Genomic DNA, 115343 nt, shown 5'->3' with positions numbered 1-115343 from the left:
GCTTCCTCGAACACGCGGTGGACCCGCATGTCGGTCTGGCAGAGATCGAGGGCCCGACCATCGACGTCTGCGGCACCGGTGGCGACAAGCTGGACCTCTTCAACGTTTCCACCACGGCGATGTTTCCCGTTGCTGCAGCCGGGGGAGTCGTCGTTAAACATGGCAACCGTGGCATCACTTCCAAAAGTGGAGGAGCGGATGTTCTCGAGGCTCTCGGAGTGCGAATCGATCTTCCGCCCGAAGGTTTCCGCCGTTGCCTCGAGAAGGCCGGTGTCGGCTTCCTCTTCGCGCCCGCCTACCATCCCGCGTTCAAGGCGATCGTGGGTGTCCGCAAACAGCTGGCCACAAAGGGCATCCGCACGATCTTCAACCTGATCGGTCCGTTGCTCAACCCGGCAAAACCCCAGTGCCAGCTGGTCGGGGTGTTCTCACGGGAACTCTGCCCGGCTTTCGCGGAAATCCTCCAACGGCTTGGCCGTGAAAGCGCGTGGGTCGTCCACGGCACGACCGGCGACGGCCGGTCGGTTGACGAGGTGAGCCTGCTTGGTTCGACCCGCGTTTGCAAATCCGGCAGCATGCAGGAACAGGTCGATGAGGAGATCCGCCCGCGGGATTTCGGGATGCATCATGCGGAAGTCCCGGAACTCCAGGGTGGAGATGCCGTGGCCAACGCGGCGATCCTTGAGAACATCCTTTGCGGCAAGGAGACCGGGCCGAAGCGCGACATGGTGCTTCTCAATGCCGGAGCGGCGATCGCTTGCTGCGGACTCGCGGATGATCTCGGGGACGGCATCGAGCTCGCCCGGACGGTCATCGATGACGGCTCCGCGCTGGACCGTCTGCGGGCACTCCAGGCAGCGGCGCGATAGGAACTCAGTCGCGGGCCCAATCGAGTGATCGACGCACGGCCTCGTTCCAGCGTTCGCGTAGTTCACGGGCGCGGTCGGTCGGCATTGATGGTTCGAAGGTCCGGTCGATTCGCTGCTGGCTCGACAGCTCTTCGGTCGACGACCAGAAGCCGACGGCCAGTCCGGCGAGGTAAGCCGCACCGAGAGCCGTCGTCTCGATGACCTTCGGCCGCAGCACCGGAATCTGGAGGAGGTCCGCCTGAAACTGCAGGAGCAGGGGATCCCGGGTCGCGCCGCCGTCCACTTTCAGCTCCGTGATCGGTGAGTCCGAGTCGGCGCTGATCGCATCGAACAGGTCGGCCGACTGAAACGCGATCGACTCGACCGCCGCCCGCGCGATGTGGGCCGCGGTCGTCCCACGAGTGATCCCGTGGATCGCTCCGCGAGCTCGCGAGTCCCAGTGCGGAGCGCCGAGTCCGGCAAACGCCGGGACAAAGACGACGTCGCCGCTGTCCTCAACCGATTCGGCAAGGGGAAGCACGTCACTCGACTCGGCGAGGATCCCGAGTCCGTCGCGGAGCCACTGGATCACCGCGCCTCCGACAAAGATGCTTCCTTCGCGGGCGTAGCGAATCGATCCGTCCCGCTGCCAAGCTACCGTCGTCAGGAGTTTCTCATGCGGCGCCGGAAGCTGATCTCCGAGGTTCATCAGCATGAAGCAACCGGTGCCGTAGGTGTTCTTGATCCCGCCTTGCTCGAAGCACTGCTGACCGAACAGCGCCGCATGCTGGTCACCTGCGAGAGCGGCGATCGGCAGTCCCGCACCGGGGAGACCGGAAGCCACCTCGGCGTGAACCCCGCCGGTAGAAACCACTTCCGGGAGAACTGCGGAAGGGATCCGGAGGTAGTCGAGAAGTTCCCGGTCCCAATCCAGCTTGCCGATATCGAACAACATCGTGCGCGATGCGTTGGAGACGTCGGTGATGTGGCGTTCACCCTTGGTCAGATTCCAGACGAGCCAGGTGTCAACCGTCCCGAAGGCCAACTCACCTCGCTCCGCGCGTTCCCGCGCACCGTCAACGTGATCTAGCAACCACGACAACTTGGTCCCGGAGAAGTAGGGATCCGGCACCAGGCCGGTCCTGCTCCTGACGACATCCTCCATGCCGTCCTCGCGCAGACGATCGATCATCGCCGCGGTGCGGCGATCCTGCCAAACAATCGCGTTGTGGATCGGCTCCCCGGTCGCCCGGTCCCACAGGACGGTGGTCTCGCGCTGGTTGGTAATACCTATGGCAGCCACCTCTTGCGGACCGGCCTCGCCGAGCACCTTCTCCATCGTCGCCAGTTGGCTCGCCCAGATCTCCCGAGGATCGTGCTCGACCCAGCCGGGACGGGGGAAGATCTGTGGGAACTCCTGCTGGGCGGAGCCGGTGATGTTGCCCTCCCGGTCAAAGAGAAGGGCACGGGAACTGGTGGTTCCCTGATCAAGGGAAAGAACAAACGAACTCATGGGCTTTCACCCACGAATGTGACCCTGCCACGGATCCGAGGCGAGGCAGATCGATCAGGCTCCGAGTAGCCAGAGCACCGGCTGCGGCCACACGCCCAAGACGATCACCGCGGAGGTCAGAGCAATGACGCAGACACGGCTGATGTAGGGCAACTCGACCGGACTCTCTTCTTCCGAGTCCTCCCACCACATCGAGCGGATCAGCTTGAAGTAGTAGTAGAAACCGGCGGCAGCGCCGATGAATGCGATCCCGACGCCCCACCACTGAGCGGCTTCGACCGCGAGCGAGAAGACGAAGAACTTCCCGAGGAATCCCGCGGTCAACGGAACCCCAGCAAGCGCCGCCATGATCACGGTCATGAGGATCGCGACCAGCGGATCACGCCGCCCGAGTCCCTTGAAGGCATCGAGTTCTTCCGAACCGCTGCGGATCCGGATCTGAGCCAGAACGAAGAATGCCGCCAGCGTCATCAGAAGGTAGGTCGCGAGGTAGAAGGAAACGGTCTCGCTTGAACCAAGCCCCTCAGCCTGCCCGGCCGGTTTCCACGCAGCCAGCGCGAGGACGAGAAAGCCGGCATGGGCGATCGAGGAATAGGCAAGCAGGCGTTTGAAGTTGGTTTGGGCGATCGCAGCGAGGTTGCCGAACAGCAGGGTCGCCACCGCCATGATCAGGAGCATCGCGGTCACCGAACCAGCCACCGGCGAGCCCTCGCCAAGGAAAGGCTCAAGGAAGCGGATCAAGAGCACGAATCCGGCCGCCTTGGAACCGACCGACAGGAAAGCGGTCGTTGGAGTCGGCGCGCCTTGGTAGACGTCGGGAATCCAGACCTGCATCGGCACGGCACCGATCTTGAAACCGAGGGCCACAAGGATCAGGCCAATCCCGAATAGCACGGGAACGGTGCTCTCGACTTCACCAATCTTCTCTCCGATGAGTTCGAGATTCATCGTGCCGAGCGTCCCGTAGATCCACGCGATGCCGTAAACGAGGAATCCGGTGCTCAGGGCACCGAGGATCAGATACTTCACACCCGCCTCCAGCGAACCGACATTGCGACGGAGGTAGGCAACAAGGATGTAGAAGGTGATCGTGACGAGTTCGAGCGCGACGAACGCACCCGCCAGATCCTTGGCCGAAGCCATCCACATCATTCCGGCGCAGGCGAAAACCGGCAGCGCGAAGTACTCGCCGGTGCCCGATTCGGTGGTCGGATGGTCCGTGAAGCGGGAAAGCACCGACCGGTAGTCGAGCGACATCAGGATCACCAGGATGGTGCAGACGATTGCGAAGCCCTTGTAGAAGCGGGCAACCGAATCGAAGGCGTAGAACTGCCAAAGCGGCCACTCGGCCCATCCCGCACCTTCACGAGCCTTGTCGGGACCGATCGCGAAGAAGCTGAAGACCAGAATGATGCCGAGTCCAAACGCGGCAAACACCCCGACGTGGCGCTTGCTGTGGGCCGGGCCGAATGCCTCGACCATAAGCAGAGCAATGCCGAGTGCGACGGTGAGGGCTTCGAGATAATAGGCGGGCATGGATGGGAGTGCCGGGTGATCGGGAGTCAGTGCGCGTGAGGCGTCACTTCAGAAAGGAAAGGAGCAGGTTCGGGTAGATGCCGACAACCAGCAGCGTCACGGCAAGCAGGAGGGCGGGGGCCCGGTCCCACAGCGTCAGGTCCGAGGCGCTCTCGGTCACCGAGACCTGAGGGCCTTGGAAGATCTTCCGGTAAGCGCGAAGCATGTAGATCGCACTGATCACGACGCCCCAGATGGCGAGGATGCAGGTGATCTGGACCGGACCGAGGCCTGCCGCGGGATCGTAGTTGGCGAAGGCGGAGATGAAGACCATCACCTCGCCGGCGAAGTTGGCGAGGCCCGGCAGACCGATGCTGGCCATACCGACGAGACCGAACAGGAAGGCCAGGGAAGGGGCCGCCTTGGCGAGGCCGCCGAGCTGGTCTAGATCGAGCGTGCCGGTGACGCGCTCGATCTTGTCCGCCAGCCCGAAGAGCATCGCGATTGAGATGCCGTGGGCGAACATCAGCAACACCGCGGCGGGCATCGCGTAGGCATTCGTTTCACCCGGCACTGCGGCGAGAGCCGCGATCGCGAGGAAGATGTAGCCCATGTGCATCACCGACGAGCTACCGAGCATCCCGTCGAGGCGCTTCTGGCTGATCGTCACGAAGCCGACCCACAGGATGTTTCCGAGCAGAAGAACACAGAGCGGCACGAGCCACGCGTTGACACCCTCGGGAAGGAGCGGCACCGCGAGACGAAGCAGCCCGTAGAGTCCGAACTTCTTGAGCACGCCCGCGTGGAGCATCGCGGTCGGAGCCGGGGCGCTGGCGTAGGCGGGAGCGGCCCACGAGTGAAAAGGAAAGAGCGAAACGAGGACTCCGAAGCCGACAAGCAGGAAGGCCGCGATGCCTTTCTGCGCAGCGGGATCGATCGCAAGCGTTCCGGCCGCAGCCAGATCGCGCATCTCGACCATGTCGAAGGTTCCGGCAACGGCGGCCAGCCACACGAGCCCGGCAAGCAGGACGAGGGAACCGAAGCCGAGATAGATGGTGATCTTCCATGCCGCCGCCTTGCGGTCACCGCGACCGAGCATACCGATCATCAGGAAGGTCGGGATCAGGGCGAGTTCGTGGAAGGCGTAGAAGAAGAACAGATCCGTCGCGACAAAGGCTCCGATCGCACCCGCGGCGATCAGAAGGGAAGAACCGTAGTAGAGCCGCTCACGGCCCTCGGGCGCCTTGCCGGTCAGGACGGCTGCGAACGCGACGATCACGGAGAGCAGCAGCATGATCACGCTCATGCCGTCCATGAAACCCAGGGATAGATGGAGCGACGGCCGCTCAAGCACCGGAAGATTCGTTTCCCAGAAACCCTTGTCCCAAGTGAGGGCGGCAATAACCCCGAGGACGAGGTTGGCGGCACAGGCGCCGATCGCGGTCAACCGGGCGTTGGTGCCGCTCAGGATGGCGACAAACGCGGCGATCGGAAGAAGAACGAGGAGCAGGAGCATGGCTTACTTCCAGAAAGTGGTGAAATAGATGACCAGGATGACGCCGATACCGAAGGCGAAGGCATAGGCCTGCAGGTTGCCGTTCTGGACCCGGCGGAAGAGCCCGCCGAACGACTCGGCGAGACGTGCCGAACCGCCGACGATCAGGCCGTTGATGACGAACTCATCGAAGAAGTGGACGATCGCCGCGCCACCGTTCTGCAGCCACTTGACCACGCCCTTGTCGTAGATCGTGTCGATGTAGAAGCGGTTGCGGAAGAGGGGGATGGAAAGCGGGTCCTTGTCCTTACCCGCGTAGAGAAGGAATCCCGGAACCACACCGGCAACCAGCGCCCCGAGCGAGATCCAGAACAGTTTGTTCATGTGGAACTCACCGGCATGCGCGGGCAAGGCCGGAGCAAAACCGTTGATCTCCTTGAAGCCGGCAATGACCGCGAGCACGGCAAGAATCACCAACGGGACAAACATCTTCGGTCCGACTTCCTTGGCGTGATCCGCATCGTCACTTCGGGTGGAACCGAGGAAGGTCACGACGAAGGCCCGGGTCATGTAGAATGGCGTCAGCACCGCAACCGCGACCGTCAGCCAGAACAACGGCGTCGACTTTTCGGCGGCGTGCAGGATGGCCTCCTTCGAGAAGAAGCCCGCCGTGAACGGCACGGCGATCAGCGCTGCCGTTCCGATGAGGAAGGTGAAACCGGTGATCGGCATTTTCTTGAGCAGGCCGCCCATCTTCCAGATGTCCTGCTGGTGGTGGCAGGCGTAGATGATCGCGCCGGAACCGAGGAACAGAAGCGCCTTGAACCAAGCGTGAGTGAAGAGGTGGAACATCCCGGCATCGCCGCTGACAAGACCGACCGCCATCACCATGTAGCCGAGCTGGGAAAGGGTCGAGTAGGCGAGGATGCGCTTGATGTCGTTCTGCTGGGTCGCCATCAGTGCCGCGCACAGCGAGGTAATGCCGCCGACCCATGCGATCACCGGACCGGCGAAGGTCTGCGCGAAAATTTCCTCACCCAGCGCGAGCTGGACCCGGAACAGCATGTAGACACCGGCCGCGACCATGGTGGCCGCGTGAATGAGGGCCGAAACCGGAGTCGGACCTTCCATGGCATCGGGAAGCCAGACATGCAGGGGCATCTGCGCCGACTTACCGACGGCACCGCAGAAGACGCACAGGATCGCCGCTCCCACCACACCTCCGAACAACCCCGGATGGTCGGCGTTGAACTTCGCAAGGCCTTCGGCCATCCCGTCGAAAACAAAGGTCCCGGTGATCCCGAAGACCATCAGGATCCCGATCATGAATCCGAAGTCGCCGATCCGGTTGACGATGAATGCCTTCTTGGCGGCGTCGGCCGCCGAGTCCTTCTGATACCAGTGACCGATCAGGAGATAGGAACTCAGACCCACCAGTTCCCAGAACATGAAGGTCATGATGAAGTTCCCGGCGAGGACGATGCCGGTCATCGAGAACATGAAGAGCGACAGGCCGGTGAAGTAGCGGGCCTTGGCCGCATCGTCGGCCATGTAGGCCAGCGAGAAGATGTGGACCAGCATGCCGATGCCGGTCACCACGATCATCATCCCGGTAGAGAGCTGGTCGAGCTTCAGCGAGATCTCGATCGGCGGAACCCCTTCGAGGGTGATCCACTTGAACGCTGCCGGAGCATCGGTCGAGCCGAGCAGGATCAGCGCGATGACGAAGGTCGCCACCACCGAACCGGTCGACAGCATCGACGCCAGAAACGCGTTGCGCTTCAGGTAAAGCTGGTTGGCCGCGGCGGCAAGCAGCGGGAGCAGAAGGAGGAGCCAGGCGAGCATCGGTGAAATCGAAAAGGATTCGCGGCGGGCGTCAGCCGCGCATGCTGGTCAGATCGTCGGTGTGGATCGTCTGCCGCGCCCGGTAGAGCGCGACAATGATGGCGAGTCCGACCGCGACCTCCGCGGCGGCGACGGTGATCACGAAGAACACCAGCATCTGCCCGTTGTAGTCGGGCAGCCCGTTGGAACCGTTGAAACGCGAAAAGGCCACCAGCGTCAGGTTGGCCGCGCTGAGCATCAGCTCGAGGCACATGAAGACCACGATGATGTTGCGGCGCAGGACCACACCGGCCAGACCGATCGCGAACAGCAATCCGGAGACGAGAAGGTAGGAATGCAGGCTGGCCATGGGATCAGGTCGTTTGGCGGCTCGAGAGAACGACGACGCCGACGGTCGCGACGAGCAACAGGACGCCGACGATCTGCAGCGGCAGGTTGTAGCCGGTGAAGATCACGTCGCCGACGAGATTGACGTCCGGCAGGCTGCCGGCCTCGAGCTTGGCGGCGATGCCGGGGCTTCTCTCGGTATATTCGGCGGCGCCGGCGGCCAGATCGAGAGGCTGTGACTTGGTGTCGGGCGTGTTTCCGAGCACACCCAGAAGCTGGATGGTGAAAGCCAGGACGATCCCGAGGCCCCCGACGATCGGCACGACTTTCGGCGTCCGCTTCTCCTCGGTCTTGAGATCAAGGAGCATGATGATGAACAGGAACAGCACCATGATCGCACCGGCGTAGACGAGGATCTGGATGATCCCGACGAAGTAGGCGTTGAGGCCGATGAAGAGGCCGGCGAGGCCGACGAACGAGGCGACCATCGAAAGCGCGGCCGCCACCGGGTTGCGCAGCGAGATCACGGCGAGCCCGCCGACGAGCATCAGCACCGCGAAGAACCAGAATAGGGCGAGGGGCATCGTGACAGGTTACTTGAGCTCGTTCCACTTGTTCACGAGGCCGACGCGCTTGCCGCCGATCTCGTACAGGCGCTCCTTGTCGTGCACCATCTGCTCCCGGCTCAGGCCGGTGATCGCGTAATCCTTGCGAAGGTAAATGGCCTGCTCGGGGCAGACTTCCTCGCACATGCCGCAGTAGATGCAGCGGATCATGTCGATCTCGAATTCCTTCGGCCGCTTCTCGACCTTCGCCCAAGGATCATCCGAGGGAATCTCGCCCGGCGTGATCTTGATCGCCTTGGGCGGGCAAATGAACTCGCAGAGCTGGCAGGAAACGCAGCGCTCGCGATCCTGCTCGTCGGTCACCAGCGCCGGAGCGCCACGGTAATACTCCGGCAGCTGGTCGTCCCACTTCTGCTCGGGATACTGCATGGTGGCACCGAGTCCGGACGACTTCAGCTCGTCGCTTCCGCGGGTCTTGCCACGCAGCGAGTCAAAGGCGTGCTTCATGGTGATCAGGAAACCCTTGAAGATGGCTCCCAGATACAGCTTCTCGCCGGCGGCGAGATCGGGGCGTTTGAGTTTAACGACTGCCATGAAATTCGATCAGTTCTGGCCGAGCAGGCCGCGGTTCGGCTGGGCCTTCGGTTCGGACACCTTGAGAACCCAGATGAGGGCACCGCTGACGACGGCCAACAGGACCGCACCGATGATGGTGGTGAGAATCCCGAGACTCGGGGCGGCAATGACCAGAGCAGCGATGAACACGTTGATCAGGGCGGCTTCGAAGAAGATCACCCAGCCAAGGCGCATGAGCTGGTCATATCGGAAACGGGGGACCGTCCAGCGGACGAGGATGAAGAACAGAATGAAGGCGACCAGCTTCGTCAGGAAGACCCCCATGTGCACCAGGCCTGAGAACCAGAGCCAGTTGCCTTCGCCGTCCATCAGGAGCTTCTCATCGAGCGTGAATCCGAGCGACCAGCCACCGAGGAACATCGTCACGATCAGCGCCGAGCCGATGACCATCGCGGCGTATTCACCCATGAAGAACATCGCGAACTTCATCGAGGAGTACTCGGTGTGGTAGCCACCCACGAGCTCGGTCTCGCACTCGGGGAGGTCGAAGGGCATGCGGTTGGTTTCCGCGAAGATCGAAATGGTAAAGATCAGGAAGGCGACCGTCGCCGGAATCCAGAAGATCCATGCCGAGAAGTCACCGCCGTTATTCCAAGGAGCCGAGTCGCCCCAGAGCGGCAGCAGCAGCCAGCCGTTCAACGCCTGGTGCTCGACGATGTTCGACAGGTTGAGTTCTCCGTACCAGAGCAGCACCGGGATGATCGAGAGGCCGAGCGAGATCTCGTAGGAGATCATCTGCGCCGTCGAGCGCACCCCGCCGACGAAGGGATACTTCGAGTTGGAGGACCAACCGGCCAGTGTGATGCCGTAGACGGCCAGGGAGGATACCGCGAAGACGAAGAGCGGACCGACATCAAGATCGGCGATCACCATCTTGTACTGCTCGCCGTTGATCGTGATCGGCGAACCGAAGGGAACCACGCAGACGGTAACCAGCGATGGAATGATCGTGAGCGCCGGGGCCATCCAGTAGAAGGCCTTGCGCACATGGACCGGCGTGAAGTCCTCCTTGAGGAAGAGCTTGATGCCGTCGGCCACAGGCTGGACCAACCCGAACAGCGAGAAGTCCTTCTTCGCTCCGAACAGGGTAAGCGGAATCCCGACACGGTTCGGTCCCACACGGTCCTGGATGATCGCCGAAAACCGTCGCTCGAAGTAGACGGAAATCGGAACCAAGGGTAGCACGACCATGAAGGTCAGGCCGATGACCTTGGCGAGGATGATGATGATATCGGTAAGCAGGTCCATGCGTTCGCGATGGGGAAGGGGGTCAGCCGACGATCTCGCCCGCGGCCTTGCGGGCCTTCTCGTTCTCAAGCAGCGGGATCGTCACGCCGGTCTCGACGAGCGGCAGTCCGAGGTCGCCGATCTTCGACAGGTTCAAGCCCTCGAACTCGGTGATCGAGGCGGCCATGTCCTTGAAGATGTCCTCGATCAGGTGAGGGAAGTCTGGGCTCGTGGTGGCGACGCCATCGAGCAGGCCGATCATGTCACGCAGGATCTCCCAGTCGTCCCGCGCTTGGCCGTGCGGTTCGACCGCGCGGTTGAGGCGCTGGAGGCGACCGGTGACGTTGATCATCGAGCCACGCTTCTCGGCGAAGGCGGCACCCGGCAGAACGACGTCGCTGGCGCTGGCCGTGGGACCCGCGAGCAGCACGCTCGAAGCGAGGAACTCAAGCTTGCCAAGATCCTCATCGGTGAAGTCGGCCTCGGCGGTGAGTTCCTCACCGAGCACAAGCAGGCGCTTGATCTTTCCTTCCCGGATCGAGTCGCGGATTTCGCCGAGCCGGAAACCCGGATCCTCGCGACGCCAGACCACCCGCACGCCCTGCGTGTTCGGATTGCGGTCGGCGCTGATCAGCTTGCCGTCGCTTTCACCCATCCGCGGCACCACCGTGAGGTGCTCGGTGCCGAGCGAGTCGGCCAGGGCCTTGACCAGGAAAAGCTCCTCATTGGTCATCCGTGCCGAGGCGATGATCGCAAGCTCGGAAGCTTCACAGCCTTTCAGACCATCAACGGTCTTCCGGACCGCCTCGGACCAGTTCGCCGACACATGCTTTCCGTCCGCTTTGACCAGCGGCTCGGTGAGGCGTTCCGGCGAGTCGATGTAGTGGAAATTCAGGCGGTGTGAATCCGGCATCCAGCACGAGTTCACGTCGTCATTCTGGCGCGGCGTGATGCGGTAAACCGTCTCGCCGCGGGTCCAGACGGTGATATTGCAACCGGTGCCGCAGTTGACGTCGATCGTCTTGGTCTCCTTCAGGAACCAGACGCGCATCTGGAAGCGGAAATCATTGCTGGTCAGCGCGCCAACCGGGCAGATGTCGGCGGTGTTGAGCGAGTAGTTCGAATCCAGCTCGCGGCCCGGGTGGACCGTCAGGGTGGTGTAGGTGCCGCGCTGGGTGAAGCCGAGCACCGGATCATCGGCCACCTCGTCCATGAAGCGGATGCAGCGGCTGCACATGATGCATCGCTCGTCGTCCAGCCGGATCCGCGGACCGATATCCACGTTCTTCGGCTTCTTCACTTTCATGTCGACGAAGCGCGAGCTTCCGCGTCCGTGACCGACGGAAAACTCCTGCAGCCGGCATTCGCCCGCTTGGTCGCAGATCGGGCAATCGAGCGGGTGGTTGATGAGAAGAAACTCCATTACGCCCTCGCGGACGCTTTCGACCAGCTCGCCGCCGGTCCGGATGCCCATGTTCTCGGCGACCGTGTTCGCGCACGCGATCACCGGGCGGGGCATCCAACCGATCGGCTGGTAGCCGTCATCATCGTATGTCGGATCCTGCCCGGGCGTCGGCCGTGGCGGCATGCCCATCTGCACAAGGCACATCCGGCAGTTTCCCGGCGAACTGAGCTTCGGATGGTAGCAGTAGTGGGGGACTCCCACGTTGAACATCCGGCAAGCCTCGATCATCCGCGTTCCTTTCGGAACCTGGCGCCAAACGCCATCGATCTGCACATTGACGAGGCCCTTTTCGGCAGTGAGATCCTTGGGGAGCTTGGCTTCTGCGGTGGAGGCGTTTTCGCTCATGGGGCAGGGAAGGGCGGGCGGTGGAAATCTCCGCGCGCGGCGACTATGAAAAGCCCCCCGACGAGCCGCAAGTGCCCTTTGTGAAAAATTTCACAAAGTCGGGACATTTCTCCGGGAGGCCGGCGGGATAAGGAAAACGGCCGACCTCCGGAAGGGGGGTCGGCCGGGAAAATCGGGCCAATGGGGCCTCAGGCGCGGCTGACGTAGGAGCCGTCCTCGGTCTTGATGATCAGGCGCTCGCCGGGATTGATGAACAGCGGGGCCTGGACGACCAGACCGGTCTCCATCGTGACCGTCTTGTTCGAGTTGTTCGCCGAGTCGCCTTTCACGCCCTCGGGAGCCTCGGTGACCGTCATTTCCATCGATTGCGGCAATTCGATATCGGCCACCACGCCGTCGGCGAAGAGCAGGGTGTAGGTCTGGCCCTCGAGCAGGTAGTCCTTCACGCCTTCGATGATGTCCTCGTGCACGACGACGTCATCATAGGTCTCATTGTTGAGGAAATGGTGCCCGGCGGCGTCCTTGTAGGAGTATTCGTGCGGAATCCGCTCGAGCATCACGGACTCCATCGAGTCGTTGGACGTCAGGCGCAGGTTCGAGACCTTCTTGGTCGCCACGCTGCGGACCGACATCTGAACGTAGGACGCCATCCGCGGAGGCGTCTTGAGTTCGTGGGCGATCACGACGCAGACGTCGCCATTGTGACGCACCGCGTGGCCGCGGCGCAGGTTGATAACCGGTGTGCTGGGCATGTTGCGACGGGGGATAGAAGCGCCGCAGCCCCGTGGCAAGCGCGGAGTGTCCGGCTTGACGGGGCGTTGATGCCTCGGGGTCGGCCCGATTCAGCGATGCGAAGCGGCCTCGTGCTCCTCTTCGGCAGCTTCCAACTCGGCCCGCTCGCGGGGAATCACGCGAAGGAACTTCAGGACGCTGGTTTCCCAGTTCTCAAGCAACTCGGTGGCGTGCGGGCTGCCCGTCTTCTCGACGTGGGCTTCAAGCAGCGACTTGAGCTCGTCGATATCCTGCTGACGCTTGATCGGCAGGGAAACGACCATCTCCGGGTTGATCCGCGAGTAGAAGCGACCGTCGACATCATAGACGTACGCCGTGCCACCGGACATGCCGGCGCCGAAGTTCTTCCCGGTCTTGCCGAGAATCGCCACGGTTCCGTTGGTCATGTATTCGCAGCCGTGGTCGCCGACTCCCTCGACGACCGCGGTGGCTCCGGAGTTACGGACCGCGAAGCGCTCGCCAGCGCGACCATTGAGGAACAACTGGCCGCCGGTCGCTCCGTAGAGGCAGGTGTTGCCGGCAATCGAGTTCTTCGCCGCGACGAATTTCGCGTCCTTCGGCGGGCGCACCACGACTTCACCGGCGGCCATTCCCTTGCCGACGTAATCGTTCGCCTCACCGACCAGCTCGATCTTCAGCCCCGAAACGAGGAAGCACCCGAGCGACTGACCGGCGGTGCCGCTGAGCTTGAGCGTCACGGCAGTGTGGCCGTTGAAGGCATAGTTGCCGTGAACTTCGGCGATCCGCCCCGACAGACGCGTGCCGATGTTCCGGTCGGTATTGACGACCTCATAGGAGAACTCCATCGCCGCACGGTCGGGCAACAGCTTGATCGCTTCGGTGACTTTCTCGTCCAATGCACCCTCGCCGTATTCCACCTCGGAAGGCTTCGCGTCCGACTCGACACCGAGTTCATTCTTGAGATCAGCCAGGATCTGAAGATCGAGCGCCGGCTTGGAAATCCCGTCGTTGCGCACCTTGGTGTGGAAGCGCGAGACGGTCGCAGCGTCGACGCCGTGTTGCTCGGCCAGCACCGGCACCACATCCTTGAGCACGGGACCGAGATCGACCGTGTTCGCCTTCGGATGATCCGGCACCTCGCGCTGGCGCAGGAACTCGGGGCGGCCGATGAGCTCGTCCAGCGAACGCACACCCAACTCGGCCATGATTTCGCGCGCCTCTTGCGAGACGGCATCCAGGAAATTGATCACCATCTCAGGCGTGCCCTTGAACTTCGCACGCCACTTCGGATCGGTGGTCGCGACACCGACCGGGCAGTTGTTCAGGTGGCACTTACGGACGTAGACGCAGCCCATCGCGATCATCGCGATCGTGCCGAAATTGTATTCCTCCGCACCAAGGATCGCGGCGATGACGATGTCGCGCCCGTTGCGCAGGCCACCGTCGGTGCGGAGCACCACGCGGTCGCGGAGGTTGTTGATGAGCAGCGTCTGCTGCGCTTCTGACAACCCGAGCTCCCACGGCGAACCGGCGTGCTTCGTCGAGGAAAGCGGCGACGCCGCCGTGCCACCGTCGTGACCCGAGATCAGGATCGTGTCAGCACTGGCCTTGGCCACACCGGCCGCAACGGTCCCGACACCCGTCTCAGCGACGAGTTTGACGGTCACGCGAGCCTGCGGATTGACCTCCTTCAGGTCGTGAATGAGCTGCGCGAGGTCCTCGATACTATAAATATCGTGGTGCGGAGGAGGGGAGATGAGTTGGACACCCGGCTGGGTATTCCGAAGCCGCGCGATCAACGCGTTGACCTTGTGACCCGGAAGCTGACCGCCCTCACCGGGCTTCGCGCCCTGGGCCATCTTGATCTCGAGCTCGCTGGCATTGACGAGGTAGTAGGCGGACACGCCGAAGCGTCCCGAAGCAACCTGCTTGATCCATGAGCGAGCGAAGTCGCCATTGGGATATTCGCTGTAACGCTTCGGATCTTCGCCGCCTTCGCCCGAGTCGGACTTGGCTCCGATGCGGTTCATCGCGATGGCAAGCGTCTCGTGAGCCTCCGGCGAAAGCGCGCCGAGCGACATCGCTGCGGTCGTGAAGCGACGCCGGATGTCCTCGATCGGCTCGACCTCGTCGATCGGCACCGGGCCGGATGACGCCGGAACGAACTCAACCAGATCCTTTACCGCCATCGGTTGGTTCTCGAGCGACGCTTTCACGTAGCCGTCGTAATCCTCGGCCTTTCCGCTCTTCACGTAGGTGTGGAAGTTCTTGATGACCTCGGTCGTCAGCGCGTGGCGCTCGCCGCTCTTACGGAAGCGGTTGTAGCCCGGATCACCGAGATCGAGCGTTTCGCCGGACGGCACCTCGACATCGAACGCGGCCCGGTGACGGATCACCGACTCCTCGCCGATTTCCGCGAACCCGACTCCGCCGATCTTCGACTGCACGCCGGTGAAGGAGAAGTCGATGACATCGTTGCCGACTCCGATCGCCTCGACGATCTGCGCGCCTTGGTAGGAGTTGAGGACCGAGATCCCCATCTTCGACATGATCTTGAGCAGGCCCTTCTCAAGAGCCTTGCGGTAGTTCGCCATCGCCTTGTCGACACGGGTTCCGATGCCGAGCTTGTCTTTGCCTTCGTCGGCGGCGACGAGCTGGCGCACGGTCGCGAAACCGAGATACGGGCAAAGCGCGGTGGCGCCCACGGCAAAGGTGCACGCGACCTGGTGGGTGTCGCGGATCTCTCCCGACTCGACGACCAGCGAGCAGCGCAGGCGCTTGCGCGAGCGGATCAGGTGGTGGTGGACCGTGCCGGTGGCCAGCATCGACGGAATCGGAATCCGGTCCGCCGAGGTCGCGCGATCGGAAAGGATCAGGATGTTCGAACCTCCATCGACGGCCGCGACCGCTTCCTCGCACAGCTCGTCGAGACGCTTCTTCAGCCCCTCCGCGCCTTCGGACGCCGGCCATGTGATGTCGATCACCGAGCAAGGGAAACCTTCCTCCCTGAGATGCTTGATCCGCTCAAGCTGGTGCTCGAAGAGGATGGCGGAGTCGCAGTTGACGATGCGGCAGTGCTCGGGCGTTTCATCGAGCCAGTTGCGCTCGGGCCCGAGACCACAAGCAAGGGTCATCACGGCCCATTCGCGGATCGGATCGATCGGCGGGTTGGTCACCTGAGCGAAACGCTGCTTGAAATACGTGAAGAGCAGACGCGGATAGCTCGACAGCACCGCGAGCGGAATGTCGTCACCCATCGAGAACACCGCTTCCTGGGCGTTGGTGATCATCGGCGGGAACACCATGTCGAGTTCCTCGATCGAGATGCCGTGCGCGACCTGCTGGCGGGAAAGCTCGAGCGCCTCGAAATCCTCGACCGGGGCGTGCGCCTCCGGGGAAACGAAACGACGCAACTCAAGGCGGTTCTCATCGATCCAGCGGCGATACGGCTTCTGCTTCGCGAGCGCTTCCTTGATGACCCGGTCATCATTAAGTACGCCAGTCGACGTATCTGCGGAAAGCATTTGTCCGGGACCGAGGCGACCCTTGCGGATCACGCGGGCGTCATCGATCACCACCGCTCCTGCCTCGGAACCGATGTAGAGCAGGCCGTCTTCGGTGAGCTTGTAGCGCGACGGACGCAGGCCGTTCCGGTCGAGCGAGGCGCACAGTTTCACGCCGTCGGTATAAACCAGGCCGGCGGGTCCGTCCCACGGCTCGGAGAACGAGCGGATGTACTGGTAGAAGGCGCGAAGGTCGTCGGAAATATCCTCATCGTTGCGATACGCCGGCGGCACCAGCATGCACATCGCGTGCTCAAGCGAGCGGCCGGAAAGCACCAGCACCTCGAGCGCGTGATCGAGCGAGCAGGAGTCCGACTCTCCGTGACTGACGAGATTCTTCAGAAGCTCGACGTCCTCGCCCCAGATCTCCGATTGGAAGTAGTCCTCACGGCTCGAGATCCAGTTGCGGTTGCCTTCCACAGTGTTGATCTCGCCATTGTGGCACATCATCCGGAACGGTTGGCCGAGCGGCCAGGCCGGGAAGGTGTTCGTCGAGAAACGCTGATGGTAGAGGCTGATGGCGGTCTCGAAATCCGAATCCTGCAGGTCCTTGTAGAACGCGCGGAGCGCGGCAGGCATCGCCAGCCCCTTGTAGGAGATCAGGCGGCTCGAAAACGACGGCATGTAGAAGTCGGACACCTCACGGGTTTCCAACTCGATCTTGCGCCGGCACAGGAAAAGCTGGCGTTCGAAGTGGTCGGATTCCCATCCGGCCGGACGCTTCAGCAGCAGGTGCTCGATGACTGGCTGGGTGCTGCGGGCGAGCGTGCCGAGGGCGTCCGGATCGACCGGCACCTCACGCCAACCGATGGTTTCGATCCCGCGGGCCTTCACCGTCGCCTCGACCAGCTCCTTGATCTGCTTTTGCGCGCCGGCATCGGCCGCCGGCAGGAAAAAGACGCCCACTGCCAACTCGTCGTCGGACTCCAGCGAACCGCCCAGCGCCTTCACCGCCTTGCGGAAAATCGGGTAGGGGATCTGCGACAGGACACCGGATCCGTCGCCGGTCTTCATGTCCGCATCGACCGCGCCGCGGTGGGTCATATTGCAGACCGACTCGAGCGCGTAGTTGAGCACCTCGTAACTCCGGACCCCGTTGATCTGGGCGATCGCTCCCATCCCGCAGTTGTCGCGCTCGTGGGCGAGCGAGTGCATGGAGCCGGGAACGAGCGGAGTGGAGGGGTGATAGAAGCGATTCATGATGACGGAAAGTGCCAGGAGGTGGACCCCGGTGAAGCATCGGCCGGACCAACATTCAAGCGGTCCCTGCGTCCCCACCTGTGGGGCCGGGAATAAATGACAGCCCTCCATGACTGCCAAGCGGGAAAATGACCCCGACGCAGGGCTCCGCTACCGCCTGGATCAAGCCTGAAGGCAGCGAAGACACCCCACTCCTAGGCTCACCCTTGGGAAATGCGGAACTCCCGGCAATCACCCGATTCTTCAAAGCTTCTTGTTCCCTGAATCCTCTCAGATCCCCAATCTTTCCCTCCAGCGGCTGTCCTTCCGCAACTCGGCCTCGTTTCAGCCCCGAAGGGGCGCCGGCACTTAGCCCCGGGGTTCACCCCGGGGATGGGGCCTCCCTCTGATTTCAAGCCCCGGAGGGGCGCAGGCAGACCCCGCGAAATCCTCACGATGCCGCCGCCGCGCACCTCAAACCAAACCGTCCAACTCGTCTGGCTCCAGAATTCCCAGATCCACCAAAAACCGGTCCGCCGCCTTGAGCGTCAGCTCGTAGTGCATCTCCGAAACGTTGAAATTGAAGAACGAATGCTCGGCCTTCTCGAACTCGAGAAACTCCGCCGGATTCCTCCGCCACTTCAATCCGCGCACGAACCTGCGGGCGTCTTCGAAAGGCGTCACCCGGTCATTCTTGCCATGGCAAAACAGCATCGGCGGGAGCTTTCGCCGCAGCTGCCGCAGCGGGCTATGCCGCCGCGCCGAACCCGCATCAGGAAACCGTTTCACCACGGACGCCTGGCTCGTATCGAGCAGCGCGCTGAAGAGCACGAGCGCCTTGGGCATCGGCAGGGGGCTTTCCTCGCGCGGCTTCGGCAACACCTGTTGCAGCGCCAGCCAGGCACCGCCCGAAGCGCCGCCGAGCACCAGCTTGTCAAAATCGATCCCAAGCCGGTCGCCATGCTCGGCCAGCCAGCCCAGGAATGTCCGGGCATCCTCAAGGGCCTCGATCGCCCCGGTGCCGTGAATGCTTTCCACCCGGGTCTCGACCGCCACCGCGAGCGCGCCGCGCGTCGCGAAGTGAAGGCACTGTGGCACGAATTGCGTCGGCATCGACCCGTCCCAGAAGCCGCCGTGGAAAAAGACCACCAGCGGCCGTTGCTGGCCGGGCTCGAAATCATGAGGCACGAAGAAGTGGGCGTTCAGCGGACCCTGAGGCGTTTCAAGGTACGACAGAGGCGTCGCGGCCTTCATCATCTCGCGCTGACGCTCTTGCCCGATGGGCGGAACTCTGGAAAGGAGGGACATCTAAGGGGGAGACAGGGGCTGAAAACGATTGTTGTAACCTCGACGCACTTGTCCAATCGTTTTCACCGATGATCCCACGTCTGATTCCCGCCACGATCGTTCTTGCGGCCGCCATGACCCAGTCCGCGGTCGCCGACATCGCCTCCGACCTGAGCGCCAGCTACGGCGCCTGGAGGCAGTCGATCATCAATAAGGACGCCCGGATGTGGCAGATGATGACCTCGCCGAACCGACAGGCGGAAGTCCGCAACCGCTTGCTTTCCGAGAAGCGCGCGTTTCCGGCGGCCGTCTTCGAACTGCCGGCACCGCCACCCAAACTTGACGGACTCAAGATGGTCCACGTTTCGCAAAAGGGCGCCACCGCAAAGGCGTCGTACTTCGGCAAGGTGGATTTCGGAGTCGGCGGCGACCCGACCGAGAACCTCCTCGTCCTGTCATTCATCAATGCCAACGGCCGCTGGACCTACGACCGTGCCGATTTCGTGAATCTTGCGGCCTTGCCGGAGGTTCGCAAGGAACTCGCCGCCGGAGACCTGAAATACGTCAAGGAAACGCCCGAATGCCAAGCGACGGGAATCGTTCCGCCGACACCGCCAGCCGCACCGCCGGCCAAATACATCGCCAAGGTCTACGTGTTTTGTCCGGGCCGCGAGGTCCAGGTCCAAGTGAACCGGATCAGCCGCCACCGGTTTGCGAACGCCAAGGAGGCCGAGATCGTCATCGGCGGCGCCCGCGACGGACGCAATGAGGTGACGTTCACCGCCAAACCGCTCGAAGGCGGCACCGGCAAGGAGGCATTTGCCGTACGGGTCTACCTGATGTCCGAGATCCCCGGAACCAAGCCGATCATCGCTTACGAGTACAAGGCCGAGGAAGAACAGCCCGTGAAGGGCTTCGACAGCAGCCATTTCATCCTCGATCCGGCCACCGCCGCCAAATTGGTGCCGTAAACCGGCATTCGGCCCGCCATCCGGCCCGAATCCCCAGAAACCCAAGCAAACCCGGTTTCCGCGGTTCCGATTCTCAACTTGTTACAACATACGTAATCCGGAGTTTAAAATCGTGGATCTTCCCGGATTCCGTTGAAGCCTCCCCGAGCGGTCGAATTCCAATCCCACTGACAACCGCCATCAGCTGGCTGGCGCAGATCTCGACCCCGCACCCCTGCGAACGCCCCTTCTTCCAATACCGAGGACGTGGCGGCAGACACCCGCCTCAAGGAACTACTCTTCCTGCGAACCGCAAAACGCTGAGGCGCGGACACCCGTATGAGGCTGGCCCAAACAGCCAGATGCGCCGCTGCGACAAGATTCCGCGGCAAGCATCCGAATGACCGGCCTTGGATCACCAAGCGTCCGAAATCTTGCCCTCAGCCGTCCCGCCAACTATTCCTGCGACCAAATCCGTTAGATCAGGATGCAAACGCCGAACTCCACCTTTCTCAAAGTCGCCGCAGCAACGATCACTCTCCCGCTGTGCTCGTGTGTCACTTTCACGGAAATCGACTCGGACCCGCCGGGCGCCGACGTCTTTGTCGTTCCCGCCCGCCTGTACGACGCCGACCCGGCCATTGCCACGGAATCCAAATCCGCCCTCCAGGAACAATACAGCCTCGGCCTGCTCGAACCGAAGACCCCAACCAGGTTCCGCGGCGGCGAGCGCACCTACGTGGTGATCGCCGAACTGGACGGCGTGAGAAAAGCGCAGCGCATTCAGCCCACTGAGCTCGAGAACAACCGCACGACCATCTCCTTTCGATAGATGATGCGTTATTTGCAGCCGTTAACCGTCGCTGGAGTCGCACTGACATGCCTGCCGGCCGTTGCCGCGCTGAGCTTCCCATCCTCGACTCCTCCTGATGCCAGGACTCTGTTTGTTGCCACATCGCTGATCGCGGCTGGTGTTGGCACACTCATAGCCTTTGCGTGTCGAGATCGGCTCGCGCGACTCGGCCCGAAAGGCATCGTGGTCGCGACTGCCGGCGCCGCGATCGTTCTGCTCACCGCGCTCGGCTTCTACACGATCAGCCTACAGATATGTAATCTGACGTTCGAGTATGCAGGCAGCCAACGCACCCAATTCGTGCCCCTTATCCCGAATGCTGAACTCCGCACGGCTCTGGATGGCCAATCCCTCAAGGAATTCGCGTCGAAATACGGGCCGGACGAAGTTCGGTTGCTCGTATCCGATCAAGCACTTGCGTGGACCCGCTACACACTGCTTCTGGGATATGCCCTCGTCAGCACGGCGCTCGCCTTGACCGTATGGATACCCACTTTTTGGCTCGCCGGATCCCGTAACCATTCAACCCGCTCCGACACCACTCGAAAGCTGCTGGCAAACGCAACGTCCGATCCATCCGGCGAGTCAGGCAGCGGAGTCTTCATCTCCTACCGCCGGACCGACTCGGCCTTCGTGACCGACCGCATCTACGACTCCCTCATACCCCTGTTCGGATCCACCCGCGTCTTCAAGGACGTCGATTCGATTGCACTGGGTGATGACTTCCAATCCGCGATCTCCGAAGCCGTCGGATCATGTCAGGTTCTCGTCGCGATAATCGGCGACGAATGGCTCACCACCAGCAACGCGGATGGCACCCGACGACTCGACCAACCGGACGATTTCGTGCGGATCGAGATCGAGACCGCCCTGCAGCGGAATATCCCCGTGATCCCGGTCCTGTTGGATGGGACGTCGATGCCGAGAGCCGATGAGCTCCCCGAACCGATGCGCGCACTCTCGACCCGCAATGCCGCACGGATCCGCCCCGCCCCTGACTTCGAGAACGACATCGAGCGACTCACCAACCGCTTCTCCCAAGTCATCGGTACGACCGACTTTTAACTCGCCACCCGAATCGAGCCCGCCCAGGGAAAGCCGCCGGACCGTCGTCCTGCCCTTCCGCAACCGGCCGGTCCCCGATCCCGAGATCGCCTTCACCGAGGGCGCCCAGAAGAACCAAACCGCGGTCACCATCGACCGCAGCGCGAATGCCTGGATTGTCGCGGGTGTCCCGGCCCGGATCGACGACTACCGCGAGCTGGTCGAAGCCCTCGACATTCCGGCGATCTGCCTCGACCTCGATCTTGTCCTCGTCGCCATCTCCGAGGAACGCCTCAAGGCGCTCGGCGTGTCCGCTGCCTTCTTCGACGGCGCGAACTGGCTCAACTCCTTCGATCTCGGATTCTCTACCGCAGGACTCAACCTCGCGCTCGATTCCGTTCGGGTGACGATCGAGGCCGAAAACCTCCGGGACAGCGTGTCGGTCGTCTCCATGCCGACCGTCCGCACGGTCACCGGCGAAAACTTCAGCTTCGGCAACGTCGACCAGGTTCCGATTGCCAGCTGCACGATCACCGACCAGAGCGAAACCGTCACCTTCACGTATCGCGACGTCGGCCTGCAGTTCTCCGGGATCGTCTCGGTCATCGGCGAGCGCTACTTCATGAACCTCGAACAGTCGCAAGGCACGATCGTCGGCGACGGCGACCCCGAGCAGGCTCCGAGATTCCGCGAGGCCACCAGCAAGAACACGCTGACGCTCGCCCTGGACAGCTGGGCGGTCGTGTCCGGCCTGATCGTCGACCGCAAGCAATGGCGTCGGGGCCTGCTCAGCAAGCGCGAAGAACAGCTCCGCGACCTTGTGTTGGTGCTGGTGCGGCCCCGGACCTACCTCAGCAACCGTCCCCCACGGGCGGTGCCCGTGGTCCCTGTCGTCGACGCGGTTCTCTCCGAACTCCCTTGGGACGGCTCCTTGCTCCCTCCCAAACCAGCGCGCAAATAGGGTGAGCGTCCCGTGTTGGTGTCAACGGCCGCGGAGCCACTGGCCGGATTTCTGGCCGGAAGGGCGGCTGTGCTCTAGCTGCTACCATCTTGAGACCGGCCGACGTCCCTACTGCTCGGCCAACACACTCGCGCAGCTTATCGAGGCCGCCCGCGCCCGAATCCGCGCGGGTTTGGAGCGCCGCTACGCCTCCGCTGACGCCCCGCCCCGCACCGGCAAGGGGTAAATAACTCCGGATTCTCGGGATATTTTCCCACCCCTGCCCTGGTCAGAGATATTTACCGCCCTTGCGCTTGGTGGACGGCCCCGAATCCCAGCAAAATCAACGGTTCCGTTGCAGTGCCCCGACCGGGGAACTTGCCAAATCCCGAGTAATTCCCTATGCCTGCTGCCGCAATAGCTAACTGTTAGTGTAGAATATGAGCCGAACAATCATCGTCCCTGTCCACGACGTGACGATCAGTTCTGATTACGGCTCAGAGTTTCGAATTGATCGGGTGACGCTCATCTCTAAAGACAAAATCGCCCGACTTCAAAGCAGATTTGGCATTTCCCGAAGCAAGTGGAAGCTCCTCAAAGAGAGTTTCTTGGATGATCGCCAAGAGCGCGCGACAACCTTCGGGGTAGTCAGAGACAATTCTACGCGAGAAGAGGACGAGTTGGTCGGGCTAGTCGAGGAAGAGTTACACATTCTCCATCTGATTCAGCTGCCCATGTCCGATAAGACGATATTGCGGGCATGGTCGCCGTATGGATCGAGCCTTCAGAGATCTCAACAGCATTACTTGATCACGGATGACGGGACAGTGGGTTCTCGCGGCAAGTTCAAATCTGGTGCGATCTTTCCTCTGAATCTAAGTCCATCTCAGATCCGCAAAGATCAGCTCCAGCTCTTTGGGCAGATGACGAAGGCGCTTCGTTGTTCGAGCTTCAGCTCCAAATGGAAGAGGGATTTTCGGAGGGCAATGGTGCTCCTGGGAAAGAGCCTTACCGAAGCGTCAACTGAAGTCGCGTTTCTCTTGGCATGCATCGGGCTTGAGACGCTTCTGGTGTGCACCGAGTCCGGCCAACGTGAACAGATGCGGAAGGCTGTCTTTCTCTTCTCGGGTCTCAACCATGCATCACGGGGCAAGCCGATTGAGGACCAATTCAACGAAGCCTACGACAAACGTTGTCGATTCGTGCATCGCGGAGAGTCTGACGACATTCAATTAGCCGATGCCCGAATCGTTCAGGAGATCCTTTTCAACGTTATTGCCAACATCGCCACGCATACGGAGCAGTTTCGATCGAAGCAAGCCGTGGCCGATGTGGCTAGGCAGATTGCGGCTGCAAGGGAGCTGGGAATCGAAAACAAGTATTGGCCTAAGAAGATGCTTTATCGACACTGCGTCACCACCACCGCAAAACGCTAATCGGGTCCCGGGGAGTGATTAGCTCCCCGGTCCCACACCACCCTGCGTACGGCTCCGTACAGGGCGGTTCCGATCAGACCCGGGCCAGTTGCCCGTAGTGAAGCTTGATCCATGTCGCCCTCATCTCGGGCACCCCTTGTTCCTCGAGCCAACGGTTGTGGAGCGCGTGTCGCACCAGCGACATCTGGCTCATGCGCCAGTAGCCTTTCCGGCTCCGCGACGCCTTGTGCACCTCGCCCGGGGCAATGCCCAGCGCGAGGAGTTCGCGGCGCCGCGTGCGCGGTTGCTTCCATTGCTTCCAGTAGTACAACCTCACCCTCCGCCTTACCCATTCCGCAACCAGTGAGGGAAAAGGTCGGCAACGCGAAAGCCTTGATCGAATGATCATCCCGAAAAGCCGCACGCCGTTCGCACCCCTATGGACGGATCGGTATCCGACGGAAGACATCGACCAGTGAAGCGATTGGGCGCGGAGCATGACCCGCAGGGCGAACCGTAAGACCGGCCCCGGCCGCACCTTCGACGCTTGCCTAGGCGCGATCAAAAACTCGGAGATACATCCATCCCCGGGCCCACGTTCACTGACGACCGTGAGACCAGTTCCACTTCAATTTTTCGTCGCGACACTTCTGGCGACACCACCTTCTCTCCTTGCAGCCACCTTCGGCGAGCAGATCAGCGCCGAGGGAATCCGCCATTCATTCCTGCTGACCGGCAACAAGACCGCGCTGATCGGTGAAGACTGCGAGACCATGTGGTCCGTCAACGAGCGGTCCCGCGACGGCGAGGTCTTGGCCGACGGAAACCTCCTCATCGCATTCGCCAAGTCTGTGAAGGAATTCACCCGCACTTTGGAGGTGGTCTTCGAATACAAGCTCTCGCCCGAGAACAGCGAAATCGGAACCGTGAGCCGGCTTGAGAACGGCAACACCCTGATCACCGAACTCGGTAAGAAACCCCGCCTGCTCGAGATCGGCCGGGATGGCAAAGTTGTCGCGACCTGCCCCCTGCAGCCCGAAACCGGGAACGCCCACATGCAGACCCGGATGGCCCGCAAAACTCCCGCTGGCACCTACCTAGTGCCCCACCTCCTCGCCTTCGCGGTAAAGGAATACCGACCCGACGGAAGCATCGTCCGGACCATCGCCACCGACCTACCCGAACTCGGCGGACGCGAGGGCAAGAACTGGCCGTTCACCGCAATCCTGCTGAACGATCAAAGCGTCATGGTGAACCTCACCAATGGGAACAAGACCGTGATTTTTGGTGCCGACGGCAAACCGCAATGGGTCACCACCAATGAGGACGTCGACAATCGCTTCGCGGACCCCTGCGGCGGAAACATTCTCGGCAACGGCAACCTGGTCATCTGCAGCTACGGACAGGGCAAAGACGGTATGCCGGACGTGTTCGAAATAACTCGAGAGAAGAAAGTCGTCTGGGAATTCAAGGCGGACGGCTTCAAAGGCGCCCATGAGATTCACGTGCTCACCACCAACGGAAGGCCCGCAAACGCCAAACGCTAGAAAAACGGGACTTCAGATCTTTTTTACGTTTTCTACAGAAACTATTTAACCCGGAGTTTCGCCTGATCATCGGGGTCGTCTGAGCCGACGGCATACAGGCTGACGCCTTTCCGGTCGCACAGATCCCTCACCGTCTCACTCTCAAGTAACAAAGTCCGACCTGCCTCGATCGCAATCGATCCGACGCCCGCTTCGACGCAGGTCTCGATGGTCTGAGGCCCGACAACGGGCACATCGAAACGGAAGTCCTGGTTCGGCTTCGAGACCTTCACCAGCATCACGTTCTTTCCCCTGCCCAACTCCCCGCCCCGGCGGATGCAGGCGTTGGTGCCCTCGAAGGCCTCGACGGCCAGGACGGTTCCATGGCGCACGACCACGGTCTGCCCGATGTCGAGCCGGCTCGTTTCCTTGGCGATCCGAAAACCGAACTCGGCATCCTCCAGTTGCCGCGGCTTGAGCTCTGGTCCAAAAACGTGCCCGGGTCCGGGAAGCAGGTCCTCAAGGAAGGTCGTCGCGGGGAGAAGATGAATCCCGTCCTTGGCCAGCTCCTCGGCGATCCCGCCGAAAAGCGATTCGGCGTTCCGCTCCTTGGTCCGGGCCAGCAGCATCAGGGTCCGCAGGTCCGGGCGCAGGTTGAACAAGTTCTTCGGCGCGATCTGGCCGACCATGATCGCCTCCCTCGCCCCCTGCTTATTGAAGAATTTGATCGGCTTGCCGAGCTGCCCGACACGCATCCACTCGGCGGCATCGGCCATCTCGACGACCTCGTCGCGGGTCTCGCCCTCGAAGGCTGCGACGATAAGCCGGACGCCGGGACACTTCTTACGGGCGGCCTCGATAAAGACCTTCGGGTAAGCCCCGTTGCCCGCGATGATGCCGATCGTCCTCGTCTCCTCCATACCGCGGTGAAAAAGTCAGAAAATAGCGGCTGTGGGACTCGAACCCACACTCCGAAGAACTCGATTTTGAGTCGAGCGCGTCTACCAATTCCGCCAAGCCGCCCTTGGGGTGGCGGATGTTTGCCCGAGTAGCCGGGGGCGCGCAAGCGGGAAACTCGGGGCGTGCCCGGAACCGCGAAAATCGCGAATGGGCGCTAAATTGGGGAGACTGGAGACGGACGAACCACGAAAGGCACGGAAACCACGGAAGTGATGAACTGCGGCTGGATGAATGCCCGGGATACTTGCGGTGGCCCGTGGTCGACCGTTGAGACAGACGCTGCGGTAACAAGATGATTGAAGGACCGCGCGACCCCAGTCGCGCATGAGCTCATGAAGGAAGCGGGTGGCCCCCTTCGAGTTCGAGTGGTGCTGCGAGGTCGCTGTTCGCCCGACCGCGGCTCCGGGGCGCGACTGGAGTCGCGCGGTCCACTTCAGTCAAACATGACTCTGACCGACGCAGCTTGGTCGGGCTGCTCTCTCTACCTTTCGCCCTTTTCGCGGATTTCGCGGTTCAATCGAGAACGACCGATCACTCCTCGCCGTCGGCGAGGTAGCGTTCGGCCTCAAGCGCGGCGGCGCACCCCTGCCCTGCGGCGGTGATCGCCTGGCGGTAGTAGTGATCGGCCACGTCGCCTGCGGCGAAGAGACCCTCGGTCTTGGTGGCGGTGCGGCCCGGCGTCTGGAGAATGTAGCCGTTCTCATCCTTGTCGACGAGGTCGCCAAGGAAGGCGCTGTTCGGCACGTGTCCGATCGCGACAAAAACACACTTCACCTCAAGCTCGCTGGTGCTGCCATCGACGGTGTTCTGGAGCGTGACCGCACGCATCTCGCCTTCTTCGTCGGTGAGATACTCCGTGACGGTCGAGTTCCAGACCGGCTCGATCTTGTCGTTCGCCAAGGCACGCTCGGCCATGATCTTCGAGGCACGAAGTTCGTCGCGACGGTGGATCAGATAGACCTTGCTGGCGAAGCGGGTCAGGAAGGTCGCTTCCTCGCACGCGCTGTCGCCACCACCGATCACGCAGACCGGCACGTCGCGGTAGAACGCACCATCACAGGTGGCGCAGGACGTCAGGCCGTGACCGATTAGTTTCTGCTCACCCTCGATGCCGAGGTGGCGTGGCGCGGCGCCGGTGGCGACGATCACGGTCTTCGCCTCAAGCGTGTTTCCACCCGCCTTCACCTCGAAGTGTCCGGCATCGGTCTTGGTCACGCTCTCGACGTTGGCGAACTCGATGCGGGTGCCGAATTTCTCGGCCTGCTTCTGCATGTTACCCATCAGCTCGGGACCCATGATTCCCTCGGGAAAGCCCGGGAAATTCTCGACTTCGGTGGTGGTCGTCAGCTGTCCGCCCGGCTGGGTGCCGGTGAGCATCAGCGGTTCGAGGTTCGCGCGTGCCGTGTAGATCGCCGCGGTATAGCCGGCGCAACCTGTCCCGATGATGATGACGTTTTCCATGGTGCTGTGAGTCGTTGGCGGGCGGAGTATTCCGGCGGATGCGCGCCGCGGTCAACGCCGCTTGTCACTCGATTCCCCTCGCCCGCTTCTGCGCAGCGATCCAGTCCTGGTCCTCCGGCGAAAGGTAGCGCTCCTTGGTCTGCGCCCGGGTGCCGTCCGGCTCGATTAGGACCAATTCGCCGTCGCGATAGGCGATGAGTTTGGCGAAGAAGCTCCTCCCGCGCGGATCGTGCCACGTCCGGTAGCCCTTTTTCTCCATCTTCTTGATCCAGTCGGCGTGGGACTTGCGGGCGAGATCCGCACCCTGCCGCAGCTGGCCCCAGCGGTATTCCCACTGGCCGCGACGGTAGCCTTTGTAGCGCCCGATCACCTCCCCGGCCGGAGTCAGGACCAACAGGGTCGGGTTTCCGAAAACCTTGTAGCGTTTCTTGAGCGCCTGCACCCAGTCGGACTTGCGTGCCCCTTCGTCCTCCAACTTGCTGCCGACCCGCTGGTCGACCTGCAGCCGGACGAAATTCTGCGACGCCCACTCCTCGAATTCCTGTTTGGAGAAGAGATCCTCGCTGAGCGCCTTGCAGTTCGGGCTGTTCTGCGAATCGGTGAACCACATCAAGACCGGCGTGTTGGTCTTGCGGGCTTCGCGGAAAGCCGCCGTGTAGCTGCGGCGCCAAGGTCCTTCGGTGGTGGCAGAATCGAGCAGCTTCCGCAGCTCGGGAACGATGTTGTCGGGGTTCTCGGCGTCAGGATCCGTGTACTCGATCTCATCCGGATTCCAAACGGTCCCCGCATCATTCCGCATGTCCGCCGTCAGCCCGTCACTCGGCTTGATCGGCGTCCCGTCGCCCCGGAGCGCCGCCGGAATCGCGTCCGGCGCGAAAGGATTGCGCGGGAGATCGTCCACGGTGGCCCGCTCGTCGGTACCGCAAGCGGCAAGCAGGACGGCAAGCGGGAACGGAAGCCAGCGGCGGGTCATGGTTCGAGGCTATCGCCGGGCCCCGGCGGATGCAACCCGCCGCAGGTACCGGTTTCCCTTGCGGGTCCCGGTTTGCCGGGCAAACTCCCGGCGTTCGTTCCCAAGAACCACCATGAGCCGCCGACTCCCCTACCTCCTTCTGCTGCTTCTCGTCCTGCTCGCCCCGGCGGCCTTCGCTGCCGGAGGTGCCCACGCACTTGAAGCGCCAAAGTTCCAGACCCAGATGGAAGCATTCCCGAGCCAAGAGGCCGCGGCGGGCATGACCGGGATCATGGATAAGATCAAATTCCGTGCCTCGGAGGCGCCCTTCCTGATGGTCGCGACGATCATTTTCGTCTGCGCGATCCTCCACACATTCTTCGCGGTCCCGATCACGAAATACGCGCACAAGCTGCAGCATGACCACGACGCCCGGATCCGTCGCGAGATGGAAGCCAAGGGCCTGCCGGCTCACGCAGCCGACATGGTCAGCTTCAAGGCCACGCTCTTCCACTTCCTCGGTGAGATCGAGGCGATCTTCGGCATCTGGGTGATCGTCCTGCTTGGGGCGATGTTCTTCTACTACGACGTCGAAACGGTCGAGGCCTACATGTCCGGGGTCAACTTCACCGAGCCGATGTTCGTGGTCATCATCATGGCCCTCGCATCGACTCGGCCGGTCCTGAATTTTGCGGAAGACTGCCTGAGCCTGTTCGCCCGGATCGGCAAGCAGACACCCTCGGCTTGGTGGCTCTCGATTCTCATCATCGGCCCTATCCTCGGGTCGTTCATCACCGAGCCCGGCGCGATGACGATTTCGGCGATGCTGCTGGCGAAGAAGTTCTACCGTCTGAAGCCGTCGCCGATGTTCGCTTACGGCACTCTCGGCCTGCTGTTCGTCAATATCTCGGTCGGTGGCGTGCTCACCCACTTCGCGGCACCCCCGGTGCTGATGGTGGCCACCAAGTGGGGACTGACGACGCCGGAGATGCTGATGCACTTCGGTGACAAGGCAGTGCTCGGCATCCTCACCTCCACCGCCCTCTACTACTTCTTCTTCCGCAAGGAGCTCGCCTCCATGGCGGGTCGGCTTCCGGACCACGATGGTGACGGCCGGGGCGATCTCGGCGAAGGCCACGGCAAGGTTCCGGTCTGGATCACGGTCGTGCACCTGCTCTTCATGGGCTGGACCGTGTTCTTCTCGCACTTTCCCTCGATGTTCATCGGCGGCTTCCTGTTCTTCCTCGCCTTCCGTATGGCGACCGCCCACCACCAGCACGCGGTCAATCTCCGTGGTCCGGTTCTCGTCGGCTTCTTCCTCGCCGGTCTGGTTATCCATGGCGGCCTGCAGGGCTGGTGGCTCGCTCCGATTATCAGCAGCCTCACCGAGGTCCCGCTGTTCATCGGCTCCGTCATCCTGACGTCCTTCAACGACAACGCCGCAATCACCTTCCTTGCCAGCCAGGTACCCGACCTCGGCGCCCATTTGAAGTACGCCGTCCTTGCCGGCGCCGTGACGGGCGGCGGTTTGACGGTGATCGCCAACGCGCCGAACCCGGCGGGTCAGGCACTCCTGAACCGCTTCTTCGGCGACGGGATCTCCCCATTGAAGCTTGCCGCCGCGGCACTGATCCCCACCGTGATCGCCGCGTGCTACATGCTGCTCTTCCCTGACAACGGAATCGACAAGATCTTCGAAATGGAGGCTCCTGCCGAGCACGTCGAGGCCAGTCATCCCGAGTCCGAGGCCGTCGATCCCGGCAACCACTGATCCGATCGTGTTCACCGGACTCGTCGAGTGCACCGGCGTCGTCACCGACGTCGAGGAAAGGGGTGAGCAAGCCCGGCTCTCTCTCGCCCTTCCCTTCGCCCCCGAACTGTCCCTGGGTGATTCGGTCGCGATCAACGGCTGCTGCCTGACCGTCGTATCGCTAAGTCCGGCCGGTGCCTCTTTCGATGTGCTCACCCAGACCTTGCGGGTCACATCGCTCGGCGATCTTCAGCCCGGCGACCCGGTGAATCTCGAGCGTGCCCTCCAAGTCGGCGACCGGCTTGGCGGACACTTCGTGCAGGGCCACATCGACGGCACCGGAACGATCGAAGTCCTGCGGGAGGTCGGCCAGGATCACGAACTCGCGATCCGCTTGCCTGACGACATCGCCCGGCTCTGCATCGACAAGGGCTCGCTGGCGATGGACGGCATCTCGCTGACGATCGCCGACCTTGAGGACACCCTCGCCCGTTTCTGGATCATCCCGCATACCTTCGAGCGTACCAACCTGCATCACCGCGAGGTCGGTCAACGGGTGAATCTCGAAGCCGACCTGCTCGCCAAGCACGTGGCGAAATTGCTCGGCCGCTGAGATCTCTTAGTGCGGCGCAAGAAGCCTGAATGGCATCCACGGCAGGTTCCGCAGGACCATGAAGCCGATGACCAGCACCGCGAGCGCGATCCCGCCACGTTTGCCGACCGGCACCCGCCACTTGGGCGGCTCCCCTTTCACCCAAGCGATCACTTCGGGAACCAGCGCCAACAACGCGATCGGCAGCAGGATGACTCCGAGCGGATTGAAGCGGAAGGCATCGGCGAATCGTCCTTCGAGCGCGGCATGGGTAGCGCGGGTCATCCCGCAACCTGGGCAATGGATTCCTGTGGCGTCATTCAACACGCATCGGAAGGGAATGCCTTTCGGTCCGTAGACCGCGAGCCACCATGCTCCGAAGGCCGCGACCGAAACCGCAGTGAGCACCACACCAGCCCGGAAGGCGACCGTTCCGAAAATCGCTTTCACAACCTCACATCGAGGATGAAGTGCCGGCGGCCGCCATCAGCATGATGTAGAGCACGATCCCCAGCAGACCGAGGCCCACACCCCAGTTGCACCACTTCTTGGCGCTGTCAGAGGCAGCCCGGGCCGCCACGAGATCGCCGGCCTGTTTGAAGCCGTCGACCTTGGCGGCCGATATGATCGCGATGATTCCGAAGATCTGGCAGCAGAACAGGGTCACCACAATCGACTGCCACATGTAATTCGGAATGTCGGCACCCTGATAGCCACCCGCGGACGGGCGGGCAACCGGAGCTTGGTAGGGCGACGGGGTCTGGGTGGGTAGCGTCTCCGGCGGCACGGCCGGTGCCGGCTGGGAAGCGACCAAGGCGGATGATACCGCCGGCGTCCTGGCGACCGACTGCCACTCCGACATGCCTTCGGTCCAGACCAGATCGTCCGCGCCGATTTCCCGGCTCGCGATCTTGTCACGAAGCTCGGCTTCCGTGACCGGTCCGGACTGCTGTCCGTTGTTGGAATAGTACCACTGCATGACTTCGATACGTTAGCCGGTCAGGGCATTTCCCGCGCGAAAAGAGCTCCGAAGAGAATCCCGCCCGCAACGGTCAGTCCGATCGTGACATAGCCCGTCACGAGACCGGCAATTGCCATTCCCCGTCCACCCATCGGCAACTCCGCCTCCTTGATCTGTTTGAGAGCCATGTGGCCGCAGATGACCGCCGGAATACCGGCAAGAATCCCGACGAAACAGCTGAAGAGCAGCACCAACGACGAGATACCGCAAACCAGACTGGCGATCGCCATGCCGCTGTTGGGAACGACCGGCACAGGGCTGTACCCACCGGAATATCCGGCCTGCGGTGTCTGATAGGGCGACGCTTGAGGGGAGAGGACCTGGCCGGACCACTCCGGCACCTCGGAGATCGGCTTCCAGGTATCCATTCCTTCGCGCCAGACAATGGTCGAGGAGTTGATCTGGCCCGCGGCGAGCATCGCCCGGATTTCGTGTTCCTCAACGGGCCCTTTCTGGTTTCCCGCGACTCCGTAGTACCAATGCGCCATGACGTTGTGCAACAGCCTCCCTGAGTCACCGGCCCACCGCAAGCCCGGAAGCACCTACCAGCCGGACGGATCCATTCCATAGAACCGCTGCAGTTGCTCGTAGATTTCGGGCTCCTCCTCCCGCAGCGCTTTCGGCCGTTCGAAGAAAGTCTCGGTCGCAACGGCGAAGAACTCCGCCGGGCTCTCTCCGCCGTAGGCATCGAGGACCGTTCTCTTCCCGGCGTTCACCCGCTCGCAGAAGGCTTCGTAGGCCGGCGCGAACGCACGCGACCATCGCCCGTAGTCGAGAGGATCCTCGAAATCCGGCACCCCGTCGGCCGCTCCGTCTTCCTGGTCGAGTTGATGCGCGAACTCGTGCAGCACCACGTTCAGGCCGTCCTCGGGATTGCTCTCTCCGGCGATCACGCTCTTCCACGAAAGCACCACGCTCCCGGTCCCCCACGATTCCCCCAAGCGGACATCCTCGCCGCTCACATCGCGGTACGCATCCGGGTAGATCAGAATACTACGAAGCTTCTCGTAGTAATCCTGAGGTCGGTGGGCGATCAGCAAACATGCCGGCGCCGCAACCGCCAGCTTCATATCCGCAGTCACTTCCGCCAACCCGCCACAGGCCTCGAAACGCTTCTCATCCAGAAATACACGCATCCAGCCTGCCGCCAGCCCCCGCGTTTCATCCGGCACTTTCCGCCACAGCGGAAACATCTCTCCCACCCGCTCTGATTCGGACGCCGATAGCCCCGCCGCCCTGAGTGATGCGCGATACCGCCGTTTGCGGGACGCGCTCCATACCACAAGTGCGACCACCGCGGCAACTCCGCCCAGGAGGATCCAGAGCCCCGTCATTTCTTGTTCCGGCGAACCCCCTCCCATCCGACGATGAACAGAACGATCAGGCCGAGGACCAACCCGCTCGAGATGATCGCCCAGAACCACGGCATCAGGAAATCCGGGATGGCCACGTTCATTCCCAACAGCCCGGCGACGGCCACCAATGGCAGGAAGAACCCGGCCATCAGATTGAGCCGGAACGCGATCACGTTGGAACGTTCGGCGGCCTGCTGATGTTCCTCCGCGCTCTCCGCCTGCCAGAAGTCGAGTGTCAGCTTCGCGTCCTGATAGAGAAGCTCCGCCGCGCGCTGGAGGTCCCGCACACGATCACGGTGCCCGCGCAACGTGCGGTTGTCCTCATCGGCCTCCGCCGCTTTCTCAAGCACCGTGGCCATGTTCCGCGTCGCCCGGGCAATCGGCCCGGCGTGCCGGATGATCGAGAACACTTCGGTGATCTCCTCGGTCTCGTCGATCGTCGCCTCGTGACGGTCGATGGCCTCCTGATACCGGTCGAGAAGACGGGAAATTCCCCGCAGACTCTCCTCCCCGTCGGGCCCGTGCCACTTTCCCGAGCCCTTGCGCCAGAACACGATCGGCTCGCGCTCCGGAATCTTCGGCTGCGGAACCTCATGGAGAATCATCAGCGCTTCGGTCTCGCCCTCGACGTAGCGCTGACCGCCCGACCGGTTGCTCAGCTGGTCGGCAAGGTCGTCCTCAAGCTCGAATCCCTCCGGGAGGAAACTCCTGGCACGTTTACGTTCCATGCCACCACTCAAGCGCGAACCGGCGCAGGCCGCAAACCCTCAGAACGGAGGGTCAGCGACAGTTCCACTCGACGAGGTCGCGGTAGCAGAGCTTGTCACCCCCGAACAGATCGAGAGCCGAGCCGACCGTGACATCGACCCGACCTCCGCCCAGCAGGTCGATCGACTCGAGATCCTGCATCGATGACGCTCCGCCGGCGTAGGTGACCGGCTTGCCGCCCCAGCTTCCGAGCAGTTCAACCAGTTGGTGATCGATTCCGCCGCAAAGCCCTTCGACATCGGCGGCGTGGATCAGGAACTCATCGCAAAACGGCGCCAGCCGATCGAGGGAACACTCATCCACCTTCAGGTCGGTCAGGGTTTGCCAGCGGTTCGTGGCAACCGTCCAGCCGTCGCCGTCGCGCCGACAGGAAAGGTCGATCACCAGTCTCTCCGGCCCGATCCGTTCGGCCAACAGCCGGACCTTGTCGTCCGATAGCCGGACACCATCATCGAAGAGCCATGACGTGACGATCACATGCGACGCGCCGGCGTCGAGCCACTCCTGCGCGTTGTCGACGTGGATCCCGCCACCGATCTGCATCCCTCCCGGCCAGGCAGCCAGCGCCTCGCGAGCCGCCTCGTCGTTACCGGGTCCCAGCTTGATCACGTGCCCGCCGGTGAGCCGGTCATCGCGAAACTTCTTCGCGAAGTCCCCCGCCCCGAGTTCCGAGACGAAGTTCTCCTTCGGACCCGGACCGTCGTCGCGCAGCGTTCCGCCCACGATCTGTTTGACCTTCCCTTGGTGGAGATCGATGCACGGGCGGAAGCGGCTCTTCGTCACGCCCCGAACCTGCTTCCCCCACCCCGGCCCGCCAAGGCCGATTTCAGTCGTCGGTGGACGGGAAGACAGCGCCTTTGTCTTGAGAAAACCGCCACGCCCGCCCTCCGGTTTCTCCCCTTTTCCTAAGGTCTTCGGAATGCTAATTTACCCGAAATGCGACTGCTGACGCTAGCCTTTGCGATGCCCGCCACCTCGCTCGTTCTCGGGTGGATCCTTTTTGGCAGCATCGCGACCATTTCGATCGGCTACGCCAAACTGAAGCGCGAGTGGTATGCCGGCCTCGTAGGCGGATGCCTCGCCGTCTACCCCTACTTCTTCCCAGCCGGCTTCCTCTTCTGGACCCTCGGCATCCTGCTCACCGCCGCGCTCTTCGTGCCGCGGCGGTTCCTGCCCTGAAGTCGGTCGACATCTGGACAGTGCGACCAGAGCCGCAGGTCACATCTCCAGCATCAGGCGCGTCGGATTCTCAATGCAGTCCTTGATGCGGATCAGGAACGTCACGGCCTCCTTGCCATCGACCAGGCGGTGATCGTAGCTGAGCGCGAGATACATCATCGGACGGATCTCGACCTTGCCATTCACCGCGATCGGACGCTGCTGGATCGTGTGCATCCCGAGAATGCCGCTCTGGGGAGGATTGAGAATCGGAGTACTGAGCAGCGACCCGTAGGTGCCGCCATTGGAAATGGTGAAAACGCCACCTTGCAGATCCTCGATCTGGATCTTCCCTTCCTTGGCCTTCATCGCGTAGCCAATGATGTCCGACTCGATTTCGGCGAAGCTCTTCTTGTCACAGTCCCGGAGCACCGGAACCACGAGGCCCTTCTCGGTGCCGATCGCCACACCGATGTCGTAGAAATGGTTCTCGATGATGTCGGTGCCCTCGATCGATGCGTTGACCTGCGGCACGTCCTTGAGCGCCTGGACGACGGCCTTCACGAAGAACGACATGAAGCCGAGTTTCACGCCGTGCTTGGCGATGAACTCCTCCTGCACGCTCTTGCGGAGCCCCATCACCTGCGACATATCGGCCTCGTTGAAGGTCGTCAGGATCGCGGCGGTCTGCTGGGCATTGACGAGGTGCGTCGAAATCTTCCGCCGCAGCATGCTCATTTTGCGGCGCGTGGTGCGACCTTCCTGAACCGGCGTGGTGTCGGGTCGTTCGGCCGGTGAATTCAGAACCTTGAAGTCCGGCTTGGCGGGCGCGGCTTTCTTCTTCGGCTCCGGCTGGGGCGCGGCCTTCGGCTCCTCTTTGGCGGCAGCGGGCTTCGCCGCAGGCGCGGCCGAGCTTCCGGATGCGCCCACGGTGATGCGCGCGATGACCGTTCCGATCGTCACCTCCTCGCCCTCGGGCACAATTACCTCGAGCCGGCCCGATTCCTCGGCCTCCAGCTCGGTCGAAACCTTGTCAGTCTCCAAAGTCACGAGCACGTCACCCTTGCTCACCGAGTCGCCATCCTTCTTCTGCCATGCCGCCACGTTGGCCGACGTGATCGACTCGCCCGCGGCGGGCACTTTCACGTCGATGACCTCGCCGCTGCCACCTTCCTGAGGCGCCGGAGCTTCATCATCCGACGATGCCGCAGGTGCGGGCGCCTCAGCAGGCGCGCTTTCCGCCGCGGCGGATTCGTCGATCTCGGCGATCACCGCGCCGATGCCAACCTCTTCGCCTTCCTCGACCAGGATCTTGAGCACTCCGGCCACATCGGCGGTGAGCTCGTTCGAGACCTTGTCGGTTTCAAGAGTGACGAGGGTGTCGCCCTTGGCAACGGACTCGCCGTCCTTCTTGTGCCAGGTGGCGACGTTGGCGGAGGTGATGGATTCGCCGGCGGCGGGGACTTTGACTTCGGTAGCCATGGAGAATGGGGAAATGGAAACTGGGGATCAGACCGAGAACGCGCGTTCGATCAGGCTCTTCTGCTCGCGATAGTGCATCGCTTTCGATCCGGCGGCGGGGCTCGAGGCGCGGCCGCGACCGGCATAGCGGACCCGGCGGTCGATCACCTTCTCGATGCGCGGGAAGATGTAGGACCAGGCGCCCATGTTGAGCGGTTCTTCCTGGCACCAGACAAACTTCGCGGCATTCGGGAACTGGCTGATCAGCGCCTCGACCATCTCGTCGTGGAACGGATAGAGCTGCTCGATGCGGATGATCGCGGTGTTGTTGATCTCGTTCTCGTTGCGGTAGGCGAGCAGGTCGTAGAAGACCTTGCCGGTGCAGAAGACGATGCGGTTGACCACCGACGGATCGTCGAACTGCTTCGGATCAGGAAGCACCTCTTGGAAACAGGAGCCCTCGAGGAAGTCGTCGATCCTGGAGACCGCCTCGGCCCGCGTCAGCAGACTCTTCGGAGTCATCACGATCATCGGCTTGCGGAACGAGCGCTTCTTCTGGCGGCGCAGCGCGTGGAAGTACTGGGCGGGCGTCGTGAAGTTGCCGACAACCATGTTCTTTTCCGCGCACAGCTGCAGGAAGCGCTCAAGTCGCGCGCTCGAGTGCTCCGGTCCCATGCCTTCGTAGCCATGGGGAAGCAGCAGCACGAGATCGGACGGTGTCTGCCACTTCGACTCGGCCGAGGAGATGAACTGGTCGATGATCACCTGGGCGCCGTTCGAGAAGTCACCGAACTGGGCCTCCCACATCGTGAGCATGTTCGGTGCCCCGAGCGAATAACCGTAGTCGAAGCCGAGCACCGCCATCTCCGACAGCAGCGAGTTGTAAACGCAGAACTTGGCCTGGTCCTCGCCGAGGTTCTGCAGCGGGATGTAGCGCTCGCGGCTTTCGGAATCGTAGAAAACCGCGTGGCGCTGCGAAAAGGTGCCGCGTCGGCAGTCCTGACCGGAAAGACGGACCTGGTGCCCTTCCATCAGCAGGGCACCCCAAGCAAGCGACTCGGCGAACGCCCAATCGACCGGCCCGCCGTTCTCAAGGGCCTCGATCCGGCGCGGGACGAAGCGCTTGGCGAGTGTCGGGTGGAGATGGAAGCCCTCAGGAACCGTCGTCAGAACCTTGCCAACGTGCTCGATCGTGGTGCGGGCCACGCCGGTCGGCACGGGAGCGTTCGTGTATTCGTCCTGCGCGACGGCGGTCGATCCGCTGAACACGGTGCGGTCACCCTTCTCCTCGTACTCGAGCATCTTCTGGTGGCCGGCCTCAAGGCGGTTCCAGATCTCCTCCTCGATCGCGGTAGCCGAGGCATCATCAAGCACGCCTTCGGCAACCAGCTTCTTCTTGTAGAGCTGTCCGACCGTGTCGCGGCCCTGAAGCTTGCGGTAGATGTGCGGCTGCGTGAATGCGGCCTGGTCGGTCTCGTTGTGGCCCTGCCGACGGTAGCAATACATGTCGAGCACGATGTCGCGACCGAAGCGCTGGCGGAACTCCAGGGCGAACAGGCCGGCCCAGAACAGCTCCATCGGTTCCTCTCCATTAACGTGAAGGATCGGCGCCTCGATCATCTTCGCCACGTCGGTCGCGTACGACGAGGAGCGGGCGTCGGCCGGCATCGTGGTGAAACCGATCTGGTTATTGACGATGATGTGGATCGTTCCACCGGTCCGGTAGCCAGGAAGCTGGGAAAGGTTGAGCAGCTCGGCGACCGAACCCTGACCGGCGAAAGCTGCATCGCCGTGCATCAGGATCGGCAGGACGCGCTTGCGGTCGGTCTTCACGCCGTCATCGCCGATCAGGCGCTGACGGGCGCGGGCCTTGCCTTCGACAACCGGATTGACGGCCTCGAGGTGGCTCGGGTTCGCCGCGAGACTGACGCGCACTTCACCGTCCGGAAGCTGGCGGACACTCTCGTAGCCGAGGTGGTACTTCACGTCGCCGTCGCCGGCCACGAGGTCGGGAACGTAGTTCGGCGTGAACTCGTAGAGGATTGTCGGCAGCGACTTGGCGACGAAGTTCGCCAGCACGTTGAGCCGGCCGCGGTGTGCCATGCCCATTTCGATCTCGAGGACCTCCGACCCGGGGCAAGCGCCGAGGATCGCGTTGAGGATCACCATCGAGCCCTCGCCACCCTCCAGCGAGAAGCGCTTCTCACCGAGGAACTTCTTGCCGAGGAAACTTTCGAACGACTCGGACTCGAGCAGCCACTTCAGCGCCTGGACTTTGCGATCGGAAGGGTCCGCCTCACGACGCGCGTGCTGCTCGATCCGCTCGCGGACCCAGTGGCGCACCGTCGTGTTGTGAATGTGCATGAACTCGAAGCCGATGTAGCCCGAGTAGGTCTTCTCCATCGCCGCGATCATCTCGCGCAGCTTCATCTTCTCGCCGTTGCGGAAGAATGGGTTCGACGCCTCGCGGTCGAGATCGGCCTCGGTGAAGCCGAACTGGTCGAGTTCCAAACGCGGGTTCCGCTCGGGCTCGCCGATCGGGTTGATGTCGGCCTGCGTGTGACCGAGCGTCCGGTAGTTGTAGACGAGGCTGACGACCTTTCCGTAGAACGCGAGGTCGGTCGCGGGTCCGGCACCCGGTGCGGATTCCTCGGCACCCCGGCGTTTCGGCTGGGCGTTCCCGAGTTCGAAACCTTCGAAGAAGGCAGCCCATGTCGGCTCGACCGACTGTGGGTCCTCGCTCCACTGGGCGTATTTTTCCTCCAGAAGGTCCGCGTTCAGGCGGGCGGATACCGACGATTTCATGAGCAATGGATTCGAGTGGCCGCCGGGCGGGCGGAAAATTACAGCTTGGCCCCGGACGCGCAGCGCTTAGGTAAGGGGCGTGCCCGATTGCGTCAACCGCACAGGGCCGATTTCCACCGGAAAATCAAGATCCGCTGCCCAATATGATCGAAGTCCGCGACCTGACGAAACGCTTCGCCCGCCATACCGCCGTCCGCGACGTTTCCTTCTCGGTCGGCAAGGGTGAGATCGTCGGCTTTCTCGGACCCAACGGCGCCGGCAAGACGACCACGATGCGGATGCTCACCGGCTACCTGCCGCCGACCTCCGGCAGCATCGAGGTCGGGGGCTGCGACGTCTTCCGCAACTCGATCGGCGCCCGCCGCCGGATCGGCTACATGCCGGAAAACGTGCCCCTCTACGACGACATGCGCGTCCGCGAGTATCTCAAGTTTCGCGCCCGGCTGAAGGGGCTGTCGAACCGCGACGCACGGACCCGGGTCAACGAGGTGATCGAGACCTGCGGTCTTGAAACGGTGCGGCGGAAGATGATCCGCGTGCTCTCGAAAGGCTTCCGCCAGCGGGTCGGCCTTGCCGACGCCCTGGTCCACTCGCCCGACCTGCTCATCCTCGACGAGCCGACCAACGGCCTCGACCCGAACCAGATCCGCCAGATCCGCGAACTCATCCGCCGCCTCGGCGAGAAGCACACGATCCTCCTTTCCACCCACATCCTCAGCGAGGTGGAAATGGTCTGCGGCCGCGTGATCATCATCGATGGCGGCCGCGTCCGCGCCCAGGACACGCCGACCAACCTTGTCGAAGGCATGCGCGCCGCCGGCAAGGTAATCGCAGAAATCGCGGCCGACCCGGAAGTCGTCACCGGAGCGATCTCGCGCCTCGACCACGTCAAGCGCGTGACCCACGAGGGCGTCGAGGACGGCTGGCACCAGTTCGAGATTCTTGTCGATTCCGGCACCGACGCCCGCGAGCGGATCCAGGAACTGGTCGCCCAGAACGGCTGGTCCATGCGGACCCTCTACCGCCGCGTCGCCACGCTCGAGGATGTGTTTGTCGAGCTGACGCGTCGGGATTGATAGCCAACCGGCTCTCCCGCCGTTCCGATTCCTGTGAAGTTCATTCAAACCCTCGCGATCGCCACCGCGCTCGCTCCCTTCGCGCCAGCCGCCCCGGTCACGAAACCCTGCGCAGACGGGCTGGTCCGGACCCAGATCGCCTCGCAGCCGGCCCTCAAGAATCCGGTATCGGTAAGTGTCGATGCCGACGGCACCGTCTATGTCACCGAAACCTCCCGGCGCAAGGTGGCGGACCTCGACATCCGCGAGGTCGGCTTTTTCCGAGAGGACGACCTCGGACTTGAGAGCATCGACGACAAGCTTGCGCTCTTCCGCGAGAAGATCACCAGCGAGCGGTTCAAGAAGCATGGCTCGCTCAAGGACCACAATCGGGACGGCAGGATCGATTCGAAGGACCTCACCGCATTCAGCGAGCGTATCCATCGGCTCACCGACAAGGATGGCGACGGCGTTTACGAGACCTCGAACGTGTTCGCGGATGGCTTCGACACCGAAGTGACCGGCATCGCCGCCGGAGTGCTGGCCTGGAACGGGGACGTCTACGCAACCGTGGCGCCGGACGTCTGGAAACTCCGCGATACGGACGGCGACGGGAAGGCCGACCAGCGCGAGTCGATCGCCCACGGCTTCGGCCTCCACATCAACTACGCAGGGCACGACATGCACGGTCTCACGCCGGGTCCCGACGGCCGCCTTTACTGGACCATCGGCGACAAGGCGCTGAATGTCGTTTCGAAGGAGGGCACGCGCTTCTTCTATCCCGAACAAGGTGCGCTGCTCCGCTGCTATCCCGACGGGTCCGGCTTCGAGGTCTTCGCCCACGGACTGCGCAACGTGCAGGAGATCGCATTCGACGACTACGGCAACCTGTTCGGTGTCGACAACGACTCGGACCAGAAAGGAGAGAAGGAGCGCCTCGTTTTCATCCCCGAGGGCTCCGATACCGGCTGGCGCGTCAACTACCAGTATCGCGGAAAGGACTACAATCCGTGGATGGCGGAACGGATCAGCTTCCCCGACGGAGACAACCGCCCCGCCACCTGGCTGCCCGCCCTGCAGAACTATGTCGACGGCCCCGCCGGCTTCGCCTTCAACCCCGGCACCGCTCTCTCGCCGAAATACCGGAACCGCTTTTTCCTAACCCAGTTTCCAAAGGGACGGATCATGGCAATGGAGCTGGTTCCGGAAGGTGCCGGTTTCCGCCTTGCGAGCGACAGCGTGCTGGCCGAGGGCGATGCGTTCGTCGGTTGCAGTTTCGGCCCGGATGGCGCGCTCTATGTCGTCGATTGGGCCGGTGGCTACCCCCTCAACGATAAGGGTGCGGTCTGGCGCATCGATGATCCGAAGGAAGCGGGCAGTCCGATCCGAAAAGAGGTCGCGGGCTATCTCGCCGCGGGGCCGGGGAAAGTGGCTGCGCCTGAACTCCTCAAACGACTCGGTCACGCCGACCAACGCGTCCGGCTCGACGCCCAATGGGAACTCGCCCGCCGCAAGGAAGCCGATGTGCTGACACAGGCGGCCCGGTCCGGCCAAACCCTCTCCGTCGTCCACGGACTTTGGGGACTGAGCCAGCTTGGGAAGTTCGACGCGGACGTGTTCGGCGAATTGGCGAAATCCGAAGTCCCTGAGGTCCGTGCACAAGCGGCGAAGTGGGTCGCGGAGACGGCAACCAAGGATGCCGTGCTTGCCCCCCTGCTCGCCGACTCCTCCGCGCGCGTTCGTTTTCATGCCTGCATGGCGGTGGCCAAGACCGGACGTCGCGATCTGCTGCCCCAAGTGATCGAGTTGATCGCCGCGAACGCCGACAGCGACGCCAATCTGCGACACTCGGCCACCATGGCGTTGGCGATGGCCGGGACCCCGGCCGACCTCACCCTTCATCAGCATCCCTCACCTGCCGTGCGCAGGGCAGCGGCCATCGCGCTGCATCGCGCCATCGACACGCACTTCCGGGTCCGCCCGGCGACAGTCAGCTCGGAAGAACGCATGCGTGATCCGGAAGTTCTCGAACGCGAAGCGGTTCTGGCCGGCTACCTCGGCGACAAGGATCCGTCGATCGCCACCGAGGCAAGCATCGCCCCCTACGACACCCCGGCGACTCCGACCGGTCTCGAGTCCGTTTCGCTGCTCATCGAATCCCGTCCGGATCTTCCCGAGGCGGCGATCCGTCGCTCCATCGGAGCCAACCGCCACCTTGGCACACCCCAGGCGCTGCGGCGTCTCGCGATCTTCGGTGCGCTCAACTCGGCACCGGAGTCCCTACGTTCGCATGCTCTCGATGTACTATCCTCCGCCGATTCAGCTCTGACGCTCGACCCGGTCGATGGCCGGCGCGTCGATCTCCCCGCGTCTGATCTTCCATCGAACCTGCGCGTCGCGCTTGGCGTGATCCTCGCCGGAATCGACGGCGGCAAGGACCTCAAAAAGTCGGCCTCGGAAGCGATCGCCCGGGTCGGGGAGAAACTCACACCGGACCAACTTGCCAAGCGTGCGGCCGATCCGAAGGTCGACGCCGGCACCCGACTACTCGCTTTTGCCTCACTCACCGGCGACGACTTGAGAAAGCAAACCGCCATCGTGATGATGAAGTCGAACGACCCGACGGTTCGCAGCGGCGCGGCCTCCGGAATCGCGGGCGAACAACCGGAGATTGTGTTGAGCTACATCCGTAATGTTGCTCTTCCTTCCGAAGAGCTCGCCGAGACCCAGAACGCCATCCGTCTTCTCGGAAAGCTCAAGTCACCAAAGGCCCGTCCACTGATTGAGGCGCTTGTGGCATCCGCCATTGACGGCTCGGCGAACACCGGCTTGCTGCTTGAGATCATTGAAGCGGCAAAGGCCTCGAACGTGGAGTCCACCGCGCTGGAGGCCAACCTCGCGAAGACGTCCGCCCATCTTCTTCACGGCGGCGACGCCGACCGGGGAGCCGAGATTTTCAACACCAGCCTCGCGGCGAACTGCACCGCGTGCCACCGGATCGGTCCGGATGGCTCCGAAGTCGGCCCTCCGCTCGACAAGGCCGGCACGAAGGAACGCGAGTATCTTCTCGAGTCCTTGCTCAATCCGCAGGCTGCAATCGCCGAAGGTTATCCGACGCCGTCCAGCATGCCGCCGATGGGACTGATTCTTCCTCCGGCCGACATCCGCGACCTCGTCGAATTCCTTGCGAGCCAGAAGTAGGAGTGGCGCTTTGCAAGCGCCATATCCATGGGATGGCGGCTTCAGCCGCCTGCGCGACCTAGAGGTCGCCGCGCCCACTCATGGCGCTTGCAAAGCGCCACTCCGACCTACCTCGCATTGAGGTTCGTGATCGTCTGGAAGATCGCGTTGATCATCAGATACGCCATCGTCCCGATCAGCAGTGCCATCACGATAAGGATGGTCGGCATGATCAGCGCCATGATCCGGCTCAGATCCTTGTTGAGTTCCTTGTCGTAACGCTCGGCCGCACGCCGCAGCGACTGGTCGATCTTGCCGGTCTGTTCACCGACCGAAACCATGTCGATCAACAGCGCAGGAAAGTTGCCGGTCCGGACCATCGCCTTCGACAGCGCCCGACCGTCACCGACCTGCTCGATCACTTCATCCAAAGAGGTCCGGAGCGAAAGGTTCTGCGTGGCATCGCGCGACAACTCGAGCGCTCGCAGCAAGGTCAGGCCGTTGCCCACCAGGTTCGCCATCGTTTCGAGGAACTGGACGTAAAAGCGGCTCGAGATCACCGGCCCCACCAACGGCAGCTGCAGCTTGATCCGGTCCCAGGTCGGACGGTTCACCTCGTTGTCCTTCCAAGCCTTGAAGAACAGCGACCCCGCGATGATCAGGATCACATAGACATACCAGAACTCGGTGAAGTGATCAGTCACCGTGACCAGAAGCTGGATCGGCCCCGGCAGTTTCCCGCCCGGCGCCGACTCGATGAGTTGCGTGAGCTGGGGAATCAGGATCGTGACGAACACGATCGTCACACCGATGCCCGCGAGGATCAGGAACGCCGGGTAGATCATCGCGAGGATGAGTCGCGACTGGAGCTCCGACAGAGTCTTCAGGTAATGGGCCTGCCGACGAAGGATCGTGTCGAGCGCACCCGACGCCTCACCGGCCGCCGCGAGCGAACAATAAAGCGGTCCGAAGCTCGGACTGACGCGTTTGAGCGCGACCGAAAAGTTCGTACCATCCCGCACCAGATGCCGGATCCGCTCCGCCACCTCCTTCAGCGAACCGAGCTCCTGCCGGTTCTCCATGGCACGCAACGCAGGTTCGAGTTGAAGCCCCGCCGCAAGCATGTCGGCGAGTTCTTCGGTGAACAGAACCACCTCGGCCCGCTTCAGCTTCACGCCTCCGCTTCCGTCTTCTGAGATCTCCGGCCTGGCCTTCGCCCGTGGCGCCGCATCCGCCTTGGCGGACTTCTTTCCTCGCTGCGGCACATCCGCCGCAGCCTGCTTGAGACTCACCGGCTGCAAACCCTTCCGGTCCAGCAAGCGAAGCGCCTCATTTCGGTCGCCGGCATCGAGCTGTCCGGTCTGGATCGCTCCGCCGGGACTCAGCGCTTTGTAGGAAAAGGCAGGCATCGCAATTATCTAACGGCTCACTCTCCCCCGGCGTCGGTCGCGGTGACCGAAATCACTTCCTCGATCGTCGTCAGGCCCTGCATCACCTTATACCAGCCATAGCCGCGCATTGGGACATATCCGTCCTTCACCGCTTGCGCCCGGATCTCGGGAGCGCCGGCACTGTGGGCGACCAGCTCCTGCATGGCGTGACTCAGAACGACCACCTCGTAGATCGCCAATCGGCCGGAGAACCCGGTGTCGCGGCATCGATCGCAGCCGTTGGCCTGGTAGGCCTGGCCTTCGAGATTGAGCGGGATGCCGAGGTCGCGACGGTCGAGTTCGGTGACATCACGCGGCGTCTTGCAGTTTTCGCAGAGCTTCCGAACAAGACGCTGGGCGAGGAATGCGCGTACCGCAGCGGAGACGAGGAACGGCTCGACGCCCATGTCGGTCAGACGGCTGATTCCGCCGAGCGCGTCGTTGGTGTGAAGCGTGGAAAACACGAGGTGACCGGTCAGCGACGCACGGATCGCGATCTCCGCGGTCTCGAGGTCACGGATCTCACCGATCATCACGGTGTTCGGGTCGGCCCGCAGGATCGAACGCAAGCCGGCCGCGAAGGTCAGGCCGATGTCCGACTTCACCGCGATCTGCATCACCCCGGGCAGCTTGTTTTCCACGGGGTCCTCAATGGTCACGATCCGCTGGTCGGGCCGGTTGATCTCGCTGAGGAAGGAATAGAGACTCGTCGACTTACCCGAACCGGTCGGGCCGGTGATCAGGATGATGCCGTTCGGCAAGTCGAGCAGGTTGGTGATCTTCTGCCGCACGAACGGCTCCATGCCGAGGCGGTCGACGTTGAACTTCTGCTGGTTGAGCAGACGGAGCGAAACGCTCTCGCCCTCGACGGTCGGCACGGTCGCAACCCGCACGTCGATCGTCTGGCCTTCGAACTGGAGGTTGATCCGGCCGTCCTGGGGCAGACGTCGCTCGGCGATGTCGAGGCGCGACATGATCTTCAGACGCGCGATCACCGAACTCTGGAGCGCCTTGATGTTCTCCGGCACGGTGACCTCGATCAGGCGGCCGTCGACGCGGTAACGGATCCGCAGGTTGTCGGCCAGCGGCTCGACGTGAATATCGGTCGCCTTCTGGTCGAGAGCTTCCCGGATGATCTGGTTGACGAACTTGACGACGCTGGCCTCTTCGTCCTCGTCCTCGTCGATGACGTTGGCTTCATCGGAGTTCTCCAGATTGGCGAAATCCATGTCCCGCCCCTCGAGGATCTGCTCGAAGGTGTCGGCACCCACACCATACAGGCGTCGCAGCGCCTCGTGAATGCGGCGACGGGAGGCGACGCACCAGTCGACCGGCATCGCGATCTCCTGAGCCACGGCTTGGCGGGCCACGAGATTGAAGGGATCGAAGGTCGCGAGTTTCAGCCGTGGATTCTCCTCATCCCCGGTGATCTCGACCGGCAACAGGCGGTGGCGCAGCGCGATCCTGGGACCGCAGGCCTCGCGAAGCGGCAGAGGTGCCTCGGGCTGCGGAATGCTCTCGAGCCACTCCATGCCGAGCTCTTCGGCGAGTTCCCGCATGTAAGGTTCCTCGTCGACCACCCCGGCATCGAGGAGATCGTCGATAGGCGAACGCTGGCGTTGAGAGGCGCTTTCCAGCACCTCCTCCAGTTTTCCAAGGTCCTGGCATCCGCTCTTGCGGGCGGGTTCGATCAGAAGTTCCGTCATTCGGCTGCGCGTCTTGTCGGGTAAAACCACCGAAGCTGCAACCTTGTCGCTGAAAAATCACCGGCTTCCGCGTCATTGCCTGCCGCCGGTCTCCGGCTAGGGTTTCGCCATGCGCTGGCTGTGGATCGCGGTGTTCGGCTTTGGTGCGGTTTCGGCCGCGCCGCCTTCGATCCGTCCCCAGCCACCGGTATGTGAGCCAGTTCCGGGCTCGGAGCGGACATGGAACACGCGGGTTTTCCGGATCGAGTCGGAGATCCAGGTCGCCCCGGACCGGCTGCAGCGCCTCGCCCAGGTCGCCGACACGACGGCTCAGGCCGTAAGGGATCACCCCCTGCCCTTCTACGCCCCGCCCGAAAATGACCGCCCGGTCCTCCGAATCTATGGCACGGTCGAGAGCTACGCCGCCGCCGGGGCCATGGCCGAGACCGCCGGCTGTTACCTGTGGAAACGCCGCGAGGTCGCGCTTAACGCCGTCCATCTGTTCCAGAAGATCCCCGGGAGCCGGCTCGGGCCACTGACCGACGAGGATCTGGTGGTCCACGAAATCGTCCACCTGTGCATGCATGGCTCCCAAGGCCGGATGCCCCAGTGGTTTTCGGAGGGAGCCTGCGAGTACTTCGCCGCCGCCCACCGCGGGGCCGGCCGGTTCCAGTTCACCGATATCGAGCGGGAGATCCGGCTTTTGCTGAAGAAACGTCTCGCACCCGATGGCGGCGCCACCGAGCTCCTCGCGATCCGGGAAGTGGCAGGGCTCGGTTCCCGGGACTGGTCGACGAAAATGCTGCGCCTGCAGCCCGAGGACCGCTATCGGGGTTACGCCACCGGCCTGCTGCTTTTCCACTACCATCTCCACGGCGAGCGATTCGACGACCTCAAGATCGCCCTCAAGCGCCAGCCACCCGCCCCCCCAGAGTCGTTCGAGGAGCTCCCCAACGAAGCCCCGCAGCTGGAAAGAGGGCTCGTAGAGTTCTGGAAAGGCCACGGTCTGGGCGTCCGATTCACTGTCCCCTGATCGTGCTACCGGCGATTTCAGCCCGGAAACCGCAGGTTTTACTGGATTTCTTAAGTTTTTTCAAAGCTAACCTAAGTTTATGCTTTGCTTTTCCGAAGAAGTTGCACAAATTGCGAACGTGCTTCGGCACCGGTCCGCTGGAAACTTTCAGCTCAAACCGATTGATAGACTCCGGGGGGAGGTTGTTGATCGGCGCTGGCAGTTTTCAGTAAGGGCTCAGAAAGGACGCGAGTTGTGAATCCGGGGGGAATCCGACTCGCGTCTTTCTTTGTACGGATGGCGCCGAGCCGGACGACCGCTCGTGCTCAGAGCTCGTTGTATTTGCGGTTGTTGCCGCGGGACTTCTCGACGGGATAGCGCTCTTCGTTGCGCGCGATCTTGGCCGCCATCACCTCACCGAGATCCATGCCCATCCGGTCCGCCATTTCGAAAAGAAGGATCCCGACGTCCGCGATCTCCGAGGCGATCTCGTCCCGATGCGACTTGGCCCGTTCCTCGATCTGCTCCGGCTGCTGCCAGACGAAGTGTTGCATGAGCTCCCCGGCCTCGGCGGCGATCGCCACCGCCATGTCCTTCGGGTTGTGATAGGCATCCCAGTCACGAGCCGCGGAAAAGCTCCGGATTCGCTGGGTCAGCTCGCGGATCGAATCAACCATGGCCCCGCATTCGCAGGTGTCGTGCCCGCTGCCAAGACGATTTGATGGAATGCCCGACGTCCTTGCGTCTCCTATGGACGAGCCTAACGTGTTGCCATGAAGTCTGCCGCCATCTCAGCCATTCTCGCCCTTTCCCTTGCCGCCTGCGCGGACGAGTCTTCCCGAAAAGTCATGGAAACCTCCGACAAAGCCCCCGAACAACCCGCCGCCAAGATCGAGAAGACCGATGAGGAGTGGCGCAAAGAGCTGACGCCCGAGCAGTATGAGATCCTGCGCCAGGCGGGCACCGAGCGCGCCAACGGCCAGGTTTATCACGAGTTCAAGAAGCAGGGCGCCGGCACCTACTACTGCGCCGGTTGCGACGCCGAACTGTTCTCCTCCAACGAGAAATTCGACTCCGGCTGCGGGTGGCCTTCGTTCTACGATCCCTCGAAAGCGAAGAACGTGAAGACTTCGGTCGACTACCATCTCGGCTATCCCCGCACGGAAGTCCGCTGCGCGATCTGCGACGGGCACCTCGGCCACGTCTTCACCGGCGAGGGATTCGACACTCCGACCGACAAGCGCTACTGCATCAACGGCACGGTGCTGAAATTCGTGCCAGCGGGCGAGCCGAAGCCGGACAAGACGCCCGAAGAGGCACCCGAGAAGCCGGAGCCGGAGAAGCCGGAGTCCGAGTAAGCGCCGATCAGGCGGAATCGCGATCGACCTGCCACAGCCTCTCGGCCGCGCGGCGGGCGTTTCCTTCCTTGGGCATGCACTCGGCCCCGAGCGGCAAGGTGTAGCCCATCTCACGCACTTTGCGGAAGACTTCGCTGTAATTCACCTCACCGGTACCCGGTTCGTTGCGCGCCGGCGAGTCGGCGAACTGGACGTAGCCGATCCAGTCTTTGCCCTTGTCGAGATTGTCGATCAGGTTGCCCTCGAAGCGCTGCATGTGGAAAAGGTCCCAGTTGAGCTTCACCCTGTCGGAGCCTACGGCCTCGCAGATCGCGATTCCGTCGTCACTGCCATACAGGCAGTGCCCCGGATGGTTGTAGGGATTCATCGGTTCGACGATCGCCGTGCATCCGTGCTTCTCCAGCACCGGCACGGCTGCCTTCAGTTTCTCGATCACCGCGGCGTGCATTTGTTCCTTCGAGAGGCCCTTGATGTTGTCACCAGCGACCACGCAGAAGAGCTCGCAACCGGGAAGCAGCCGGGTCGCTTCGCACGACGCCTCGATTTCCTCGACGAATTTGTCCACCGGGAAATCCGGATCGTTGATCTCCTGACCGAAACCCCAGGCAGTGAACTGCGTCGCGGTCATTCCCTTTTCGCGGAGCAGCTTGCCACCGGCCTCGAGATCCTTGTCGCGCCAGGTCCAAAGCTCGATGGCGGGAAAGCCGAGTTCGGCCGCCTGTTCGATGCGCTCACAGAAGTCGCCCTCGAACCACATCTCGATGTTCACCGCGATCGGCGTGTTCGGCGTGCGTCCGGGGAGTTCGATGCTGTCGGTCATGGCCCGAGACGCAAGCGGAGATCCGGAACCGATGCACGCCAGAAAACCCGCCAAGCCTGCCACCCAACAAAAAGCGGGCGACCCCGAATGGAGTCGCCCGCTGTGAAGGATGGTCCGACGCTTAGCGCAGGAACGCCTCGTGCAGGCCGCCGTCGACCGTCACGACCTGGCCGGTCGTCTTGCTCAGGCGCTGGGAAACAAGGAGGAAGTACGCCTCGGCTTGGTCGGCCGGAGTGATCGGGCTCTTGGTCAGGGTCCGGTCGGCGTAAAACTGGGCCAGCTTGCCCACCAAGCTCTCGGTTTCCTCGTCGTCGCTGTAGGGAATGTCGTACTTGGCCAGCGAACCGATGACACGGTCGCGGGGGAACATCGCGGATCCCTTGACCACGGTTGCGGGTGCTACACCGTTCACCCGGACCAGCGGTGAAAGCTCGATCGCAAGCTCACGCACAAGGTGGTTTGCCGCCGCCTTCGAGGTGTCGTAGGCGAGGCTTCCCTTTTTGGCCACGGCCGCGTTGGCGGAAGTCGTCAGCACGAGGTTGCCGCGAAGGCCCTGCTCGCGCCACGTCTTGGCCGCCTCGTCGGCGACGAAGTAGCTGCCGGTCACGTTGATCGAGAACGTCAGGCCCCACTTGTCATCCGGGATGTGGCCGGTCGTGTCGCTCGGCACGAAGATGCCGGCGGTCACGCAGATGTGGTCGAAGCCCCCGAAAGCGAGCGCCACTTGATCGAGCATCGCCCGGATACTCTCGCGATCCGTGATATTGGCAGCGAGACCGATCGCCGGACCGCATCCGGAAATCCCGCTACCGGCCACTCCGATGCCGAGACCATACTTGTCGGTGATCTCCTTGGCGGTCGCCTGAGCGGCTTCCTCGTTGAGATCGACGCAGACGATCTGTGCGCCGTCCTTGACCAAGCGGTGGGCGGTCTCCTTGCCGATGCCCGAACCGGCACCGACAACCACAACAATCTGGCGGGCCAGTTCCTTCTCGGCAGGCATGCGCTGCAGCTTCGCCTCCTCAAGCAGCCAGTACTCGATGTCGAACGCCTCCTGCTGCGGCAGCGAGATGTATTCATCGATGGCTTCGGCACCGCGCATCACCTCGACCGCGCAGTTGTAGAACTCGGCAGTCACGCGCGACTCGGACTTGTCCTTGCCCCATGCGATCATGCCCAAGCCCGGAATCAGCACGACGGTCGGATTCGGATCGCGCATCGCCGGCGAGTTGTCGTGTTTGCAGTTCTCGTAGTAGGTCGCGTAGTCCTTGCGATACTGCTCCAGACCGGCTTCGAGCTTCGCCTTCAGCGCGTCGAGATCTTCCGTCTGCGGATTCCAGTCGACATACAGCGGCTTGATCTTTGTCCGGAGGAAATGGTCCGGGCAGGAAGTGCCCAGTTCCGCAAGACGCGGCGCATCGTTCGAGTTCACGAAACGCAGGATCTTCTCGTCGTCCTGGATCGTTCCGATGAATCGCTTGAACTGCGAAACCCGACCGCGCAACCACGGCAGGATCTGCGCGAAGGTGGCACGGCGCTGTTCCTCGGGAAGCGTCTCGTACTTGGCGCCACCGAATGCCGCCGCGTCGCCGCCCTTGCCCTCATACTTGGCCTCGATGTACTCGGCCGCCTTCTCGATGAACTCGAGCGTGCGGGTGTAGCAGACCTTGTCGTCGTCGTCCCACGAGATAAAGCCGTGCTGGCCCATCATGATGGCCTTCACGCCCGGGTTCTGCTTCTCGATCTCCTGCATCGCCAGACCCAGTTCGAAACCGGGACGCATCCACGGCACGTAGGCCATTTCGCCACCGAAAATCTCCTTGGTCAGCGCTTCGCAGTTCTTCGATGCGGCGATCGCGATGATCGCGTTCGGGTGCATGTGGTCGACGTGCTTGCCGGTGAGGAAGCTGTGCAGCGGCGTATCGATCGACGACGCACGGGGATTCAGATTGAAGGTCGTGTGGAAATACATCGCCACCATCTCGTCCTCGGCCGCCGTCTTGAGCCCCTTCTCCGGCTTCGCGGCGTAAACGTCCTGCAACGCGATCAGCTTGTCCTGATAGAGCGACGAGAAATTCTCGCGCTTCGAAGTCCGGAGGTCGCCACCGCTACCCTTGACCCACAGGACTTCGACGTCCTTGCCGGTCAGCGGGTCGGTTTCGACGATCTTCGACGAGGTGTTGCCCCCGCCGGTGTTGGTGACGCGCTGGTCGGCACCGAGAATGTTCGAGCGGTAGACGAGACGGTCGACGGCATCGAGAGTCGCGGCGTGGGAGTCATCCCACGAATAGTTCACATGTTTGAAGTCGGGCATGGGTCTGAGGATTGGTGTTGACGGCGGCAGCTGTGAAATAGAAAACCCACGCAAGCAAGCACAAACCCACATTTTCCCACATGCTCGCCGCCGAACGCCATCGCAGCATTCTCACCAAGGCCCGCGAGTCCGGAATTGTCCGGACCGGCGAGCTTGCGCGTGAATTCGGCGTCGCAGAGGAAACGATCCGGCGGGATCTCGATCTGCTCTCCAAGCGCGGTCACCTCTCCCGCACTCACGGCGGCGCCCTCGATGCCGCATCGGCGCTCACCGAGCTCTCCCAGAACGAGCGCGAGACGCTCCAGCTGCACGAGAAGAGCAGGATCGCGACCCTCGCCGCGGGTCTCGTCCAATCCGGCGAGACGGTCCTGCTCGATGCCAGTTCCAGCGCGCTCGAGCTTGCTGCCAAGCTCCCGTCCGAGATCAAGGTGGTCACCTATTCGCTATCAGTCATCGAGCGTCTGGCGAGCCGGACCGATCTCGAACTCCTCCAACTCGGAGGGACCTACGAACCCCGCGGCCGACGTTTCTCCGGCATGCTCACCGAGAATGCGGTTCTCTCATTGCGCATCGACCGCTTTTTCTTCTCGGGACGCGGCTTCGATCTCCAGCACGGCATCAGTGAACCGAACCCCGACCAGGCACGGCTCAAGACCCTGATGCTGCGCCACGCCGGTTGGTCGTGTGCGCTGATCGACCACACCAAGCTCGGCCTGCGCAGCGACTACAACTTCGCCCGCCCCGGCGACTTCGACAGCCTCGTGACCGATCCGAAATCGAAAGCCTTTTTCCGCGGCAAAACCCGATCGCTTCCCTTCAAGCTCATCGTCTAGACTTCCCGAGACAACCCATGAACGTCTTCCTCGCTATCGACCTCGGCGCCGGCTCCGGCCGCGTGATCGCCGGAGAAACCGACAACAAGGACCTCCGCCTTGAGGAGATCCACCGCTTCGACAACCCCGGCACCGATCTTCCCGGCGGATCCTTCTGGAACCTCGTCGGACTCTTCCGCGACATCCAGGAAGGACTGCGCATCGCCCAGTCCCGCTACGGCAAGCGGATCGTCGCGATCGGGATCGATACATGGGGCTGCGACTTCGGACTGCTCGATGCCCACGGCCGGTTGCTCGGCCTGCCCCACCAGTACCGTGATCCCCGCCACGAGGGCATGGCCGAGGCGATGGAGAAGCTGATGCCCGAGGCTGAGGTTTACCGCCACACCGGGATCACCTCGAACTTCTACAACAGCTCGCTGCACCTCCTCGCGGAGAAGAAGATCGACTCCCCCGCCCTCGCGGCCGCCACCGATCTGCTTTTCGTGCCCGACATCCTCGCCTACTGGCTTTGCGGTAAGAAAGCGGTCGAGCGGACCGTCGCCTCGACCTCGCAGCTTCTGGACCCCGGCACCGGCGACTGGTCCTGGGACGTGATCGACGCGCTCGGCCTCCCGAGAGATATCTTCGGGGAAATCGTTGCACCCGGAACCGTGCTCGGTCCGTTGCGGACGGAGGTAGCGCGCGTCACCGGCTTGGAAGGCGTTCCGGTGGTCGCCTCCGCCTCCCATGATACGGCATCCGCCGTAGCAGGGATTCCGATGGAGGGCGATGACCGCCTGTGGCTGTCGTCAGGTACTTGGTCCATCATGGGACTCGAGACCGCCGAACCGATCCGCACCGATGAAGCCCTCGCCGCCCGCTGCTGCAATGAGCTCGGCGTCGATGGCAGCGTGCGATTCCTCAAGAACATCGCCGGGCTCTGGCTGATTCAGGAATGCCGTCGCCAATGGGCGATCGAGGGTGAGGAACTCGGCTATGCCGAACTTGCGCGACTCGCCGGCGAAGCCGACCCGCTGACCGCCTTCATCGATCCCGACGATCCGATCTTCGCAGCCCCCGGCGACATGCCAGGCCGCATCCGCGACTACTGTGCGAAGACCGGGCAGACGGTCCCCGAAACCAAAGGCCGTATCCTGCGGGTCGCGACCGAATCGCTGGCGCTGAAGTACCGCGTCGTGCTCGAGCGCTTCCGCTCGCTGTCCGGCAAGTCTTTCGACCGGCTTCACGCCGGCGGCGGCGGTATCCAGAACACCTTCCTCGCCCAGTCGACTGCCGACGCGGCGGGAATCGAAGTCGTTGCCGGCCCGGTCGAGGCCACCTCGTGCGGCAATCTCATCGTCCAGATGATCGCCACCGGCCACCTGCCCGACCTCGCGGCCGGCCGGAAGCTCATCCGCGACTCGTTCGAGTTCCAAACCTACACGCCACGCGACACCGCGACTTGGGACGAAGCCTACGAACGCTTCCGCAAGCTTCTCTGACGCGCGGACGTCAGAATTTGAACAGCCCGCCCTTTTTGCCTCCCACCGCGGTCGCGCCGACGATCGCGATCCCGAGGAAGACCATGGCCCACACCCCGAGGGCGGCGGCAAGTTCGTGGCCGTTCCCCAGAGTGCTGAGCAGCGTATAGATCGCCTTGGTGATCGGATAATGCTGCGCCTGCTGGGCAAGGATCAGGCTGTCACTGACTTCCAGCATGGCGAAGGCGAAGGCGAGGATGGCGCCCGCCGCGACATTGGCGCCGATCAGTGGAATCGAGATCCGTCGCAAGGTGCGCCACGAGCCAGCGCCAAGCGAGCGAGCCGCTTCTTCCATAGCCGGATTGCTCTGCTGAAGCCCGGCAACCGCGGCACGGACCACGTAGGGAAGCCGCCGGACCGCGTAGGCGATGATCAGCAGCAGCGCGGGACTTCCACCGACACCGACGAGGAAATGAAGAGGCTTCCCTTCCTGGGACAGCGCCAGATATCCGAAGGCGAGCACCAGGCCCGGCACCGCGAGCGGCAGCATCACCAAGGCATCGAGGAGGTTGCGTCCACGGATATCGCTTCGCACGACCACCCACGCGATCGCCAGTCCGACGATCACGGCGATAAGCGTCGCGAAGCCGGAATAGATCAGGCTGTTCTCGATCGAAGGCACCACCAGCGGATCCCCCAACGCTTCCGCGAAGTGGCGCAACGTCCACTCGATCGGAGCGACGGAATCATACCAGTCCTCGGAGAGAGCCAGCATCACGACCCCCGCATGCGGAATCGAAGCGATCGCGAAGACACCGGCGAAAAGCATCGTGCAACCGAGGGAATTGAGACCGCGCAGCTTCACCTCGGCATCGCGTCCCTTCGGACGTGGCTGCGCTCCCGAGGTCGATCGTCCGAAAAGGAATTTGGTCAGTCCGAAGACCAACGCCGAGATGATCAGAATCACCGCGACCAGCGCATACGGCGCGGGATTCCCTCCGAGATCCTTGATCCCGTGGAAGACCTGCACCGGCGCAACCCGGCTGTAGTTGAAGACCAACGGCACGCCGAGTTCGGTGAACGACCAGATGAACACGATCGACGATCCGGCAAAGATGCCGGGCATCGCCAGCGGCAGTGTGACCCGGAACAGACGCCTCATCGGTGGGCAGCCGAGATTCTCCGCGGCCTGCTCCATCGCCGGATCCAGATTCGCCAGAGAGGCGACAATGTTCATGTAGAGAATCGGATACAGATGGAGCGCGTTCATCAGCACGATGCCCCAGAACCGCCCCTCCGCCAGCCAGTCGATCCGGTGCGCGGGATCCATCAGCCCCATCTCGATCAGCAGGGCGTTGAGTGAGCCCGTCACGCTGAGGATATGGGTCACTCCGATCGCTCCGACGAAGGGAGGCAGAACGAGCGGCACAAGAATCAGCGCGCCAAGGATGCGCCTACCGAAGAAATCATAGCGATGCGAGATCAGTGCCAGCGGGAAGGCGATTAGCAATGTGACGAAGGTGCTCGTCACCCCGAGCAGCAGCGCGTTCCACAGCCCCTCGACGTAGACCGGGTTGCGGAAGACCTCACCGACAAACGCCAGCGTGAATCCGCCATCAGGCTTGCGGAACGCCTCACCCACCACCGACAGCGCGGGGTAGATGAAGAAGAAGGCGAAGAGGACGCTGACACCCAGAGTCACCCCGATGGCGGCACGCCGGTTCATGGCGTGCCCCCCTTCCCGTTTGCGGCCGCTTCGTACTGGGCGGCGAAGCGTTTCGAGAGGTCGGTCATGGCGCGCGACACTTCCAGTGGGTCGTCGCGCTCAAGCATCGGAACGAGCCCGTCCATCACCTCCGCATAGCCGAGCCCTTCCGTTCCGAAGATCGGCGCCGGGTCACCCCGACCCTCGACTGCCAGCTTCTTCCACGCGTGCTTGAGCTCATCGTGCGGATCCATGCACATCGCCCGGAAAATGACCCGCAGGGCGTCGAACGCCTTTCCCGTCAGCTCCGGCTGATACACGAACTCGCCCGTCCGCTCGTATGGCAACGCGCCGGGATCGGTGAAGTTCTTCAGGTTCGCCGGCGTGTAGAGATCGCGTCGCACCGGGAGACGTCGCAACGAACGGCTCTTCGGACCACCTTCGACACCCGGCTTCAGATTCCACAGGAGCTGTCCTTCCTCACTCAGGCAGAAGCGCACGAACTCCTGGGCGATCTCCATGTTCGGAGCGCCGCGGAAAACCGCGATCGAATCGACACTGACCGAGGTGCCTCCGACCGGCGAGACCCAGTGGAGGCGGCTGCTGCCGTCGCGACGCCTGACCGCGTCCTCGAATGACCGTCCGTAGAAATCGATGCACGTCCCCGCGGCGGCGTCGCCCATCGCCACATCCAGCGGGATTTTGCTCGCGGAGTCGGTGAAATACCGGGCATTCGCACCAAGCCGCTGCAACAGGTTCATGCCTCGACGCCACCCCTCCTCGCGGGCGGCCGGCGAGTCGCCCCGCTCGCGGATCACATCCTGCATCTGCTCCTGGACCAGCATCTCGAAGGCCTGCGTCACCGAACTGCTCTTCGTCGGATCCGCCAAAGCCAAACGCCCGAAGTACGACGGATCCCCGAGATCCGACCAGCGTTGCGGCGGTGGCACGTCGATCCAGCGGATCGCGTCCCGGTTGTAGACGATCCCGAATTGCGACACGCAAACCCCGACCCAGCGGTGGCCCGGATCATGGTAGGTCTCGCCGGAGAAACCCGGCGGGATCCGATTTTCACCGAACCACTCCGGCTCGGTTTCGAACACCTCAAGCTTTGCCAATCGGCCGAGCTTCGCCTGATCAATGAAGTCCTTGGTGCCCCCGCCGAAGAAGATGTCGAACTCGGTGCCCTCCTTGCCGAGATCTTCCGCCGCGCCGAAGGCGCCGCTGATGAGCTTCTTGATCTCCCCGCCACCGCCGGGAGCACGCCAGTCGATGAAGATCGTCCGCCCCGTCTTGTTCTGCCAGTGCGTCGCGAACGCTTCGCCGAACTCGGATCGGATCGAATCGTTGTGAGGGGTGATGATCACCACCCGGTCGTCACCGGATCCTGCCTGCGCGACCTCGGTGTCACGACGCAGCACAAGCGGTGCTGCGATCACAAGGACCAACAGAACGAGGACCGGCAGAAGGCGCTTCCACATGGCTCAACTCCTCATCACAACCACATCCTCGTGGCTTGCGCCGAGCGTGACCGTCGCGTCACCCGGCTCCCTCACCACCATCGGATTCAACTCGACCACCTGCTGGCGGCCGACCTTGGTCCGGATCACATACTGAATCCTCTGACCGAGATAGCTGCGTTCGACAATCTCTCCGGTGGCTCCGTTGCCACCCTGTACGCCGCCGATCCGCCAGGCCTCAGGCCGGACCGACAGGACGGCCTCATCGCCGCTCCGTGGCGTCCACTCCGGATCGGTCATGCGCCCGACCATCGCTCCGAGACCGGTCTCAACCTTGGCGAATCCGGCCCGACACTCGACCACCTTGCCGCGGATCAGGTTGGTCTCGCCAATGAAACCGGCCACAAACGAGGTGAGCGGAGTCCGGTAAACTTCCTGCGGCGTTCCAAGCTGCTCGATTCGCCCGGCATTGAGAACCGCCATTCGATCGGCCATCGCGAGCGCCTCTTCCTGATCGTGGGTCACGTAAACCGCGGTCAGTCCGCCCTCCTTGACGATGCGGCGGATCTCGCGGCGCATCTCGATCCTCAACTTGGCGTCGAGATTGGAGAGTGGTTCATCGAGCAGAAGACATTTCGGACGCACCACCAGTGCCCGGGCCAGAGCGACCCGCTGCTGCTGACCACCCGACAACTGATCGACCCCTCGATCATCCATACCCGCGAGATGCACCAGACGCAGCGCCTCCTCGACCCGCTCCCGGATCTCGTCCTTCGGCACCTTTCGCTCCTCCAATCCGAAGGCAACATTGCGCCCGACGCTCAGGTGCGGCCAAAGCGCATAGCTTTGGAAGACCATCGCAGCCTCCCGCTTGTGCGAAGGCAACCGGGTCACATCACGATCTCCGAACCAGATCGCTCCTGACGTCGGTTCCTCCAGACCGGCGATGCATCTCAGCAGCGTCGTCTTCCCGCAACCGGAGGCACCGAGCAGGAAAAACAGTTCCCCGGCCCCGACTTCGACATCAACGCCGTCGAGCGCCGTGACATCCCCGAAGCGCTTGACGATATTCTCGGCGCGAATGGCTTCCATGGCTCGCTGCCATGCTTGTCGAGACGCTCGGTCTGGCAAGCCCGCATCTGATCGAAAAAAGGAACGGATTCGTCAAAGATTCGCTTGCCAACCCCTGCGTTCGTCCATAAATCCGCCGCCCACGATTTTCAAAACCTTGCTCGGGTGGCGGAATTGGTAGACGCGCATGACTAAGGATCATGTCCCGAAAGGGGTGGGGGTTCGATTCCCCCCTCGAGCACCATCCATTTGAACGACGCCCCGCAGTTCCGGCTGCGGGGCGTCGCTCGTTTCGGAGGATCCGTATGGCAAAACGCCGCGTCCCCGATCGGGAAACGCGGCGTGGGACAGACGGCCGGAACGACCGTGATCAGGACATCAGAAGTAGGCGACGTCGTCCGACTTCGAGTAGAACTCGCCCTTCTCGCCGTCTTTCCCGTAGGACCACATGGCGTAGCGCTCGAAGCGAGGCTTCTTGTCCTTCCACTCGCCGAGACCGAAGGTGTGCAAAATCTTGTCGTATCGACCATCGTTGTCCTCCTCGCGGTAGGCCGGCGTATTGATGGCGAACATGATCTCGTTGCCCCACAGGTCGTAGAACTTGCCATCCTTGGCACCGACGCCGCCCCGGTTGTCGTCAACGATCTCGACCGCGATGTACTGGTTTTCCCGCGGATTGATCTCGCGTGCGCTGAAGATTTCGTCCGTGCCGGTCTCGTAGGTGTCGTTTTCACCGAGCAGCGCGCCGATGATGATTTCACTGCCGAACTCGCCCTCAGGATTGCCGTAAACGGTATCGGTCCCGGTATCCAGCCGGCTCTGGGGAACAGGCGGACGTTTGTAGTCGAGCGAGTAGGCTTCCATACCGGTGCTTACATCGCGCATTTGCTGCATAACCGTCACTTTCTGCCCCTTCAGCAAAGCGCGCTGGCTGAACATGAAGGCGAGGGTCGCGAGGGCGGCCACGATGACGATGACGACAAGGAGTTCAATCAGGGTAAAACCCCGGTGGTGCGTTTTTACAGTCATTGTTTGAGGAAAATAGTACGCCTGAAGCGGCACGGGTCCAGTGCACATTCCGGGCCAATCGGCTGGCCCCGGAGAATCCGGAGTTCCGGCGCGAAAAAAAATCGATTTCCCCCTAAGATCCCCCGCGCAGCAGCGTTGTTTCGCCAAGTCGGAGCCCTTTCCCGCCGCCATTTTTTCGACTGGTCAAGGCCGGGAGCCGACCTACCTTTTCCCTACCCGTAATACACAGCATCCATGAGCCTTCACGCCCAACTCAGCCCCGAAGCCCAAGCCCGTTTGCAGGCCCAGCGGCGGGCCTCCACCGTTTCATCGATCGTCATTTCCCTGCTGGTGATCGTGCTGATCGGTCTGATCCTGGCCTTCATCTTCTTGCCCCCTCTCCTGAAGGAGACCCCGCAGATCGTCAGCTACTCGTCGTCGGTCAATGACGACCAGAAACTCGAAGCGAAGAAGCTGACCAACAGCGTCGAGCGCAAGCCCTCGGCTCCGTCCTCCTCGATGGCCAAGGTGATCGCTGCCAACACCACCTCGCCGACCGCGGTGCCGGTTCCCGAGGTGGACGTGCCGGAACCGTCGACCGACTTCGGTGATGGCGACGACTTCGGTGACGGTTGGGGATCCGGCGGTGATGGCGGTGGCGGCGGCGGCTTCGGCAACATTCCCGCAACCATGCGCAAGCGGTGCTCGAAGGAGGACCGGATGCAACGGCTTCTGGAGAATGGCGGCACCGAGAAGTGCGAGGACGCTGTGGTCAAGGGACTCGACTGGCTCCAATCGACCCAGAATGCCGATGGCTCGTGGTCCGGCGGAAACACCGCCGCCATGACCGGATTCGCGGTCCTCGCTTTCCTCGGCCACTGCGAGACGCCGCTTTCGGAGAAGTACGGAGACACCGTGCTCAAGGGCATGACGTGGCTCGTCAACCTCGGCATGAAGCAGAACGGCCGCCTGACCACCGGCGCCGAACCGAACCCGCAGCCTTACGAGCACGCGATCGCAACCTACGCGCTCGGCGAGTCGAGCACCTTCTGCAAGCAGCTCAACATCAACGTCCCGAATCTCTTCGAGGTGACCCAGAAGGCCGGACAATACATCATCGACAACCAGCACAAGTCCGGTGGCTGGGACTACGGCTACAAGGAGGACAGCGCCCGGGGCGGTGACCTTTCGGTGGCCGCTTGGCAAATTCAGGCGCTGAAGGCCTGCAAGCACACCGGCCTCGACTTCCGCAACATGAAGGGCTGCGTCAACAAGGCCCTCGACTACGTGGAGGAGTGTCAGAAATCCAACGGTGGATTCGGCTACAGCCCGAAGGGCGGTGCCCACAGCCCGAACGGTTACCACACCCTGACCGGTGCCGGCATGCTCTCCTTCCAAATGTGGGACAAGGCCTCGGTCGGCGCCGTCCGGAAGGGTGCGAAGTACGTAACCGAGGAATCCAAGTTCGACTACGACACTGCCGACTCCGACCTTTATGGTCACTACTATGAAGCCCAAGCCATGATCGCCCGCGGCGGCGAGCAGTGGGAGAAGTACAACGCGATGTTCCGCGACGAACTCCTCGACAACCAGAACGGTGATGGCTCGTGGAAGGCTCCCGGTGGCGGCCAGAAGATCAACGGCGTCGCCACCAGCTACGTCGGCAACGCCCACTACCGCACCTGCCTCGCGATCTTCATGCTGGAAGTTTACTACCGCTTCCTCCCGGGCACCGGCGCCGGCGTGAAATAATCGTAACCCTCTCCACAAAAGCGGCGGATTCCGGCAGGAACCGCCGCTTTTTTCGTCCCCGGAGCCCGTTCTCATCGGCCCGCCGAGCCGAATTCATCAATTGTCGCGATTTGCCCTCGCCTACCGCACGGATCCCGCCTACTGCGCCACCCGACATGAGCGCCACTCAACTTGAGCAACTCAAAGGGTTCACGACCGTCGTCGCCGATACGGGCGATTTCGAGTCGATGAAAGACTACCAACCCCAGGACGCGACCACCAACCCGTCGCTGATCCTCGCGGCCGCCGGACAGGACGAATACCGACACCTCGTCGAAAAGGCCGTCGCCGAAATCAAGGACTCCGGCCCGACCGGTGACGCGCTCGTCGAGGCCATCATCGACCGCATTCTCATCCTCTTCGGCCTCGAGATCCTCAAGATCGTTCCCGGCCGCGTCTCGACCGAAGTCGATGCCCGGCTGTCTTTCGACACCGACGGCACCATCGCCAAGGCCCGCCAACTCATCGCCGCCTACGAAACCGAAGGCATTTCCCGCGACCGGATCCTGATCAAGATCGCCTCCACTTGGGAAGGCATCAAGGCCGCCGAGATCCTCGAGAAGGAAGGCATCCACTGCAACCTGACTTTGCTCTTCTCCTTCGCCCAGGCCGTCGCCTGCGCCGAAGCCGGCGTCCAGCTGATCTCGCCCTTCGTCGGCCGGATCCTCGACTGGTACAAGGCCAGCACCGGCAAGGACTACGAGGGCGCCGACGATCCGGGCGTCCAGTCGGTTCGCGCGATCTACAGCTACTACAAGAAGTTCGGCTACAACACCGAGGTGATGGGCGCATCGTTCCGCAACACCGGCGAAATCATCGCCCTTGCCGGATGCGACCTGCTGACGATCAGCCCCAAGCTCCTCAAGGAACTCCAGGACTCGACCGAAACGATCGAGCGCGTGCTCTCCCCGGAGGCCGCCGCTTCGGCCGACCTCGAAAAGGTCAGCTTCGACGAGAAGAGCTTCCGCTTCGCCCTCAACGAGGACGCGATGGCCACCGAGAAGACCGCGCAGGGCATCCGCGCGTTCTCGGCCGACATCGTGAAACTCGAGAAGCTGGTCGCTTCGATGCTCTGATCGAAGACCCTCCCGACTTCCAGAATTCCCAAGCCGGAGCCTCGTGCTCCGGCTTTTTGCTGTTCACCGGCCCCCATTTGGCACCAACGTCAGCCCCATGAACCTGCTGCGCGCTCTGACTCTCGGGCTCGCCCTGCTCACCAGCCTCCCTGCCCTTGCCGGCGGCAAGAAGCAACAGATGGCGGGCATCGCGTTCCACATCGAAACCAACCCGGGCAACAACCCGAACATGGTCTTCGAGCAATTCGTCGCCGGTGAGCAACGGGTCTTCGGCCGCGTCCCGGAAATCAGCGCCAAGGACATTGAGGCGTTCAATCCGTTTCCCTCACAGGACGGCCAGGGCTACGGCGTGCTGCTCAAGCTGAAGCGCAACGCCTCCAACCGCCTCGCCGCGCTCACCGCCGACAACGTCGGCCGCTGGATGCTGGCGCGGGTGAACGGCCGCATCGTCGATGCCGTGATCATCGACCAGCAGATCGGCGACGGCGAACTGGTGATCTGGAAGGGCCTCTCACTCGCCGAGATCCAGGGCATGGACAAGAAACTCCCGCGCATCGGCGAAAAGAAACCCCGCGGCTGAACCGGCATGCTTCGATCCGCTCTCTCCTTCCTCCTCGCAAGCGCCATCGCCCACGGCGCGCCCACCGACTGGCAACTCCCGACCGAGAACCGCCACCTGCTGACCGGCCAACCCGAGAAGTTCTACATGTATGTCGACCGCACCTTCGAAGGCGAGCGGTCGACACCATGGCAAGGCGGCGCATGGGGACTGGTCCGCAATCCGATCCGCGTCGGCGGCAAGATCGAATACCTCCGCTTTCACGAGGGAATCGACATCGCGCCGATCAAACGCGATGCCGCCGGCAACCCGCTTGACCTTGTCATGAGCGTTTCCGACGGCCGCGTCGTCCACGTGAGCGATGTCGCCGGCCGCTCGAACTACGGTTGCTACATCGTCGTTGAGCATCCGGTCGATGCCGAGGGCCATGTCGTCCACAGCCTTTACGCCCACCTCTCGACCTGCAGCGTGAAACCGGGCGATGCGGTGAAGACCGGCTCGGTGCTCGGACGGCTCGGCTACACCGGCGCCGGCATCAACCGCACCCGCGCCCACGTCCATCTCGAGCTCGGCCTGATGATGAGCAACCGCTTCGACGGCTGGATGCGCCAGTACTCCGGCGGCACCAACCACCACGGCAACTACAACGGCATGAACCTGATCGGCATGGACGTCGCGCGGTTCTTCGTCGAGCGGCAGAAGAACCCGTCGCTGACCGTGCCCGAGTTCGTGCGTCACAGCCCCGCCTACTTCAAGGTCACCGTCCCGCGCAGAGGCACGCTCGAGTTCGCCACCCGCCACCCGTGGCTGGTCTACGGCGACCTCGCCACCAACAGCCCGTCGTGGGAGATCGCCTTCACGGCCACCGGGCTGCCGACGGGCATCGCGGTCAGCAAGCGCAAGGTCGACGCCCCGATCGTCTCGGCCGTCCGCAGCTCGGACACCGCCCACCGCTACCTGACCCGCGGGCTGCTGAGCGGCGAAGGCAGCTCCGCCACCCTGTCGACCAACGGCAAGAAGCTCGTCGCCCTGATCACCGGCGACTTTCCCGACCCGTGAGAAACTTGAAACTTTAAACTTCAAATCCCAGCGGCTGGACTTGCTCCGTCGCCCGTCGCCTCGGGCATCAGAATTTGAAATTTAAAGTTTAAGCCTTTCATGGACCAGACCCTTGCCAAGCTCGAAGCCCTCGGCCACACGCTGCCCGAGGTCCCCGCACCCGTCGCCGCCTATGTCAACTGCGTCCGCAGCGGCAACCTGCTGTTCCTCTCCGGCGGCCTGCCGATCGATGGCGAACGCAAGATCATCGGCAAGGTTCCGACCGACGTTTCCCCCGAGAAAGCCGCCGAAGGCGCACGGATCATCATGCTCAACCGGCTCGCCGTGATCCGCGACGAGATCGGCTCTCTCGACAAGGTGAAGCAGATCATCGCGCTCAACGGCTTCGTCAATTCCGAGCCCGACTTCTATGGCCACCCGCAGGTCGTCAATGGCGCCTCCGAGTTCCTCATCGAAGTCTTCGGCGAACGCGGCAAGCACAGCCGCACCGCCCTCGGCGCCGCCGCACTGCCTCTCAATGTTGCGGTCGAGATCAACATGACGGTCGAGGTCGAGGACTGACACCGGGACGCGTCGCGCTATAAATAGCGGAGGCCCATGGCCCTCATCGACGCCCACAACCATCTCCATCAGCTGCCGGATCCCGACGCCGCGATCGCGGCCATGAAGGACGCCGGGATCTCCGGCTGCGTGGTCAACGGCACGTCGGAGGACGACTGGTCTGACGTCGCCTCGCTCGCCGAGCGGCACCCGGACTTCGTCCACCCCGCCTTCGGCCTGCATCCATGGCATGCCCACCGGCGGACTCCCGGGTGGCTCGAAAAGCTGCGCTCTTTCCTCGACCGCTTTCCCCACGCATCGATTGGGGAATGCGGCCTCGACCGTTGGGTCGATGAACCTGCACTTGAAGAACAGCGCGCGGTTTTCCTCCCGCAAATCGCACTCGCCCGCGAGCGGAACCTGCCGCTGACCATCCACGCGCTCAAAGCCTGGGGACCGCTGCTTGAGGCCCTGAGCGACGAAGCCCCACCCGAAGGTGGCTTCCTGCTCCACTCCTTCGGCGGCACTCCGGAACTCGTTTGCCAGTTCGCCCGGTTCGGCGCCCGCTTCTCATTCTCCGGGCATTTCCTTCATCCGCGAAAATCCAAGGTGCTCGACGCCTTCCGGACGGTGCCCGTCGACCGGCTGCTTCTCGAGACCGACGCTCCTTCGATGGCACCGCCCGCGGAGTTCATCACCCACCCGCTCCCTGACGGCCAGAACCACCCGGCCAACCTCGCCGCGATCGCACGGGAACTCGCCCTGCGGTTCGACGAGCCGTTTGAAGAGTTCGCTGCACGCTGCACGGAAAACACCCGCCAATTCTTCCGTCTGCATTAAGTGTTCACTTGAACATTTAGAGATCCCCTTCAGACTGTCCCTCGGATCCCATGCCGAGCGAGACCGTCAACGCCCTGCGGAAACAACTCCGCGAGAAATTCCCCGCCGCCCATCGCAAGCAAGGCGGCGAGCCTGAGCATTCCCCCTCTCCCGAGGCACCAGCCGCCTCCTTTCCCCTCGCTCTCAGGAACTTCCCCCGGGGCGCCATCAGCGAGATCTCCCCATCGCATCCGGCCTGCGGCATTTCACTACTCGTCGCCGCTCTGGTCTCCGAGGAACCGGAGCACGGTCGCGACACCCCGCTGGTCCTCGTCGATGCCCGCGACGGCTTCGACCCCGCCTCTTTCACTCCCGAGGAATGCGCGCGCCTGCTGTGGCTCCGCTGTCGCGAGACCCAGGATGCCTTCAAGGCCGCCGACCTGCTGCTGCGCGACGGCAATCTGCCGTCCGTGCTGCTCGATCTCTCGTCGCTACCCTCCCGGGAACTCCGGCGCATCCCGCTGTCATCATGGCACCGGCTCCGCCAGCTGGCGGAAACCAGCGACGTCAGCCTGATCGCGCTCACCCCCGTCCCGCTCGTTCCCGGTGCCACCCTGCGCCTGCAACTCACCCGCTCTCTCTCCCTCACAAGCCTGCTCCTGCCGCGCTCCGAAGCGATCGATTCCCTCCACCTCGAAACCACCCGCGCCCTCCACCAATCCCGCACCGCCTGAACCCGCTTGTTTCTCGCCTTCCATCTTCCGGCCCTGCCGCTCGAAGCGCTTCTCCGTCACCACCCGGAGAAGCGTCAGCACCCCTGTGCCGTTCTCGCCGCCCACGGCAGCGATCGCGACAAGTCGACGGTCGACTTTCTCAACCGTCCCGCCGCCGCAGCCGGCGTGCATCCCGGCTTCTCACTCGTCCGCACCCTCGCCCGCTGCCCCCGGATCCATTTCTTCGATCGCGATCCGGATCTCGAAGCCCGTGCACTCCACGACCTGCTGACCCTCGCGGAGTCGATCACACCCGACTTCGAACTCACCGCACCCGACACCTTTCTTCTCGATCTCTCCGGCGCACCCGACGCCCGCGATCTCGAGAATCTAAAGCCCAGAATTCCCGCCTTCGGCCTGCCCATCCATCTGGCCACTGCCGCCACACCCGATCTCGCCCATCTCTTCTCCCTCCATCCCGCGAGCAGCCATGTCCTCGTCTTCCGCGGACCCGAGTCACGCTGGAAACCTCCCGCCGCTTCTCCAGAGACCGGGCTTCACCCGCTCCAACTCCTGCCGCTTTCCCTCATCCAGAACCTTCCCCGTTCGGAACCCGGAGCCGCGCGCCTGGAACTTCTCCACCAATGGGGCCTGCAGTCCCTCGCCGATCTCGCCCGGCTTCCCCGACAGGCACTCGCCGAACGCCTCGGCCCCGAGACCGGCCACCTCCACGACCTGCTGCACGGAAAAACCCATCGTCTCCTGCATCTCTTCCGCCCCGCCGAGTCGATCTCCACGCACTTCCACTTCGAGCACCCGGTCGATCGCTGCGAACCCCTGCTATTCATCATCCGGCGCGCCCTCCACACCCTCTGCTCCCGACTCCTTTCCCGTCACCACGCCGCCAGCGAGATCGACCTCCAACTCGAAACCCAACCGCCCCACCGTCACCGGATCCGCCTACCCGAACCATCCGCATCCGTGGAAATCCTCATCCGCCCGCTCGCGACCCATCTCGATCATCTCCAGCTTCCTAGCCCGGCCGAAGGCCTCACTCTCACGCTCACCCCCTGCGCGCCGCACGCCGGCCAGCACGAACTGTTCGACCGCGGCATCCGTCACCCCCACCGCCTTGCCGACACCCTCACCCGCCTCGCCGCCCTCCTCGGAGACCGCCACGTCGGCTTTCCCGTTCCCGCCTTCACCCACAAGCCCGACACTTTCCACCTCCAACCCGCCCACGAGCGGCTCTTTGGGAACATCGAACATCGAACATCGAACGACCAACGTCGAAGTATTCCGAGGCAGTCCGATTCCGGGAGTTCGACGTTCGCTGTTGAACGTTCGACGTTCGACGTTCCCCTTGTGCGTTTCCGTCCGCCTATCCCCATCGCCGTGGCGTGGGAAAAGAACGGCCGCCATCCCCACCCGCTCGCGCTCCTCACCGGTCCGCACCGCGGCCGCATCGCCAAGCACCACGGCCCCTTTCCTCTATCCGGGGATTGGTGGCAACCCGAGCGTCATTGGCAGCACCTCGAGTGGGACATCGAACTCGAGAGCCGCCACCTGCTGCGACTCATCCATACCCCGCCGGACCAGTGGCATCTCCACGGCAGCTACCCCTGAACGCCGTCCACAAGGTTTCGTAGTTTCTCTTTCAGCGGGCACATCCGTCATCGTCGCAAAGCGACGCACTTCATCACCTCCGTGTTCGTCGAACTCAACGCCCGCTCCGCCTTCTCCTTCCTCCACGGCGCCAGCCTGCCGGAAGCGATGGTCACCCGTGCCGCCGAACTCGGCTACCCCGCCATCGCCATCACTGACCACCTCGGTTTCCAAGGCTCCCCACGCGCCCACGCCACCGCCAAGGAACACGGCATCCGGGCCCTCGTCGGCACCACGCTGGAGCTGCCAAGTTCCAACATCATCGCCCTCGCCGCCAACCGCACCGGCTACGCCCAGCTCTGCCAACATCTCACCAAACACCTCCGCACCTCCCCCGAAAGGAGCGCCGGTTATGAAACCGGCACCCTCTCCCCCCGGCGCCACGCGCCGTACTCCCTCACTCGCCACTTCTCCCGCGGATCGGTCCTCATCCTCACCGGCGACCGCGACGCCCACCTCTGCCGCCTTCTCGCCCGCAACCGGAAACAGGAAGCCCTCGGCTTCGCACAACACCTCATCGACCGCTTCGGACGGCAGAACGTCCACATCCAGATCACCCGCCATCACCTGCGCGACGACGCCCGGATCAACCGCCTGCTCATCGATCTCGCCCGTCACCTGAAACTCCCGCTGGTCGCCAGCAACGCGCCTCTCCACGCCACACGCGCCGACCGCCTGCTGTGCGACGCCTTCACCTGCCTGCGCCACCACACCACGCTCGACCAAGCCGGCGCCCTGCTCGCACCGAACGGCGAGCGACATCTCAAGACGCCGCGGCAAATGCGCGAACTCTTCGCCGACCTGCCCGAGGCCGTCGACAACACCCTGCGGCTCGCCGAGCGCATCGAGTTCACCTTGGAGAACCTCGGTTACCGTTTCCCCGACGCCCGTGACGCCAGCGGCCAACCATTGAGCATCGGCGAGCAGTCGACCCGCCTCCGCCGCCTGACCTACGAAGGCGCCTTCCGCCGCTACGGCACCCTCCGTAGAAAGGTGAAGCGGCAATTGGAACACGAACTCGCGTTGATTCACCGACTCGGTTTCCCCGGCTACTTCCTCATCGTCCATGACATCATGGACTTCGCCAAAGCCCACAGCATCTTCTGCCAGGGCCGTGGATCCGCCGCCAACTCCGCCGTCTGTTACGCCCTCGGCATCACCAATGTCGACCCGGTCGGCGGCGGATTGCTCTTCGAACGCTTCCTGTCCGAGAACCGCCGCTCGTGGCCGGACATCGATATCGACTTCCCCTCCGGCGACCGCCGCGAACTCGTCATTCAGCACGTCTTCGAGAAATACGGAGCCAGCGGTGCCGCGATGACCGCCAACGTCATCACCTACCGCCCCCGCTCCGCCTTCCGCGAAATTTCCAAGGTTCTCGGATTTCCCCCGCAGATCGCCGACCGCTTTTCCGACCTCTGTTCCTCACCAAAAGTCCACGACGAAAGAGACGGGAACACCGAGCATCGGGATACCTCCGACAACACTTCGGCCCCTGTCACAGGCGGCGTGGAAACCTACTACCCCAAGTCCAAGGTCCTCGACTTCCAAGCCACCGTCGAATCCGCCGGAATCCCCGCTACCCACCCGCGCTTCGGCGCGCTCATGCACCTCTACCATTCCGTTCTCGCCATGCCCCGCCACCTCGGCCAGCACTCGGGCGGGATGATCATCTGCGACCGCGGTCTCGACCGGATCGTCCCGCTCCAACCCGCCACCATGCCCGGGCGCACGATCGTCCAGTGGGACAAGGACGACTGCGAGGACCTCGGCATCGTCAAGGTCGACCTCCTCGGACTCGGCATGCTCGCCGCGCTCGAGGACTCGCTGTCCATCTGCGCGGAACGCGGACATCCGGTCGATCCCGCCCTGATCCCCAAGGACGACCCCGCCGTCTTCGACATGCTTTGCCGGGCCGACACCATCGGCACCTTCCAGGTCGAGTCGCGCGCCCAGATGGCCACCCTGCCAATCATGCGTCCGAAGACCTTCTACGACCTCGCCATCGAGGTCGCCATCATCCGCCCCGGTCCGATCGTCGGCGATCTCGTCCACCCTTACCTCAACCGCCGCAACGGCCGCGAGAAGATCGACTGCATCCATCCCGATCTCGAACCCATCCTCGGCCGCACCCTCGGAGTACCGCTGTTTCAGGAACAGGTCCTGAGAATGGCCATGACGCTCGCCGGTTTCGACGGATCCGAGGCCGACGAACTCCGGCGCGCCATGGCTTTCAAGCGCTCCGACGAACGCATGGAAGCGATTGGCTGCAAGCTCGACCACCGCATGAGCGCCCGCGGCATTCCCACCGAAGCCCGCCACAAGGTCATCCAGTCGATCGGCTCGTTCGCCCTCTACGGTTTCCCCGAAAGCCACGCCATCTCCTTCGCCCTCATCGCCTACCTCTCGTGCTGGATGAAGGCCCACCACCCTGCCGAGTTCTATTGCGGGCTGATCAACAACCAGCCGATGGGCTTCTACTCAGTCAACACCCTGCTGCAGGACGCCAAACGCCACCGCGTCCGGTGCCGGCCGGTTTCGGTCGTCCACAGCAACCGCGAGACCCTCGTCCTCGACGACCGCCACCTCCGGCTCGGCCTCGACCGCCTCAAGGGACTTTCCCGAAGAGCCGCCGAACGGCTCGTTCAGGAGAGAAACCATCACGCCTTCATCTCCCTCCCCGACTTCCTCCACCGCGTCCGACCCAACCCCAAGGAGCGCCGCCTTCTGGCCGCCAGCGGCGCCCTCAACGACCTTCCCTCGGTCGCCCACCGCCGCGACGCCCTCTGGCAATCCGAGCTCCCCTTGTTCGAAGAGGGAGACCTCTTCGAACAAGTTCCAAATCTCCAGAAGACTCCGCCCTCGGAGGTTCGTAGTTCCCCCTTCAGGGGGCATCTTTCTTCCCGTCGCGAAGCGACACACGAATCCCAACCCTCAATCCTGCCCCCCATGTCCGACGCCGAACGCCTGGCGACCGATCTCGCTCTCACCGGCGCCACCACCGGCCCCCACCCGATGGAGTTGTGGAGGAAAAACCTTCTTCAGAAGACTTCAGCGTTCGATGCCGAACGTTCGACGTTCGACATTCCGCTCACGGCCACGGAACTCCAGCATCACCCGCACGGCACTCCCGTGAGCGTGGCCGGCATGGTCATCTGCCGCCAGCGACCCGGCACCGCCAAGGGTCACTGCTTCATCTCCCTCGAAGACGAAACCGGCATCGCCAACCTGTTCGTCCCCCGCGACACCTTCCACCGCTTCCGGCTTCTCATTACCACCGAACGCTTCCTCCTCGTCGAAGGTCGCCTGCAGATCTCCGAAGGCGACCAACCGACCGTTTACACCAACGGAATTACGCCTCTTCCGAATATCGATGCCTCCCATGCCGCGGCGTCCCACGACTTCAGATAATCACCCTTCCCGGTGAACGGGCTTGTCAAACCCGATATGCCCGATCAGCAAGCAGCATGCTGTTCAGACATCTTCTGCCGACTCTTCTCTTCCCCGTCTTCTGCCTTGCCGATGATTCTGCTCCGTTGGCCGGGGAAACCGAGGCCACACCCGAAGAACTCCAAGCCGGTTACGAGGCTTACATCAACCACCTCATCGGCGAAGACCCCTACCTCACCGGCGACGTCGAACTCCCGGGCGGCATGGCGCAGCTCCACCTTCCTTCGGGCTACCGGTTCCTACCGGCCGACGGAGCCAAGAAAGTGATCGTCGACCTCTGGGGCAATCCTCCAGGCAGCGCCGAGGACGCGCTCGGATTGGTGCTCCCGGAGGGCCAGAGCCTGGAGAACACCGACTCATGGGCGATCGTGGTCGAGTTCACCGACGACGGCTATGTTGCCGACGATGACGCGGACGAGATCGACTACGACGAACTCCTCGAAACCCTGCAGGAAGGGGCCAACCAATCCAACTCCGCCCGCATTGCCGAAGGCTACGAGACGATCGACATTGTCGGCTGGGCGGTCCCGCCCCACTACGACAAGGAGAACAAGGTACTCCACTGGGCCAAGGAACTGAAATTCGGCGGAACGGATGAGAACACCGTCAACTACGACGTCCGTGTCCTCGGCCGCCGCGGAGTCCTCAACATGCAGGGCGTGGCCGCCATTTCCTCGGTTCCCGCGATTCGCGAGGCTGCTCCGCAGATCGTCGGCATGGTCGAGTACCTGCCCGGCCACCGCTATGCCGATTTCGACCCCGAAACCGACAAGAAGTCGGACATGTCGCTCGCGGGCCTCGTGGTCGGCGGCGCCGTCGCGGCAAAGCTCGCAGCCAAGGCGGGCATCTTCGCCAAGCTGGGAATCATCCTCGCCAAGGGATGGAAGCTCATCCTGATCGGCGCGATCGCACTCGGCGCCGTGGGCAAGAAGATCTTCGCAAAGAACGCCGCCTGAGCACCCGCCGGGAAAGGCCGCGTGATCTTACTCAGCGAGTTCCTCGAGCGTCAGCCCGCGGAACTCGACCTTCATCTCGACACCGGGATGGACCTGCAGGCCGATCGGCCCCTTGTCGCGGGCCGTGTCGGAATCGTAGTTCATAACCTCCTTGCCGTTCAGCGTCACGGCGTAGTGATTGCCCTTGGCGACGATCCGCATCGAGTTCCACTCGCCTTCCTTGAGGAGTTCTTTCACGCCCTCGGCCTCGACCGGATAGCCGCGCTTGCTGCCGATGTAGGGCGAAGCGGTCATGTCGCGCTTCAATGACCCGCTGATCCCGATCTGGATCTGCTCGTTCATGTGCCGCAGGAACACCCCCGAGTCAATGTGACCGGAGAAGCGGAACTCGAGATCGAGCGCGAAATCGGTGAAGTCCTTCTTGGTCCAGAGGATCGAGTTTTTCTTCTTCTCGTCGCTCTGCCCGGTCACCACGCCGTCGACCACCTTCCAGTAGTCGGCTCCCTGGATCTTCCATCCATCGAGCGACTTGCCGTCGAACAACGGCACCGGTTCGGCATTCGCCAGCCCGGAGGCCAGCACGAGCAATGCTGCAAAACTTTTCATCCCCATGCTTACGCGCGGGCCGCACTCGGTGTATCGGCCGATTTTGTCGCCAGAACCCCGCGCCTTTGGAGGAACAGGTCGATGCTGTCGACAATGGCGATCCACGATGCCTCGATGATGTTCTCGGAGACGCCGACCGTCCCCCAGCTGTGCTCCCCGTCGCTTGAGACGACGAGCACCCGGGTCTTGGCGGCGGTGTTGTCGTGGCCGTCGATGATCCGGACCTTGTAGTCGGTCAGGGAGACTTCCTCGATCTCCGGATAAAACGGGAGCAGCGCCTTGCGCAGCGCCTTGTCGAGGGCGTTCACCACACCGTGACCTTCGGCGACCGTGTATTCACCGACGTCGCCGACATAGAGCTTCACCGTCGCCTCGCAGACCGGCTGGTGGCCGTCGCGATACAGCCGGTAGGAGGTGTGGAATTCCTTCAGGTCGAACGGCTTCTCGTAGGAACCGAGCTCACGCCGGATCAACAGCTCGAGCGAGCCGCCCGCGGCTTCGAACGAATACCCGGCATTCTCCATTTCCTTCACCCGGGTCAGCACCGACTTCGCTTCGTCCGATCCCTTCTCAAGCTTGAGTCCGAGTTCCTCGGCCTTGATCAGGATGTTCGACTGGCCACTGAGTTCGGAAACGAGGATCTGCTGCGAGTTGCCCACGCGCTGCGGCTCGATGTGCTCGTAGCTGCGCGCGAGTTTCTGCACCGCATTGACGTGCATGCCCCCCTTGTGGGCGAATGCCGTCCGTCCGACGAAAGGAGCCCGAGCAAAGTGCGGGTTGTTCGAGACGTCGTCGACGAAGTAGGACAGCGCCTGAAGACCCTCGAGAGCGGGAATCACTTCGAGCCCCATCTTGAGTTGGAGGATCGGAATGACCGACGTCAGGTTGCAGTTGCCCGTCCGTTCGCCGTAACCGTTGACCGTGCCCTGAACCTGGATCCCGCCGGCACGGACGGCTGCCACCGCATTGGCGACTCCGAGTTCGCAGTCGTTGTGGGTGTGGATACCGAACGGAGTGCCGGGAATCCTCTCCTTCACCTTCGTGCAAATCTCGAGAACCTCCTCGGGCAGGGTGCCGCCATTCGTATCACACAGGACCAGAACATCGGCACCACCTTCCGCCGCGGCTTCCAGGGTCGCGAGCGCGTGCTCGGGCGAATCCTTGTATCCATCGAAGAAGTGCTCGGCGTCGTAGACCACCTCACGATCATTCTCCTTCAGGTAGCGCACGGTGTCGCGGATCATCGCTTGGTTCTCCTCCACCGTGGTCCGGAGGACTTCCGTCACGTGCAGTTCCCAGCTCTTGCCGAAAATCGTCACCACCGGCGTCGAAGCCTCAAGCAACAGCCGCACCTGCGGATCCTCTTCCACCGCAAGATCCGCCCGACGGGTCGATCCGAACGCCGCGAGCTTGGCGTGTTTGAGATCGAGCTTCGACGCCTCCCGGAAGAACTCGATATCTTTCGGGTTCGACCCCGGCCATCCGCCCTCGATGTAGTCGATCCCGAACCGGTCGAGGCGTTCGGCAATTCGCAACTTGTCGAGCATCGACAGCTGGAATCCTTCGCCCTGGGTGCCGTCGCGGAGCGTCGTATCGTAAAGAAAGACTGGTTTCATGGGATCTCTGGCGGCGGGACTCTACGCCCGGCGGCCCCTGCAGGACAACCCGGGATCCGGACATCCCGGCCGTCGTGAAATTGACCCGGATTCGCGCGAATCCTTGCTCCACCCGGGTTTTAGGAGCGGGTGAAATGAATGTTTCCACCCTTCCTCTGGTCCTCGCTCTCACCGCTGCCGCCCCGGCAGCCGTTGTGCTCGACTCGATCACCGGCGCCACCCTCGGTGGCGCTTCGACCAACATTACCGGCCCGGACACCGCGATCGACTTCTTCGGGACACCGGTCCCGATCCCCGACAACGAGGTCGCGGTCCGCTTCCAAACCGGAATCTACTCGTCGACCCTCGACCAACTCGATTTCGCGATCAACATCTCGGATCCCAGCCACCTCGACCCGGTCCAGGTCGTCCTGAGCACCGGTCCCAATCCGCCGGGTGGCACGAGTCCGGTGGCCTTGGGAACCGCGACTCCGACATCGACCGGTGGATTCTCCCAAACGCTTTCGATCAGTCCGTCCGGAACGATCACCCTGACACCGAACACCGAGTATTGGCTGCACTTCACGGCCACCGGCACGGAAACCTTTTACGCTCTCGCTTCAAGCAACTTGACCAACTCGACCGGCAGCTGGGCGTTCACCGAGACTTGGTCACTCCAGCCACCCGCGGCATGGAACCAACTGAACGGACTGACACCGGCTATCCGGATCTCGGCAACCGAGGCGGTTCCCGAAACATCGACCGCGCTGCTGGGAGCCTTCGGCCTGCTGCTCGTTTTGCACCGTCGCAGGGCCCTGTCCTGATCAAGGTGACGTCGCACCGCCCTCCTTCGTCTCCGGCAGCAACCGGAGCGAGTGGTTCCAAGGTGCGACCAGCAGGCTTTCGCTATCGTTCGAAAAGCCGAGATAGCTCATCACGTGACCGCGCTCCATCACGCCCAGCTCGCGCCACGTCGGAAGGTGCCAGAGTCGCATCGTGCGGTCCGACGAGGAACTTGCGAGCGTCCGACCGTCGGGTGACACCGCCAGCTTCGCCAACGGAGCACGATGACCGCTCAGTACCCGTATCCTCGCGGCGGTCTCGACATCGTGAATCGCCACACGGTTCTCGTCATTCCCTGAGATCAGCCATCGTCCGTCGGGTGAAAAGACCATCGGCCCCATGGTGCCGTCGGTCATCTTGATTTGCTCGCTCCACCCGCGCTCACGGGACCCGATCATCACGAATCTCGGCCACATGAATCCCGCGACCGCGTCGCCCTTCGGAGATACCGACAACCTCAGGATGCCGGCGTCCGGATCCGGCAGTGACCACTGAAGTTCGCCGCTCTCGAGATCAAAAAGCTGAAGGCCTGAGTCGGGTCCGGTCACCGCCAACCATCCCGATTCTCCGCGGGCCAACCACGGTTCATCGGCCTCTACTTCGATCCGCTGTTCGCCGGTTTTCTCTCCACTCACCGCATCCCACCATTCGACGAGGAACTCCCCCTGCTCCGATCGCCATGTCGCTGCCCGTTCGCCTTTCCGGTCAAAGCACAGCGCCTTCCGGTCTACCGACGGATCAAGAGGCATGATCGGACCGCCAACGCTCCCGAGAAGCACGGCTCCGTCCCTCGACTGAGCCAGCCAGCGGGAAGCATCCGGCCCGTGCGCGACAATCTCCAGACCGGATCCGGCCGCGCCTTCGGATGACTCGGCCATCTCCCCGAGGCGCCAGATTCGAACGGTCCGGTCTTTCGCGCCGGAGGCGATTCGCCGTCCATCGGTGGAAACCGACAAACACAGGATCTCGTCCTCATGACCCCGCATGACTTGGCGGCTCGACAGATTCTCTCCGGACCGGATGACCACCGTTTGCCCGGTCCCCGCCACCGCAAATCCTCCAGATGTCGCGACCACGGAGCGAACCGCACCGTTCGGCAATTCATCCGGAGCCACCACCTGGCCGTCTGGCTTCCACATACGCTCCGCCCGGCCGTCCGGGCTGACACCAAACAAGCGACTGCCATCGATCGAGTAGCCGAGTGCGGACAAGCCGATCGAGGCCGGCAGCTCGGAGACTTCTTCGAATGACCTGAGATCGATCACCCGGAGAGGACCGCCCCCGATCTCCATCCAAGCAAGCCGGTCCTTGTGCACCGCCATCGCAGGTTCGGCAGGAGCGGACTTCCACACCTCAGTCATGGAATCCAGATCATAGATCCGAATGGCAAATTCCTGGCCGTAGCCGTGAAGGACCGCAAGGTGGGAACCGTCACGAACAAACCGGACCTCCCTCACGCTTTGCAGAGGGAGCAGACCGGTGAGCTTCCCATCGGGAAAACTCCAGAGGCGCACGTAAGCGCCCGCCGCACCGGTGGCGAAGCGAGTCCCATCCGGAGCCCATGCCACGGCAGTCAGATCACCCAGCCGGGCAGGCCGTCCGCGCATCCGGACTTCATCCGGGTTCAACTCGGCGCGGAGGATACGGTTCCTGATTTCCGGAGAGGCCGCCACCAGCTTCGCCATCAACGGAATCTCCGCCGCTCCAACCGGGGCATCGGCCTCGGGCAGCGACAGTGCGAGTCGGCCGGTTTCCACTTCCCTGACGAAGATTAGCCCATCCCTTCCGACGCTCGCCACATGACGACCATCCGGCGAGAACGCGACCGAGGTCACCGCCGCCTGGTGATCGGCAAACATCCGCTCGTCGTCGCCTCCGCACATTGCCAGATAGGCAGCCCACTCGAACCCGCGGACATCCGGCTCGCCATCTTCCGGGACGTGACGCTCGAGCATCGAGCGCGCGACCCCAAGCTGACCGTCTTCGATCGCACGACTCGCCAGGTAGACGTCGGCGGCGTACGCGTGCTCCCTCAGATCGTCGGCGGTCTGCTCGGCACGCTCGGCGTTGGACCTCGCCAGCCTTTCCTGCTCCACCGCGACGTTGCGCTCCCTCCGCAGCGCATCCGAACCCACGACGAGAATGATCGCCAGAGCGAGCGCCGATGCCGCGGCCAGCCCGGACAGACCCGCTTGTGCGGGACGACGCTTCGCCCACTTGAGCAAACGCTCGTTCCAACCAACCGGTCGCGCCTTTACCGGTTCACCGGCCAGCCAACGGTCGAGATCGTCCGCAAGATCATCGGCAGATCCATAGCGTTGCCCGGGATCTTCGGACAGGCAGCGCTGGCAAATCGCCGCAGCATCGAGATCCACGGATGCAAGCGACCGCCACCGCTTCTCGACTTTCCGATCCGGTGGTTGTCCGGCGAGAAGGTCGAACATCACCGCGCCCAGACCGAAGATATCGACCGAAGTGGTCACCGCATCTCCCCGCGCCTGCTCGGGCGCCATGTAGGCCGGCGTTCCGCTCGTTGAGCCCGACTCGTCCAGGCCCGCCGCCACCGCGATACCGAAGTCGGCGAGACAGGGTTCACCCTCTGGATCGAGCAAGACGTTCGCGGGTTTGATATCCCGATGCACCAGTCCGTGCCGGTGGGCGTGTGCCACCGCGCGTGCGAGCTTCGAAAGGATTTCAACGACACCCCGGCAACCGTTCCGATCGCCTCTCACCGGCGACCGATCTGCGAGCGTGCCTCCCTTCATCCAGCGGCTGGCAATGAAAAGGAATCCAGCATCCTCGCCTGTCGCATACACCGGCACGATTCCCGGGTGGTCCAGTTTCCCCAAAGCCTGCGCTTCTGCCATGAATCGACTCCGGTCGGCCGTCCCGCCAAGTCGGGGATCGAGAAACACCTTCAGGGCGACCTCCCGATCCGGACCGGGCTGGAACGCTTGCCACACCTCGCCACTCGCACCCCGCCCGATCCGCTTCAGCAGACGGAACCCACCGAGATCGCCAGGCAGTTCGAACAAATCACTCTCCTCCGAGAAGAGCCCGTCCACGAGGCAGTGGCGGCAAACGCCATCCGACTCGCGTCCGCAGACCGGGCACTTCGAATCCGCCATCACCGCGACAGGAGTTGGAGCAGATGCTCCAGTTCGTCCGAGGCGTCGTCCTCCGAGCCGAGCGTCGCCGACACCTCTTCCTTGACCAAGTCACCGAGACGCTTGCGCAACCGATGGACCGCCGACTTGGTCGCGGCCAACGACACACCGAGTTTGTCGGCGGTTTCCGCCAGCGATACCGCGCCACGCTCTCCCGAAAGGAATGGAGCAAGCACATCGAAGGGTCTTCCGTTTTCCTCCCACTCCGCTTTCAGCCTGAGCAAGGCCCGGTCGACAAGATCCTCGGCCCAGCGTTTGTCGAACGCTTGCTCAGGGCTCAGTCCGTCTCCGCCATCGAGCTCCTCATTCACCTCGACGAACTCATACCCCCCACCGCGTTTCTGACGGCTTGCCGCCTTCCGTGCGTTGGCGAAATGGTTGCGCACACAACCGAGCAGGAAACTGCGGAACCGACCCTTCTCCCGCTCTGCCCGCGAGAAGCCGTCACGCTCCATGAAGTCATGGAAGAAGTCCTGCGTCAGATCTTCGGCATCCGCCTCCGCACAGCCGGACCTCCGGAGGAAGGAGTAGACCGGCCCCCAGTAACGTCGGCAGAGCTCATCCAAGGCCGCCCCGCCTTCCGGTGCCTTGACCTGGTCCAGCAGGGTCCAGCGGGTCGTCAGAAACAAGGGGGAGCTTCCTTCCATCCCCGCCAATCTACGAATTCTCCGCGGCCCGATCCAACCCCAATCGGGGCCCATTCCGGACACGGAAAAGCCCGTCTCCGCCCATGGCGGAAACGGGCCCTATCTTGTGCCTCCCTGAAAATTACTCGTCACCCTTGGGGGCATCCTCCTCGGCGGGCGCCGGAAGATCCTCCTCAAGTTGGTCAAGCGGACGGAAACGGTCCGGACCCACACGCAGTTTGAGTCCACGACCTTCGAAATTCATGTCGACGTTGAGGCGCTCGATTCGCTCCCGGATGTCGTCCGGAACCGCAGCCTTGTCCTGCTCCGTATCGTAAGGACCTTCCCACAAGAGCTTGCCTTCCTTGTCGTAGGCCTTGACCTCCTTGTGGCCATCGACGCTCTTCATTTCGACGCTGCCCTTGTCGTCCATCAGGCGGACCGAGCTCTCGGCGTTGAAGTCGAACTTCATCTGCATGCCGTTGCCACCGCCACGCATCTGCTGCCGGAGCCGCTTCATCAACTCCTCCTGGACTTGGTTGCCGGCCGCATTGCCCGGATCGACCTGACCGAGATCGAGCATTTCGAACTGGCGCAGGTTCTTCTCGAGCGCCTCGCGGATCTTGTCGGCGTGCTGCTCGGGGAGGTTCTCAAGGAATCCGTCGAGCGCATCCGCCCCTGCAACCCCCTCTTCGGGAGCCGGCGCGGGCATCTCCGCGGGGGCCTCCGCGAGCGTGAGCGAAACCTTCTTGCGATCCCCTTCGTGGATCACCGTCACCTCGACCTCGTCACCGACCTGATGCTTGCCGACCGCGCGGCGCACATCGTCGGGCGAACCGACCGCGGCTCCGCCGACTTCGACGAGCAGGTCATCCACCTGAAGTCCGCCCTTGGCGGCAGGACCACCGGCGACGATATCGGCGATCACCAGACCCTGGCCATCCTCGAGCTTCAGATGGTTGGCAAGGAGCTCGGGGACCGGATCAAGGACCACCCCGATGAACGGACGGCCGGCCTTGACCTCGGGCATCGGCAAAGCGTTGTCACCAGCCGGAGCGGGCGCGACCTCGGCGGCCGGCTGGACCGGCGCGGCGGGCACTGCCGGAGCCGGCTCCACATCGGCGGGCGGCGCCTGCGGCGGGATCGGCTCCGGATCCACCGGCGGTTCGATCGCGATGACCGGCAACGCGAACGCCGCCATGCAAAGGAGCTGTTTTGAAGTCGTATTCATGATTGATATGCTTTTCCGGTCTCTGCCGGCGCTTTCATTACGAGAAGCGTAGTAGATCAGGATTCTTGTCTTGAAATCACTGCACCTGTTCCGGAACCACGATGTATTCCACACGCGGCACCTTCACCTCGTAGGTTTCACCCTTCTCGTTGAGGAGCTTGACCTTGTCGTGATAGATAACCTTCACGACGCGCATCGCATCACCCCGGTTCCACACGACACCCATGTCCCGGGTATCGCTGACACCCGACTGGAAGCTGGCGGGAACGAATGCCGCGGGATCCATGTCGGACGCGATCCCTCCGGCGCGGGGTTGCGGGCTCTCCGCAACTCTCGGCGAACCTCCATCGGCGGGTCCCATGAAGTAGGCTGTAAGACCACCTGCAATCGCCACCGCGGCAGCGGCCGCCCACCACGAGGAGCGGGACTTGGAACGCGAAACCGCCTGCTTCGCCTCACCCGGAAACGGAACGACCTTGCTGGGCGACGGAAACGGGTGCGATTCCAGAATCTCGAGCAACCCGGAGGAAAGATCCGCCCGCAAAGCCGCGGGGCGGGTTTCGCCAAGCGATCGCTCGAAGGCGCGCATGCCGTCATCCAGCTCTTCCAGCGAGCCGTCGATCGCCATCTCCAGACGATCGGCCAGAGCGCCATCAAGCGCGTCGGGACGAAGCGACCGGAGTTCGGATTCAAGCTTTTGGAGTTCGGAGTCCATGGTTTGTCAGATGGAGAGATCGCCCTTGCGCCGGGCGGACCCGAGTTTCTTCTTCAGGGCTTCAAGTCCGTAGCGATACCGCGATGCGGCCGTGTTTGGAGAAATTTCGAGAGCCTCGCCGATCTCGGCAAAGGTCCGCTCGCCCCAGATCTTCATCACGATGACCTCGGAAAATTTCTCGGGCAGCTCCTTGAGCCCGGCCTCGATCAGCCCGCGGGTCTCCTCGTCCGACTCATCGCCGGCAAACCACGGATGGAAACTCTCCCGGTGATCCTCCTCAATCCCGCCTTGGGAGACATCCTCGCGGCGCCGACGGCGGTCGTCGCGGCGCCCGAGATCGATCGAGAGCCGGCGCAGGGTCGTGTAAAGATAGGGCATCCACGCCTCCTGCCCGCCGGAAAACTGCCCGGTCCGGAGCTTGTCGACGAGCTTGACCAACGCGTCCTGGAGAATGTCCTCGGCGTCCTCGTGCGAACGCGTTTGCTGCCGGGCGAACAGCAGGAGCCGCGGCCCGTTCTCTTCGAGCCACGCCCTCCACTCGCTTCCGGCCGGTGATAAATTGACGGCGGTTGCTGGTGTCACGCTTTTGTCATCCCGGGTTTTCATCCAGTTAGCGTTACGGGGTCGAAGCCTTGTCTTTTCCGGCCCTGCCGAAGAATTCGGCCAGCGCGCGTCCCGTCGCGGATTCCGCGCGTCGGGCGATCTCACCCGGCCTGCCGACAGCTACCACATCGCCCCCTTTCCGTCCACCACCGGGTCCGAGGTCGATCACGTGGTCGGCGGCGGCAATCACGCTGAGATGGTGCTCGACGACCAAAACGGTGTGCCCCGCCTCCCGAAGCTTCACGAACGCCGACAGCAGGCGGTCGACATCCCCGAAGTGCAGCCCCGTGGTCGGCTCATCGAAGAAATAGAAGGTGTGCGGAGCCGCGGGACGGGCGAGTTCGACCGCCAGTTTCAGCCGCTGCGCCTCGCCACCCGACAGCGTGCTCGCCGCCTGCCCGAGCTTCAGATAGCCGAGTCCGAGCTCATCGAGGATCTCGAGGATTCCGGACAGCTTCGGCACCGCGCCGAAGACCCCCTTCGCCTCCGACACCGAGAGTTGGAGCACCTGCGCGATATCGAGCCCCTTGAACGTGACTTCGAGCGTCTCGCGGTTGAACCGCTTGCCGCCACACGAGGTGCACTCGACCCATGCGTCCGGCAGGAAATGCATCTCGATCTTGAGCCGGCCCGCACCTTCGCAACGCTCGCAACGACCGCCGCGCGTATTGAAACTGAACCGTCCCGGACCATAGCCGCGCTGACGGGAAAGAGGCAGCTTCGCGAAAATTCCTCGAATCAGATCGAAGGCCCCGGTGAAGGTTGCCGGATTCGATCGCGGACTGCGACCAATCGGAGCCTGATCCACGATCACCGCTTTGCCGAGTCCCTCCAGACCTTCGACCGAATCATGGGCACCGGGGCGATCCGTTCCGCCATGGAAGTGCCGGCGCAAGGCGCGCATCAGGATGTCGTCCGCCAAGGTCGACTTGCCGCTGCCGCTCGGACCGGTGAGACAGGTAATCCGACCCAACGGGATCTCGACATCGATTCCGCGCAAGTTGTGCTCTCGCGCGCCGCGAACCACCACACGGCCATCGAACCAGTCGCCGGATGCACCGGACGCGGCAGCAGGCGCCACCCCGGCCTCAAGCCAGCGCTTGGTAGGCGACTCATCACCGACCTTATCAAATGGACCGCATGCGAGCAGCTCACCACCCTGCTCACCCGCACCCGGCCCTAACTCGATCAGCCAGTCAGCCGCACGGATCATCGACTCATCATGCTCGACCACCACCACCGTGTTGCCCCGATCGCGGAGACGCTTGAGCGCCTCGATCAACCGGTCGGTATCCGCCGGGTGCAACCCGATGCTTGGCTCGTCCAGAACATAGAGCACCCCGGTCAGACCGCTGCCGAGCTGCGTCGCCAAACGGATCCGTTGGGCCTCCCCGCCCGACAGGGTTCCACTCGCTCGATCTAGCCCGAGGTAGTCGAGCCCCACCTCGACCAGAAATGACAACCTCTCCCGGAGCTCGGAGACCAGCCGCCCGCAGATGGCGGCACGGTCGGCCGGCAACTGGACATCAGCGAGCCAGGCCACCGCCTCATCGACCGGCAGTGAGCAGAAATCCTGGATACCCAACCATCGGTCCGCTCCCTCGATCCTGACCGACAGCACCGCCGGATTCAGCCGGCGCCCACCACAGACCCGACACGGCCGCTCGGCCATCACACGACTGATTCGGCGCTTCACCGCTTCGGACCGAGCCGTCCGCCACTTGCGCTCGGCTTCATTGCAGAGACCCTCGTAGTTTTTGAACTGCGGCTTCTTCTCCACCCCGACTTTCCATCCTGTGGCGAGACGCCCTCCGTGAAAGAGCAACTCGGATGCCTCTTCGGACAGACCATCGATCTTCGCATCTTCCGCAAGCCCGAACATCGCCAGCAAGGCCTTCAACTCTCCCTGCAAACTCTGACCGCGACGCGCCCCCTTTTTCCACCAACCCGTGATCGCACCCTGCAGCAGCGGCAGCTCGGGATCACCGACAAGCAATCCCGGATCACAGAAGCGCTCGGTCCCGAGCCCCTCGCAGGCCGGACAGGCACCCAGGTGCGAGTTGAAGGAAAAGTGTCGCGGGCTGAGCTCGCCAATCATGAAACTGGTCGCGGGATTCCGGTAGCTGGTCTGAAACGAGCGCTCCTCCCACGCCTCGTCTCCGGGCGGCTGGATCAGAACCCGGGCCTCACTTCCACAGATCCGCAGGACCGTCTCCACCGAGTCGGCGAGCCGCGATTCGATCCCTTCGCGCACCACCAACCGATCCACCACGATCTCGACCGTTTCCACCCGCTCCGGCCAGCCCCGCTCCGCCTCCTCAAGATCCAGAATCTCACCGTTGACCCGGACCCGCACGAATCCTTGGCGACGGAGATCCCCGATGAGGCGCTCGGCATCGGCCGCTTCGTCCCGAGGCACCGGCGCCAGCAAAACCAACTTCGTGCGCTCCGGTTCGGACGAAAGCACCTCGACCATGTCCGCCGCCGTCATCCGCTCGAGCCGCTCACCGGTCTCCGGATCATGCGGCGTGCCCGCCGCCGCCCACAGGACACGCAGGTGCTCGTAGATCTCGGTCACCGTCGCCACAGTCGAACGCGGGTTCAACCCACCGCTGCGCTGCTCGATCGCGATTGCCGGACTCAAGCCCTCGATCGCGTCGACGTCCGGCTTCTCCAACTGGTCGAGGAATTGTCGGGCGTAGGCGGACAGCGACTCGATGAACCGGCGCTGCCCTTCCGCGAACAGCGTGTGGAATGCGAGCGACGATTTGCCGCTGCCACTCGGGCCGGTCACGACGACAAGCTTCTCCCGGGGAATCTCCAGATCGAGGTTCCTCAAGTTGTGCTGCCGCGCGCCACGAATCCGAATCACTGCGAAAGAATCCTCACTCCGCCTTTGATGTTTGAAGCGTAAAGTTCGACTCTCGTCCCATGCTTCAGCGCTTCCTCGACCCCAAACACCCCTCACTCAAAGTCTGCGGAGTGACGCTGGGCGGCGATGCGGAGCGTTTGGCCGAACTCGGCGTGGACGCGCTGGGCGCAAACTTCTGGCCTCGCTCCAAGCGCTACCTTGACCCCGAGTGCGCCGGATTCCTGGGCGACCTTGCCGGACGAATCCTGCGGGTCGGAGTCTTCGTCAATGCCGGCACCGAGCTGCCGATCTCACTCTTCGAACAAGGACTGATCGACGTCGCCCAACTCCACGGCGACGAGCCCGCGAACGAGATTGCCACACTTCAGGAAGCAGGCATTCCGGTCTTCCGCTCCGTCGCCGTCCGCGCTGAAGAAACCCTTGCCGCCGAGCTGTCCTCGGGACCTGACGCCATCCTGCTTGATGCCCATGCCCCCGGCATTTACGGCGGCACCGGACAAACCATCGACTGGGACGCCGCCGCCACATTCATTAGCGAGCACCCGGACACCCCGGTCATTCTCGCGGGAGGGATCACTCCGGAGAACGCCGCCGAGGCCCTGCGCAGCACCTCACCGGCCGCGCTCGACACCGCGTCGGGTTCGGAGTCCGCCCCAGGCATCAAGGACTTCACCAAGGTCGAAGCACTGATGCGGGCGATCCGGGCGGATCAGGACTGAAGCAGGGACCGAAGATCATCCTGCGTCCAACCGGCAGGAATCCCCGAGGTCGAGCCTCCCTGCACCGCTTCGATCATCGCGCGCTTCGCCGCCTGAATCCGTCGGACCCGCTCTTCGACGGTATCCCTCGCCAGCAATCGGTAAACGGTGACCGGCTGCGTCTGGCCGATCCGGTGCGCCCGGTCGCTCGCCTGCGCCTCGATCGCCGGATTCCACCAAGGATCCATGTGAACCACCGCATCCGCCGCAGTCAGATTGAGCCCGTAGCCGCCCGCCTTCAAACTGATCAGGAACACCGCCGAGCCTTCGGAGTTCTGGAACCGCTCGACCAGTTCGGCCCGGTTGCGAGTCGATCCATCGAGTAGAAATACGTGATCCGCGGGTAGTTGAGCGCTTCTATTTAAGATATGTAAATATTCAACAAACTGACTGAATACCAATGTTTTCTTACCTTGCTGATGACGCTCCTCCAACAACTCCAGCAGGCGCCGCGTCTTCACCCCGGTCGACCCGCCCCCATCCTCTCCACCAACGAGAGCCGGCTCCAGACAGACCTGCCGGAGACGCAGCAGCACCGTCAGCAAATGGAGACTCGCCGCCCCCTTCGACACGATCTCCTCCAGCCCCTGCAAACCCGCTTGCGCGAACTCCCCGTAGATCCGCCTCGCATCGGAATCGAGATCCAGCCACTCGTCTACCTCCACCTTTTCCGGCAGATCGGACGCCACCTCCCGCTTGGTCCGGCGCAACACGTAGGGCGAGATCCGCAACCCGAGCCTCACCCGGTCCGAGTCGGTCGGATACCGTTCCGCAAATTCCTTCCTCGGGCCCAAATACCCCGGCGCAACAAACCGGAAGATCGACCACAGGTCCTCCAGGCGGTTCTCAATCGGAGTTCCCGTCAATGCGAGCCGCTTCCCAGCCGGCAATTTCGCCAATGACCTTGAGACATCACTCGACGGATTCTTCAGCACACTCGCCTCGTCGCAGACCACGAGATCGTACTCCTGCCCGAGGTGAAACGCCCGGTCCCGGCAAAAAGTCCCGTAGCTCGTCAGGACCACCGTCGCAGCCCCCGCATCCTCACGCAATCGATCACGCCCCGGGCCATGAAGGCACACGAGCGACATCGATGGCGCAAATCGAGCGAACTCCGCCCGCCAATTCCCCAGCAAGGTGGTAGGCACTAGCAGCAGCGCACGGAAGCCTCCTGACTCTTGATTCAAATGACTAATTAAAGCAATCGTTTGCACCGTCTTCCCAAGCCCCATTTCATCCGCCAACAGCGCGCCGGAAAGCTGCTTCAAACGCTCGCTTAGCCACTGACAGCCCTCCTGTTGATAACCCCGAAGATGTCCTTGAAAACCGGTCGGAACAACAAACCCTGCAGTATCTTTTAAGCATTCGTTATCAACATTTTCCGAAAGTTTTTCCTGTAGTTTCGTGAACAAGTATCCTTGAGCACGGTTGATCGGGATTCGCGCATCATCGGGAACAATTCCGAGATCCGAAAGCAGCGGCTCAACCAGATCGCGGATCTCACTCCGAACCACCACAACCGCTCCCTCACGGGTCTTCACCGAGCGCCTCCCCGACCTCAAAATCTCCCGGACGCGCTGCGGAGAAAGCCGTCGTCCATCGTTTGCTTGAAACGATATTTCACAACTCAATGAACCGGGTCCATCCACCGCGACCGTGGGAGCCACCACATGGACGGAGCCTAGAACATGCTCAAGGCGCGGACCCACCTCCACCACTCCACGACGGCGTAATTCAGGGAGCTCATCGGCAATCCATCCCAGAATCCGGTCCGGGTCCCTCATACGCAGTTCACCGGCATCGACCTCCTCCCACCCGGCCGCTTGAAGACCTTCAGCCCACCGCCGCTCCGCATCCCGCGACCGAGCCAAAACGTGCCCCTCCCCGTCGACCCGAGGCAAATCTGCCTTCTCGGCGGCCCGGCCCGGGCTCGTTTCCCACTCGCCCTTCCCGTAGCGGAACCCCAGCGTGCCCTGCAGCGCATTCAAGGAGCCTTCCACACTCAGCTTTGCTTCCAGTTCGGCACTTTGGAAACGGAGGGAAGCCAGCCAGCCGGGCGCTTCGCTTGGCAGCAGGTCCAGCCATGCATCGAGGTGGGCCACAAACGACTCCACGCTCACACTGACGCGACCCTCCCGCACCAGCTCGCGCACCGCACGCTCCCATGCCTCACCCGGACTGTCCGCGGGCAGTTTGCCAATGTGCCATTCATCCTTGTCGCACCGCAAAATACCCACCCCGCCGATCCAAGGCACCGCCGTTCCCGGATCCTCACCAAGCGACAGCACCACTTCACCGCCGACCAGCGAACTGTCGGCCAGCGGCAATGGAGGCATCGCGTCATCGGAAACCGTAACCGGGATCTGCTGCGATTCGACTTCGACCCGTGAGTGCCCGACGAGCGAATCGAGAAACTCCGCAATCTGCCCGTCCGACAAACTGAGCAGACCACCCTGTCCACCTCCTGACTCGGCAAGCCATACAGCGAGCCTCGTGTCGAATGCCTCCAGCGGCGCGTCGACTTCCACCAACCGGACCTGAAGACGGGATCTCGCCAGCATCTTTTCGGCATTGGCGGGAAACCCAACCCGGAACGCCCGGACATCGACGGGCGAGGCCGGCGTCGTCGACCGCTCCCCGGACTCGAGCTTGGGAGACTCCGACGCCATCAGCAACAGGGCCACCGCATGCGCGCAGACCTCGCCGGTCGAACGGTTCACCGCACAGCCGCACTCCACGGTCACGCCGCCATCCTCGCATCTGGCCACACACCGGAGTGCCCGCTTGCCTTGACGGAAGGTCCCGGTAACGAGCGAGCCACGACGCTTGAGATCCGGAGCGGCACCACGCGCCGCCAACGACTTGCCTTCCTTGAAGGCCTGCCATCCGACCTGTCCACGCAACCACTCTTCCGTCCAATCCATGCTTTGGTCCCCGATTTGTTTTGCCACCTCGGCGCTCGACCCGGAGACTCCTTGCCTGCTACGGGTGGGTGCGCCAGATGAAAGTCGTTGCGATCGGAAATCAAAAGGGAGGAGTCGGTAAAACCACAACGGCACTGAACCTGTCGGCCGCACTGGCCTTGCGGGGACAACGGGTGCTCCTGATCGACCTCGATCCGCAGGCAAACACGACGAGCGGGCTTGGCCTCGAGGTTGATGGCGACGATTCGGTCTACCCCGCCCTGCTCGGCGAAGCCGACGTTCGCGACAAGATCCGCGACTCGGGCCGCGAACGACTTTCCGTGATCCCGGCCCACATGGACCTGGCCGGCGTTGAGATCGAACTCGCCCGAAGCGACGACCACCTCGTCCGACTCCGCCACCATCTTCAGGGACTCAAGCCGAACGATCTGTTCGACTACTGCATCCTCGATACCCCGCCATCTCTCGGCGTGCTGATGACTTCCGCGCTCGCCGCGGCCGACGAGATCATGATCCCGCTGCAGTGCGAGTGGTTCGGCCTCGAGGGATTGGCGAAGATCGTGCACGTCATCGACCAGATCCGCGACTCCGGCGCCAACCCGGACCTCCTGCTGGAGGGTATCGTGATGACCATGTTCGACGGCCGCACCAACCTCGCCCGCCAGGTGGTCGAGGAAGTCGGGAACTACTTCCCCGAACAGCTCTATTCGACCGTGATTCCGCGGACGATCCGGATCGGCGAGGCACCCAGCCATTCCAAGACGATTTTCGAGCACGACCCCCAGGGAACCGGAGCCGTGGCCTACATGGCGCTCGCCGACGAGTTCCTCGCCCGCCACGGCCGACCGGTGGAGGTTGCGGCGCTACCCTGAGGGGCGCCGGCGCCTTGACCCGGTCATGGAGGTTCCGATTGCGCCGGAACCCCCTAGATATCATGGAGAAACAGGCATTCCCGCTTGACCGGCGAGTCGGGCGACGGCCATATTTTCGCCCCTCTCCCGGGTCTCCGGCAGAGGGATTTTTTCATACCTTCGGTGCCTCGCGGCCCGCCGCGATCCGGAGGAATCGCATTTGGCGGCCCGTCCGCCCACCTGACACCCACTAGAATGTTCTCACGCTTTTTCGGAAACTGGTTTTCCAACGATATCGGCATCGATCTCGGCACCGCCAACACCCTCGTCAACGTCAAGGACCAAGGCATCGTTCTCCGCGAGCCTTCGGTCGTCGCAGTCAAGGCCGGCACCAACGAAGTGCTGGCTGTCGGCGACGACGCCAAACGGATGCTCGGGCGGACGCCCGGCAACATCATCGCCATCCGCCCGCTGAAGGATGGCGTGATCGCCGACTTCCAAGTCACCGAGGCGATGCTCCGCCACTTCATCCGCAAGGCGAACAACAACCGGCGCAACAACCCGGTGGTCGTGATCGCGGTCCCGTCCGGCATCACCGAGGTCGAGCGTCGCGCGGTCTCCGAGTCCGCCGAACAGGCCGGAGCCAAGGCGGTCCACATCGTCGAAGAGCCGATGGCCGCCGCAATCGGTGTCGGGCTTCCCGTGATGGACGCATCCGGCAACATGATCGTCGACATCGGCGGTGGCACCACCGAGGTCGCGCTGATCTCGCTTGGCGGCATCGTTTACGCCCGCTCCGTCCGCACGGCCGGCGACGAACTCGACGAGGCCATCGTTTCCTACATGAAGCGGGCCTACAACCTGATGATCGGCGAACGCACCGCGGAGGACATCAAGATCCGTCTCGGATCCGCCGCGCCGATTCCCAAGGAGATCACCATGGATGTGAAAGGCCGCGATCTGGTCGCCGGTCTGCCGAAGACCGTCACCATCACCTCGCAGGAAATCCGCGAAGCGATGGCGGATCCGCTCGCCACGATTGTCGATGCCGTCCGCACGACGCTTGAACGCTGCCCGCCGGAACTTGCCGCCGACCTGGTGGACCGCGGGATCGTTCTGGCCGGCGGTGGCGCGTTGCTCCGTGGCCTCGACCGCCTGCTGCGCGAGGAGACCGGTCTTCCCGTCCATGTCGCCGAGGACCCCCTCAGCGCCGTGGCCGAGGGAACCGGCAAGATGCTGCAGGAACTCGACGTCCTGAAGCGCGTGACCAACAACTCGCGCTGAACCGGCTTCCGACGGTCGAATGAAGCCGCTCAATCTGCTGGCGCTGCTCCTGTTTCTCGCAGGTGCGACGTGGGCGCTCACCCGGAGCGAGCGGAGCGTGCGGGAGATCCAGGCCACCTACTATCGGGCTATCTCCCCGTTCCTGACCGTCGGGTCCACGCTCGAGGGCAAGGCCCGCGCCTTCCTCGACGAGGTCGAGCACTCGAAGATCTACGAAGCCGAAGTCACCGCGATGAACGAGGACTTCGGCCGCCTCAAACTGATCGAATCCCAGTTCCGGAAAGTCGAGGCCGAGAACGCGGCACTGCGTCGCGCCCTCGACTTCAAGGAACGAACCCGTTTCGACGTGGTCGCCGCCCGCGTGACCCGGCGCCAGCCGGCATCATGGTGGCAGACCGTCGAGATTGATCGAGGCGACGAGTCCGGAATCGCCACCGCCTACACGGTGGTGACCGACCGCGGCCTCGTCGGCAAGATCGACCAACTCGGGGAGCACCGCTCGACGGTGATCCTGCTCACCGATGAAGCCTGTCAGGTTTCCGCGAAAGTCGAAGGCAGTCCCGAAGTCGGGATCGTCCAAGGCCAGCGGGAACAGTTCGGCGGAAGCCCGATGCTCCGCCTCCGTTTCCTTTCCCGTGATGCCCGCGTTCGCGAGGGTATGCGGGTCTTTTCGACCGGCCGCGGCGGCCTTTTCCCTGCCGACCTCCTCCTGGGAGTCGTCGAGCACGTGGAGCCTGGGCCGCTCGCGACGGAGGCGCTCGTGCGTCCGTCGGTCGACTTCCAAAATCTGGGAACGGTGTTCGTACTCACCCCTCAGAAGGAAGAATCGTGATCCGCTACACCTTGTCGCTCATCGCGCTCGTCCTGCTGGCGGTCATCATCCAGCAGTTCATCCCCGCCCTCACACCGCTGTTCGGCTCGCGGCTGATGCTGGTGCTGCTCGTCTTCCTCTGCGCCTCGAGCACGGTGCCCGCGCCGGTGATGCTGATCCTCGCCTTCGTCTGCGGGTTTCTTCACGACGCCGAGAACGCGCTCGGTCCGCACGGCGGCGACCCGGAGGTCTACAACCCCGGCGTCGAGCAACTGCGCTTCGGCTACTCGATCGTGCTCTACGGCCTGATGGGCTACCTGATGCAGGGCATCCAGCCGCTTTTCCGCCAAGGCAAGTGGCAGTTCTCGGCGATCCTCTCGGGCATCGCCGTCTTCCTCTACCTCCTCTCCGAATTCCTGCTGATCAATTTCGTTCGGGGTGACTTCACGTTCTCCCGCTCGACCTTTTTCAAGATCACGTTCACCTCGAGCCTGACGATGCTGTTCTCGCCGCTCGTGTTCTGGCTGCTCTTCCGCATGGCGGAATGGAGCCACTACACGATCCGCTTTGACGGCCTCAAAAAGCAAAACCGCCGCGCCACGGCGTTCTGATCGAAATGGAACCGCGCCAAAGCCTCCGCATCATCCTCCTGACCGCCCTCGTGCTGGTCGGGTTCGGAGCCCTGCTGTCGCGACTCTACGACTTCCAGATCAACCGCCGCGCCCACTACCAGGCGCTGGTCCCCGGCGACCGCGAGGTCACGGTCCGGGAACCGGGTATCCGCGGCGCGATCCTCGACCGCAACGGCGTCGAACTCGCGCGCAACAAGCGCAACTACGAGGTCTACTTCGATCTCGAGGAGATCTACAAATCCTACCGCAGGCAGCATAACGAGGATGCCACCCACGAGGTACTAGGCAGCGAGAAGGGCATGCCGCGTGTGAAAGAGGAGACCGACATCGTCGAGATCGTCAACACCTGGGTGATTCCCCGCTTGGTCGATCTGGGTGTCGCCAAGAACTACAGCGCCAGCGCGCTGAAGACGCACTACGTCACCCACCGCGGTCTCGTGCCATTCTCCTACAATACCGAGCTCGACTACGCCGAGTTCGCCCGACTGGCCGAACACAGCGTCGAGGTCCCCGGAGTCTATCTCGATGTCCGCCCGCAGCGCGAGTATCCGTACAAGGCGCTGGCGTCGCACGTTTTGGGCTACACCCAGCCGTGGGAGAAGGGCGACATCCCCGACCAGGCTAAGCGGCAGTTCGATCACTACATCGGCGAGGAGAAGGGCAAGAGCGGCATCGAGGCGACCTTCAACGACATGCTCAGCGGCCCGGCCGGCAGCCGGACGCTGGTCAAGAACGACAAGGGCAAGATCACCGGCATGATCGACTACCGGCCACCGGATGTCGGCGCCGACGTCACCCTGACCATCGACGCCCGCGTGCAGTATCTCGTCTCGAACGTGCTCCGCCGCGCCGGCCGAGCCGCGGGAGTGGTCATGGACGTCCGCACCGGCGAGATCCTGGCGATGGCCTCGGTTCCTGACTACAACCCGAACGACTACATTCCCAGTATCGACGCCGAGGTCTACAAGGCCTACCGCCTGAACCCCTGCTCGCCGTTCACCGACCGCTGTATCTCCGGCTTCGCACCGGGATCGACATTCAAGCTCGGAACCGCGGTAACAGGCGCACTGAATGGCTATGCGGACCGCAGCTACTCGTGCTCCGGCTTCGTCGCCTACGGCAGCTACAAGCCCCGCTGCTGGCTGCGTTCGGGCCACGGCACGCTCAGCCTGCCCTCGGCGATCCAGCGCTCGTGCAATCCGTATTTCTTCCGGATGAGCAACCAGCTCGGAGGAGAGAAGATGGTCGCGGGACTGACCATGCTCGGCTTCGGACAGCCGACCGGCGTGCCCCTTCCCAACGAAACACCGGGCGTGTTCGCCGGTTCGAAGATCTGGCGCCAGGCGAACCGGGGCGAGCCGCTGACTCCCGCCACCATCGCCCAGCTTTCGATCGGCCAGGGCGGCACTCTTGCCAGCCCGCTGCAGCTCTGCGCGATGGTGTCGTGCATCGCCAACGGCGGCCGCTACTACAAGCCGCGACTGGTAAAGTCGGCGATCCTGCCCAACGGATCGGTGCTGGTGGAAGACCGGCCCAGCCTGAAGGTCGACCTGATCAAGGAGGGCATGCGCCCCGCCGATCTCGAGAAGATCCGTCTGGGCATGTGGAAGGCCGTCAATGAACCCGGCGGTACTGCCGGGCGCACCAAGATCCCCGATGTCGAGGTCGCGGCCAAAACCGGAACCGCCCAGACTTCCGACGACGGCAAGCCGTCGCACAACGCGTGGACCGTTGCTTTCGCCCCCTTCGACGAACCCCGCTACGCCGTCACCGTGCTGGTGCAGAACGGCAAGTCGGGCGGCGCCGTCTGCGGACCACTGGTTCACCTCATCCTCCGCGGCCTGCTGGCGCGCGACGAGGGCATGCGCCTCCCGCTCGGCCAACTTGAGCCCGCAATCGGGAACAAGGATCCTATCGAAGTGACCGAACTTCCCGAAGACGTTCTTGCGGCCATTGAAGCGACCGACGTCGGCGAGACCGGCGACGAAACCGGCTCACCTCTCGCAGTCCAACCGGCAATCACCCTGCCGGTCGATGAACCCGTCACCCCCGAACCCACCATCACCCCAGAAGTCGACGAGGAAGGCACCGTGATTCCGCGTGCCGTTCCCGTCGAAGAACCCTGAAACCCTTTCCCCAAAGCAAACCATCATGATCAAACGCATCAAGCGCATCCTCGGCATCGGCAAGCCCAGCCCGAAGGAAGGCAACACCATCATCATCAACAACGAGGCCCTGGAACGGCGTGTCGCCCTGCTCGAGGACGGCATGCTCGAGGAATACACGGTCGAACGCGAAGGAGACGACAACATCGTCGGCGGCGTCTTCAAGGGCCGGGTCAAGAACATCGAACCCGGCCTCAAGGCGATGTTCGTCGACATCGGCCTCGACAAGAACGCGTTCCTCCACTTCTGGGACGCCCTCCCTGCGGCGCTCGACTCGGGACTTGAGGAGATCAAGCGCGGCAACAAGCCGAAGAAACAGAAGAAGATCAGCTCGAAGGACATTCCGAACATCTACCCGGTGGGTTCGGAGATCATGATCCAGGTCTCCAAGGGACCGATCGGCACCAAGGGTCCGCGGGTCACCACCAACATCTCGCTGGCGGGCCGCTACCTCGTCCTCATGCCTTACACCGAGCAGTTCGGTATTTCGCGTAAGATCGATGACCCTCAGGAACGCGCCCGGCTCCGCAAGATCATGCAACGGCTTTCGGTGCCCGACGGCATGGGCATCATCATGCGCACCGTCGCCCTCGGCACCCGGGCACGGCACTTCGTCCGCGACCTCGCCATGCTTCTCGAGCAATGGGAAGAGGTCGAGAGGAAGCGGGATTCCCGCCCCGCGCCGGTCTGCGCGTTCCGCGAACCCGGCCTGATCGAGCGGACGGCCCGCGACTTCCTGACCGACTCGGTCGATCAGGTGATCTGCGACGACGAGGAGACCACCGAGCTCGTTCGCGAGATCGCCGGCAAGGTCTCCCGCCGCGCCAAGCGCCGCGTCCACCACCTGCCGACGACCCAGCCGATCTTCGAGGCACTCAACCTCCAGAAGCAAATCGACGAAGCCTTCACCCGCCAGGTCTGGCTGAAGTGCGGCGGCTACATCGTCATCGACGAGACCGAGGCGCTGATCTCGATCGACGTCAACACCGGCCGCAACCGGGGCTCGAAGGACGTCGACAAGATGATCCTTCAAACCAACATCGAAGCCGCCGAGGAGACCGCCCGCCAGCTCCGTCTCCGGAACATCGGCGGTCTCGTGGTGGTCGACTTCATCGACATGCGCCACCGCCGGGACCAGCAGCAGGTCTACAAGGCGATGAAGGAACGCCTCAAGCGGGATAAGGCGAAGACTCAGGTGCTTCAGATCTCGTCAATCGGCCTGATGGAGATGACCCGCCAGCGCCTCAACGAGAGCCTGCTCGATACGATGTACGAGCCATGCCCGTACTGCCAGGCCCGCGGCCGCGTGAAAACACCGATGACCATGAGCGTCGAGATCCAGCGCCGCCTGACTTCGGTGATCGCCAAGATGCGCGAGAAGGGCGAAGGCGATCTGATCGTGGTCGTGAGTCCCGACGTGCTGAACCGCTTCAAGACCCTCGACAGCAAGATCCTCGTCGAAATGGAGCGCCAGCACTCCGGCCGCCTTATCTTCCGATCCGACCCGGCTCTCCACCGCGAGCGTTTCGCCATCATCGACGCCAAGACCGAGAAGGCGATCGAGTCGGCCTGACGGACCGCACCCGGCCCAAGCCCCCGATCTGGATGTTCGAAGTTCCCCGTTTACGGGGTCTTCGGGCAGATGCCATGTTTTGCCCACTTTGGGACCGCCCCCAACCCTCGACGCACGCCTGTAATCCTCTTCCAGATGAAACTCAGCAACGCCTTCCGCCTGCTTGTCACCCTCTTGCTGGCCTGCCTTCTCCAATTCTCCTGCGAGGAACATGCCGGCGAGCGGAACGACGAGATCATTCAGGTGGAGTCCGATGACGAGGAGATGAATGAGGCGATCGACACCGCCAGAGAGACCCTCGATCAGTTCTTGGAGAAACGCTCCGGCAGTAAGGATGAGTTCTTCGGCCTCCTGAAAGTGTACTTCGAAGATGAAGGCGACTCAGAAGAAAACGGCGAGCACATGTGGGTGAGCCTGATCTCCGAGGAGAACGGCAACTTCACCGGCACACTGCTCAGCTCCCCCGGATGGCTCAAGAGCGTCAAGCAAGGCGATGAAGTTGGATTCGGCCGCTCGGACATCACGGACTGGCTATACACTGAAGACGGTCGTGCCGTCGGAGCCTACACGGTTCAACTCCTCCGGTCGCGCATGACCGAGGAGGAACGGGCGGACCACGACTCGAGTTACCCGTTCTCCTTCGAGTAATCAGGATTGCGGCACCCAATCGTAAGCAGCGATCCCAGATCGGGTTCTTTGCCTTGCTGCCGTAACCGCTACGACCTACCGCTCCAGCAGCACCACACCATCGCGGACCACGAGGTCGATCCGACCCTTGAGCGTCTTGTCGAGGAACGGAGTATTGCTTGCTTTTGACTTCATGAAGTCGGCGCTGAAGGTCGTCTCGCCTCCCTCATCAAAGAGCAGGAATTCGGCAGCACCGCCCCCTTCCACCGGCACCGGCGCAAGACCCATCATGCGGCGCGGTTCGGCGGAGTATCGCTTCACCATGACGTCCCAGCCGAGCTCGCCCCGCGAGACGAAGCGGTCGAACATCGAAACCAACGCCGTTTCCAAGCCGGTGATTCCATTCGGCGCGACGCTGAAGTCCTGAGCCTTCTCGAAAGGCGTGTGCGGCGCGTGGTCGGTCGCCAGCAGATCGAAAACCCCGGACTTCAAACCCTCGAGCAACGCCTCGTTGTCCTCGCGGGTCCGCAGCGGCGGGTTCATCTTGTAGTGGGTGTCGTAGTCGCCGATGTCCTCGTCGATGAACATCAGGTGGTGCGGTGAAACTTCGGCGGTCACTTTCACGTCGCCCCGCTCCTTCCACCAGGCGATCGTCTCCATGCCAAGCTTGGTGGAAACGTGCTGGATGTGGATGTGCGCTCCCGCCGCGTGCGCCAGCCGGATGTCACGGTCGATGATGATCTCCTCAGCACAGGCGGGGCTGCCCTTGATCCCGAGCCGATACGCCATCGGGCCGTCGTTGAGCGCGCGGGGACCGGCCAGCTCAGGCACCTCGCAGTGGCTCGCGAAGAACATGCCGAACTCGCAGGCATACTGCATCGCCCGGTAAAGCACCGCCGGATCGCCCGTCGAGTCACCGTCATCGGTCAACATTGTCACGCCGAGGTTCCGCATCGCGTCGATCGACGCCAGCTCCTTGCCTTCGCGGCCCTTGGTGACGCAACCGGAGGTGTAGATCGGGATCCGGGAAACGGCCGCCGCCTTGTCGAGGACCATCTTGACCACGGCACCTGAGTCAATCGACGGAGTGGTGTTGGGCATCATCACGACTCCCGTCACCCCACCGTTGATCGCCGCCTCGCTGCCGCTTGCGATGTCCTCCTTCGACTCGCCTCCCGGCTCGCGGAAGTGCACGTGGGCATCGAACATCGCAGGCATCAGCAGGCGTCCTGCCCCATCGATCACCCGGGCACCGTCCGGCGCCTCGAGGCCCTGCCCGATCGACTTGTAGCATCCGTTCTCGATCAGCACATCCACCGTCGGCCGCTCGGCGGAATCCTCGGAGACAACACGGACGTTCTTCAGCAGCAGCGTTTCGGACATGCCCCTTGATGCCAGCCCTCCCCCTGACGGAAAAGCCCGGACTTGCCCGTGACGGAGGAGGCCTCAGAATTCCGGCGTGTGGTCCCGTCTGATTGCCATCTCCCTGCTGCTGGCCGGGCTGCTCCGGGCGCATCAGATTGATGAGATCACCATCGAGCTGGAGATCGGCCCCGGGCGGTGGACCGCCACCTTGCAGGCCGACGCCGCCTACATGCTGCCGGAGTATCGCGGCGACTCCGACATCGCCCCGTTCGATCTCGCGTGGCTAAGAACCCGCACCCCGGAGGAGTGGACCCGGATTCGCGAAGAGACGCGCAAGTATCTGCGTGAGACCCTCGGGATCCGCGACGGCAGCTACGAAATCTCCTTTCCCGACTTCGAAACCTCTCCTCCCCGTTTCGTCCAGGAAGGCATCGCCGAGATGCTTCCGAACCTCACCGTGGTTCTCGAAGGGGATATCGCGGCAGCCGGCCTCGATATCAATTGGAACGAACCCTTCGACGTCGTCTTGATCCTGATCAACGAAGGAGAGTCCTTTCCCCTCGTCAGTGGTGAATCGATCCGCTTCGAGCCGCAGCGCAAACCCCGCAGCTTCACCCGATGGATTCAACTCGGCTTCCGCCACATACTTCCGGACGGCCTCGACCACATCCTTTTCATTCTCGGCATTTTCCTGCTGAAACCGAAATGGCGTCCGCTCCTAGCGCAGAGCCTCGTCTTCACCCTGACCCATTCGTTGACACTGGCACTGGCAGCCCTTGGATGGGTCAACCTGCCCGCGTCGGTCGTCGAACCGGCGATCGCCCTCAGCATCGTCTGGATCGCCATAGAGAATCTTCGGCCGAAAGAAATCGGCCTCGGCCGCTATCTGACCATCGCGGCATTCGGACTGGTCCACGGATTGGGATTCGCCCGCATTCTCTCCGATGCGCTACCCGATGCCGCCCACCCCTTTCTCCCGCTCGTCGGATTCAATCTCGGCGTCGAACTCGGACAGATCACGATCCTCGTTGCCGGACTCGCGATCGCCGGTTGGTGGAAGGAAGAACGATTCGCGAAGTTGCGTCTCGGCGGGTCGATCCTGATCGCGCTTGTCGCCGCCTTCTGGTTCGTCGAGAGACTTCTCGACCGGCCCGGATCAGACCGTGCGGATCGCGCCATCCTTGATCTCGAGTTGGCGGTCGCCGCGAGTCGCGAGTGACGGATCGTGGGTAACCACCGCGAGGGTCGTGCCGCTTTCGGTGGCAAGACCGAGCAACAGATCCATGACCTCCGCGCTGTTGCGTGAATCCAAATTCCCGGTCGGCTCGTCGGCAAAAAGCACCTTGGGCCGGTTCGCCACCGCCCGGGCGATCGCCACCCGTTGCTGCTCGCCCCCGGAAAGCTCGGCCGGCAGATGGTCGGCCCGATTGGCCAAACCGACCCTTTCCAAGGCGGCCTGCGCCTCCTCTTCCGTGTTGGCTCCGCTGATGGCTCCGACCACCATCACGTTCTCCAGGGCCGTAAGTTCGGGGAGCAGCAGGTAGTTCTGGAAAATGTATCCGATATTCCGGTTGCGGAAGGCCGCCTGCTTCTTCGGATTGAGCGAATACAGGCTCGTTTCGCCGATGACCACCTCGCCCTGCTGCGGCCGTTCGAGCCCGGCGAGCGTGTAAAGAAGCGTGGTTTTGCCGGCGCCGCTCGGCCCGCAGAGAAAGACCCGCTCGCCCGCTTGGATCGACAGGTCAATTCCGTGAAGAACCTCGACCGACTTCTTGCCGATCCGGTAGCTGCGGTGAAGGTTGCGTGCCTCAATCATCCGGGGGCGAGACTAGGCAGTGACGACCCGCGAAGCGAAGGCTTTCCTCGCAAAGGCGATCTTGTCCTTCCGCTCGTCATGGGGATACTTCTTGGCCCGTTCCGCGGCCGGCTCGAGACGCTTGAGTAGACCGACACCGTTCGCGAGTTGGATCGCCAGCCCCGGCCGGGCGTTGACCTCGATCATCAGCGGGCCGCGGTCCTCGTCCACCATCAGGTCGACCCCGAGATAACCGAGTCCGGTCATTTCGTGACAGGTCACCGCGATATCCAGGATCCGGTCCCATTCCGGGACCTCGACACCGATCAACGGAACTTTCAGATCGGGATGCTGCTCGACCGACCGACCATGGTGAACCGCATGGATCGTCCGGCCGGTGGCGATGTCGACACCGATGCCGATCGCCCCCTGGTGGAGATTCGATCGCCCGTCCGACTGCCGCGTCGAAGCCCGGAGCATGGCCATCAGCGGATAGCCGTGGAGCATCACCACGCGTATGTCGGGCGCGCCTTGGAAGCTGATCTCGGTCATCACCCGCGACGCCTTCACCCGGTACTCAATGAGCGCGACATCCCGTTTGCCACCCAGTGAAAAAAGACCCGCGAGCACGTTCTGGAGATGGTGCTTCACGTCGATCATCGAGAGCCGGGCGCCACTCGGCTTGACGAAATACCCGTCCTCCCGACCCGAAACGACCAGCACCCCCTTCCCTCCGGATCCGCGGGCCGGTTTGATCACGAAGGACTCGTGGTCCCCCAGCAGCCGGTCGAGATACCGGACATGGGCCGGGCTACTAGCGATCCCGTAGGTCTCCGGCACCGCGATCTCCCGCTCCTCCGCGAGCGTCTTGGTCCGCACCTTGTTGTCGACGAGATCGTAGAGCCTGCGGGGATTGTTCGGCAGCACGAAACGCGCGTTCCGCATGTTGATGCCCACGACTCCCATCGCCTCGAGCTCGCCGGGCGTTCGGAAAAACCGGTGCCACCAGCGGTTCATCAGGCCTCCTCGAAATTCTTGAACCGCATCAACTCGCTGAGGCGGTAGCCGGTATATCGCCCGAGCAGAATGATTCCAGCCAGCAGGACCAGCAGCAACTCGGGGAAATAGAACGCCCAGTATCGCACCTGGGGATCCTTCATGAAGAAGTAGGCCACGTATGCGACGATCATCGATCCGAGCACCTGCAGGATCGCGCTGCGCTTGCCCTCCTCCTCCCAGATCAGCGACATGCGTTCGATCGTCCAGGCGAGAATGATCATCGGAAACAACGTGATCCGCAGCCCGCCGCGCATGCCGAGGTGCCAGCTGACCACACTGAGAACCATCATCAGCAAGGTCACGATCACCACGCACGCCGCGACTCTGGGAACCACAAGAAGGTTGAGACGCGACAGAAGGAAACGGAACCAGAGACCGGCCGTCACGATCACAACGAACATGATGAGTCCGCTCTGGAGATCCATCTCGAGCAGAGCGAGCGCGAGCAGCACCGGCATGAAGGTACCCAGCGTGGCGATCCCGACGAGATTCCGCAGGAGAACAACCACGAACGCACCGATCGGGATCAGGACGACGTAGCGGAACACCTGCCGCTCCGAAGCCGGCAGACCGAAGATCGTCGAGACCAGCAATCCAGAACCCCTCAGGTCGGTCAACTTGTCCAGCGGGATGACGTCGCGCGTGGTCGTGAAGACGACCTGCGAGTTCTCGCCACCGCCGAGATCCAGCAATGCTTCCCCACCCCGGTTCCAGACAAAGTATTCGCGTGGATCGACCGTCGAAGTGGCGGCATCGGGATCCCGCACCTTCCAATAGACGCCGTCGTGATACTCGACGAACATCAGCGGATCCTGCGCCCCCCGGATCTCGTCAAGCCTGACCGCATAGGCCTTCCGCGCCGGCACTCCGGCCATGTTGAGCAGATCGATCCCGAGCAGGGTCAACGCCTGCCCGTTCGCGACTTCCTCGTAGTGACGCTTGAGCAAAGCGATCTCCTGAGAACCTTCAATCGCGGTGATCTCGCGGAAAACCCCGACGAACAGAGTGTCCGGATTCGATGAAGTCTCCTTCGCCCGACGCACCACACTGTCGGCCGCAGCGCGGAGATTGCCGGTGAGGCCCGGCTCCTCCGCCTGGGGGGCCTCTCCGGTATGCGCGATCGGCCCGGCCGTATCCACACCCTTCGCCGGAAAGCGCACCCGGTAGTAGAGCGCCTGGTTCCCTTCCTTCTCGTCCGCCGACCAGACCGCCGAGTATTCGCCGAGATCATCCTCGACCATGAAACTGTAACCGGCCGAACGGGCGTCGACTCCCATCTCCTTGTCGACCGCAACGGTCGGTAGCGACAGGCGTGCGGTCACAGGATCACCCGTCGCGATGAAGCTGACCTTCGCCTCCACCAGCCACTCCGTCGGCTTCTTGCCGACCATCAGCGGAATGCCCAGATTGACGTGCTTGTAAGCAGCGAGCCCTCCACCCAACAGGGTCAGGACGAGAACGATCGCGATCAGCTTGATTCGAGAGGCCATAAAGGTGCCGGGTGAAGCGACGTTCGGACTGGCCCGCCGGAACAATCAGCGCATGAGCTTTTTGTCGGCGATGAACGCGCGGCTGGGGTCCACCCATCCGAGTTCCCGGATCGTGGTGCGTCCGATGAGCATCGGGTTGAGCATGTTGCTGCGGTTGCTAAGGGTGAAGTCTGCCTTCAATTTGCGGTCGCCGACACGGAACGCCAGACGGACGACCTCGCGTTCCTCCGAATTGCCACCGGGTTCCTTGACGCGAGCGATGCGCACCAGCGGCGCCTCGACACGGATGCGCGGGAAGTCTTTCTCCGAAGGATCGGTCACCACGAAGCGCACCCACTTCTTGCCATCGCGCTCGAAGAGCTTCTTCTCCTCGGCATGGATCGAACTGGTGTAGGCGCCCGTGTCGAACTTGGCGGCCATCTTCATGTCGGCCTTACCGTCATTGAGGAACACCCACTCCTTCCAACCGTAGATCTGCACCGGATCGGGCGATACCGGCAGTGCGATGGCGGCGGCCTCTTCCTCCTTCTCAAGCTTCTTCGGATCGTCCTCCTCCGGCTCCATTTCCGGCTCAGCCGGTTTGTCATCTCCGGGCTTCGGAGCATCGGCCGGTTTCTCAGCTTCCTTCGCATCCGGCTTGTCGGCCAGTTTGGCGTCCTCGGCAGGCGTCGCCTCACCGGCGGGCTTCTCTTTCGTGACAGCGTCCTGTCCGCGGGTTAGTCCAAGCCCGCCCACGAAGAGACAGAGCAGGATCGCTAGGAACGTAGAGGCCTGGGATTTGCTGGTCACGCGGGCCAACTTTCACCACCAGTCGTTAGGAAATGCAACGGAATTCCCGGATGCGCACACAATGCATCGCCGCGCTCATCCCACTCGTTTTGACGGTTCCCGGCTGCGGGCCGCTGACCTTTGACGCGCCGCAGGAATCGGCCGAAATCAGCGCACCCGCCTACTGGAACAGCGCCGGTCAGGGTCGGGACTCGAAGATCAGCCAAGGCTGGGTTTCGGAATTCGGAGACGCCGGGATGCGACGCGCGGTCGACCAGGCGATGAGCCACAACCAGGACCTGGCGGCCGCCCAGGCCCGGATGCGGGAGGCCGAATATGTGCGCATCGCCGGACGGTCCCGCGTCTTGCCTCAGGCCGACCTGACGACTTCCGGCAGCTTCAGCATCTCCGAGAACGGCTCCGCCGCCTCAAGCGAATCCGAGCGCTACGGCATCACGGTCGCCGCCTCATGGGAGGCCGACCTGTGGGGACGCCTCCGCGATCTGAACCGCGCCGACGACGCCGATCTTGCGGCAGCCCGCGCGACCTACCGTGGCGCCCGGCTCTCGCTGGCCGCCAGCACCGCCCGGGCCTGGTGCAACCTGATCGCCGCCGACCAGCAGCTCGAGCTCGCCAAGGTCACGCTCGACTCGTTCGAGCGGAATCTCCGGATCAGTGAGCGCAACTACAAGGGGACCGGACAGGGCGCGCTCGACGTCCAGTTCGGACGAACCAACGTGGCGGCGGCCAAGCGGGCGGTCGAATCCTCGAAGCTCATCCGAGGCGAGGCCGCGCGTTCCCTGGAAACCCTGACCGGGCGCTACCCGTCCGGTTCGACCCGCGCCGGATCCGAACTTCCAAGGTTGAAGCGCACTGTCCCGGCCGGGATTCCCGCATCGATGATCGACCGCCGACCCGACCTCGCCATCGCCCGTGCCCGGATCTACTCGACCGCCAAGCGTGCCGACGCCGCTCGCAAGAGTCTGCTGCCATCGTTCGGGATCACCGCGTCCGGAGGCACACCCGTTTCCCGCTTCGCCGACCTGCTCAATCCCGAGTGGCTCGCCGCAAGCATCGCGGGCAACATCGCCCAAACCCTCTACTCCGGTGGACAGCTCGGCAATCAGGCGCGGGCAGCCCTCGAGCGCAACCGTGCGGCGGTTCACGACTACAACCAGACGGCGCTCGACGCGTTCCGTGAAGTCGAGTCCGCGCTGGCAACCGACCTCTCCCTCGCCGAGCAGGAGCGCTTTCTTGTCACCGAGGTCGAGCAGGCGGCGTTGGCCGAAAGGCAGGCCTCGCGGGACTACGCCGACGGAATCGAAGGATCGGACATCCTCGACGTGCTGGAATCCCAGCGCCGCGCGAACAACGCCCGCTCCAGCCTGATCCGCCTGCGCAACGACCGGCTCCAGAACCGGATCGACCTCCACCTTGCCCTCGGCGGCGACTTTCGGACAGAGGACCGGTGATTCGGCGCAAGCCTCCGGTGCCCTGCTTCGTATTTGGCAAACCCGTAATGCTCGGCCATCTTTGGCCCGGGCAAGCCCAGCCCGCTCCATGGTCATTCGCTTCATTCTACCCATTGTCATCCTTGGCATTGGTGCCTTGGCGGCTCTCTGGCTTGGCCAGAAAGTCGAGCCGCCCAAGCCGGAACATGTACCGCCCCAGAAGCTGAAGACCGAGATCGTCGAGCTGACTCCCACCGACTACACGGTGATGCTCGATTCCCAAGGCGTCGTTCGCGCTCACCACGAAACCCCTCTCACCGCTGCGGTCAACGGCACCATCAGCGCCATCCATTCATCCTTCGAAGACGGCGCCTATTTCGAGAAGGACGATGTGCTTGCCGAACTCGACCCGGCCGACTTCATGGCCCAGGTCGAGTCAGCAAAGTCGAGTTTGGCACGGGCCGAAGCCGCCCTCGCCCAGGAAGAGGCACGGGCGAAGCAGGCCCGGCTCAATTGGGAGGATCTCGGCTACACCGATGAACCCTCTGACCTCGTCCTCCGCGTACCCCAGCTCAAAGAGGCTCGCGCGAATGTGGACGCGGCCAAGGCATCCCTCGATCAAGCCGAGCGCGACCTCGAGCGGACCAAGATCCGAGCCCCGTTCAACGGCCGCGTGCGGGACCGGCTGGTGGGTCTCGGCCAGGCCGTTGGCGGCTCGACCCCTCTTGGCAACCTGTTCGCCATCGACTACGCCGAAGTCCGGCTACCCCTCACCCCGGAGCAACTCTCGTTCATCACGCTTCCCTCACGCCCTGGCGACCCTGCGGTTCCCGTCACGCTGACCGACGCCCTCGGCTCCCGGGACCCCGACGAACCGGCAACGCAGTGGCCCGCCAGCATCGTCCGAACCGAAGGCGCTCTCGATGACTCCTCCCGCGAGCTGTTCGCGATCGCCCGCATCGACGATCCCTTTGGACTCGAAAGCAATCGCCCGCCGCTGCGGATCGGCCAGCCGGTGCGCGCCTCGATCGAGGGCAAGACGCTCGACGATGTCTTCGTGCTTCCCCGCCAGGCGCTGCGCGACATCAACCGCATCTACCTCGTCGATCGGGATGAGCCGGCAATCATCCGGACCACGATCGAACCCATTTGGAGCACCGCCGAGGTGATCGTCGTCAAGGAAGGCCTGAAGGCCGGCCAGTGGCTGTCGACCACCCGCCTTCCCTACGCTCCCGACGGCGCGCCGGTCCAAGTCGTGGAGTCGACTTCCGCGGCCACCGCTGAGAGCGAAACTCCGGAGTCCTAAGTCTCTCCGGCTGCGTTTCCCCGGCAAATCACCGGGATATTTCAAACCCGATAGTTGATTTTGAGACACTTACGCACCTATATTTAAGATTTATTAAATTTCTATTGCTCCTAAATGAGTTTTTTGAAACTCTTCAGGACATCATGAAGACGTTCGCACGGTTTGCCGTTCTCCCGGCCCTCGCCTTCGGTTCTCTGGTCGATGCCGGGGAAATCAGCGTTACCGAACTCCAGCAACGTTGCGACGAGCAGGAGCGCCAGATTCGGAACCTCGAACTCGAGAATCAGCGCCTGCGTTCCCGCCTCGGCGAGATCACTCCGGCACCCGACCTCGCGCCGGTCTCTACCGAGGAAAAGGAGGAGACCGTGACGCCGCCCGAAACGACCCGAACCGAGCCCGCAGCGCCGATCCATGTCATCCGCAGCGGCGAGTCGCTCTCCAAGATCGCCAAGCAGCACGGCACCACCACCGCAGTCCTGGCCAAGCTGAACGGCATCAAGAACCCGGGCATGATTCGCGAAGGCCAGCGACTCAAGCTGCCGGCCGACACGAGCGTCGCCTCGGAGTCATCGAAGGTTGATACCGTCGAGGGCACCCATCGCGTGAAGTCGGGTGAGACCTTCTACTCGATCGCCCGTACTTACGGGCTGAGTGTGGACCGCCTCCAAGAGTCGAATCCGGGCGTCGATTACCGCAGCCTTCGGGTCGGACAGGAACTCAAGCTCAGCGCCCGCAAGGCACCGGAGCCCACCGAAAGCGCCCTTACCGAAGTCGCACGGACTGAGGATCCGGCCGGGGCCGACGAGGCCAGTCAGACGGTCATGAACCGCCCCGTCGTCCGTCGCGTGCGGGTGACAGACCAGATTTCCTTCGGCGACTTCGCCAAGCAGCACGGCATGGATCCGGGCAAGCTCAATGCTCTCAACGGCCTCCATCTCGAGCCGAAGACCCCTCTTGCAACCGGTTCGGAACTCTACGTTTCCGCTCAGCCTTTGGAGTAGAGTCCGGACCATTCAGGGTAGCCCTTCAGCGGGCATGGCACCCGCCCGGGACTTGTTCCCGGGCGGGTTTTTCGTGCTGAGGCTGATGCACCCGATGAGCATCAGCCTGTGTCCAGACCCCCTGAAAACTGATCATTCCTTGCCGGACATCGGATGTTCACATCCAACCGGCACCCCTCCAATTCCATCCGCCCCATTCAAAGCTTGCCCGCAACCCACCCTTCGCCGCCAAGTATCGCCCGTGCCCCTCTTCCGATTCTCGCGACGACCGACCTACGTCACCTGCCGGGGTCGCGACGACGGCGGCGGCGCCCAGATCGCGGCCTGCGTCTCGACCATGATCTACGCGCGCCTTCGCCGGGCCACCTACGTGCACTCGCCGCTGCAAACGGTTGCCCATGCGCCGCTGGGTGAGTCGACTGAAGACTGGAGCGCAAGATGGGAGAATTTCTTCTCACTTGGATACGGAGAGACTCAGGCTTCCTCACTCTCTGGCATCCCCGAGAACACCTTGGCGAAACCCCACCGCCGGAGCCCACGCTCCGGGAAGTTGAACGTCGTCGCGCACTGCCACAAGGTGACCGACCACCATCCCGAAGCTTGGGCGTCGATCGCGCCCGAACTGCGGCGGAAGTACGAGGTCTCCCCGAAGCCCGAGCCGCCCGGTTTTGATGAGAACTTCCTACACATCGCCGTCCATCTGCGCAGAGGCGATGTTACGGCCGACGGGCGGTTCTCCGAGCGTTTCAGCTCCACCGACCGCCTGCTTCCCGCACTCCGCCGACACTTCTCGGAAGAGCGCTGCCGTCTCCACCTGTACTCACAGGGAAACGCCGAAGACTTTCCCGAATTCGCCGAGTTCGATCCGTGGCTCCATCTCGACGAAGATGCTTTCGTCTCGTTTCACGGAATGGTGACCGCCGATGTCCTGTTCACCGCCAAGAGCACCTTCAGCTACCTTGCCGGGATCATCGGCGACGGTGAGGTCGTCTACGAACCGTTCTGGCATCCTTGCCTGCCCGGCTGGAAAGCACTCTAACAGAATTCTGCGATCTGCATCAGGCAACCGGCGGCGTCCAACCGAAGAATTCGATCTCTTCGGCGAAGCGTTCACCCACCCACTTGCTCAGGTCGGCGTCGTAGTACTCGTTGGGCCGACCGCGGTCCGATCGGTTCCGCACCGGAAGTTCGGCCTTCGGAATCCCGATCTTCTCACAGACCTCGTCGAACTCGGCTCCGAGGTTCTCGAAACGGATCAGCGCATCGACATTCTCGAATGGAGAGGCACCGCGATTGTTCTCAAGTTCGAAGTATGAAGTCAGCGGCCGGACATCGTGTTCGACAAACTTCCTGAACTTCCGCGGGCTCCACGAGGTCTCACGCCGGTGCGGCGAGAAATAGAACGAGATCAACCGGTCCCACGGGTTACGCACGACCGCGAACTTGAACAAGCCGTCGGCCACCTCCGCGCCCAACTCGCTGTAGTACTCCGCAAGAGTCGAGTGCTTCTCCAGCGAGCGTCCCTCCGAGCGAACTTCGAACCTCTCGACACCGTCCTGATTCCCCGAAGCGACGATCCGGTCCTCGGAGTAGTCCTTGAGGATGTTCTGGATCGAGTTTCCAGCCGTCTTGGGGATGTGGACGAAGAGAAACCGGTGGCGGAGGGAAATCACGGACCGAGCGTCACCGCCCGCCCCACCTGCGTCAAGTGCCCGGGGATCACCGGAACAGGACGCCGTAGCCCCTCTTCCGGCGGAACTCCTTCGAAAACCTTGGGAGCCACGTCGGATGCTCGATCCGCCTGCGGATGCGACGCCTCGCCGAGAGCATGTCGCCGACGCCCTTTATGACCCCGCCCGACCACCAACCCGGGGACGCGATCTCATCCGGCATCTCATAACCGAGGCGACCGAGGCCGGCCGAATCGATCGAGCTCCAGTAGTCGCGGCACCAAGCGCGACGGTACCAATTGTCGACCTGCCCGATCCACTTGTCCCGGCTGTCTTGGGAAACTTTCGAGTAGCTCTTCACGCCGGTCGAATCACCCAAGGTGCCGCCAGCCGACGCAGGCAATTCCTCTTCACCTGCCGCCTCAAGTTCCGGCCAGCCAAGGTAATCACCAAGGCGCTTCAACACCGGGCCGGGTTCGCTCACCAGATCCTCGTAGCGGACTTCGCAAATCGATTCCCGATGGGCTTCCGCGAACCGCATCAGCCGGCCAAGCCCTTCATGCAGGTCGATCCCGAACTCGTCAGGGCACCAGCTGCCGTCGCGGTAGGTCTGGCAAATCGAGGCCGCGACCGCCAGCGGGTGCCGCCACAGGACCACGAACTTCGCATCCGGGAAGGTCTTCCGAAGCTCTTCCGCGATGAGCGTGTAGCGCGGGGTCTTGTCGAGAAACCACTCCTTGCCTCCCGCAAGTCCGTGGTAAACCCGCTGCATCAGTGCCGCCACCCCTTCCCGATAGCTCGCATCGAACTCCGGCCATTCCTTGCGGATGTCGGCCTCGGCCGTTTCGACCAGCGACTCCCAGTAGGTCGCCCGCCGGGCGATCACCTCGTCGCCGCCGAGAAAACGCAGCAGCAGGCTCGGCTCGCCAAGGGTCGCGCACCGCCCGCTCGCCAGCATCAGCCGCTGGAGAAGCGTCGAGCCGGCCCGCGGCAGGGAGAGCAAGAAGATCGGTCGGGTCATCGGACGGCGCTCCATGTCGCGCCCAACGGATCGGCAGGTCAAGCGCGCACCGGCCCGCACGCCGCCGGGCCATTCCCGGTTGACACCCGCCAAGGCCGCCAAGCACGGTCCGTCCGTGAGGCTGTTCGGGCGAAGATTTCCGCGGAAGAAGCACAAGGTTTTCGTCATCGGACGGAACAAGACCGGGACCACATCGATGGCCGCGGCTCTCCGCGAACTCGGCTACCTCGTCGGCAAGCAGGAGGAGGCCGAGCTCCTCATCGACGATTGGGGCCGGGGCGACTTCTCGCGGATCATCGACCACTGCCGCACCGCGGATGCCTTCCAGGACATCCCGTTCGCCCTCCCGGGCACCTACGAGGCCGTCGATGCCGCCTTTCCCGGCTCGAAATTCATCCTCACGGTCCGCAAGGACGCGCAAACCTGGTACGACAGCCTGACGCGCTTTCACACGGGAATCGTTGGCAAGGACCGGCTGCCGACACCCGACGATCTCAAGGAGTTCGGCTACCGGGAGCCCGGTTGGATCTGGAAAACCCACCGGTTGGTTTACGGGATCGACGAGTCGACCCTCTACGATCCCAGGATCTACATGGAGCACTACGAGAACTACAACCGCACCGTGCAGGACTACTTCGCCGGGCGACCCGACGACTTTCTCACCCTCAATGTCGGCGATGCCGATGCGGTCCAGCGCCTCTGCGAATTCCTCGGAACGCGCAAGAAACTGGCGTCGATGCCCCGCCTCAACAAAAGCTGAAACCCTCCGGTCTAAGCCCTTGCCGGGGTGGTCAGGATCTGACGCAATGGCACCTGCAGGACGTCGCGAATTTCAGGATTGATGAAGCTCATTGTCACGGGAGGAACCGGATTCATCGGCAGCGCGCTGGTGAGGCGCCTCGTCCGGGAACCGGGCTGCGAAGTTCTCAATCTCGACAAGCTGACCTACGCCGCGAGTCCCGAGTCGCTGGCCGAAATCGAAGACGCCGCGAACTATCGGTTCAGACAGATCGACATCGGTGACCACGCGGCCGTGGCCGAAGCCATTTCGGAGTTTCAGCCGGACGGAATTCTCCATCTGGCCGCCGAGTCGCATGTCGACCGGTCCATCGAAGGCTCGCGGGAATTCATCGAGACCAATGTTCTCGGTACCCACGCGCTGCTGGAAGCGACCCGGGCGCACGTCTCCACTCTGAACGATGATGCGGCGAAGCGTTTCCGTTTCCTCCACGTGTCGACCGACGAAGTCTACGGCGACCTCGACGGAACCGAGGAGAAGTTCACGGAGACCACCGCTTACGACCCCCGCTCGCCTTACTCGGCCAGCAAGGCGGCGTCCGACCACCTCGTCAGGGCGTGGTCGAACACCTACGGCCTGCCGGTTCTCATCACCAACTGCTCGAACAACTACGGGCCGCGTCAGTTCCCCGAGAAGCTGATCCCCCACATGATCCTGAGCGCCATCGCGGGAAAACCTCTGCCGGTCTACGGCGACGGTGCCCAGATCCGCGACTGGCTGCACGTCGATGACCACGTCGAAGCGCTATGGACCGTCTTCACGACCGGCAAGTCGGGCGAAACCTACAACATCGGCGGCAACAGCGAGCGCCGGAACCTCGAGGTGGTCGAAACGCTCTGCGACCTCCTTGATGAGGTCGCCGCCGACCGGCGTCCGGCCGGCACTTCCGGCTATCGGGAGCTGATCACCTTCGTGACCGACCGGCCGGGTCACGACCGGCGGTATGCCATCGACACCACCAAGATCGAATCGGAGCTCGGGTGGACGCCCGCGCACACCTTCGAACAGGGACTGAGGGAAACCGTGGAATGGTATCTCGCCAACGAGTCATGGTGGCGCCACATCCTCTCCGGCGAATATCAACTCAAACGCATCGGCTCGGCGGTATGAAAGGCATCGTACTCGCAGGCGGCGCCGGCACGCGGCTGTACCCGGTCACCAAGGTGCTCTCGAAGCAGCTGATGCCGGTCTACGACAAACCGATGATCTACTATCCGGTCTCGGTCCTGATGCTCGCCGGCATCCGCGAGATCCTGATCATCTCGACCCCGCGGGATCTGCCGTTCTTCCGCGAGCTGCTCGGCGACGGGGCCGACCTTGGCTGCAGTTTTTCCTACGCCGAGCAAGCCGAACCCAAAGGTCTCGCCGAGGCCTTCACGATCGGCGCCGATTTCATCGGATCGGATTCGGTCGCACTCATTCTTGGCGACAACATCTTCTACGGCTCCGGCTTCGGGCAACTCATCCGGCAGCATACCAACCCGGATGGAGCGGTGATCTTCGCCGCCCCGGTTCAGGACCCCGAGCGCTACGGCGTGGTCGAGTTCGACCAGGAAAGGCGGGCGGTTTCGATCGAGGAAAAGCCGAAGAAGCCGAAGTCCCACTATGCGGTGCCCGGGCTGTATTTCTACGACAACGAGGTCGTCGAGATCGCCCGCAGCGTGAAGCCCTCCCCACGCGGCGAGGTCGAGATCACCTCGGTCAACCAGACCTACCTCGAACGCGGACGTCTTCAGGTCGGCATCTTCAACCGCGGCATCGCGTGGCTCGACACCGGCACCTTCGCTTCGCTCAACGAAGCCTCGACCTTTGTCCGGGTGATCGAGGAGCGGCAGGGCACCAAGATCGGGTGCATCGAGGAGACCGCCTATTACTCCGGCTTCATCGATATCGACCAACTGCGCAAGCTCGCCAAATCCTATCCCAAGAGCGGCTACCGCGACTACATCCTCCAACTCTGCAAGCAGCCATGAGTCGGATCTCGGAAGTAACGGAGCCCCACATGCCGCCGCTCGACGACTACGTGCGCCTGCTCGAAGGCATCTGGGAACGAAGGCACCTGACCAACGGCGGCCCCCTCATGGTCGAGTTCGAGGGATTGCTCAAGAAGGCGTCGGGCAGCGACCGCCCCCTCCACTGCGTGGCCAACGGCGGGCTCGCCCTGCAGCTGACCATCAAGGCGATGGGCCTCGGCGGCGAAGTCGTCACCACACCCTACTCATACGTGGCAACCACCTCCTGCCCGCTGTGGGAAGGACTGACCCCGGTGTTCGCCGACATCGACGCATCCACTTTGAACATCGACCCGGCCGCGGTCGAAGCCGCGATCACACCGCAAACTGAGGCGGTGCTCGCGACCCATGTGTTCGGCAACCCCTGTGATGTTGCCGCTCTGGAAGCCATCTGCGAGCGCCACGGACTCGCGCTGATCTACGATGCCGCCCACGCATTCGGCGTCCGCCATGCCGGCAGGAGCATCCTCGACTATGGTGACGCCTCGATCGTCAGCCTCCATGCAACGAAGGTAATCCACTCGGTCGAGGGCGGTTTCGTCACGACACGCGACCCGGCGGCCGCAGGAAGGATCGAGTGGATGCGGCGCTTCGGCCACAACGGCCAAGAAGCCTACCATGGCGTCGGGATCAACGCGAAGATGTCCGAACTGCATGCCGCGATGGGCATCTGCTTACTGCGACAGGCGGATGCCGTTTTCGAATCCCGGAAGGCGCTGATCGCGCGCTACCTCAAGGGCCTCCCTGAAATCGACGGTGCGCGTTTCGCCTTCGATCTCGCGGCCGACACCGAGTGGAATCACTGCTACTTCCCGGTCCGATTCGAGACGGAGGAACAACTGCTCGCCGCCATGACCCGGCTCGATGCGGCAGGCTTCGGCACCCGGAGGTACTTCCACCCGTCGCTCGACCAGTGCGGTCTCGAAGGATCCGCCGAAGCCTCCTGCCCCGTCGCCCGGGACGTCGCCGCCCGCATCCTCTGTCTCCCGCTGTCGACCCGGTTGGAGCTGGAACATGTCGACCGCATCCTAGACGCCGTTCATCCGCCCCGCTCCGCCCACGCCTGACCCGCCGATCCATGACACCCGCACCCGTCATGATCCCCGCCTACCGCAGGCTCGGTCACCTGCAGAAGACGATTGCCGCACTCGCGGCGAACACGCTGGCGGACCAGACCGAACTCTATGTCACCTCGGACGGACCCCGCCCCGGTGACGAGGAGGCGGTCGCGGATGTCCGCGAATGGCTCAAGACCGTTCAAGGCTTCCGCAAGGTCGAGGTCCTTGCGCGGGACGAAAACAGCCGGCTGGAGAATTGGAAAATCCGCCGCGAGCTCGCTTCGGGCTTCGGCCGGATGATCTACCTCGAGGACGACTGCGCGACCTCCCCGATGTTTCTCAGCTACATGAACGCCTGCCTCAATCGCTACGAGGACGACCCGCGGGTGTTCTCGATATCAGGCTACCTCCCGCCGCTCGACGGATTCCGTCCCGAACCCTTCCGCTTGCTCCGGGCCAAGCGCTTCAAGGCCTGGGGATTCGGGATCTACGCGCGTACCGACGCGATGGTCCGCTGCCAACCCGAACCTTCCGAATATCGCGAGATCCTACGTTCACCCTCGATGCGCCGCCGGATCATCCGGCAAACCGGCGTGAATTTCATCGGCATGCTCCGACGCTGCACGCTCGGCGAGTTGCTGGCCTACGACATGATGGCCACGCTCGAGGTCGTGAAACGCGACCTAGACGTGATCTTTCCCAGCATCTCGCTCGTCCAGAACCACGGGATCGACGGAACCGGCGCGCACTGCGGAAAGAGTGACCGCTTCGAGACCACCCTCTTCGCCGGAGACCAACCCGACTGGCAACAGATACCCGACGATCCAGACGAGTCCTTCACCCGGGCCATCGCCAAGTTCTACGGCAGCAACCTGAAGGGTCGGTTCACCTTTTACTCGAAGCTCCTCCGACGCCGGCTTGAGCTTCCTGATGCCGCCCGGATCGCACCCGCACCCACGCCCGGCTAGCATGTCTTCCGCTTCCCTGCCCAATCCCCGCGTGCTTGTCACCTACGGCTGGGTCCGTAGTTCGTGGGGGCTCATCCGGAATCTTGCGCGGCACGGACTGGAGGTGTACGTCGGCGACCACCAGAGCTTCTTCATGAGCCGCTTCTCACGCTACTGCAGCGGCTGGTTCCAATACCCCCATTTCCACGCCGATACCGACGGCTTCATCTCGGCGGTGGTCGATTACATCATGAAGCATGACATCGGCGTGTATATCCCTTCCCATGAGGAGGGCTTTCTCGTCGCGAAGCACCGCGACCGCTTTCCGGATTCCGTGCACGTCGCGGTTGCGGACTACGAGGCGATCCGCACGCTCGACCACAAACTCCACGCCCAACAACTCGCCGAAGAGCTCGGAGTCCCCCACCCGGCCACCTTCGAGATCGGGAGCGAGAGCTCGCTCGAGACCTCCCTTCCCCATCTTCCGGAGAAGGGCGTGATCAAGGTGCCGTTCAGCCATGGCTCGCATGGCGTGAGCTTCTTCGAGAATCACTCCGAACTTCGCGAAAGGTGGGCGCGGGTGATGGCGGAGCAACCGGAAGGCGCTCCCGCGCCGATCGTCCAGCAGTTCGTCCACGGCACCATCCAGACGGTGATGGTTCTCGCCGAGAAGGGGGAAGTGAAGGCGAACTTCGCGCGGCGTAACGTACGCGAGAAGGAAACCTTCGGCGGCGCGGCGGTGAAATGCGAGAGCATCCTCTTCCCGGAGGCCCTCGAGGACGCGACCAGGATCGTCCGGCATCTGTCCTATTCCGGCGTCGCGATGTTCGAATACATCGTCGACCGCGAATCCGGCGAACGCTGGCTGATGGAGGTCAATCCCCGCTACTGGGGCACCACTCCCCACGACCTGAACTGCGGGGTGAGCTACCCCTACTACCAGTATTGCCTCGCCCACGGCCTGCCGTTCCGGGAAAATCCCGAATACCCGCTCGGCCATCGTTCACGGTGGATCGCCGGAGACGTGATCAGCTACTTCAAGAACCCGCGCTCCGAACGCGGATTCCGAGTCGCACGCAAGCACCTCGACTTCGACGACGACTCGTTCATGGACTTCAGCA

95 protein-coding genes and 2 tRNA genes (2 of these 97 cut by a window edge) are annotated in these 115343 nt (G+C 63.1%); 47 read left to right on the top strand and 50 right to left on the bottom strand.

Annotation, left to right across the window (positions count from 1 at the left end):
• Window positions 1-869 carry the 3' portion of an anthranilate phosphoribosyltransferase gene (trpD, locus tag HAHE_RS19435; RefSeq protein ID WP_338686830.1) on the top strand. Its footprint begins 175 nt before the window's first position, so only the last 869 of its 1044 coding nucleotides appear in the window; the start codon falls outside the window, past its left edge; its stop codon occupies window positions 867-869.
• A 4-nt stretch (window positions 870-873) separates the two neighbouring features.
• Here the strand turns inward: trpD and glpK are convergent, their stop codons facing one another.
• From glpK to HAHE_RS19375, 12 genes are all read right to left on the bottom strand, one after another.
• Window positions 874-2361 (bottom strand): glycerol kinase GlpK, encoded by a 1488-nt coding sequence (gene glpK, locus HAHE_RS19430; RefSeq protein WP_338686828.1) that lies wholly within the window; start codon window positions 2359-2361, stop codon window positions 874-876.
• A gap of 54 nt (window positions 2362-2415) precedes the next feature.
• Entirely contained in the window at window positions 2416-3897 is a 1482-nt protein-coding gene (locus tag HAHE_RS19425; protein ID WP_338686826.1) for an NADH-quinone oxidoreductase subunit N, read from the bottom strand.
• Window positions 3898-3940: 43 nt separating this feature from the next.
• Complete coding sequence (locus HAHE_RS19420) at window positions 3941-5392, bottom strand: NADH-quinone oxidoreductase subunit M (protein ID WP_338686824.1); 1452 nt, start codon at window positions 5390-5392, stop codon at window positions 3941-3943.
• Window positions 5393-5395: 3 nt separating this feature from the next.
• Entirely contained in the window at window positions 5396-7216 is a 1821-nt protein-coding gene (gene nuoL, locus HAHE_RS19415; protein WP_338686822.1) for an NADH-quinone oxidoreductase subunit L, read from the bottom strand.
• A gap of 31 nt (window positions 7217-7247) precedes the next feature.
• Complete coding sequence (gene nuoK, locus HAHE_RS19410; protein ID WP_338686820.1) at window positions 7248-7565, bottom strand: NADH-quinone oxidoreductase subunit NuoK; 318 nt, start codon at window positions 7563-7565, stop codon at window positions 7248-7250.
• A gap of 4 nt (window positions 7566-7569) precedes the next feature.
• Window positions 7570-8127, bottom strand: a complete 558-nt coding sequence (locus HAHE_RS19405; protein ID WP_338686819.1) for an NADH-quinone oxidoreductase subunit J — start codon at window positions 8125-8127, stop codon at window positions 7570-7572.
• A gap of 9 nt (window positions 8128-8136) precedes the next feature.
• Window positions 8137-8703 carry an NADH-quinone oxidoreductase subunit I gene (locus tag HAHE_RS19400; RefSeq protein ID WP_338686818.1) on the bottom strand — a complete coding sequence of 189 codons (567 nt, stop codon included), beginning with the start codon at window positions 8701-8703 and terminating at the stop codon, window positions 8137-8139.
• 9 nt (window positions 8704-8712) lie between these two features.
• Window positions 8713-9993, bottom strand: coding sequence for a complex I subunit 1 family protein (locus HAHE_RS19395; RefSeq protein ID WP_338686817.1), 1281 nt, complete (start codon window positions 9991-9993; stop codon window positions 8713-8715).
• A 22-nt stretch (window positions 9994-10015) separates the two neighbouring features.
• Window positions 10016-11782, bottom strand: coding sequence for a molybdopterin-dependent oxidoreductase (locus HAHE_RS19390; RefSeq protein WP_338686815.1), 1767 nt, complete (start codon window positions 11780-11782; stop codon window positions 10016-10018).
• A gap of 188 nt (window positions 11783-11970) precedes the next feature.
• Window positions 11971-12534: an elongation factor P gene (locus HAHE_RS19385; RefSeq protein ID WP_338686814.1), complete on the bottom strand. Its 564-nt coding sequence runs from the start codon at window positions 12532-12534 to the stop codon at window positions 11971-11973.
• A gap of 90 nt (window positions 12535-12624) precedes the next feature.
• Window positions 12625-17298, bottom strand: a complete 4674-nt coding sequence (gltB, locus tag HAHE_RS19380; protein ID WP_338686812.1) for a glutamate synthase large subunit — start codon at window positions 17296-17298, stop codon at window positions 12625-12627.
• Window positions 17299-17751: 453 nt separating this feature from the next.
• On the bottom strand, window positions 17752-18585 hold the full coding sequence (locus HAHE_RS19375; protein WP_338686810.1) for an alpha/beta hydrolase: 834 nt from the start codon (window positions 18583-18585) through the stop codon (window positions 17752-17754).
• 68 nt (window positions 18586-18653) lie between these two features.
• Between HAHE_RS19375 and HAHE_RS19370 the strand changes: the two genes are divergently transcribed.
• The 5 genes from HAHE_RS19370 to HAHE_RS19350 all read left to right on the top strand — a co-directional run bounded on the left by HAHE_RS19370 (window position 18654) and on the right by HAHE_RS19350 (window position 23787).
• A complete protein-coding gene (locus HAHE_RS19370; protein WP_338686808.1) occupies window positions 18654-19535 on the top strand; it encodes a hypothetical protein in 882 nt (293 codons plus the stop codon).
• A gap of 466 nt (window positions 19536-20001) precedes the next feature.
• The gene (locus HAHE_RS19365; RefSeq protein ID WP_338686806.1) at window positions 20002-20346 is read left to right on the top strand and encodes a hypothetical protein; all 345 of its coding nucleotides are present in this window, start codon (window positions 20002-20004) and stop codon (window positions 20344-20346) included.
• 204 nt (window positions 20347-20550) lie between these two features.
• Entirely contained in the window at window positions 20551-21432 is an 882-nt protein-coding gene (locus HAHE_RS19360) for a toll/interleukin-1 receptor domain-containing protein (RefSeq protein WP_338686804.1), read from the top strand.
• On the top strand, window positions 21338-22372 hold the full coding sequence (locus tag HAHE_RS19355; protein ID WP_338686803.1) for a hypothetical protein: 1035 nt from the start codon (window positions 21338-21340) through the stop codon (window positions 22370-22372). The genes HAHE_RS19360 and HAHE_RS19355 overlap by 95 nt, the downstream gene beginning before the upstream one ends.
• Before the next feature lie 419 nt (window positions 22373-22791).
• Complete coding sequence (locus HAHE_RS19350) at window positions 22792-23787, top strand: hypothetical protein (protein ID WP_338686801.1); 996 nt, start codon at window positions 22792-22794, stop codon at window positions 23785-23787.
• Between the two features lie 73 nt (window positions 23788-23860).
• On the opposite strand, the gene HAHE_RS19345 is transcribed toward HAHE_RS19350, so the two are convergent.
• Window positions 23861-24103 (bottom strand): hypothetical protein, encoded by a 243-nt coding sequence (locus HAHE_RS19345; RefSeq protein ID WP_338686799.1) that lies wholly within the window; start codon window positions 24101-24103, stop codon window positions 23861-23863.
• Between the two features lie 274 nt (window positions 24104-24377).
• Here HAHE_RS19345 and HAHE_RS19340 point away from each other — a divergent pair, with 274 nt between their 5' ends.
• Window positions 24378-25313: a hypothetical protein gene (locus tag HAHE_RS19340; protein WP_338686797.1), complete on the top strand. Its 936-nt coding sequence runs from the start codon at window positions 24378-24380 to the stop codon at window positions 25311-25313.
• A 41-nt stretch (window positions 25314-25354) separates the two neighbouring features.
• Here HAHE_RS19340 and HAHE_RS19335 read toward each other — a convergent pair whose 3' ends face one another.
• The 4 genes from HAHE_RS19335 to HAHE_RS19320 form a co-directional block, all read right to left on the bottom strand.
• Window positions 25355-26212, bottom strand: coding sequence for an LpxI family protein (locus tag HAHE_RS19335; RefSeq protein ID WP_338686796.1), 858 nt, complete (start codon window positions 26210-26212; stop codon window positions 25355-25357).
• Between the two features lie 23 nt (window positions 26213-26235).
• Window positions 26236-26315: transfer RNA gene (locus HAHE_RS19330), tRNA-Leu, on the bottom strand.
• Window positions 26316-26783: 468 nt separating this feature from the next.
• Window positions 26784-27713: a thioredoxin-disulfide reductase gene (gene trxB, locus HAHE_RS19325; protein WP_338686794.1), complete on the bottom strand. Its 930-nt coding sequence runs from the start codon at window positions 27711-27713 to the stop codon at window positions 26784-26786.
• Between the two features lie 64 nt (window positions 27714-27777).
• Window positions 27778-28686: a thioredoxin family protein gene (locus tag HAHE_RS19320; protein ID WP_338686793.1), complete on the bottom strand. Its 909-nt coding sequence runs from the start codon at window positions 28684-28686 to the stop codon at window positions 27778-27780.
• A gap of 112 nt (window positions 28687-28798) precedes the next feature.
• Here HAHE_RS19320 and HAHE_RS19315 point away from each other — a divergent pair, with 112 nt between their 5' ends.
• Window positions 28799-30436, top strand: a complete 1638-nt coding sequence (locus HAHE_RS19315; protein ID WP_338686791.1) for a putative Na+/H+ antiporter — start codon at window positions 28799-28801, stop codon at window positions 30434-30436.
• Window positions 30437-30443: 7 nt separating this feature from the next.
• Window positions 30444-31028 carry a riboflavin synthase gene (locus HAHE_RS19310; protein WP_338686789.1) on the top strand — a complete coding sequence of 195 codons (585 nt, stop codon included), beginning with the start codon at window positions 30444-30446 and terminating at the stop codon, window positions 31026-31028.
• Window positions 31029-31034: 6 nt separating this feature from the next.
• On the opposite strand, the gene HAHE_RS19305 is transcribed toward HAHE_RS19310, so the two are convergent.
• The 6 genes from HAHE_RS19305 to hisA are packed head-to-tail and all read right to left on the bottom strand — an operon-like array spanning window position 31035 to window position 34934.
• Entirely contained in the window at window positions 31035-31457 is a 423-nt protein-coding gene (locus tag HAHE_RS19305) for a DUF2752 domain-containing protein (RefSeq protein WP_338686787.1), read from the bottom strand.
• A gap of 4 nt (window positions 31458-31461) precedes the next feature.
• Window positions 31462-31986 (bottom strand): CD225/dispanin family protein, encoded by a 525-nt coding sequence (locus HAHE_RS19300; protein WP_338686786.1) that lies wholly within the window; start codon window positions 31984-31986, stop codon window positions 31462-31464.
• Between the two features lie 20 nt (window positions 31987-32006).
• Window positions 32007-32516: a GYF domain-containing protein gene (locus HAHE_RS19295; RefSeq protein ID WP_338686784.1), complete on the bottom strand. Its 510-nt coding sequence runs from the start codon at window positions 32514-32516 to the stop codon at window positions 32007-32009.
• A gap of 54 nt (window positions 32517-32570) precedes the next feature.
• Window positions 32571-33362: a M90 family metallopeptidase gene (locus HAHE_RS19290; protein ID WP_338686782.1), complete on the bottom strand. Its 792-nt coding sequence runs from the start codon at window positions 33360-33362 to the stop codon at window positions 32571-32573.
• Window positions 33359-34111 (bottom strand): CorA family divalent cation transporter, encoded by a 753-nt coding sequence (locus HAHE_RS19285; protein ID WP_338686781.1) that lies wholly within the window; start codon window positions 34109-34111, stop codon window positions 33359-33361. Before HAHE_RS19285 ends, HAHE_RS19290 begins: the two co-directional genes overlap by 4 nt.
• Window positions 34112-34163: 52 nt before the next feature.
• On the bottom strand, window positions 34164-34934 hold the full coding sequence (hisA, locus tag HAHE_RS19280; RefSeq protein WP_338686779.1) for a phosphoribosylformimino-5-aminoimidazole carboxamide ribotide isomerase: 771 nt from the start codon (window positions 34932-34934) through the stop codon (window positions 34164-34166).
• A gap of 153 nt (window positions 34935-35087) precedes the next feature.
• On the opposite strand from hisA, the gene HAHE_RS19275 reads away from it, so the two are divergent.
• Window positions 35088-35330 (top strand): hypothetical protein, encoded by a 243-nt coding sequence (locus HAHE_RS19275; RefSeq protein WP_338686777.1) that lies wholly within the window; start codon window positions 35088-35090, stop codon window positions 35328-35330.
• Window positions 35331-35369: 39 nt separating this feature from the next.
• Here HAHE_RS19275 and sucB read toward each other — a convergent pair whose 3' ends face one another.
• Both sucB and HAHE_RS19265 read right to left on the bottom strand, forming a co-directional pair.
• Window positions 35370-36791 (bottom strand): dihydrolipoyllysine-residue succinyltransferase, encoded by a 1422-nt coding sequence (gene sucB / locus HAHE_RS19270; RefSeq protein WP_338686775.1) that lies wholly within the window; start codon window positions 36789-36791, stop codon window positions 35370-35372.
• A gap of 27 nt (window positions 36792-36818) precedes the next feature.
• On the bottom strand, window positions 36819-39575 hold the full coding sequence (locus HAHE_RS19265; RefSeq protein ID WP_338686773.1) for a 2-oxoglutarate dehydrogenase E1 component: 2757 nt from the start codon (window positions 39573-39575) through the stop codon (window positions 36819-36821).
• A gap of 143 nt (window positions 39576-39718) precedes the next feature.
• Here HAHE_RS19265 and HAHE_RS19260 point away from each other — a divergent pair, with 143 nt between their 5' ends.
• Together HAHE_RS19260 and HAHE_RS19255 are read left to right on the top strand one after the other, a co-directional pair.
• Entirely contained in the window at window positions 39719-40651 is a 933-nt protein-coding gene (locus tag HAHE_RS19260; protein WP_338686771.1) for an ABC transporter ATP-binding protein, read from the top strand.
• 33 nt (window positions 40652-40684) lie between these two features.
• Window positions 40685-43831 (top strand): PVC-type heme-binding CxxCH protein, encoded by a 3147-nt coding sequence (locus tag HAHE_RS19255; RefSeq protein ID WP_338686769.1) that lies wholly within the window; start codon window positions 40685-40687, stop codon window positions 43829-43831.
• Between the two features lie 107 nt (window positions 43832-43938).
• Here HAHE_RS19255 and HAHE_RS19250 read toward each other — a convergent pair whose 3' ends face one another.
• The gene (locus HAHE_RS19250; protein WP_338686767.1) at window positions 43939-45219 is read right to left on the bottom strand and encodes a type II secretion system F family protein; all 1281 of its coding nucleotides are present in this window, start codon (window positions 45217-45219) and stop codon (window positions 43939-43941) included.
• A gap of 17 nt (window positions 45220-45236) precedes the next feature.
• Window positions 45237-46946: a GspE/PulE family protein gene (locus HAHE_RS19245; RefSeq protein WP_338686765.1), complete on the bottom strand. Its 1710-nt coding sequence runs from the start codon at window positions 46944-46946 to the stop codon at window positions 45237-45239.
• Window positions 46947-47055: 109 nt separating this feature from the next.
• On the opposite strand from HAHE_RS19245, the gene HAHE_RS19240 reads away from it, so the two are divergent.
• The gene (locus HAHE_RS19240; protein WP_338686763.1) at window positions 47056-47958 is read left to right on the top strand and encodes a hypothetical protein; all 903 of its coding nucleotides are present in this window, start codon (window positions 47056-47058) and stop codon (window positions 47956-47958) included.
• A gap of 305 nt (window positions 47959-48263) precedes the next feature.
• Here the strand turns inward: HAHE_RS19240 and HAHE_RS19235 are convergent, their stop codons facing one another.
• Window positions 48264-48614, bottom strand: a complete 351-nt coding sequence (locus HAHE_RS19235; RefSeq protein WP_338686761.1) for a nucleotide pyrophosphohydrolase — start codon at window positions 48612-48614, stop codon at window positions 48264-48266.
• A 96-nt stretch (window positions 48615-48710) separates the two neighbouring features.
• On the opposite strand from HAHE_RS19235, the gene msrB reads away from it, so the two are divergent.
• Window positions 48711-49295: a peptide-methionine (R)-S-oxide reductase MsrB gene (gene msrB / locus HAHE_RS19230; RefSeq protein ID WP_338686759.1), complete on the top strand. Its 585-nt coding sequence runs from the start codon at window positions 48711-48713 to the stop codon at window positions 49293-49295.
• A gap of 7 nt (window positions 49296-49302) precedes the next feature.
• Here the strand turns inward: msrB and HAHE_RS19225 are convergent, their stop codons facing one another.
• On the bottom strand, window positions 49303-50115 hold the full coding sequence (locus HAHE_RS19225; RefSeq protein WP_338686757.1) for a TIM barrel protein: 813 nt from the start codon (window positions 50113-50115) through the stop codon (window positions 49303-49305).
• A gap of 121 nt (window positions 50116-50236) precedes the next feature.
• Window positions 50237-52429 carry a bifunctional rhamnulose-1-phosphate aldolase/short-chain dehydrogenase gene (locus HAHE_RS19220; RefSeq protein ID WP_338686756.1) on the bottom strand — a complete coding sequence of 731 codons (2193 nt, stop codon included), beginning with the start codon at window positions 52427-52429 and terminating at the stop codon, window positions 50237-50239.
• Between the two features lie 80 nt (window positions 52430-52509).
• Between HAHE_RS19220 and HAHE_RS19215 the strand changes: the two genes are divergently transcribed.
• Together HAHE_RS19215 and HAHE_RS19210 are read left to right on the top strand one after the other, a co-directional pair.
• On the top strand, window positions 52510-53262 hold the full coding sequence (locus tag HAHE_RS19215) for a DeoR/GlpR family DNA-binding transcription regulator (protein ID WP_338686755.1): 753 nt from the start codon (window positions 52510-52512) through the stop codon (window positions 53260-53262).
• Between the two features lie 17 nt (window positions 53263-53279).
• Window positions 53280-54746 (top strand): rhamnulokinase family protein, encoded by a 1467-nt coding sequence (locus tag HAHE_RS19210; RefSeq protein WP_338686753.1) that lies wholly within the window; start codon window positions 53280-53282, stop codon window positions 54744-54746.
• Between the two features lie 10 nt (window positions 54747-54756).
• Here HAHE_RS19210 and HAHE_RS19205 read toward each other — a convergent pair whose 3' ends face one another.
• From HAHE_RS19205 to HAHE_RS19195, 3 genes are read right to left on the bottom strand one after another with little or no spacing between them, the layout of a single operon-like run.
• Window positions 54757-56451, bottom strand: coding sequence for an iron ABC transporter permease (locus tag HAHE_RS19205; RefSeq protein WP_338686752.1), 1695 nt, complete (start codon window positions 56449-56451; stop codon window positions 54757-54759).
• Window positions 56448-57911, bottom strand: coding sequence for an ABC transporter substrate-binding protein (locus tag HAHE_RS19200; protein ID WP_338686750.1), 1464 nt, complete (start codon window positions 57909-57911; stop codon window positions 56448-56450). Before HAHE_RS19200 ends, HAHE_RS19205 begins: the two co-directional genes overlap by 4 nt.
• Before the next feature lie 3 nt (window positions 57912-57914).
• Window positions 57915-58982 carry an ABC transporter ATP-binding protein gene (locus tag HAHE_RS19195; protein WP_338686748.1) on the bottom strand — a complete coding sequence of 356 codons (1068 nt, stop codon included), beginning with the start codon at window positions 58980-58982 and terminating at the stop codon, window positions 57915-57917.
• A 138-nt stretch (window positions 58983-59120) separates the two neighbouring features.
• Between HAHE_RS19195 and HAHE_RS19190 the strand changes: the two genes are divergently transcribed.
• Window positions 59121-59205: transfer RNA gene (locus tag HAHE_RS19190), tRNA-Leu, on the top strand.
• 134 nt (window positions 59206-59339) lie between these two features.
• Here HAHE_RS19190 and HAHE_RS19185 read toward each other — a convergent pair.
• Complete coding sequence (locus tag HAHE_RS19185; protein ID WP_338686746.1) at window positions 59340-59990, bottom strand: type II secretion system protein; 651 nt, start codon at window positions 59988-59990, stop codon at window positions 59340-59342.
• 234 nt (window positions 59991-60224) lie between these two features.
• On the opposite strand from HAHE_RS19185, the gene HAHE_RS19180 reads away from it, so the two are divergent.
• From HAHE_RS19180 to HAHE_RS19135, 10 genes are all read left to right on the top strand, one after another.
• Window positions 60225-61721, top strand: a complete 1497-nt coding sequence (locus tag HAHE_RS19180) for a prenyltransferase/squalene oxidase repeat-containing protein (RefSeq protein WP_338686744.1) — start codon at window positions 60225-60227, stop codon at window positions 61719-61721.
• A 155-nt stretch (window positions 61722-61876) separates the two neighbouring features.
• Window positions 61877-62836 carry a transaldolase gene (gene tal / locus HAHE_RS19175; protein WP_338686742.1) on the top strand — a complete coding sequence of 320 codons (960 nt, stop codon included), beginning with the start codon at window positions 61877-61879 and terminating at the stop codon, window positions 62834-62836.
• A 97-nt stretch (window positions 62837-62933) separates the two neighbouring features.
• Window positions 62934-63416 (top strand): hypothetical protein, encoded by a 483-nt coding sequence (locus HAHE_RS19170; RefSeq protein ID WP_338686740.1) that lies wholly within the window; start codon window positions 62934-62936, stop codon window positions 63414-63416.
• A 6-nt stretch (window positions 63417-63422) separates the two neighbouring features.
• Window positions 63423-64454, top strand: a complete 1032-nt coding sequence (locus HAHE_RS19165; protein WP_338686738.1) for a M23 family metallopeptidase — start codon at window positions 63423-63425, stop codon at window positions 64452-64454.
• A 99-nt stretch (window positions 64455-64553) separates the two neighbouring features.
• Window positions 64554-65015 carry a RidA family protein gene (locus tag HAHE_RS19160; protein ID WP_338686736.1) on the top strand — a complete coding sequence of 154 codons (462 nt, stop codon included), beginning with the start codon at window positions 64554-64556 and terminating at the stop codon, window positions 65013-65015.
• A gap of 36 nt (window positions 65016-65051) precedes the next feature.
• Entirely contained in the window at window positions 65052-65834 is a 783-nt protein-coding gene (locus HAHE_RS19155; protein ID WP_338686735.1) for a TatD family hydrolase, read from the top strand.
• 50 nt (window positions 65835-65884) lie between these two features.
• Window positions 65885-66547, top strand: a complete 663-nt coding sequence (locus tag HAHE_RS19150; protein WP_338686734.1) for a hypothetical protein — start codon at window positions 65885-65887, stop codon at window positions 66545-66547.
• A 6-nt stretch (window positions 66548-66553) separates the two neighbouring features.
• On the top strand, window positions 66554-68152 hold the full coding sequence (locus tag HAHE_RS19145; protein ID WP_338686733.1) for a DNA polymerase Y family protein: 1599 nt from the start codon (window positions 66554-66556) through the stop codon (window positions 68150-68152).
• 81 nt (window positions 68153-68233) lie between these two features.
• A complete protein-coding gene (locus HAHE_RS19140) occupies window positions 68234-71602 on the top strand; it encodes a DNA polymerase III subunit alpha (protein WP_338686732.1) in 3369 nt (1122 codons plus the stop codon).
• A 56-nt stretch (window positions 71603-71658) separates the two neighbouring features.
• Entirely contained in the window at window positions 71659-72597 is a 939-nt protein-coding gene (locus tag HAHE_RS19135) for a DUF2167 domain-containing protein (RefSeq protein WP_338686731.1), read from the top strand.
• A gap of 27 nt (window positions 72598-72624) precedes the next feature.
• Here HAHE_RS19135 and HAHE_RS19130 read toward each other — a convergent pair whose 3' ends face one another.
• A complete protein-coding gene (locus HAHE_RS19130; protein WP_338686730.1) occupies window positions 72625-73203 on the bottom strand; it encodes a DUF1080 domain-containing protein in 579 nt (192 codons plus the stop codon).
• A gap of 8 nt (window positions 73204-73211) precedes the next feature.
• Window positions 73212-74819 (bottom strand): citramalate synthase, encoded by a 1608-nt coding sequence (cimA, locus tag HAHE_RS19125; RefSeq protein WP_338686729.1) that lies wholly within the window; start codon window positions 74817-74819, stop codon window positions 73212-73214.
• Window positions 74820-74953: 134 nt separating this feature from the next.
• Here cimA and HAHE_RS19120 point away from each other — a divergent pair, with 134 nt between their 5' ends.
• Window positions 74954-75622 (top strand): choice-of-anchor R domain-containing protein, encoded by a 669-nt coding sequence (locus HAHE_RS19120; protein ID WP_338686727.1) that lies wholly within the window; start codon window positions 74954-74956, stop codon window positions 75620-75622.
• Here HAHE_RS19120 and HAHE_RS19115 read toward each other — a convergent pair whose 3' ends face one another.
• The 6 genes from HAHE_RS19115 to uvrA all read right to left on the bottom strand — a co-directional run bounded on the left by HAHE_RS19115 (window position 75623) and on the right by uvrA (window position 84855).
• On the bottom strand, window positions 75623-78769 hold the full coding sequence (locus HAHE_RS19115; RefSeq protein WP_338686725.1) for a serine/threonine-protein kinase: 3147 nt from the start codon (window positions 78767-78769) through the stop codon (window positions 75623-75625).
• A complete protein-coding gene (locus tag HAHE_RS19110; protein ID WP_338686723.1) occupies window positions 78769-79455 on the bottom strand; it encodes a sigma-70 family RNA polymerase sigma factor in 687 nt (228 codons plus the stop codon). Before HAHE_RS19110 ends, HAHE_RS19115 begins: the two co-directional genes overlap by 1 nt.
• Before the next feature lie 121 nt (window positions 79456-79576).
• Window positions 79577-80464, bottom strand: coding sequence for a S1C family serine protease (locus HAHE_RS19105; RefSeq protein ID WP_425510995.1), 888 nt, complete (start codon window positions 80462-80464; stop codon window positions 79577-79579).
• A 277-nt stretch (window positions 80465-80741) separates the two neighbouring features.
• Complete coding sequence (locus HAHE_RS19100; RefSeq protein WP_338686719.1) at window positions 80742-81380, bottom strand: hypothetical protein; 639 nt, start codon at window positions 81378-81380, stop codon at window positions 80742-80744.
• Between the two features lie 6 nt (window positions 81381-81386).
• Window positions 81387-81986 carry a sigma-70 family RNA polymerase sigma factor gene (locus tag HAHE_RS19095; protein WP_338686718.1) on the bottom strand — a complete coding sequence of 200 codons (600 nt, stop codon included), beginning with the start codon at window positions 81984-81986 and terminating at the stop codon, window positions 81387-81389.
• Window positions 81987-81996: 10 nt separating this feature from the next.
• Complete coding sequence (uvrA, locus tag HAHE_RS19090; protein WP_338686717.1) at window positions 81997-84855, bottom strand: excinuclease ABC subunit UvrA; 2859 nt, start codon at window positions 84853-84855, stop codon at window positions 81997-81999.
• A gap of 59 nt (window positions 84856-84914) precedes the next feature.
• Between uvrA and HAHE_RS19085 the strand changes: the two genes are divergently transcribed.
• On the top strand, window positions 84915-85574 hold the full coding sequence (locus tag HAHE_RS19085; RefSeq protein ID WP_338686716.1) for a phosphoribosylanthranilate isomerase: 660 nt from the start codon (window positions 84915-84917) through the stop codon (window positions 85572-85574).
• On the opposite strand, the gene HAHE_RS19080 is transcribed toward HAHE_RS19085, so the two are convergent.
• Entirely contained in the window at window positions 85565-88174 is a 2610-nt protein-coding gene (locus HAHE_RS19080) for a DEAD/DEAH box helicase (RefSeq protein ID WP_338686715.1), read from the bottom strand. The two genes, HAHE_RS19085 and HAHE_RS19080, sit on opposite strands and share 10 nt — an antisense overlap.
• Before the next feature lie 440 nt (window positions 88175-88614).
• Here HAHE_RS19080 and HAHE_RS19075 point away from each other — a divergent pair, with 440 nt between their 5' ends.
• From HAHE_RS19075 to HAHE_RS19045, 7 genes are all read left to right on the top strand, one after another.
• On the top strand, window positions 88615-89409 hold the full coding sequence (locus tag HAHE_RS19075; protein WP_338686714.1) for a ParA family protein: 795 nt from the start codon (window positions 88615-88617) through the stop codon (window positions 89407-89409).
• 234 nt (window positions 89410-89643) lie between these two features.
• The gene (locus HAHE_RS19070; protein ID WP_338686713.1) at window positions 89644-90672 is read left to right on the top strand and encodes a rod shape-determining protein; all 1029 of its coding nucleotides are present in this window, start codon (window positions 89644-89646) and stop codon (window positions 90670-90672) included.
• A 19-nt stretch (window positions 90673-90691) separates the two neighbouring features.
• Window positions 90692-91504, top strand: a complete 813-nt coding sequence (gene mreC / locus HAHE_RS19065) for a rod shape-determining protein MreC (RefSeq protein WP_338686711.1) — start codon at window positions 90692-90694, stop codon at window positions 91502-91504.
• Window positions 91501-92094: a hypothetical protein gene (locus HAHE_RS19060; RefSeq protein WP_338686709.1), complete on the top strand. Its 594-nt coding sequence runs from the start codon at window positions 91501-91503 to the stop codon at window positions 92092-92094. Before mreC ends, HAHE_RS19060 begins: the two co-directional genes overlap by 4 nt.
• A gap of 5 nt (window positions 92095-92099) precedes the next feature.
• Window positions 92100-94241 (top strand): peptidoglycan D,D-transpeptidase FtsI family protein, encoded by a 2142-nt coding sequence (locus HAHE_RS19055; protein WP_338686707.1) that lies wholly within the window; start codon window positions 92100-92102, stop codon window positions 94239-94241.
• 25 nt (window positions 94242-94266) lie between these two features.
• On the top strand, window positions 94267-95853 hold the full coding sequence (locus HAHE_RS19050; protein WP_338686706.1) for an Rne/Rng family ribonuclease: 1587 nt from the start codon (window positions 94267-94269) through the stop codon (window positions 95851-95853).
• Between the two features lie 135 nt (window positions 95854-95988).
• Window positions 95989-96501, top strand: a complete 513-nt coding sequence (locus HAHE_RS19045) for a YegJ family protein (protein ID WP_338686704.1) — start codon at window positions 95989-95991, stop codon at window positions 96499-96501.
• Window positions 96502-96576: 75 nt separating this feature from the next.
• Here HAHE_RS19045 and HAHE_RS19040 read toward each other — a convergent pair whose 3' ends face one another.
• Window positions 96577-97863 carry a dihydroorotase gene (locus tag HAHE_RS19040; RefSeq protein ID WP_338686702.1) on the bottom strand — a complete coding sequence of 429 codons (1287 nt, stop codon included), beginning with the start codon at window positions 97861-97863 and terminating at the stop codon, window positions 96577-96579.
• A 76-nt stretch (window positions 97864-97939) separates the two neighbouring features.
• On the opposite strand from HAHE_RS19040, the gene HAHE_RS19035 reads away from it, so the two are divergent.
• Complete coding sequence (locus HAHE_RS19035; RefSeq protein WP_338686701.1) at window positions 97940-99064, top strand: HupE/UreJ family protein; 1125 nt, start codon at window positions 97940-97942, stop codon at window positions 99062-99064.
• Here the strand turns inward: HAHE_RS19035 and HAHE_RS19030 are convergent.
• The 4 genes from HAHE_RS19030 to HAHE_RS19015 are packed head-to-tail and all read right to left on the bottom strand — an operon-like array spanning window position 99002 to window position 102978.
• A complete protein-coding gene (locus tag HAHE_RS19030; RefSeq protein WP_338686699.1) occupies window positions 99002-99661 on the bottom strand; it encodes an ABC transporter ATP-binding protein in 660 nt (219 codons plus the stop codon). The genes HAHE_RS19035 and HAHE_RS19030 overlap by 63 nt on opposite strands.
• Before the next feature lie 12 nt (window positions 99662-99673).
• Complete coding sequence (locus HAHE_RS19025; protein WP_338686698.1) at window positions 99674-100657, bottom strand: alpha-L-glutamate ligase-like protein; 984 nt, start codon at window positions 100655-100657, stop codon at window positions 99674-99676.
• Complete coding sequence (locus HAHE_RS19020; protein ID WP_338686697.1) at window positions 100657-102189, bottom strand: UUP1 family membrane protein; 1533 nt, start codon at window positions 102187-102189, stop codon at window positions 100657-100659. Before HAHE_RS19020 ends, HAHE_RS19025 begins: the two co-directional genes overlap by 1 nt.
• Window positions 102190-102234: 45 nt before the next feature.
• A complete protein-coding gene (locus tag HAHE_RS19015; RefSeq protein WP_338686696.1) occupies window positions 102235-102978 on the bottom strand; it encodes an ATP-dependent zinc protease in 744 nt (247 codons plus the stop codon).
• Window positions 102979-103028: 50 nt separating this feature from the next.
• Between HAHE_RS19015 and HAHE_RS19010 the strand changes: the two genes are divergently transcribed.
• The 4 genes from HAHE_RS19010 to HAHE_RS18995 all read left to right on the top strand — a co-directional run bounded on the left by HAHE_RS19010 (window position 103029) and on the right by HAHE_RS18995 (window position 107754).
• Entirely contained in the window at window positions 103029-104429 is a 1401-nt protein-coding gene (locus HAHE_RS19010; protein WP_338686695.1) for an efflux transporter outer membrane subunit, read from the top strand.
• A gap of 88 nt (window positions 104430-104517) precedes the next feature.
• Complete coding sequence (locus HAHE_RS19005) at window positions 104518-105714, top strand: efflux RND transporter periplasmic adaptor subunit (protein ID WP_338686694.1); 1197 nt, start codon at window positions 104518-104520, stop codon at window positions 105712-105714.
• Window positions 105715-105857: 143 nt separating this feature from the next.
• A complete protein-coding gene (locus HAHE_RS19000; RefSeq protein ID WP_338686693.1) occupies window positions 105858-106715 on the top strand; it encodes a LysM peptidoglycan-binding domain-containing protein in 858 nt (285 codons plus the stop codon).
• 241 nt (window positions 106716-106956) lie between these two features.
• Window positions 106957-107754: a hypothetical protein gene (locus HAHE_RS18995; protein WP_338686692.1), complete on the top strand. Its 798-nt coding sequence runs from the start codon at window positions 106957-106959 to the stop codon at window positions 107752-107754.
• 19 nt (window positions 107755-107773) lie between these two features.
• On the opposite strand, the gene HAHE_RS18990 is transcribed toward HAHE_RS18995, so the two are convergent.
• Entirely contained in the window at window positions 107774-108388 is a 615-nt protein-coding gene (locus tag HAHE_RS18990; RefSeq protein ID WP_338686690.1) for a sulfotransferase family 2 domain-containing protein, read from the bottom strand.
• A 46-nt stretch (window positions 108389-108434) separates the two neighbouring features.
• Window positions 108435-109406 (bottom strand): sulfotransferase, encoded by a 972-nt coding sequence (locus HAHE_RS18985; RefSeq protein WP_338686688.1) that lies wholly within the window; start codon window positions 109404-109406, stop codon window positions 108435-108437.
• 13 nt (window positions 109407-109419) lie between these two features.
• Between HAHE_RS18985 and HAHE_RS18980 the strand changes: the two genes are divergently transcribed.
• The 6 genes from HAHE_RS18980 to HAHE_RS18955 form a co-directional block, all read left to right on the top strand.
• On the top strand, window positions 109420-110166 hold the full coding sequence (locus HAHE_RS18980; RefSeq protein WP_338686686.1) for a sulfotransferase: 747 nt from the start codon (window positions 109420-109422) through the stop codon (window positions 110164-110166).
• 81 nt (window positions 110167-110247) lie between these two features.
• A complete protein-coding gene (gene rfbB / locus HAHE_RS18975) occupies window positions 110248-111315 on the top strand; it encodes a dTDP-glucose 4,6-dehydratase (protein ID WP_338686684.1) in 1068 nt (355 codons plus the stop codon).
• Window positions 111312-112178, top strand: coding sequence for a glucose-1-phosphate thymidylyltransferase RfbA (gene rfbA, locus HAHE_RS18970; protein WP_338686683.1), 867 nt, complete (start codon window positions 111312-111314; stop codon window positions 112176-112178). The genes rfbB and rfbA overlap by 4 nt, the downstream gene beginning before the upstream one ends.
• Window positions 112175-113284, top strand: coding sequence for a DegT/DnrJ/EryC1/StrS family aminotransferase (locus tag HAHE_RS18965; protein WP_338686682.1), 1110 nt, complete (start codon window positions 112175-112177; stop codon window positions 113282-113284). Before rfbA ends, HAHE_RS18965 begins: the two co-directional genes overlap by 4 nt.
• Before the next feature lie 11 nt (window positions 113285-113295).
• Window positions 113296-114243: a hypothetical protein gene (locus HAHE_RS18960; protein ID WP_338686680.1), complete on the top strand. Its 948-nt coding sequence runs from the start codon at window positions 113296-113298 to the stop codon at window positions 114241-114243.
• 1 nt (window position 114244) lies between these two features.
• On the top strand, window positions 114245-115343 hold the 5' portion of the coding sequence (locus HAHE_RS18955) for an ATP-grasp domain-containing protein (RefSeq protein WP_338686679.1). It continues 77 nt past the right edge of the window; 1099 of the gene's 1176 nt are visible here — the first part of the coding sequence; the start codon lies at window positions 114245-114247; its stop codon lies beyond the right edge, outside the window.

The organism is Haloferula helveola (assembly GCF_037076345.1).
Taxonomy (GTDB): domain Bacteria; phylum Verrucomicrobiota; class Verrucomicrobiia; order Verrucomicrobiales; family Akkermansiaceae; genus Haloferula; species Haloferula helveola.
Note: the sequence above shows the minus strand (reverse complement) of the source record. Positions and strands in the feature narration are given on the sequence as shown.

What these genes read in the sequence shown, in the direction of transcription:
- glpK (WP_338686828.1), bottom strand. Translation starts at nt 2,361, where the DNA reads ATGAGTTCGTTTGTTCTTTCCCTTGATCAGGGAACCACCAGTTCCCGT.
- HAHE_RS19425 (WP_338686826.1), bottom strand. Translation starts at nt 3,897, where the DNA reads ATGCCCGCCTATTATCTCGAAGCCCTCACCGTCGCACTCGGCATTGCT.
- HAHE_RS19420 (WP_338686824.1), bottom strand. Translation starts at nt 5,392, where the DNA reads ATGCTCCTGCTCCTCGTTCTTCTTCCGATCGCCGCGTTTGTCGCCATC.
- nuoL (WP_338686822.1), bottom strand. Translation starts at nt 7,216, where the DNA reads ATGCTCGCCTGGCTCCTCCTTCTGCTCCCGCTGCTTGCCGCCGCGGCC.
- nuoK (WP_338686820.1), bottom strand. Translation starts at nt 7,565, where the DNA reads ATGGCCAGCCTGCATTCCTACCTTCTCGTCTCCGGATTGCTGTTCGCG.
- HAHE_RS19405 (WP_338686819.1), bottom strand. Translation starts at nt 8,127, where the DNA reads ATGCCCCTCGCCCTATTCTGGTTCTTCGCGGTGCTGATGCTCGTCGGC.
- HAHE_RS19400 (WP_338686818.1), bottom strand. Translation starts at nt 8,703, where the DNA reads ATGGCAGTCGTTAAACTCAAACGCCCCGATCTCGCCGCCGGCGAGAAG.
- HAHE_RS19395 (WP_338686817.1), bottom strand. Translation starts at nt 9,993, where the DNA reads ATGGACCTGCTTACCGATATCATCATCATCCTCGCCAAGGTCATCGGC.
- HAHE_RS19390 (WP_338686815.1), bottom strand. Translation starts at nt 11,782, where the DNA reads ATGAGCGAAAACGCCTCCACCGCAGAAGCCAAGCTCCCCAAGGATCTC.
- HAHE_RS19385 (WP_338686814.1), bottom strand. Translation starts at nt 12,534, where the DNA reads ATGCCCAGCACACCGGTTATCAACCTGCGCCGCGGCCACGCGGTGCGT.
- gltB (WP_338686812.1), bottom strand. Translation starts at nt 17,298, where the DNA reads ATGAATCGCTTCTATCACCCCTCCACTCCGCTCGTTCCCGGCTCCATG.
- HAHE_RS19375 (WP_338686810.1), bottom strand. Translation starts at nt 18,585, where the DNA reads ATGTCCCTCCTTTCCAGAGTTCCGCCCATCGGGCAAGAGCGTCAGCGC.
- HAHE_RS19370 (WP_338686808.1), top strand. Translation starts at nt 18,654, where the DNA reads ATGATCCCACGTCTGATTCCCGCCACGATCGTTCTTGCGGCCGCCATG.
- HAHE_RS19365 (WP_338686806.1), top strand. Translation starts at nt 20,002, where the DNA reads ATGCAAACGCCGAACTCCACCTTTCTCAAAGTCGCCGCAGCAACGATC.
- HAHE_RS19355 (WP_338686803.1), top strand. Translation starts at nt 21,338, where the DNA reads ATGCCGCACGGATCCGCCCCGCCCCTGACTTCGAGAACGACATCGAGC.
- HAHE_RS19350 (WP_338686801.1), top strand. Translation starts at nt 22,792, where the DNA reads ATGAGCCGAACAATCATCGTCCCTGTCCACGACGTGACGATCAGTTCT.
- HAHE_RS19335 (WP_338686796.1), bottom strand. Translation starts at nt 26,212, where the DNA reads ATGGAGGAGACGAGGACGATCGGCATCATCGCGGGCAACGGGGCTTAC.
- trxB (WP_338686794.1), bottom strand. Translation starts at nt 27,713, where the DNA reads ATGGAAAACGTCATCATCATCGGGACAGGTTGCGCCGGCTATACCGCG.
- HAHE_RS19320 (WP_338686793.1), bottom strand. Translation starts at nt 28,686, where the DNA reads ATGACCCGCCGCTGGCTTCCGTTCCCGCTTGCCGTCCTGCTTGCCGCT.
- HAHE_RS19315 (WP_338686791.1), top strand. Translation starts at nt 28,799, where the DNA reads ATGAGCCGCCGACTCCCCTACCTCCTTCTGCTGCTTCTCGTCCTGCTC.
- HAHE_RS19300 (WP_338686786.1), bottom strand. Translation starts at nt 31,986, where the DNA reads ATGCAGTGGTACTATTCCAACAACGGACAGCAGTCCGGACCGGTCACG.
- HAHE_RS19295 (WP_338686784.1), bottom strand. Translation starts at nt 32,516, where the DNA reads ATGGCGCATTGGTACTACGGAGTCGCGGGAAACCAGAAAGGGCCCGTT.
- HAHE_RS19290 (WP_338686782.1), bottom strand. Translation starts at nt 33,362, where the DNA reads ATGACGGGGCTCTGGATCCTCCTGGGCGGAGTTGCCGCGGTGGTCGCA.
- HAHE_RS19285 (WP_338686781.1), bottom strand. Translation starts at nt 34,111, where the DNA reads ATGGAACGTAAACGTGCCAGGAGTTTCCTCCCGGAGGGATTCGAGCTT.
- HAHE_RS19275 (WP_338686777.1), top strand. Translation starts at nt 35,088, where the DNA reads ATGCGACTGCTGACGCTAGCCTTTGCGATGCCCGCCACCTCGCTCGTT.
- sucB (WP_338686775.1), bottom strand. Translation starts at nt 36,791, where the DNA reads ATGGCTACCGAAGTCAAAGTCCCCGCCGCCGGCGAATCCATCACCTCC.
- HAHE_RS19265 (WP_338686773.1), bottom strand. Translation starts at nt 39,575, where the DNA reads ATGAAATCGTCGGTATCCGCCCGCCTGAACGCGGACCTTCTGGAGGAA.
- HAHE_RS19260 (WP_338686771.1), top strand. Translation starts at nt 39,719, where the DNA reads ATGATCGAAGTCCGCGACCTGACGAAACGCTTCGCCCGCCATACCGCC.
- HAHE_RS19250 (WP_338686767.1), bottom strand. Translation starts at nt 45,219, where the DNA reads ATGCCTGCCTTTTCCTACAAAGCGCTGAGTCCCGGCGGAGCGATCCAG.
- HAHE_RS19245 (WP_338686765.1), bottom strand. Translation starts at nt 46,946, where the DNA reads ATGACGGAACTTCTGATCGAACCCGCCCGCAAGAGCGGATGCCAGGAC.
- HAHE_RS19240 (WP_338686763.1), top strand. Translation starts at nt 47,056, where the DNA reads ATGCGCTGGCTGTGGATCGCGGTGTTCGGCTTTGGTGCGGTTTCGGCC.
- HAHE_RS19235 (WP_338686761.1), bottom strand. Translation starts at nt 48,614, where the DNA reads ATGGTTGATTCGATCCGCGAGCTGACCCAGCGAATCCGGAGCTTTTCC.
- msrB (WP_338686759.1), top strand. Translation starts at nt 48,711, where the DNA reads ATGAAGTCTGCCGCCATCTCAGCCATTCTCGCCCTTTCCCTTGCCGCC.
- HAHE_RS19225 (WP_338686757.1), bottom strand. Translation starts at nt 50,115, where the DNA reads ATGACCGACAGCATCGAACTCCCCGGACGCACGCCGAACACGCCGATC.
- HAHE_RS19220 (WP_338686756.1), bottom strand. Translation starts at nt 52,429, where the DNA reads ATGCCCGACTTCAAACATGTGAACTATTCGTGGGATGACTCCCACGCC.
- HAHE_RS19215 (WP_338686755.1), top strand. Translation starts at nt 52,510, where the DNA reads ATGCTCGCCGCCGAACGCCATCGCAGCATTCTCACCAAGGCCCGCGAG.
- HAHE_RS19210 (WP_338686753.1), top strand. Translation starts at nt 53,280, where the DNA reads ATGAACGTCTTCCTCGCTATCGACCTCGGCGCCGGCTCCGGCCGCGTG.
- HAHE_RS19205 (WP_338686752.1), bottom strand. Translation starts at nt 56,451, where the DNA reads ATGAACCGGCGTGCCGCCATCGGGGTGACTCTGGGTGTCAGCGTCCTC.
- HAHE_RS19200 (WP_338686750.1), bottom strand. Translation starts at nt 57,911, where the DNA reads ATGTGGAAGCGCCTTCTGCCGGTCCTCGTTCTGTTGGTCCTTGTGATC.
- HAHE_RS19195 (WP_338686748.1), bottom strand. Translation starts at nt 58,982, where the DNA reads ATGGAAGCCATTCGCGCCGAGAATATCGTCAAGCGCTTCGGGGATGTC.
- HAHE_RS19185 (WP_338686746.1), bottom strand. Translation starts at nt 59,990, where the DNA reads ATGACTGTAAAAACGCACCACCGGGGTTTTACCCTGATTGAACTCCTT.
- HAHE_RS19180 (WP_338686744.1), top strand. Translation starts at nt 60,225, where the DNA reads ATGAGCCTTCACGCCCAACTCAGCCCCGAAGCCCAAGCCCGTTTGCAG.
- tal (WP_338686742.1), top strand. Translation starts at nt 61,877, where the DNA reads ATGAGCGCCACTCAACTTGAGCAACTCAAAGGGTTCACGACCGTCGTC.
- HAHE_RS19170 (WP_338686740.1), top strand. Translation starts at nt 62,934, where the DNA reads ATGAACCTGCTGCGCGCTCTGACTCTCGGGCTCGCCCTGCTCACCAGC.
- HAHE_RS19165 (WP_338686738.1), top strand. Translation starts at nt 63,423, where the DNA reads ATGCTTCGATCCGCTCTCTCCTTCCTCCTCGCAAGCGCCATCGCCCAC.
- HAHE_RS19160 (WP_338686736.1), top strand. Translation starts at nt 64,554, where the DNA reads ATGGACCAGACCCTTGCCAAGCTCGAAGCCCTCGGCCACACGCTGCCC.
- HAHE_RS19155 (WP_338686735.1), top strand. Translation starts at nt 65,052, where the DNA reads ATGGCCCTCATCGACGCCCACAACCATCTCCATCAGCTGCCGGATCCC.
- HAHE_RS19150 (WP_338686734.1), top strand. Translation starts at nt 65,885, where the DNA reads ATGCCGAGCGAGACCGTCAACGCCCTGCGGAAACAACTCCGCGAGAAA.
- HAHE_RS19135 (WP_338686731.1), top strand. Translation starts at nt 71,659, where the DNA reads ATGCTGTTCAGACATCTTCTGCCGACTCTTCTCTTCCCCGTCTTCTGC.
- HAHE_RS19130 (WP_338686730.1), bottom strand. Translation starts at nt 73,203, where the DNA reads ATGAAAAGTTTTGCAGCATTGCTCGTGCTGGCCTCCGGGCTGGCGAAT.
- cimA (WP_338686729.1), bottom strand. Translation starts at nt 74,819, where the DNA reads ATGAAACCAGTCTTTCTTTACGATACGACGCTCCGCGACGGCACCCAG.
- HAHE_RS19120 (WP_338686727.1), top strand. Translation starts at nt 74,954, where the DNA reads ATGAATGTTTCCACCCTTCCTCTGGTCCTCGCTCTCACCGCTGCCGCC.
- HAHE_RS19115 (WP_338686725.1), bottom strand. Translation starts at nt 78,769, where the DNA reads ATGGCGGATTCGAAGTGCCCGGTCTGCGGACGCGAGTCGGATGGCGTT.
- HAHE_RS19110 (WP_338686723.1), bottom strand. Translation starts at nt 79,455, where the DNA reads ATGGAAGGAAGCTCCCCCTTGTTTCTGACGACCCGCTGGACCCTGCTG.
- HAHE_RS19105 (WP_425510995.1), bottom strand. Translation starts at nt 80,464, where the DNA reads ATGCCCGAGGTCAAGGCCGGCCGTCCGTTCATCGGGGTGGTCCTTGAT.
- HAHE_RS19100 (WP_338686719.1), bottom strand. Translation starts at nt 81,380, where the DNA reads ATGGACTCCGAACTCCAAAAGCTTGAATCCGAACTCCGGTCGCTTCGT.
- HAHE_RS19095 (WP_338686718.1), bottom strand. Translation starts at nt 81,986, where the DNA reads ATGAAAACCCGGGATGACAAAAGCGTGACACCAGCAACCGCCGTCAAT.
- HAHE_RS19085 (WP_338686716.1), top strand. Translation starts at nt 84,915, where the DNA reads ATGCTTCAGCGCTTCCTCGACCCCAAACACCCCTCACTCAAAGTCTGC.
- HAHE_RS19080 (WP_338686715.1), bottom strand. Translation starts at nt 88,174, where the DNA reads ATGCTGGCGAGATCCCGTCTTCAGGTCCGGTTGGTGGAAGTCGACGCG.
- HAHE_RS19075 (WP_338686714.1), top strand. Translation starts at nt 88,615, where the DNA reads ATGAAAGTCGTTGCGATCGGAAATCAAAAGGGAGGAGTCGGTAAAACC.
- HAHE_RS19070 (WP_338686713.1), top strand. Translation starts at nt 89,644, where the DNA reads ATGTTCTCACGCTTTTTCGGAAACTGGTTTTCCAACGATATCGGCATC.
- mreC (WP_338686711.1), top strand. Translation starts at nt 90,692, where the DNA reads ATGAAGCCGCTCAATCTGCTGGCGCTGCTCCTGTTTCTCGCAGGTGCG.
- HAHE_RS19055 (WP_338686707.1), top strand. Translation starts at nt 92,100, where the DNA reads ATGGAACCGCGCCAAAGCCTCCGCATCATCCTCCTGACCGCCCTCGTG.
- HAHE_RS19050 (WP_338686706.1), top strand. Translation starts at nt 94,267, where the DNA reads ATGATCAAACGCATCAAGCGCATCCTCGGCATCGGCAAGCCCAGCCCG.
- HAHE_RS19045 (WP_338686704.1), top strand. Translation starts at nt 95,989, where the DNA reads ATGAAACTCAGCAACGCCTTCCGCCTGCTTGTCACCCTCTTGCTGGCC.
- HAHE_RS19040 (WP_338686702.1), bottom strand. Translation starts at nt 97,863, where the DNA reads ATGTCCGAAACGCTGCTGCTGAAGAACGTCCGTGTTGTCTCCGAGGAT.
- HAHE_RS19030 (WP_338686699.1), bottom strand. Translation starts at nt 99,661, where the DNA reads ATGATTGAGGCACGCAACCTTCACCGCAGCTACCGGATCGGCAAGAAG.
- HAHE_RS19025 (WP_338686698.1), bottom strand. Translation starts at nt 100,657, where the DNA reads ATGAACCGCTGGTGGCACCGGTTTTTCCGAACGCCCGGCGAGCTCGAG.
- HAHE_RS19020 (WP_338686697.1), bottom strand. Translation starts at nt 102,189, where the DNA reads ATGGCCTCTCGAATCAAGCTGATCGCGATCGTTCTCGTCCTGACCCTG.
- HAHE_RS19010 (WP_338686695.1), top strand. Translation starts at nt 103,029, where the DNA reads ATGCGCACACAATGCATCGCCGCGCTCATCCCACTCGTTTTGACGGTT.
- HAHE_RS19005 (WP_338686694.1), top strand. Translation starts at nt 104,518, where the DNA reads ATGGTCATTCGCTTCATTCTACCCATTGTCATCCTTGGCATTGGTGCC.
- HAHE_RS19000 (WP_338686693.1), top strand. Translation starts at nt 105,858, where the DNA reads ATGAAGACGTTCGCACGGTTTGCCGTTCTCCCGGCCCTCGCCTTCGGT.
- HAHE_RS18985 (WP_338686688.1), bottom strand. Translation starts at nt 109,406, where the DNA reads ATGACCCGACCGATCTTCTTGCTCTCCCTGCCGCGGGCCGGCTCGACG.
- HAHE_RS18980 (WP_338686686.1), top strand. Translation starts at nt 109,420, where the DNA reads ATGTCGCGCCCAACGGATCGGCAGGTCAAGCGCGCACCGGCCCGCACG.
- rfbB (WP_338686684.1), top strand. Translation starts at nt 110,248, where the DNA reads ATGAAGCTCATTGTCACGGGAGGAACCGGATTCATCGGCAGCGCGCTG.
- rfbA (WP_338686683.1), top strand. Translation starts at nt 111,312, where the DNA reads ATGAAAGGCATCGTACTCGCAGGCGGCGCCGGCACGCGGCTGTACCCG.
- HAHE_RS18965 (WP_338686682.1), top strand. Translation starts at nt 112,175, where the DNA reads ATGAGTCGGATCTCGGAAGTAACGGAGCCCCACATGCCGCCGCTCGAC.
- HAHE_RS18960 (WP_338686680.1), top strand. Translation starts at nt 113,296, where the DNA reads ATGACACCCGCACCCGTCATGATCCCCGCCTACCGCAGGCTCGGTCAC.